122 protein-coding genes and 1 tRNA gene (2 of these 123 running past the window's edge) are annotated in these 110,208 nt (G+C 62.3%); 82 read left to right on the top strand and 41 right to left on the bottom strand.

Features of this window, described 5'->3' with window-relative positions:
* From KUW00_RS15945 to glp, 9 genes are all read left to right on the top strand, one after another.
* Nucleotides 1-1,455, top strand: partial view of a 4Fe-4S binding protein gene (locus KUW00_RS15945; protein ID WP_222569573.1) — the 3' portion only. The gene continues 357 nt to the left of window position 1, outside the view; 1,455 of the gene's 1,812 nt are visible here — the last part of the coding sequence; its start codon lies off the left edge, out of view; the stop codon is at nt 1,453-1,455.
* Nucleotides 1,452-2,111 (top strand): molecular chaperone, encoded by a 660-nt coding sequence (locus KUW00_RS15940; protein WP_222569572.1) that lies wholly within the window; start codon nt 1,452-1,454, stop codon nt 2,109-2,111. The genes KUW00_RS15945 and KUW00_RS15940 overlap by 4 nt, the downstream gene beginning before the upstream one ends.
* Before the next feature lie 2 nt (nt 2,112-2,113).
* Nucleotides 2,114-2,326, top strand: a complete 213-nt coding sequence (locus KUW00_RS15935; protein ID WP_108449424.1) for a twin-arginine translocation pathway signal — start codon at nt 2,114-2,116, stop codon at nt 2,324-2,326.
* An 18-nt stretch (nt 2,327-2,344) separates the two neighbouring features.
* Nucleotides 2,345-5,200 carry a formate dehydrogenase subunit alpha gene (locus KUW00_RS15930; RefSeq protein ID WP_222569571.1) on the top strand — a complete coding sequence of 952 codons (2,856 nt, stop codon included), beginning with the start codon at nt 2,345-2,347 and terminating at the stop codon, nt 5,198-5,200.
* Nucleotides 5,201-5,234: 34 nt separating this feature from the next.
* Nucleotides 5,235-5,858, top strand: coding sequence for a formate dehydrogenase FDH3 subunit beta (gene fdh3B / locus KUW00_RS15925; protein ID WP_045992214.1), 624 nt, complete (start codon nt 5,235-5,237; stop codon nt 5,856-5,858).
* Nucleotides 5,859-5,867: 9 nt separating this feature from the next.
* Entirely contained in the window at nt 5,868-6,911 is a 1,044-nt protein-coding gene (locus KUW00_RS15920; RefSeq protein WP_108133400.1) for a formate dehydrogenase subunit gamma, read from the top strand.
* A gap of 149 nt (nt 6,912-7,060) precedes the next feature.
* Entirely contained in the window at nt 7,061-7,390 is a 330-nt protein-coding gene (locus tag KUW00_RS15915; protein WP_108133399.1) for a DUF1244 domain-containing protein, read from the top strand.
* 20 nt (nt 7,391-7,410) lie between these two features.
* Nucleotides 7,411-7,923: a molybdenum cofactor biosynthesis protein B gene (moaB, locus tag KUW00_RS15910; RefSeq protein WP_222569615.1), complete on the top strand. Its 513-nt coding sequence runs from the start codon at nt 7,411-7,413 to the stop codon at nt 7,921-7,923.
* A complete protein-coding gene (glp, locus tag KUW00_RS15905; protein WP_045992217.1) occupies nt 7,913-9,136 on the top strand; it encodes a gephyrin-like molybdotransferase Glp in 1,224 nt (407 codons plus the stop codon). The genes moaB and glp overlap by 11 nt, the downstream gene beginning before the upstream one ends.
* 68 nt (nt 9,137-9,204) lie before the next feature.
* Here glp and KUW00_RS15900 read toward each other — a convergent pair whose 3' ends face one another.
* The 6 genes from KUW00_RS15900 to KUW00_RS15875 form a co-directional block, all read right to left on the bottom strand.
* Nucleotides 9,205-9,780 (bottom strand): ACP phosphodiesterase, encoded by a 576-nt coding sequence (locus tag KUW00_RS15900; RefSeq protein ID WP_222569570.1) that lies wholly within the window; start codon nt 9,778-9,780, stop codon nt 9,205-9,207.
* 10 nt (nt 9,781-9,790) lie between these two features.
* Entirely contained in the window at nt 9,791-10,144 is a 354-nt protein-coding gene (locus KUW00_RS15895) for a TusE/DsrC/DsvC family sulfur relay protein (RefSeq protein ID WP_222569569.1), read from the bottom strand.
* Between the two features lie 9 nt (nt 10,145-10,153).
* Entirely contained in the window at nt 10,154-10,444 is a 291-nt protein-coding gene (gene tusB / locus KUW00_RS15890; protein WP_052704269.1) for a sulfurtransferase complex subunit TusB, read from the bottom strand.
* A 112-nt stretch (nt 10,445-10,556) separates the two neighbouring features.
* Nucleotides 10,557-10,937, bottom strand: coding sequence for a DsrE family protein (locus tag KUW00_RS15885; protein ID WP_222569568.1), 381 nt, complete (start codon nt 10,935-10,937; stop codon nt 10,557-10,559).
* An 81-nt stretch (nt 10,938-11,018) separates the two neighbouring features.
* Nucleotides 11,019-11,411 carry a sulfurtransferase complex subunit TusD gene (gene tusD, locus KUW00_RS15880; RefSeq protein ID WP_222569567.1) on the bottom strand — a complete coding sequence of 131 codons (393 nt, stop codon included), beginning with the start codon at nt 11,409-11,411 and terminating at the stop codon, nt 11,019-11,021.
* A 121-nt stretch (nt 11,412-11,532) separates the two neighbouring features.
* Complete coding sequence (locus KUW00_RS15875) at nt 11,533-12,204, bottom strand: Bax inhibitor-1/YccA family protein (RefSeq protein WP_045991749.1); 672 nt, start codon at nt 12,202-12,204, stop codon at nt 11,533-11,535.
* Nucleotides 12,205-12,523: 319 nt separating this feature from the next.
* On the opposite strand from KUW00_RS15875, the gene KUW00_RS15870 reads away from it, so the two are divergent.
* A tRNA-Ser gene (locus KUW00_RS15870) sits at nt 12,524-12,613 on the top strand.
* Nucleotides 12,614-12,635: 22 nt separating this feature from the next.
* Here KUW00_RS15870 and KUW00_RS15865 read toward each other — a convergent pair.
* From KUW00_RS15865 to KUW00_RS15845, 5 genes are all read right to left on the bottom strand, one after another.
* The gene (locus tag KUW00_RS15865; protein WP_222569566.1) at nt 12,636-13,622 is read right to left on the bottom strand and encodes a tyrosine-type recombinase/integrase; all 987 of its coding nucleotides are present in this window, start codon (nt 13,620-13,622) and stop codon (nt 12,636-12,638) included.
* A 38-nt stretch (nt 13,623-13,660) separates the two neighbouring features.
* Complete coding sequence (locus KUW00_RS22685; RefSeq protein WP_222569565.1) at nt 13,661-13,978, bottom strand: helix-turn-helix domain-containing protein; 318 nt, start codon at nt 13,976-13,978, stop codon at nt 13,661-13,663.
* A gap of 204 nt (nt 13,979-14,182) precedes the next feature.
* A complete protein-coding gene (locus KUW00_RS15855; protein ID WP_222569564.1) occupies nt 14,183-14,695 on the bottom strand; it encodes a hypothetical protein in 513 nt (170 codons plus the stop codon).
* Nucleotides 14,679-15,962 (bottom strand): AAA family ATPase, encoded by a 1,284-nt coding sequence (locus KUW00_RS15850; protein WP_222569563.1) that lies wholly within the window; start codon nt 15,960-15,962, stop codon nt 14,679-14,681. The genes KUW00_RS15855 and KUW00_RS15850 overlap by 17 nt, the downstream gene beginning before the upstream one ends.
* Before the next feature lie 235 nt (nt 15,963-16,197).
* Nucleotides 16,198-17,658, bottom strand: a complete 1,461-nt coding sequence (locus tag KUW00_RS15845) for a DNA cytosine methyltransferase (protein WP_222569562.1) — start codon at nt 17,656-17,658, stop codon at nt 16,198-16,200.
* A 126-nt stretch (nt 17,659-17,784) separates the two neighbouring features.
* Here KUW00_RS15845 and gvpU point away from each other — a divergent pair, with 126 nt between their 5' ends.
* Nucleotides 17,785-18,198 carry a gas vesicle accessory protein GvpU gene (gene gvpU, locus KUW00_RS15840; protein ID WP_222569561.1) on the top strand — a complete coding sequence of 138 codons (414 nt, stop codon included), beginning with the start codon at nt 17,785-17,787 and terminating at the stop codon, nt 18,196-18,198.
* A gap of 166 nt (nt 18,199-18,364) precedes the next feature.
* On the opposite strand, the gene KUW00_RS15835 is transcribed toward gvpU, so the two are convergent.
* The 14 genes from KUW00_RS15835 to KUW00_RS15775 all read right to left on the bottom strand — a co-directional run bounded on the left by KUW00_RS15835 (nt 18,365) and on the right by KUW00_RS15775 (nt 26,912).
* Nucleotides 18,365-19,195: a TAXI family TRAP transporter solute-binding subunit gene (locus tag KUW00_RS15835; protein ID WP_222569560.1), complete on the bottom strand. Its 831-nt coding sequence runs from the start codon at nt 19,193-19,195 to the stop codon at nt 18,365-18,367.
* A gap of 148 nt (nt 19,196-19,343) precedes the next feature.
* Nucleotides 19,344-20,267 (bottom strand): recombination-associated protein RdgC, encoded by a 924-nt coding sequence (locus tag KUW00_RS15830; protein ID WP_222569559.1) that lies wholly within the window; start codon nt 20,265-20,267, stop codon nt 19,344-19,346.
* A complete protein-coding gene (locus tag KUW00_RS22445; protein ID WP_261392224.1) occupies nt 20,257-20,391 on the bottom strand; it encodes a GapR family DNA-binding domain-containing protein in 135 nt (44 codons plus the stop codon). The genes KUW00_RS15830 and KUW00_RS22445 overlap by 11 nt, the downstream gene beginning before the upstream one ends.
* Before the next feature lie 62 nt (nt 20,392-20,453).
* Complete coding sequence (locus KUW00_RS15825) at nt 20,454-21,011, bottom strand: single-stranded DNA-binding protein (RefSeq protein ID WP_222569558.1); 558 nt, start codon at nt 21,009-21,011, stop codon at nt 20,454-20,456.
* Between the two features lie 33 nt (nt 21,012-21,044).
* The gene (locus KUW00_RS15820; protein WP_222569557.1) at nt 21,045-21,773 is read right to left on the bottom strand and encodes a hypothetical protein; all 729 of its coding nucleotides are present in this window, start codon (nt 21,771-21,773) and stop codon (nt 21,045-21,047) included.
* A 17-nt stretch (nt 21,774-21,790) separates the two neighbouring features.
* Entirely contained in the window at nt 21,791-22,624 is an 834-nt protein-coding gene (locus KUW00_RS15815) for a hypothetical protein (RefSeq protein WP_222569556.1), read from the bottom strand.
* Nucleotides 22,617-23,435 carry a hypothetical protein gene (locus tag KUW00_RS15810; RefSeq protein WP_222569555.1) on the bottom strand — a complete coding sequence of 273 codons (819 nt, stop codon included), beginning with the start codon at nt 23,433-23,435 and terminating at the stop codon, nt 22,617-22,619. The genes KUW00_RS15815 and KUW00_RS15810 overlap by 8 nt, the downstream gene beginning before the upstream one ends.
* 79 nt (nt 23,436-23,514) lie before the next feature.
* Nucleotides 23,515-23,904, bottom strand: a complete 390-nt coding sequence (locus tag KUW00_RS15805; RefSeq protein ID WP_222569554.1) for a hypothetical protein — start codon at nt 23,902-23,904, stop codon at nt 23,515-23,517.
* Between the two features lie 9 nt (nt 23,905-23,913).
* Nucleotides 23,914-24,066 (bottom strand): hypothetical protein, encoded by a 153-nt coding sequence (locus KUW00_RS15800; protein WP_222569553.1) that lies wholly within the window; start codon nt 24,064-24,066, stop codon nt 23,914-23,916.
* Nucleotides 24,054-24,272, bottom strand: a complete 219-nt coding sequence (locus KUW00_RS15795; protein WP_222569552.1) for a hypothetical protein — start codon at nt 24,270-24,272, stop codon at nt 24,054-24,056. The genes KUW00_RS15800 and KUW00_RS15795 overlap by 13 nt, the downstream gene beginning before the upstream one ends.
* Nucleotides 24,269-24,517 (bottom strand): hypothetical protein, encoded by a 249-nt coding sequence (locus KUW00_RS15790; RefSeq protein ID WP_222569551.1) that lies wholly within the window; start codon nt 24,515-24,517, stop codon nt 24,269-24,271. The genes KUW00_RS15795 and KUW00_RS15790 overlap by 4 nt, the downstream gene beginning before the upstream one ends.
* On the bottom strand, nt 24,514-24,714 hold the full coding sequence (locus tag KUW00_RS15785; protein WP_108449323.1) for a hypothetical protein: 201 nt from the start codon (nt 24,712-24,714) through the stop codon (nt 24,514-24,516). Before KUW00_RS15785 ends, KUW00_RS15790 begins: the two co-directional genes overlap by 4 nt.
* 502 nt (nt 24,715-25,216) lie before the next feature.
* Nucleotides 25,217-25,549, bottom strand: a complete 333-nt coding sequence (locus tag KUW00_RS15780; RefSeq protein WP_222569550.1) for a hypothetical protein — start codon at nt 25,547-25,549, stop codon at nt 25,217-25,219.
* Nucleotides 25,550-26,066: 517 nt separating this feature from the next.
* Entirely contained in the window at nt 26,067-26,912 is an 846-nt protein-coding gene (locus KUW00_RS15775) for a LexA family protein (protein ID WP_222569549.1), read from the bottom strand.
* On the opposite strand from KUW00_RS15775, the gene KUW00_RS15770 reads away from it, so the two are divergent.
* From KUW00_RS15770 to KUW00_RS15695, 16 genes are all read left to right on the top strand, one after another.
* Entirely contained in the window at nt 26,911-27,111 is a 201-nt protein-coding gene (locus KUW00_RS15770) for a Cro/CI family transcriptional regulator (RefSeq protein WP_108449326.1), read from the top strand. The two genes, KUW00_RS15775 and KUW00_RS15770, sit on opposite strands and share 2 nt — an antisense overlap.
* Before the next feature lie 64 nt (nt 27,112-27,175).
* Nucleotides 27,176-27,502, top strand: coding sequence for a hypothetical protein (locus tag KUW00_RS15765; RefSeq protein WP_108449327.1), 327 nt, complete (start codon nt 27,176-27,178; stop codon nt 27,500-27,502).
* Nucleotides 27,503-27,832: 330 nt separating this feature from the next.
* Nucleotides 27,833-28,861, top strand: coding sequence for a replication protein (locus KUW00_RS15760; RefSeq protein WP_222569548.1), 1,029 nt, complete (start codon nt 27,833-27,835; stop codon nt 28,859-28,861).
* Nucleotides 28,861-29,544: a DUF6475 domain-containing protein gene (locus KUW00_RS15755; protein ID WP_222569547.1), complete on the top strand. Its 684-nt coding sequence runs from the start codon at nt 28,861-28,863 to the stop codon at nt 29,542-29,544. Before KUW00_RS15760 ends, KUW00_RS15755 begins: the two co-directional genes overlap by 1 nt.
* A gap of 2 nt (nt 29,545-29,546) precedes the next feature.
* Nucleotides 29,547-30,005, top strand: coding sequence for a hypothetical protein (locus KUW00_RS15750; protein WP_222569546.1), 459 nt, complete (start codon nt 29,547-29,549; stop codon nt 30,003-30,005).
* Nucleotides 30,002-30,340 (top strand): hypothetical protein, encoded by a 339-nt coding sequence (locus tag KUW00_RS15745; RefSeq protein WP_222569545.1) that lies wholly within the window; start codon nt 30,002-30,004, stop codon nt 30,338-30,340. The genes KUW00_RS15750 and KUW00_RS15745 overlap by 4 nt, the downstream gene beginning before the upstream one ends.
* Nucleotides 30,337-30,537 (top strand): hypothetical protein, encoded by a 201-nt coding sequence (locus KUW00_RS15740; RefSeq protein ID WP_222569544.1) that lies wholly within the window; start codon nt 30,337-30,339, stop codon nt 30,535-30,537. The genes KUW00_RS15745 and KUW00_RS15740 overlap by 4 nt, the downstream gene beginning before the upstream one ends.
* Entirely contained in the window at nt 30,521-30,805 is a 285-nt protein-coding gene (locus KUW00_RS15735; protein ID WP_222569543.1) for a hypothetical protein, read from the top strand. The genes KUW00_RS15740 and KUW00_RS15735 overlap by 17 nt, the downstream gene beginning before the upstream one ends.
* On the top strand, nt 30,805-31,314 hold the full coding sequence (locus KUW00_RS15730; RefSeq protein WP_222569542.1) for a hypothetical protein: 510 nt from the start codon (nt 30,805-30,807) through the stop codon (nt 31,312-31,314). The genes KUW00_RS15735 and KUW00_RS15730 overlap by 1 nt, the downstream gene beginning before the upstream one ends.
* On the top strand, nt 31,311-31,610 hold the full coding sequence (locus KUW00_RS15725) for a hypothetical protein (protein WP_261392221.1): 300 nt from the start codon (nt 31,311-31,313) through the stop codon (nt 31,608-31,610). Before KUW00_RS15730 ends, KUW00_RS15725 begins: the two co-directional genes overlap by 4 nt.
* Nucleotides 31,607-32,017: a hypothetical protein gene (locus KUW00_RS15720; protein WP_222569541.1), complete on the top strand. Its 411-nt coding sequence runs from the start codon at nt 31,607-31,609 to the stop codon at nt 32,015-32,017. The genes KUW00_RS15725 and KUW00_RS15720 overlap by 4 nt, the downstream gene beginning before the upstream one ends.
* Nucleotides 32,014-32,247: a hypothetical protein gene (locus KUW00_RS15715; protein ID WP_222569540.1), complete on the top strand. Its 234-nt coding sequence runs from the start codon at nt 32,014-32,016 to the stop codon at nt 32,245-32,247. The genes KUW00_RS15720 and KUW00_RS15715 overlap by 4 nt, the downstream gene beginning before the upstream one ends.
* A 2-nt stretch (nt 32,248-32,249) precedes the next feature.
* Nucleotides 32,250-32,507, top strand: coding sequence for a hypothetical protein (locus tag KUW00_RS15710; RefSeq protein ID WP_222569539.1), 258 nt, complete (start codon nt 32,250-32,252; stop codon nt 32,505-32,507).
* Nucleotides 32,504-32,872: a hypothetical protein gene (locus KUW00_RS15705; protein ID WP_222569538.1), complete on the top strand. Its 369-nt coding sequence runs from the start codon at nt 32,504-32,506 to the stop codon at nt 32,870-32,872. Before KUW00_RS15710 ends, KUW00_RS15705 begins: the two co-directional genes overlap by 4 nt.
* Nucleotides 32,873-32,933: 61 nt before the next feature.
* Nucleotides 32,934-33,587 (top strand): metallophosphoesterase, encoded by a 654-nt coding sequence (locus KUW00_RS15700; RefSeq protein ID WP_222569537.1) that lies wholly within the window; start codon nt 32,934-32,936, stop codon nt 33,585-33,587.
* 103 nt (nt 33,588-33,690) lie between these two features.
* A complete protein-coding gene (locus KUW00_RS15695) occupies nt 33,691-34,272 on the top strand; it encodes a hypothetical protein (RefSeq protein ID WP_315901170.1) in 582 nt (193 codons plus the stop codon).
* Nucleotides 34,273-34,278: 6 nt separating this feature from the next.
* Here the strand turns inward: KUW00_RS15695 and KUW00_RS15690 are convergent, their stop codons facing one another.
* Entirely contained in the window at nt 34,279-34,560 is a 282-nt protein-coding gene (locus KUW00_RS15690; RefSeq protein ID WP_222569536.1) for a hypothetical protein, read from the bottom strand.
* A gap of 10 nt (nt 34,561-34,570) precedes the next feature.
* On the bottom strand, nt 34,571-34,786 hold the full coding sequence (locus tag KUW00_RS15685; RefSeq protein WP_222569535.1) for a hypothetical protein: 216 nt from the start codon (nt 34,784-34,786) through the stop codon (nt 34,571-34,573).
* Between the two features lie 116 nt (nt 34,787-34,902).
* Here KUW00_RS15685 and KUW00_RS15680 point away from each other — a divergent pair, with 116 nt between their 5' ends.
* The 34 genes from KUW00_RS15680 (at nt 34,903) to KUW00_RS15515 (ending at nt 67,753) form a co-directional block, all read left to right on the top strand.
* The gene (locus tag KUW00_RS15680) at nt 34,903-35,139 is read left to right on the top strand and encodes a hypothetical protein (RefSeq protein ID WP_222569534.1); all 237 of its coding nucleotides are present in this window, start codon (nt 34,903-34,905) and stop codon (nt 35,137-35,139) included.
* A gap of 39 nt (nt 35,140-35,178) precedes the next feature.
* A complete protein-coding gene (locus KUW00_RS15675) occupies nt 35,179-35,775 on the top strand; it encodes a hypothetical protein (protein ID WP_222569533.1) in 597 nt (198 codons plus the stop codon).
* A gap of 112 nt (nt 35,776-35,887) precedes the next feature.
* On the top strand, nt 35,888-36,439 hold the full coding sequence (locus KUW00_RS15670; RefSeq protein WP_222569532.1) for a glycoside hydrolase family 104 protein: 552 nt from the start codon (nt 35,888-35,890) through the stop codon (nt 36,437-36,439).
* Nucleotides 36,436-36,732: a hypothetical protein gene (locus KUW00_RS15665; RefSeq protein ID WP_222569531.1), complete on the top strand. Its 297-nt coding sequence runs from the start codon at nt 36,436-36,438 to the stop codon at nt 36,730-36,732. Before KUW00_RS15670 ends, KUW00_RS15665 begins: the two co-directional genes overlap by 4 nt.
* A gap of 10 nt (nt 36,733-36,742) precedes the next feature.
* Nucleotides 36,743-37,057 carry a phage holin family protein gene (locus tag KUW00_RS15660; protein ID WP_108449344.1) on the top strand — a complete coding sequence of 105 codons (315 nt, stop codon included), beginning with the start codon at nt 36,743-36,745 and terminating at the stop codon, nt 37,055-37,057.
* Complete coding sequence (locus tag KUW00_RS15655) at nt 37,054-37,461, top strand: hypothetical protein (RefSeq protein WP_222569530.1); 408 nt, start codon at nt 37,054-37,056, stop codon at nt 37,459-37,461. The genes KUW00_RS15660 and KUW00_RS15655 overlap by 4 nt, the downstream gene beginning before the upstream one ends.
* Nucleotides 37,458-38,048 (top strand): hypothetical protein, encoded by a 591-nt coding sequence (locus tag KUW00_RS15650; RefSeq protein WP_222569529.1) that lies wholly within the window; start codon nt 37,458-37,460, stop codon nt 38,046-38,048. Before KUW00_RS15655 ends, KUW00_RS15650 begins: the two co-directional genes overlap by 4 nt.
* Complete coding sequence (locus KUW00_RS15645; RefSeq protein WP_222569528.1) at nt 38,045-38,251, top strand: hypothetical protein; 207 nt, start codon at nt 38,045-38,047, stop codon at nt 38,249-38,251. The genes KUW00_RS15650 and KUW00_RS15645 overlap by 4 nt, the downstream gene beginning before the upstream one ends.
* Nucleotides 38,248-38,676 carry a hypothetical protein gene (locus KUW00_RS15640; protein WP_222569527.1) on the top strand — a complete coding sequence of 143 codons (429 nt, stop codon included), beginning with the start codon at nt 38,248-38,250 and terminating at the stop codon, nt 38,674-38,676. The genes KUW00_RS15645 and KUW00_RS15640 overlap by 4 nt, the downstream gene beginning before the upstream one ends.
* Nucleotides 38,677-38,708: 32 nt before the next feature.
* On the top strand, nt 38,709-39,002 hold the full coding sequence (locus KUW00_RS15635) for a hypothetical protein (RefSeq protein WP_222569526.1): 294 nt from the start codon (nt 38,709-38,711) through the stop codon (nt 39,000-39,002).
* Nucleotides 39,003-39,166: 164 nt separating this feature from the next.
* On the top strand, nt 39,167-39,745 hold the full coding sequence (locus KUW00_RS15630) for a hypothetical protein (RefSeq protein WP_222569525.1): 579 nt from the start codon (nt 39,167-39,169) through the stop codon (nt 39,743-39,745).
* Nucleotides 39,732-41,339, top strand: coding sequence for a terminase (locus KUW00_RS15625; protein ID WP_222569524.1), 1,608 nt, complete (start codon nt 39,732-39,734; stop codon nt 41,337-41,339). Before KUW00_RS15630 ends, KUW00_RS15625 begins: the two co-directional genes overlap by 14 nt.
* A 19-nt stretch (nt 41,340-41,358) precedes the next feature.
* Nucleotides 41,359-41,802: a hypothetical protein gene (locus KUW00_RS15620; RefSeq protein WP_222569523.1), complete on the top strand. Its 444-nt coding sequence runs from the start codon at nt 41,359-41,361 to the stop codon at nt 41,800-41,802.
* Entirely contained in the window at nt 41,802-44,102 is a 2,301-nt protein-coding gene (locus KUW00_RS15615; RefSeq protein WP_222569522.1) for a hypothetical protein, read from the top strand. The genes KUW00_RS15620 and KUW00_RS15615 overlap by 1 nt, the downstream gene beginning before the upstream one ends.
* A gap of 263 nt (nt 44,103-44,365) precedes the next feature.
* Nucleotides 44,366-45,334, top strand: a complete 969-nt coding sequence (locus KUW00_RS15610) for a hypothetical protein (protein WP_222569521.1) — start codon at nt 44,366-44,368, stop codon at nt 45,332-45,334.
* Between the two features lie 53 nt (nt 45,335-45,387).
* On the top strand, nt 45,388-46,329 hold the full coding sequence (locus tag KUW00_RS15605; RefSeq protein WP_222569520.1) for a P22 phage major capsid protein family protein: 942 nt from the start codon (nt 45,388-45,390) through the stop codon (nt 46,327-46,329).
* 69 nt (nt 46,330-46,398) lie between these two features.
* Entirely contained in the window at nt 46,399-46,713 is a 315-nt protein-coding gene (locus KUW00_RS15600; protein WP_222569519.1) for a hypothetical protein, read from the top strand.
* Between the two features lie 3 nt (nt 46,714-46,716).
* Nucleotides 46,717-47,379 (top strand): DUF6682 family protein, encoded by a 663-nt coding sequence (locus KUW00_RS15595; protein ID WP_222569518.1) that lies wholly within the window; start codon nt 46,717-46,719, stop codon nt 47,377-47,379.
* Nucleotides 47,366-47,920, top strand: a complete 555-nt coding sequence (locus tag KUW00_RS15590; protein ID WP_222569517.1) for a hypothetical protein — start codon at nt 47,366-47,368, stop codon at nt 47,918-47,920. Before KUW00_RS15595 ends, KUW00_RS15590 begins: the two co-directional genes overlap by 14 nt.
* Nucleotides 47,921-47,927: 7 nt before the next feature.
* Nucleotides 47,928-48,287 carry a hypothetical protein gene (locus KUW00_RS15585; RefSeq protein ID WP_222569516.1) on the top strand — a complete coding sequence of 120 codons (360 nt, stop codon included), beginning with the start codon at nt 47,928-47,930 and terminating at the stop codon, nt 48,285-48,287.
* Nucleotides 48,284-50,416: a hypothetical protein gene (locus tag KUW00_RS15580; protein ID WP_222569515.1), complete on the top strand. Its 2,133-nt coding sequence runs from the start codon at nt 48,284-48,286 to the stop codon at nt 50,414-50,416. Before KUW00_RS15585 ends, KUW00_RS15580 begins: the two co-directional genes overlap by 4 nt.
* A 16-nt stretch (nt 50,417-50,432) precedes the next feature.
* Nucleotides 50,433-51,506 (top strand): hypothetical protein, encoded by a 1,074-nt coding sequence (locus KUW00_RS15575; protein WP_222569514.1) that lies wholly within the window; start codon nt 50,433-50,435, stop codon nt 51,504-51,506.
* A 9-nt stretch (nt 51,507-51,515) separates the two neighbouring features.
* Nucleotides 51,516-51,842 carry a hypothetical protein gene (locus tag KUW00_RS15570; protein WP_222569513.1) on the top strand — a complete coding sequence of 109 codons (327 nt, stop codon included), beginning with the start codon at nt 51,516-51,518 and terminating at the stop codon, nt 51,840-51,842.
* On the top strand, nt 51,842-52,255 hold the full coding sequence (locus tag KUW00_RS15565) for a DUF4376 domain-containing protein (protein WP_222569512.1): 414 nt from the start codon (nt 51,842-51,844) through the stop codon (nt 52,253-52,255). Before KUW00_RS15570 ends, KUW00_RS15565 begins: the two co-directional genes overlap by 1 nt.
* A gap of 21 nt (nt 52,256-52,276) precedes the next feature.
* Complete coding sequence (locus KUW00_RS15560) at nt 52,277-53,902, top strand: hypothetical protein (RefSeq protein ID WP_222569511.1); 1,626 nt, start codon at nt 52,277-52,279, stop codon at nt 53,900-53,902.
* A 22-nt stretch (nt 53,903-53,924) separates the two neighbouring features.
* Complete coding sequence (locus KUW00_RS15555) at nt 53,925-55,583, top strand: hypothetical protein (protein ID WP_222569510.1); 1,659 nt, start codon at nt 53,925-53,927, stop codon at nt 55,581-55,583.
* Nucleotides 55,580-55,987, top strand: a complete 408-nt coding sequence (locus tag KUW00_RS15550; protein ID WP_222569509.1) for a hypothetical protein — start codon at nt 55,580-55,582, stop codon at nt 55,985-55,987. The genes KUW00_RS15555 and KUW00_RS15550 overlap by 4 nt, the downstream gene beginning before the upstream one ends.
* The gene (locus KUW00_RS15545; RefSeq protein WP_222569508.1) at nt 55,980-56,327 is read left to right on the top strand and encodes a hypothetical protein; all 348 of its coding nucleotides are present in this window, start codon (nt 55,980-55,982) and stop codon (nt 56,325-56,327) included. The genes KUW00_RS15550 and KUW00_RS15545 overlap by 8 nt, the downstream gene beginning before the upstream one ends.
* 45 nt (nt 56,328-56,372) lie before the next feature.
* The gene (locus KUW00_RS15540; RefSeq protein ID WP_108449364.1) at nt 56,373-56,855 is read left to right on the top strand and encodes a hypothetical protein; all 483 of its coding nucleotides are present in this window, start codon (nt 56,373-56,375) and stop codon (nt 56,853-56,855) included.
* Nucleotides 56,852-57,487, top strand: coding sequence for a hypothetical protein (locus KUW00_RS15535; protein ID WP_222569507.1), 636 nt, complete (start codon nt 56,852-56,854; stop codon nt 57,485-57,487). The genes KUW00_RS15540 and KUW00_RS15535 overlap by 4 nt, the downstream gene beginning before the upstream one ends.
* Nucleotides 57,488-57,501: 14 nt before the next feature.
* Nucleotides 57,502-57,984 carry a hypothetical protein gene (locus tag KUW00_RS15530; RefSeq protein WP_222569506.1) on the top strand — a complete coding sequence of 161 codons (483 nt, stop codon included), beginning with the start codon at nt 57,502-57,504 and terminating at the stop codon, nt 57,982-57,984.
* Between the two features lie 82 nt (nt 57,985-58,066).
* The gene (locus tag KUW00_RS15525) at nt 58,067-58,258 is read left to right on the top strand and encodes a hypothetical protein (protein ID WP_222569505.1); all 192 of its coding nucleotides are present in this window, start codon (nt 58,067-58,069) and stop codon (nt 58,256-58,258) included.
* 10 nt (nt 58,259-58,268) lie between these two features.
* Entirely contained in the window at nt 58,269-59,495 is a 1,227-nt protein-coding gene (locus KUW00_RS15520) for a hypothetical protein (protein WP_222569504.1), read from the top strand.
* Nucleotides 59,496-59,512: 17 nt separating this feature from the next.
* Nucleotides 59,513-67,753 (top strand): LPD38 domain-containing protein, encoded by an 8,241-nt coding sequence (locus tag KUW00_RS15515; protein WP_222569503.1) that lies wholly within the window; start codon nt 59,513-59,515, stop codon nt 67,751-67,753.
* 176 nt (nt 67,754-67,929) lie between these two features.
* Here the strand turns inward: KUW00_RS15515 and KUW00_RS15510 are convergent, their stop codons facing one another.
* The gene (locus KUW00_RS15510; RefSeq protein WP_222569502.1) at nt 67,930-68,172 is read right to left on the bottom strand and encodes a hypothetical protein; all 243 of its coding nucleotides are present in this window, start codon (nt 68,170-68,172) and stop codon (nt 67,930-67,932) included.
* Nucleotides 68,173-69,198: 1,026 nt separating this feature from the next.
* Here KUW00_RS15510 and KUW00_RS15505 point away from each other — a divergent pair.
* From KUW00_RS15505 to KUW00_RS15495, 3 genes are all read left to right on the top strand, one after another.
* Nucleotides 69,199-70,524: an MFS transporter gene (locus KUW00_RS15505; protein ID WP_222569501.1), complete on the top strand. Its 1,326-nt coding sequence runs from the start codon at nt 69,199-69,201 to the stop codon at nt 70,522-70,524.
* A gap of 296 nt (nt 70,525-70,820) precedes the next feature.
* Complete coding sequence (locus tag KUW00_RS15500; protein ID WP_222569500.1) at nt 70,821-73,205, top strand: arylsulfatase; 2,385 nt, start codon at nt 70,821-70,823, stop codon at nt 73,203-73,205.
* Between the two features lie 70 nt (nt 73,206-73,275).
* On the top strand, nt 73,276-73,473 hold the full coding sequence (locus KUW00_RS15495) for a hypothetical protein (RefSeq protein WP_124804775.1): 198 nt from the start codon (nt 73,276-73,278) through the stop codon (nt 73,471-73,473).
* A gap of 205 nt (nt 73,474-73,678) precedes the next feature.
* Here KUW00_RS15495 and KUW00_RS15490 read toward each other — a convergent pair whose 3' ends face one another.
* Nucleotides 73,679-74,476, bottom strand: coding sequence for a M48 family metallopeptidase (locus KUW00_RS15490; RefSeq protein ID WP_045993710.1), 798 nt, complete (start codon nt 74,474-74,476; stop codon nt 73,679-73,681).
* A gap of 215 nt (nt 74,477-74,691) precedes the next feature.
* Here KUW00_RS15490 and gdhA point away from each other — a divergent pair, with 215 nt between their 5' ends.
* Together gdhA and KUW00_RS15480 are read left to right on the top strand one after the other, a co-directional pair.
* Complete coding sequence (gene gdhA / locus KUW00_RS15485; protein ID WP_045993711.1) at nt 74,692-76,044, top strand: NADP-specific glutamate dehydrogenase; 1,353 nt, start codon at nt 74,692-74,694, stop codon at nt 76,042-76,044.
* Nucleotides 76,045-76,275: 231 nt separating this feature from the next.
* Nucleotides 76,276-77,052, top strand: a complete 777-nt coding sequence (locus tag KUW00_RS15480; RefSeq protein ID WP_124804776.1) for a hypothetical protein — start codon at nt 76,276-76,278, stop codon at nt 77,050-77,052.
* 80 nt (nt 77,053-77,132) lie between these two features.
* On the opposite strand, the gene KUW00_RS15475 is transcribed toward KUW00_RS15480, so the two are convergent.
* Nucleotides 77,133-78,839, bottom strand: a complete 1,707-nt coding sequence (locus tag KUW00_RS15475) for a potassium/proton antiporter (RefSeq protein ID WP_222569499.1) — start codon at nt 78,837-78,839, stop codon at nt 77,133-77,135.
* A gap of 188 nt (nt 78,840-79,027) precedes the next feature.
* Here KUW00_RS15475 and KUW00_RS15470 point away from each other — a divergent pair, with 188 nt between their 5' ends.
* A complete protein-coding gene (locus tag KUW00_RS15470; protein ID WP_052704430.1) occupies nt 79,028-80,254 on the top strand; it encodes an ABC transporter substrate-binding protein in 1,227 nt (408 codons plus the stop codon).
* 368 nt (nt 80,255-80,622) lie between these two features.
* On the opposite strand, the gene KUW00_RS15465 is transcribed toward KUW00_RS15470, so the two are convergent.
* Nucleotides 80,623-81,402: an alpha/beta fold hydrolase gene (locus KUW00_RS15465; RefSeq protein WP_045993713.1), complete on the bottom strand. Its 780-nt coding sequence runs from the start codon at nt 81,400-81,402 to the stop codon at nt 80,623-80,625.
* A gap of 226 nt (nt 81,403-81,628) precedes the next feature.
* Entirely contained in the window at nt 81,629-82,318 is a 690-nt protein-coding gene (locus KUW00_RS15460; protein ID WP_045993714.1) for a 7-cyano-7-deazaguanine/7-aminomethyl-7-deazaguanine transporter, read from the bottom strand.
* Nucleotides 82,319-83,191: 873 nt separating this feature from the next.
* Here KUW00_RS15460 and KUW00_RS15455 point away from each other — a divergent pair.
* A complete protein-coding gene (locus tag KUW00_RS15455) occupies nt 83,192-83,521 on the top strand; it encodes an ArsR/SmtB family transcription factor (RefSeq protein ID WP_045993715.1) in 330 nt (109 codons plus the stop codon).
* Between the two features lie 175 nt (nt 83,522-83,696).
* On the opposite strand, the gene sohB is transcribed toward KUW00_RS15455, so the two are convergent.
* Nucleotides 83,697-84,728, bottom strand: coding sequence for a protease SohB (sohB, locus tag KUW00_RS15450; RefSeq protein WP_045993716.1), 1,032 nt, complete (start codon nt 84,726-84,728; stop codon nt 83,697-83,699).
* A gap of 143 nt (nt 84,729-84,871) precedes the next feature.
* Here sohB and KUW00_RS15445 point away from each other — a divergent pair, with 143 nt between their 5' ends.
* Nucleotides 84,872-85,180 carry an SCP2 sterol-binding domain-containing protein gene (locus KUW00_RS15445; protein WP_045993717.1) on the top strand — a complete coding sequence of 103 codons (309 nt, stop codon included), beginning with the start codon at nt 84,872-84,874 and terminating at the stop codon, nt 85,178-85,180.
* 38 nt (nt 85,181-85,218) lie between these two features.
* On the opposite strand, the gene nudC is transcribed toward KUW00_RS15445, so the two are convergent.
* Genes nudC through KUW00_RS15425 form a run of 4 tightly spaced genes read right to left on the bottom strand, consistent with a single transcriptional unit; the run spans nt 85,219 to nt 87,978 of the window.
* Nucleotides 85,219-85,995, bottom strand: a complete 777-nt coding sequence (nudC, locus tag KUW00_RS15440; protein WP_222516780.1) for an NAD(+) diphosphatase — start codon at nt 85,993-85,995, stop codon at nt 85,219-85,221.
* Complete coding sequence (gene dnaQ / locus KUW00_RS15435) at nt 85,995-86,771, bottom strand: DNA polymerase III subunit epsilon (RefSeq protein WP_222516779.1); 777 nt, start codon at nt 86,769-86,771, stop codon at nt 85,995-85,997. Before dnaQ ends, nudC begins: the two co-directional genes overlap by 1 nt.
* Before the next feature lie 47 nt (nt 86,772-86,818).
* Nucleotides 86,819-87,280 carry a ribonuclease HI gene (gene rnhA / locus KUW00_RS15430; protein WP_045993720.1) on the bottom strand — a complete coding sequence of 154 codons (462 nt, stop codon included), beginning with the start codon at nt 87,278-87,280 and terminating at the stop codon, nt 86,819-86,821.
* Nucleotides 87,277-87,978, bottom strand: coding sequence for a class I SAM-dependent methyltransferase (locus tag KUW00_RS15425; protein WP_315901168.1), 702 nt, complete (start codon nt 87,976-87,978; stop codon nt 87,277-87,279). The genes rnhA and KUW00_RS15425 overlap by 4 nt, the downstream gene beginning before the upstream one ends.
* Before the next feature lie 208 nt (nt 87,979-88,186).
* Between KUW00_RS15425 and gloB the strand changes: the two genes are divergently transcribed.
* The 7 genes from gloB (at nt 88,187) to KUW00_RS15390 (ending at nt 98,514) form a co-directional block, all read left to right on the top strand.
* On the top strand, nt 88,187-88,954 hold the full coding sequence (gloB, locus tag KUW00_RS15420; protein ID WP_045993722.1) for a hydroxyacylglutathione hydrolase: 768 nt from the start codon (nt 88,187-88,189) through the stop codon (nt 88,952-88,954).
* A 74-nt stretch (nt 88,955-89,028) separates the two neighbouring features.
* Nucleotides 89,029-90,222: a transglycosylase SLT domain-containing protein gene (locus KUW00_RS15415; RefSeq protein WP_045993723.1), complete on the top strand. Its 1,194-nt coding sequence runs from the start codon at nt 89,029-89,031 to the stop codon at nt 90,220-90,222.
* A 45-nt stretch (nt 90,223-90,267) separates the two neighbouring features.
* Nucleotides 90,268-92,094, top strand: a complete 1,827-nt coding sequence (locus KUW00_RS15410; RefSeq protein WP_045993724.1) for an extracellular solute-binding protein — start codon at nt 90,268-90,270, stop codon at nt 92,092-92,094.
* 190 nt (nt 92,095-92,284) lie between these two features.
* Nucleotides 92,285-93,358, top strand: coding sequence for a microcin C ABC transporter permease YejB (locus tag KUW00_RS15405; protein ID WP_083970510.1), 1,074 nt, complete (start codon nt 92,285-92,287; stop codon nt 93,356-93,358).
* Nucleotides 93,359-93,360: 2 nt separating this feature from the next.
* The gene (locus KUW00_RS15400; RefSeq protein WP_231498690.1) at nt 93,361-94,434 is read left to right on the top strand and encodes an ABC transporter permease; all 1,074 of its coding nucleotides are present in this window, start codon (nt 93,361-93,363) and stop codon (nt 94,432-94,434) included.
* Nucleotides 94,424-96,013 carry an ABC transporter ATP-binding protein gene (locus KUW00_RS15395; RefSeq protein WP_222569497.1) on the top strand — a complete coding sequence of 530 codons (1,590 nt, stop codon included), beginning with the start codon at nt 94,424-94,426 and terminating at the stop codon, nt 96,011-96,013. The genes KUW00_RS15400 and KUW00_RS15395 overlap by 11 nt, the downstream gene beginning before the upstream one ends.
* A 206-nt stretch (nt 96,014-96,219) precedes the next feature.
* On the top strand, nt 96,220-98,514 hold the full coding sequence (locus tag KUW00_RS15390; RefSeq protein WP_222569496.1) for a GGDEF domain-containing protein: 2,295 nt from the start codon (nt 96,220-96,222) through the stop codon (nt 98,512-98,514).
* Between the two features lie 91 nt (nt 98,515-98,605).
* Here KUW00_RS15390 and KUW00_RS15385 read toward each other — a convergent pair whose 3' ends face one another.
* Both KUW00_RS15385 and KUW00_RS15380 read right to left on the bottom strand, forming a co-directional pair.
* The gene (locus KUW00_RS15385) at nt 98,606-99,301 is read right to left on the bottom strand and encodes a pseudouridine synthase (protein WP_222569495.1); all 696 of its coding nucleotides are present in this window, start codon (nt 99,299-99,301) and stop codon (nt 98,606-98,608) included.
* Entirely contained in the window at nt 99,301-100,116 is an 816-nt protein-coding gene (locus tag KUW00_RS15380; RefSeq protein ID WP_108133382.1) for an amidohydrolase, read from the bottom strand. The genes KUW00_RS15385 and KUW00_RS15380 overlap by 1 nt, the downstream gene beginning before the upstream one ends.
* Nucleotides 100,117-100,192: 76 nt before the next feature.
* Between KUW00_RS15380 and KUW00_RS15375 the strand changes: the two genes are divergently transcribed.
* Nucleotides 100,193-100,336 carry a hypothetical protein gene (locus tag KUW00_RS15375; protein ID WP_222569494.1) on the top strand — a complete coding sequence of 48 codons (144 nt, stop codon included), beginning with the start codon at nt 100,193-100,195 and terminating at the stop codon, nt 100,334-100,336.
* A complete protein-coding gene (gene rarD, locus KUW00_RS15370) occupies nt 100,333-101,232 on the top strand; it encodes an EamA family transporter RarD (protein WP_045993729.1) in 900 nt (299 codons plus the stop codon). The genes KUW00_RS15375 and rarD overlap by 4 nt, the downstream gene beginning before the upstream one ends.
* Here rarD and KUW00_RS22570 read toward each other — a convergent pair.
* Entirely contained in the window at nt 101,208-103,637 is a 2,430-nt protein-coding gene (locus KUW00_RS22570; RefSeq protein ID WP_222569493.1) for an EAL domain-containing protein, read from the bottom strand. The two genes, rarD and KUW00_RS22570, sit on opposite strands and share 25 nt — an antisense overlap.
* A 285-nt stretch (nt 103,638-103,922) precedes the next feature.
* On the opposite strand from KUW00_RS22570, the gene KUW00_RS15360 reads away from it, so the two are divergent.
* The 4 genes from KUW00_RS15360 (at nt 103,923) to KUW00_RS15345 (ending at nt 108,338) form a co-directional block, all read left to right on the top strand.
* Nucleotides 103,923-105,080 carry an NAD(P)/FAD-dependent oxidoreductase gene (locus tag KUW00_RS15360; protein ID WP_222569492.1) on the top strand — a complete coding sequence of 386 codons (1,158 nt, stop codon included), beginning with the start codon at nt 103,923-103,925 and terminating at the stop codon, nt 105,078-105,080.
* Between the two features lie 100 nt (nt 105,081-105,180).
* Entirely contained in the window at nt 105,181-106,893 is a 1,713-nt protein-coding gene (locus KUW00_RS15355; RefSeq protein ID WP_045993732.1) for a SulP family inorganic anion transporter, read from the top strand.
* Nucleotides 106,894-107,152: 259 nt separating this feature from the next.
* Nucleotides 107,153-107,839: a DNA-binding transcriptional regulator CsiR gene (gene csiR, locus KUW00_RS15350; protein ID WP_108449393.1), complete on the top strand. Its 687-nt coding sequence runs from the start codon at nt 107,153-107,155 to the stop codon at nt 107,837-107,839.
* Between the two features lie 286 nt (nt 107,840-108,125).
* Nucleotides 108,126-108,338, top strand: a complete 213-nt coding sequence (locus KUW00_RS15345; RefSeq protein ID WP_045993734.1) for a ribbon-helix-helix protein, CopG family — start codon at nt 108,126-108,128, stop codon at nt 108,336-108,338.
* 83 nt (nt 108,339-108,421) lie between these two features.
* On the opposite strand, the gene KUW00_RS15340 is transcribed toward KUW00_RS15345, so the two are convergent.
* Nucleotides 108,422-110,208 carry the 3' portion of a protein kinase domain-containing protein gene (locus tag KUW00_RS15340; protein ID WP_108133378.1) on the bottom strand. 118 nt of this gene lie beyond the right edge of the window, so only the last 1,787 of its 1,905 coding nucleotides appear in the window; its start codon lies off the right edge, out of view; it ends in the stop codon at nt 108,422-108,424.

Here is a 110,208-nt window from a genome sequence, read left to right as displayed (position 1 = left end):
TGGCTCGACGGCCATGAGGGCCCCATCGAGCTTGCCCGGGCACTGCTGGGCCGAGAACACCATGACCTGGTGCTGGACCTGACACCGACACCGCGCCTGCCCCTGGAACTGCCACCTCCCGGCTATTTTCATGCCCCGGTCGCCGGTGAAGCGCGCACGACGCTGATCGACGGCCTCGGCGACTATATCGGTGAATTCGAAAAGCCCCGCTACTTCGAGGTCCACGCCGATCGCTGCGCCCACTCCACTCGTGGCTTCGGTGGCTGTACCCGCTGTCTGGAAGTATGTCCCGCCGACGCCATCAAGAGCGTCCCCGGACGCATCGATGCCCGCATCGAGATCGATCCCTACCTGTGTCAGGGGGTCGGTAGCTGTACCAGCGCCTGCCCCACCGGGGCCATCGAATTCCGCCAACCGCATAGCCTGCGCCAGCAGGACACCCTGCTCGCCTGGCTCGACCACTACCACGCCGCCGGCGGCCAGTCGGCGGTGCTGCGATTCGTTCAGGCCGATCAGGCCCTACACGTGCAACCCGATGCGGCCGGCCACGTCATCGATGTGGCGCTGGAAGATCTGGGTTCTGCCGGCGTCGACCATTGGCTGTCGGCCATTGCCGCCGGCGCCTGCGAAGTGCGCATCCAGGCCTACTCCGACATGCCGGACAGGCTGGTCGCTCACCTGGAGGATCAGCTGGCCCAGGGCAGAGCGATCCTCGAGGCGCTGGGGCAGGATCCCGGCCGACTGCAGTGGTTCAGCGACGAGGAGCAGGAAAGCTCGCTCGCCCTGCCTCGCCATGCGGGTCTGACGCCCCGGCTGCGCTCCCTGGAACAGGCTCAAGCGTTCGGGAGCGACAAGGACACCCCGTCGGCCACGGTACAAATGGCCGGCGGACGACCCGGCAATACAGGGGCAACAGATGGCGTAGAAGCGCCGGGCAAGCGCGAGCGTCTCACCCTGGTACTGGACCATCTGGCCACCACTGGCCATGTCGACGGCGAGCGGCACCCGATGCCTCCGGGCAGCCCATTCGGGGGCATCGAGGTCAATGCCGATGCCTGCACTCTGTGCATGGGCTGTGTTGCCAGCTGCCCGACCGGCGCGCTCGGCGCCGGAGGTGACACCCCGCGCCTCGACTTTCGCGAGGCAGACTGCGTCCAGTGCGGCCTGTGCAGCAAGAGCTGTCCAGAATCCGCCATCCGCCTGTCTCCCGGCTTCCTCGCCAGCGCGGAACGCAGCCAGTGGCGAGTGTGCCACGAAGACGCACCCTTTCACTGCATCGTCTGTGGCAGCGCCTTCGCCAACGCCCGCACCATCGCCGCCATCCAGCAGAAACTGGCCAACCATGCGTACTTCAGTGGTGACCAGGCACGTCGGCTGGAAATGTGTCAGGACTGCCGGGTCAAGGACGTATGGCACGAGATGGCGACCAATCCGGAGGCCCAGCTCAAGCTATGACCACGCACGACATTCCTGACTCCCGCACCGAAGAAGCCGATCTGAGGGCCGACATCTACGCCCTGCTGGCGGCACTGCTGCGCGAGCCCCCCAGCGAACCCCTTCGCCAGTGGCTTGCCGGCCTCGAGGGAGAGCCGGACGACATTCGTCTGAGCCAGGCCTGGAGCCGGCTGGCCGCCGCTGCTGCCGACAGCGACGTCGAACGCCTGGAGCGTGCCCACTTTCGTCATCTGATCGGGGTCATCCAGGGCGACGTGCTGCCCTACGCCTCCTACTACCGCGAAGGCGGCCTGATGGAAGCATCACTGGTCGCACTGCGACGGGATCTCAAGACGCTGGGCATCCAGCGCTCTGCCGACGTCTCGGAGCCGGAAGATCATCTGGCGGCAATGTGCGAGGTCATGGCGATGCTGATCGGCCAGAACGATCAGCGAGCCGGCAGCTTCTTCCATCGCCACCTGGCACCCTGGGCCAACCGCTGCATGCACGATCTTGCCCGGGTCGACACCCCCTTCTATGCGGCGCTGGGTGAACTGGCGACGCTGTTTTTCCAGCGCGAGAGCGCCATCCTGATCGACAACACTACCCTTGGAACCCCTGTGCCCGGCACCAGCGTCCACGAGGACCGAGGCCAGGCCCTTGGAGCAGGAGAATGAGCATGAGCACAACGCCCAACACTCAACGCCGTCGTCTTCTCAAGGCCCTGGGGGGCGGCACCGTGGCCGCCGGTGCCGCGGTGGTGGTCGGCCAGGCCTCGGTTGCTGTGGCGCGCGATGACAGCGCCACGACCGCCACCGAGAAACCCGATGACAGCGCCGGTTACCGCGAGACAGAACACGTACGTGCCTTCTACGCATCCCTGCGCGACTGACAACAAGGAGAGCCTGCCATGCGACTGACACGTACCTCCACCACACCCAAGGTCTCCGGTCTCGGCATTTCCCGGCGCCAGTTCCTCAAGCGCAGTGGCGCAGCGACCAGCGGTGTCGCCGGTCTTGGACTGTTCGGCTCAACGATGATGCAACGCGCCGAGGCGGTCGAGAAGACGCCCTACAGCGATGCTCCGGTGGAAACCCGCCGCACCATCTGCTCCCACTGTTCGGTGGGCTGTGGCGTCTACGCCGAGGTCCAGGAAGGGGTCTGGACCCACCAGGAACCGGCCTTCGATCACCCGATCAATCGCGGTGCCCACTGCGCCAAGGGCGCTTCACTACGCCAGCACGGTCACTCCACCCGCCGCCTCAAGTACCCGATGAAGCTGGTCGGGGGCGAGTGGCAACGTCTGTCCTGGGACCAGGCCATCGACGAAATCGGTGCCAAGGTGCTGGAACTGACCGAGCAGCATGGCCCGGACAGTGTCTACTGGCTCGGCTCGGCCAAGTTCAGCAACGAACAGGCCTACCTGATGCGCAAGTTCGCGGCGCTGGCCGGTACCAACAATACCGACCACCAGGCGCGCATCTGCCACTCCACCACCGTGGCGGGCGTCGCCAATACCTGGGGCTACGGAGCGATGACCAACTCGCTCAACGACCTCCAGAACAGCCGCTCGATCATGTTCATCGGCTCCAACCCCAGCGAAGCGCACCCGGTGGCCATGCAGCACATCCTGCTGGCCAAGGAGCGCAGCCAGGCCGAAATCATCGTCGTCGATCCGCGCTTCACCCGCACGGCGGCCAAGGCAGACCACTACGTGCGGATCCGGCCGGGTTCCGACGTGGCCTTCATCTGGGGCCTGCTCTGGCACATCTTCGAGAACGGCTGGGAAGACCAGCAGTACATCGACCAGCGCGTCTACGCCATGGACGAGGTCCGCAACGAGGTCGCCAACTTCCCGCCGAGTGAAGTGGAGCGCATCACCGGGGTGCCGGAAGCCGCCATGTACGATACCGCCAGGCGGCTGGCGGAAAACCGTCCCGGCTGCATCGTCTGGTGCATGGGCGGCACCCAGCACACCACCGGCAACAACAACACCCGGGCCTACTGCATCCTCGAACTGGCGCTGGGCAATATCGGCAAGTCAGGCGGCGGCGCCAACATCTTCCGGGGGCACGACAATGTCCAGGGGGCGACCGATCTCGGCCTGATGTCGCATTCGCTACCCGGCTATTACGGTCTGTCGGAAGCCGCCTGGAAGCACTGGGCGCAGATCTGGGACCTCGATTACGAATGGCTCAAGAGCCGCTTCGATCAGACCGAGTACGCCGACGGCTACCCCATGCACTCCAGCGGCATCACGGTATCGCGCTGGATCGATGGCGTCCTCGAGGAAGACCAGGACATCTCCCAGCGCACCAGCCTGAAGGCGATGTTCTACTGGGGCCATGCGGTCAACTCCCAGACCCGCGGCACCGAAATGCAGAAAGCGATGCAGAAGCTCGAGATGATGGTCATCGTCGACCCCTATCCCACCGTCGCCGGGGTCATGCACGATCGCAGCGATGGCGTCTATCTTCTGCCGGCGGCCACCCAGTTCGAGACCTACGGCAGCGTCACCGCCACCAATCGCTCTCTGCAGTGGCGTGACCGGGTGGTGGAGCCGGCCTTCGAGGCCAAGCCCGACCACAGCATCATGTACCTGCTGAGCCAGCGCCTCGGATTTGCCGACGAGCTGTTCAAGAACATTCAGATCAACGGCGAGGAGCCACTGATCGAGGACATCACCCGGGAGTTCAACCGCGGCATGTGGACCGTGGGTTACACCGGGCAGAGCCCCGAGCGGCTCAAGACCCACCAGCAGAACTGGCATACCTTCAGCTTCCGCGATCTGCGTGCCGAAGGCGGCCCGGCCGACGGCGATTACTACGGCCTGCCATGGCCCTGCTGGGGTACCGCGGAGCTCAATCACCCCGGCACCCCCATTCTGTACGACACCAGCAAACCGGTATCCCAGGGCGGCCTGACCTTCCGTGCCCGTTTTGGCATCGAGCACGAAGGCACCCCGATTCTCGCCGACAACTCGTTCAGCGCCGGTTCCGATCTCGAGGACGGCTACCCCGAGTTCAGCGCCCAGATGCTCAAGGACCTGGGCTGGTGGGATGAACTGACCGACGAAGAAAAGGCCGCGGCGGAAGGCAAGAACTGGAAGACCGACCTGTCCGGCGGCATCCAGCGCGTTGCCATCGCCCATGAGTGCTCACCTTTCGGCAACGCCAAGGCGCGCTGCAACGTCTGGACCTTCCCCGACCCGATTCCCAAGCACCGCGAGCCGCTCTATACCTCACGCCGGGATCTGGTCGAGGACTACCCCACCTGGGATGACGTCGCCTCGCACTACCGCCTGCCGACGCTGTACCAGAGCATTCAGCAGAATGATGCCAGCAAGAAGTACCCGATCATCATGACTTCTGGCCGCCTGGTCGAGTACGAAGGCGGCGGCGAGGAAACGCGCTCCATGTCATGGCTGGCCGAGCTGCAGCAGGAGATGTTCGTCGAGATCAACCCTGCCCTGGCCAACGACCTGGGGGTCAAGGACGGCAACATGGTGTGGGTGGAAGGCGCCGAAGGCGGCCGTATCAAGGTCAAGGCCATGGTGACGCCTCGGGTAGCGCGGGAAGTGGTGTTCATGCCCTTCCACTTCGGCGGCATGTTCCAGGGCGAAAGCCTGGCCGATCGCTATCCGGATGGCACCACGCCTTACGTGATCGGTGAGGCGGTCAACACCGCCACCACCTACGGCTACGACTCGGTGACCCAGATGCAGGAAACCAAGTGCACCCTGTGTCGCATCGAACTCGCCAGCTAGACACCGACGTCACCGAACCAACAGGAGTTTCGACATGGCCCAGATGAAATTCATGTGTGACGCCGAGCGCTGCATCGAGTGCAATGGTTGCGTCACCGCCTGCAAGAACGCCAACGAGGTCGAGTGGGGCATCCAGCGCCGCCGGGTGGTCACCCTGAATGATGGCGAGCCGTCCGAGGTGTCCATCTCGGTGGCCTGCATGCACTGCGATGACGCACCCTGCATGGCGGTCTGCCCCACCGACTGCTTCTACAAGACCGACGACGGCATCGTGCTGCACGACAAGGATCTGTGCATCGGCTGCGGTTACTGCCTGTACGCCTGCCCCTTCGGCGCGCCGCAGTTTCCCCAGCAGGACGCCTTCGGCGAGCGCGGCAAGATGGACAAGTGCACCTTCTGCGCCGGCGGCCCCGCCGACAGCCCCGAAGAAGAGTACGAGAAATACGGCGCCAACCGCATCGCCGAGGGCAAGCTGCCGCTGTGCGCCGAAATGTGCTCGACCAAGGCGCTGCTGGCAGGCGATGCCCAGACCGTTGCCGACATCTTCCGCGAGCGGGTGGTGCGCCGTGGTCACAAGGATGGCGCCTGGTCGGATATCGGCAATGGCTCGCCCTCGGCGATCGACGCCATGGCCTACGACGCCACACGCAACCAGTGAGGAGGCCCCATGAACCTTCGTGATGCCTTGCCTCGACCGGGTGGAGCCCTGGGGCTGGTGCTGCCGGCACTGCTGCTGTTGTTGCTGGCCTGCGCCGCTCCCGCCATGGGTGCCGACCCCAATGCCGAGATCGCCACCGCCGTACCCAGCGCCGACGCCGACACCTGGCGCCAGGTGAAGGATGGCGAGTCCTTTATCGATACTCGCCATGATTCGACCTACAGCCTGATCAACCAGAGCGGCGAGAGCTGGCGCCAATGGCGCAACAAGTGGGTCTCGCCCTTCGGGCTGATCGCCGTGGGCGGCATGCTGGCGATGATCACCATCTTCTATCTGATCGTCGGCCGCAGCCGCCTCGATGAGCCACGCACCGGGCGTAAGCTGTTGCGCTGGTCGGTACTCAGCCGGGCGCTGCACTGGACCCTGGCGACGCTGTTCATCATCCTGGCGCTGACGGGCCTCAACATTCTCTACGGCAAGTTCGTGTTCAAGCCAGTGTTTGGCGACGCCTTCTGGGCTGCGATGATCAGCGGCACAAAGTTCCTGCACAACTACATCGGTCCGTTCTTCGGTCTGCTGCTGATCTTCGTGCTGTTGCGCTTTCTCAAGCACAACTGGATCAAGGCCCACGATATCGAGTGGTTCAAGCAAGGCGGCGGCATGGTCGGCGACAAGCATCCAGACGCCGGCTTTGCCAACGGTGGCGAGAAGGCCTGGTTCTGGCTGTTGGCCACGGCCGGCATGGTTGTCTTCGTCAGTGGCCTGGTACTGGATTTCCCGAACTTCGACCAGAGCCGGGACACCATGCAGTGGGCCAACATCATCCATGCGGTGGGTGCCCTCGCGCTTACCGCCGTCTCCTTCGGTCACATCTATATCGGCACCCTAGGGACCGAGGGTGCGCTCGAGGGCATGACCACCGGCTACGTCGACGAAAGCTGGGCCAAGCAGCACCACAACCTGTGGTACGAAGAGGTCAAGGATCAGGCCGAGGCCCCGGCTGACGTCGAGGCAACGGACGATACCAAACCGGAATCTCCCAGCCCCTCCTGAGCGCAGCCCCACCCACGGTGACCGCTATCCCTCTCGCCGCCCCGGGCTCACTCGGGGCGGCATTCTTTTGCCGCTGTTCTTGTGACGGTCTTGCGTTACCATCGTGGGACAGTCGCCCGACTGATCGTTTTCTGTTACTGGAGTCCCCCATGCAGCACCTCGATGAGGCCACTCGCACCGAACTCGAGGCGGCCGCCTTCCGCCGCCTGCTTCGCCACCTTGACGACAACAAGGATGTGCAGAACATCGATTTGATGATTCTGGCGGACTTCTGCCGCAACTGCCTGTCCAAGTGGCTGGTCGCCGCCGCCGAAGAGCGCGGTGAGACGCTCGACTACGAAAGCGCCCGTGAACACGTCTACGGCATGCCCTACAGCGAATGGAAGGACATGTATCAGGCCAAGGCCACCCCCGAACAGATGGCGGCCTTCGAGGCTCGCCAGCAGGCCAAGCAGCAGCGTACCGGTGACAAGGAGTGACGCCAGTGAGTCAGGACACCATGATCGGGTTGAAGGTGGCGGTGCTGACCGTTTCCGACACCCGCACCGAAGACACCGATCGCAGCGGTCAGGCGCTGGTGCAGCGGCTCGAGGCCGCCGGCCACCAGCTCGCCGACAAGCAGATCGTGATCGACGACATCTATCGTATCCGCGCGGTGGTGTCAGGCTGGATCGCCGACCCCGAAGTGCAGGTGATCCTGACCACCGGTGGTACCGGTTTCACCGGACGGGATTCCACCCCGGAGGCGGTATCGGCCCTGCTCGACAAGCGCATCGAGGGCTTCGGCGAGCTGTTCCGCCAGCTGTCCTATCAGGAAATCGGCAGCTCCACCGTGCAAAGCCGCTGCCTGGGAGGCATGGCCAATAACACCGTGGTGTTCTGCCTGCCGGGTTCCACCGGCGCTTGCCGCACCGCCTGGGACGGCATCCTTGCCGAGCAGCTCGACAACCGTCACCGGCCCTGCAACTTCGCCAATCTGGTGATACCGGAGCGGGGGCAGCATGACGTCTAGCCACGCAGCGTCACTGGCGCCCATGGAGGACGCCCTGGCCACCCTGCTCGATGGCGTCGCGCCGCTGCCGGTGGAGCGCCAGCCCTGCGAACAGGCCGAAGGCCGTGTGCTGGCAGCCCCGGTCGTGGCGGCCCTGGATGTACCGCCGTTCGACAATAGCGCCATGGACGGTTACGCCCTGCACCATGAAGACGCCGGACAACGCCTGCCGGTGGCCCTGCGAGTGGCCGCCGGGGCCCCGGGCGAGCGACTGGAACGCGGCCGCTGTGCCCGCATCTTTACCGGTGGCCAGCTGCCCGAAGGCGCCGACTGTGTGGTGATGCAGGAGAAGGTCCAGCGCGAGGGTGATGAGGCCGTCATTCCCGCCGACATCCCGGCGGGCGACAACGTGCGCCGGCGCGGCCGCGACGTACGCGCAGGCGCCCCGCTGCTGGACGCCGGCACTCGGCTGGACGCCGCCGCACTTGGCCACCTGGCAGGCCAGGGTATCGTTGAAGTGGACGTCCACCGCCGACCCAGGGTGGCCTTGCTGTCCACCGGCGACGAGATCATCGATCCGGGCAAGCCTCTGGCAGCTGGCCAGATCTACAACTCCAACCGCCCCATGCTCAAGAGCCTGCTGGAGCGCTTCGGCGCCGAAATAGTGCTCACGCGCAGCGTACCGGATAGCCCGGAGGGTACCCGCGCCTGTCTGAAGGAGGCCGCCGAGGTAGCGGACCTGGTGGTCTCCACCGGCGGCGTCAGCGTCGGTGAGGAAGATCACGTCAAGGCGGCGCTGGAGTCACTGGGCACGCTGAACCTGTGGCGCCTGGCCATTCGTCCCGGCAAGCCGCTGGCCCTGGGCCAGATGGAAGGACCTGACGGCACGCCGGTGCGGTTTGTCGGCTTGCCCGGCAATCCCGTGTCCAGCTATGTCGGTGCCTGGCTATTCTTGCGCCCGCTGCTGGGTGCCCTGCAGGGCTGTGAGTCCATGGCGGAGCTACCGCGGCTATGGGCCCGCAGCGACTTTGCCACCTCCACCGGTCCGCGCCAGCACTACATGCGGGTGCGCCTCGCCTTCGGCCCACAGGGCGTCAGCGCCCTGGCGTTTTCCGACCAGAACTCCGGGGTACTGTCATCCTGCATTGATGCCGATGCCCTGGCGGTGATCCCGCCCCATTGCGAGATAGCGCCGGGCGACAAGGTGGAATGCCTGTGGCTGCGGACCTGGTAGCGGTCCGCTGAAGCAGCGCGGTAGTCGCTAGGCGCGGTCCGAAAAGTCGACGAGCGAAGGTGAGAGCCCTAGGAACCCGAGGTCTCGAGTTCCGCGCGGGTATCGCGCCACAGGGTCGCAAAGTCGTCGTCCAGTTGACGATAGTCATCGCGCAGATGCGGCACCAGTTCGGCCAGTCGGTTGGGCCCGGACAGGCGTGAGCCAATGCCGGCGATGGCACGGCAGGTGAAGGCGAGGCTGGCGTAGCGACGCAGCCAGTCCTCACGTACCAGTACCGGCACCATGGTGGCCAGCCGCTGCGGTGCGCCGTGGTACTCGAACAGTCGATAGCATCGCTCGATCACGACCTCGCGCTCGTGTGGGTCGCTGGTAGCCAGATCCCGAGCGAGAAAGTGGTCCCACATCAGATCCAGGGCAATACCGGCCACACGACGACTCGCCGCAGGTGCCCGACGTCGAGCGGCAAGTACCGAGGGATGACGATCGACGAAGGCGTCCACCCGCCGGTGATGATGTATGCCTGCTGCGACGCCTTCGGGCCACTGGCCGAGATCGCGCCCCTTGACGCCGTCGGCGATCAGGTTGCCGAGCAGAAAGTCATCGTTACCGGCACGGGCGAGCCAGGCGTGGGCGAGAAAGTTCAACGCCGCACGTCTACAGGCAGTTGGTTGGTTTGGGCAGGCCCGCCAAGCGGGCGCCCAGCTTGGGGGGACTGCCGGGGAACAGCTTCATCAGGTACAGCGAGCTCCCCTTGTCCTTGCCCAGCGCCTGGCCCACCGCCTTGACCAGCGGGCGCATGGCCGGTGCCTGCTCGAAGCGCGCATAGAAGTCTCGCAGGACGTCGATCACCTGCCAGTGTTCGTCGCCGAGGGTGATACCCTCTTCCGCCGCCAGCGCCTCGGCGACGGCGGGACTCCAGTCATCGAGATTGACCAGATAGCCTTCCGGGTCCAGGGGGACGGAGGCCTGGCCGAGTTCCAGGGTTCGTGCAGTTTCAGTGCTTGCCATCGTCTTACCTCAGTACCAGCTGACCACTTTATCGGCCTCTTCGGTGAGCCTGACAAAACCGTCCACGTCGACGACTTCGATGCCGGTGGCACAGTGTTCGCTCAAGCCACGCGCCTCGAGATCTTCGGCCAGCGCCAGTAGACGACCGGGCAGAGACGACCACAGCGCCTGCTGGGCCGGCAGAGCGCCAAGCACGCCGTCTTCGATCAATAACAGCTTGTCGTCTTCTGCCAACGCCCGTAGCGCCTGCCGATAGACCGTCGACTCCAGCGGTGAACGATTGAGGGTGTGCAGTATCATCCCGATTCCTGGTAGTGGTCGTGGGTGAGTCCAGTGGCTGACGTCGATGGGTAAAACCTGGCGGGAGCGAGCCCCGACAGAGACGCGGTCTCGAGTCGTCTGTGACGCCGATTCAGAAGGTCAGCACCAATGCGTGCTCCGCCATCAGGGCGGCAATGGCGTCACCCTCGATGACAATGGCATCCGGCGTCAGCGTCTCAGGCGCCACGCCCAACTCGGCAAGTCCTGCCCCATCCACGAACAGCCGGTCGATGTCGTACATCTCGAGCATGGCCAGCGTCGGCTGGGTGCCCTTCTGCCCCAGCGGACCGGCGCCCTGCCCCGGCACCAGTGCCGCCACGCCACTGGCCATAAACAACAGTGATACCCGGCGTCCGAAGGCGGCGGCCACCAGCGCCGTGTCGAGACCTTCTTTCAGGTAGCTGGTGCCATGGGGGCCATGACGAAGAATCACCAGCAGATCCCCCGAATCGTCGTTGGGTTCCTCAATCATCGACCTTCCACTCTTCTCGGTTCAGCGTTGCCCTGCTCGGGACCCATTGCCTGGCGGCAGTCGGCAGCAGCTCGGTGTCGTTCAGGCACCAAAGGTTACCAGCCTGTCACACTCGAGGCCCAGGTCCACCAGCTGGCCGAGGCCGGTCAGCTCGAACGGCGCCTGGACACTGTGGCCTTGCTTGCCGTGCCTGGCCGCCTCGTCGGCGTCGACGATGCCTCGGCGCAGTGCGGCGGCGATGCACACCTCGAGACGCACGCCATGCTCCTGATTCAGCGTGGTCCAGCCGTCGACCAGATGAGGCTCGTCCTGGGGCGGCGATGCCAGGCGCGCGGCGTTGTGAACGCCATCGCGATAGAAGAAGACGGCCTCCAGGTGGTGACCGCGGACGATCACCGCACGAGCGAAGCGCAGCGCGCTGTGTGCGGCCTGATGGCTGTAGGGGGCACCCAGCAGCAGGATGGCATAACGCATGGTATTCCCTTGGCTCCCGCCAACGTCGGGAGTTGAAGAAAGCGGGTCATCAAAAACACGTCGGCCCCGCCAAGGCGGGGCCGACAGTGTACGACAGTTGTGCCAGAACGTCTTGCGACGATCAGTCCTGGCTTACCACGCCCAGCAGCGACAGCAGGCTGATGAACAGGTTGTAGATCGACACATAGAGAGTGATGGTGGCGAGGATGTAGTTGGTCTCGCCGGCACGGTGCACGATCTCGCTGGTCTGGTACAGGATCGCCGCGGAGGAGAACAGCACGAAGCCAGCCGATACCATCAGCGACAGCGACGGAATGTTGAAGATCAACGCCGCCACCATGGCCAGGATCAGCACGATGGCGCCAGCCATCATGAAGTTCGCCAGGAAGCTGAAGTCCTTGCGAGTGATCAACGCCACCGCCGACAGACCAAAGAAGGTCAGGCCGGTCATGCCCAGTGCGGTCATGATCAGCTCGGGACCGTTGGACAGCGTCAGATAGGCGCTCAGGATCGGGCCGAGGGTGAAGCCCATGAAGCCAGTGAAGGCAAAGGTCGCCAGCAGGCCGAGGGCCGAGTTGGCGGTCTTGTGGACCAGGAACATCAGGCCGTAGGCGCCGATGAAGAACACCAGAATGTTCATCTGCTGTACACCGAGGGCCACGGCGGCCCCTGCGGTGATGGCAGAGAACAGTAGTGTCATCGCCAGCAAGCCGTAGGTGTTGCGCAGAACCTTGTTCGTCGCAGCGACCTGCGTCTGGGTCTGACGATTCACCTGTGACTCTTGATAAGCCATGTATCCAGAGCTCCCTGTTGGTTGACATGCATTCGACACAGCATGCCCCCAGCAAGTTCCCGACGCAAGCCGCCTGGCGACGGGGTTTCAACGCCATTCAAGCGATCAGACAGGCCCATGGGCCCGCCATGGGCGGCGCGAACACTGTTTCCTATCGGCGACAAAAAATTGCTTAGCTGCACAATTTTTGCGCAGTCCCCCTATTGCAACAGCTCCCTTGAAGGCATCAGGGAGGGGTGTCGCTCTCTCGCGTAAGACATTGATCGCACAGAAGTGTTGACGTGGGGAGAAAAGCTGGTAAAGTACACCGCCGTGAGCCGGAGGGATGGCAGAGCGGTTGAATGCACCGGTCTTGAAAACCGGCAAGGGTTAACGCCCTTCCAGGGTTCGAATCCCTGTCCCTCCGCCACTTTACCTTTCTATTCAAGAGCTTACGCTCTTCTTCTTCTCCCGATCATCGACTCGATATTATTCATCGGCCTGTCGTTGTGACCAGATTGTGACCAGCCTTCACCCGACAGGGTGGTGACCGCGCTCCTCGCCCGATGCGGAGCCAGGTGGGCGTACTTCTCCGTCATTACGACGGTGGAATGCCCAAGCACCTCCTTTACATCCGCCAGCGGCACCCCTTCGGATACCATCCAGCTCGCGCAAGTGTGGCGCATGTCGTGGATCCTGAAATTCTCGATGCCAGCCTTGTTGCAGGCCGATCGGAATCCACCCCACGGCGCAGTCCAGCGTTCTCCGTTGCGCTTCGCGAATACCCAGGGGCTGTCGGGACAGTAGGTCGCCACCGACTCGGCCCGGCGCCGGAGCGCCTGGATCGCGACATCGTTCAAGGGAACAGTCCGCCTCGCGGCAGTCTTGTTGTCTTCCGGCTCCAGGCGAATCATCCGCCCCTGCCAGTCGACGCGGCGCCAGGTCAGCTTGAGCAATTCATTCATCCGGCACCCGGTGTGCAGCGCCAGGGTGATGAAGCTGGCCACCCGCTCGCCATCCTTCAGGGTTTCGGCGCACTCGATCAGCCTGGCCGCCTCGGCCTTTGTGATCCAGCGCACCACGCCCTTCGGCTCTTTCAGGGATCGACCCTTCACAGGGTTGGGTAGTTGCCACTCGAGCTGGACGACAGCGTGGTTGATCATCGCGCTCAGAACATCGAGCTCTCGATTGATCGTTGCCGGTGCCACCGTCTTCCCTGTTTTGGCATCCGGCTGCCGCCGCCAGCTGATGAAGTCTCGAACATCCTGCCCCGACAGGTTGTCCATCGACCTCTCGGCACCGAAGAAGTCGTAGAGCTTGGCGACACGCCGCTGCATGTCGCCGAAGCTTCTGGCATCCTGGTTGGCCGTCAGATACTCGACGGCCACCTGGGCGAAGGTTCGCTCCGGGGCCTCGCCCCAGGCGTCCTGGCGAAACATCTCCGCCTTCCACTTCCCCTCGAGTGCCTTGGCTTCCTTCAGGTCCGCCGTGCCAGTAGACCTTCTAACTGGCTGGCCGCCTCCCGGCGGTCTGAGATGGACCCACCAGTACGGTGACCCCTTCCTTTTGTGAGGCATGAGTTCCTCCTGCTGGAGCTCACGCCGAGCGCCTCTTGATCATCGGCAGGCTCGGCCTCTACGTCAAATTTCTCCCGGATCTCGCGCATCCGAACCATCTTCCGTCCCCGGACGGGGACCGGGGTCAGTTCGTGGTCGTCGAGCATCCGGTACACAGTTCGAAGACTCACGCCAAGCAGCTGTGCTGCCTGCTTGGCACTAATGAGTATTTTTTCCATTACCTTTCCAGCTTGTAGGTTAATGCTTTTAAGACGTCAGATTTTTACCATCTTTGCAATTTATTCACCTTGGGATTAATTAATATTAACCTAGAACTATATGGCCCTGAATACGAAAAAAAGCTGCCTTTTGGCAGCTTTATAGACGGTCACTTTTGATACAGGGAGGGTGATAAAGCTCCAGCTACGTAAATCTCGACGCAGCTATGGCGAATTACCTATAATAACTTGCACCATTGCTCTTAATTCTTCGACATCATCAATCGATCTATCAAGAAGCGCTTTTGGGAAAATCATCTTTTGCGATGCTTTGTGAGTAGTTTTTCCGTGACCAACGCACTCCGCAAATTCTCTTTTACACACATCTGTATTGTCACTATGGGCAATGCCAAGTATTTTTAGCAATGTACCTTCAATTGCAGGAGTGCTGATTATCACATGAACCCCGCATTTCTGAGCTAATCTAAGCACAGAATCACTGAGAGGCATATCGGCATCAATAACTGCGGCTACACTGTAGTGGTCTGCAGCTTCGTTGCAGGCATACCGAACAGTTTGATCGGAGCTTCCCCCTCGCCTGTTTTTAACAGAAACCTTGTATTCCTTAAGAGAGTAGTACTCCCTCAATATTTCAAGAAATGCAGTTTCAACGTAGCCTTCAGCCGCGATAAATACTGATTTTCTTGCAACGACTGAGCGCTTAGCTTTGCGAGGCATTCTGAATGCCTCCTTTTTCCATCAAACAAGCAAGCGAGATGTTAGAAGCATCTAGTCGCGGGACACCTCCCAAGGCTCCCTGTATGTACTTTTTGTAAATGCTGTCGTCCGTTCGAAGACCTGTTATTTCATCGCACCTAAAAAGTTCGCTTCTCAAGTCATTTTTTTCAACAAAAAATATTTGAGATTTCTGCAGTTCTTTTATTGCTTCGAGAGTATGTCCACTAAATATAAGCTGACCACCAACAAGGTTTATCTCAGGGTTTATAAAAATATCTATGATAAATGGCATCATATACGGATGAAGGTCGCTATCCAGTTCATCGTATAGCACTACGCCGCCATTCCACATTACAGGCAACAGTCTCCAGAGCGCGCACAGTATTTTTTGGGTGCCTGTCGATTCATTAAAAACGGGTATCGAATATTGACCACCATCGCTGTCTTCATGAACAGCAAAAATAAGATCTTTTTCGTTGACTTTATTTCCTTCATATACCTGGACTTTCCTTAGCTCCAGTCGTTCTATCCCAAGGTCAATATTTTTAACAACGCTTTCTATAAATTTTAGGATTGTATGCTCAAAACCCACTAAGCTTTCGGACAAACTGAAAAGCGCCCCATGGAGGTCATCATTCTTTCCGACTGCAATTACGTTTGTTTTAATCTTGTCAAAGGCACTTATGGCCTTGTGAAAAAGCGGATGATTTTCTTTCAATGCTTCTTCATTGCCCAGCTGGTAAACGAAAGATGCTAACGAGCAGTTATCTCGATCAAAGTTATCTGAAAGTTTAGGCATCCCCCCTTTTTGGGGAAAACTTGTTTTGTATCCGGAATCTTGCTTTGTCCTGCTGTATAAAACCTTATACTTCCCAGTATCTGCATTAAGAAATTTTAACTTTTCACTATCGAGCTTGCCGTGTAGTAGCACGAATTCATAACTAAACAGCTGATTTTCGTTACTATATTCTATTCGAAAAGAAGAAGGCTCATTCTCATGGAGAGCGTGTGATTGCGTTGCCAATTCCTCGTCTTTTTCGACACCTAGGAAAGAATAATGTATAAAATAATCTATGAAAGCTATCGCTTTCAGTGAATTGGTCTTTCCAGACCCATTAGCGCCGAAGAAACCACTTATTTTGTTAATATATCTTTCAGCATCAAATTGGGTAGATAGACCAGCCTTACTTTTCGAGGTCGTGAAATCTAGATGCACAGCGTCAGAAAAGGAAAAGAAATTTGAGAATTCGACTTTATGTATAAACATTTACTCACCCCTTGCTCATTGCCCTAAAGTCGAGCAATTTAAAAGACTTATCGGCAAATTTTGACGAAAAATCGTCAAATTCTCAACCTAGAAGGCATTCTGAGGTGTCACCTTACCCCGATCTAGCCAGCAATGCTAGCTTGCTCAAGGATGTCAACCCGAGACAGCTGCCTTGCACTGGTTGGCGCTAGACCTCGGCCTGCTAGCTCGAGGTCATCTCCGCTCGAGGTTGGTGTTAGGCGGCCTCCCCTTCCTCAGTTGCCGGCATGAACCGACGCTCGTGTGTGAAGTTCGCCTCAACGATGGCCTTGGCCAGAGGCGGGCACACGCTGTTGCCGATCAGCCGCACCTGCTGATACTTCGGCACCGGCTTGCCGTTGACCTGGGCGAACTCGTAGTGATCTGGAAAGCCCTGCGCTGCAGCCAGCTCATGGGGCTGCAGCATCCTCATACCGATGTCGACGATGGCGTACTGTTCTCCGGCGATGGTCACGGTGACCAGCCCGAAACGATCCTTCGTCGGCATGGTGTGCATCGGATCACTCATGACCTGGCCAACGCCCTGCCCGTAATATTTCACTAGGAAGGCAGCTACGGCCGCCGCGTGGGTGCCACCGGCACAGATGGCGGGCATCGGCTGCCCCGGATCCCGACCGCCTCGCTCACTGCCTTTGAGGTTCACCAAACTGACGGCCACCGGCGCGTTGTGATCAGTGGCAGTGATTGTCGGCAGCGGCTTGCGCAGGTCGTCGCCGACAACGCCGGTGTAGTGTTTACAAAGAAATGCGGAGACCAGCGCGAAGCTGCCGCCCTTGGGCCAGGCCGTGACGGTGCGTAGAGGTTCTCTTATGGCGTTGACCAACTCCGAGCCATTGCCGTAGTTGGCGATTGGCACGATGAAGGGGTCGCCACTCTCAACCACGTACCGCATCACGCCCTTGGCAATGCGGCGCAGAGTGGCGTCGGCCAGGGGCCGCTGCCGCTCAAAGATGCTGGGACACGGAATCGACCAATCGATGCACTCCGCGGCGGTACGCCAGGGCTGCAGCTTCCCCCTCCGAACGGCAGGCGAGCCCGGGTCGCCATGAGTTGGCTTCGGCCACGTGATGGGCAGCCCATCACGGCGGGCAACCAGGAACAGCCGACGGCGAATGGTTGGGGCTCCGAAGTCGCAGGCTTTCAGGATCCGCCAATCCACCTGGTACCCATGCCGGCGCAAGGCACGCACAAAGCCATTGAAGATCTGCCCCTTTCGAGCTGGATCCGGCACCAATTGGCCCTTGGCGTTCTTGATCAGCGGGCCCCAGTCCAGAAATTCTTCGACGTTCTCCAGCGCGATGACCCGAGGCTTCACCTTGGCTGCCCAGCGCGCGGCAACCCATGCCAGGCCGCGCACGCTCTTGCTGACCGGTCGCCCCCCTTTTGCCTTGCTGTGATGGCGGCAGTCGGGCGAGAACCAGGCGAGCCCCACCGGACGACCAGCGGCGGCCGTCTCGGGATCGATGTCCCATACGTCAGCAACACTGTGCTCAGAGCCTGGGTGATTCGCGGTATGCACGGCGATGGCCGTGGCGTCGTGATTGATGGCGAGGTCTACTGGCCGGCCCAGGGCCTGCTCGATCCCCTCACTGGCTCCGCCGCCGCCGGCGAAGTTGTCGACCACCAGCTCGTGGCCGAACAGGTTCAGACTGGTCATGCATTTCTCCTGGGTATAAAAAAGGCCACCCTTTGGGTGGCCGACGGTTGAGTTGCCATATCGCTTCCGCATATGTCTAATAAAGGCGGTAGATCAAGATCACGATTTTTACTTCAGAGAAGACCCATGTCTAAAAAAATGGAAAGTAACGATTTTCTTTTGAGCATGCTAGTGGGAATGGCCGAGTCCGGCGCTTCAGTTGGCATCACCATTAGCGTCAATGGAACCCTAGTCACCGGCAACCTAATCTCCCAAAAAAAGTATGTAGATGAATTAGTTAGTAATCTTCGAGCTCCGTTAGAAAGTGTGTTCCCAGAGCATTCAAACAGTATGTTGGAGTCGTTCAGCAGGATTGGAAATATGTCAAACGGCTCTTCCGGCACTGAAGGCGAGTCAGGGGAGTATGAGTACATCCATTTGGGTGAAGCTCAGCACTTCGTCGGGAATAGCGCGATCCCTTCAGACGGAGTCCTTTGGCGCGGCAAGCTTACAGCGATTGACGGCTTTATTCTCGGACGTATTTCATTTGAGCGGGATTAAGCATTTTGCAAGGCCCGACCTGCCGCACGCAGCATATTGCAGATGCTTATTCACACAGTCTTAGAAGGGTCTAGCATGATTGCTGTTGGCGGGGTATAGAACAGCCGCCCTATAAGGGCGGCTGTGGTCGAGAGCATTCTCGAGATGGCTAGCAGCATCCGCACCGCTACTTCCCCTGAATGCGGTTGCTGTTCATCATCACTGCGGTGGCCACGTCCTCCAGCACAGTGCCGCTGGCGGTCTCGCTGGCGATCACCAGGACCGACGTGCAGGGAACCTCGACCTCGGTGTCGCTGAAGGTGCCCTCTTTGACCACCACGTCGCGGAACTCGTAGACCTGCTCACCGTTCGGCAGCTCCTCGTTGAGCGAGTAGTCATCGACATCGATCAGCTTCATGCCTGAGCCATCGGCCAGTGCCGCGCGCAGGTACTTGTGATCGAGGTTCTCCGGGCTGGTCACCCAGAGGAACGCGTCCAGCTGCCCGCCTTTGACCTGGGACATTGCCAGGACGCCGCCCCGGAAATAGGTCGAGGTCTCCTGGTAGTCGTCTTCCAGCTGCTGCAGGTACTGCCAGGACACCGCTGATCCACTTCCCTGGTCGCCCACGGCGATCTTCACGCCTTCCTCTAGATCATCCTCATCGTCTATGCCCGAGTGTTCGCCGGCGGCGATATAGACGCATTCGCTCCCAAGGCTGCCGATGATCTGCACGTTGCTGCCGGCGTTGCGATCAGACCAGAAGGCCACCGCGTCGGCCTGGGCGAAACCGAGCTGGGCATCGCCTGAGGCAACGCGCTCGATGTTCTCGATACTGCCGGCCGACTCCTGCAGGGTGACGTCGTGGCCGCGCTCGCCCAGGATCTGCCCCAGGTTGTTGCCCAGCACGTTGTAGTAGCTGCCGCCGGCATAGCCGGTGGTGATGGTGATGTCGTCGGCCAGCGCCGGCACAGAGGACAGGGCGGCAGAGATGGCGATGATCATGTGGTGCTTCGTCATGGTTATGCGTTCCTTTTTCGCTTGCGGAGGATGTGCCCGGCGACAACGGCGAGGCCGATGATGGCGGGGACCACTACGGCCAGGCTCTTGGCCGCAGAGACAGTGACGGCTCCCAGGAGGAAGCCGCAGAAGAGGTAGATCATTCGCATCACGAGGCCTTATCAGGACTGGTCGTCCCGCCCATCCAGTCCACCAGGCGATCGACAGCGTGCTGCAGCGTCTGAGTCATCAGGATGGCGTCGGCTTCAAAGCGCGCCGCCTCGGAGTCGTCTTCCAGTTCCTGGCGATCATCTTCGATCAGCTGGTCGTCGAACCGGATCGACTTCAGGTGGAGGTCGGACTCGATCACGAACGACACCTGGCCGTCGATGGCCACTGCCAGGCGACTCACTTGCCGGCCGGCATCCAGGTGCTGTTGGATCTCGTCGGTGTCCAGGTCCAGGTAGCGGCAGCGGATGACGCCGTCGTCGCCCTTGGCCTTGAGCTCGACCTGGTCGCCGATCACCATGTCTTCCGCCCGGCTGCCGGGATCGCTGAGCCAAGTCGTCATGGCCCGCATCGGAAGGGTCTGCGTGGCAAGCGGCGTGACCTTCAGGCTGCCCAGGGTCTCGCGCAGCAGGTCCAGCACCTGCTCGGCAGAGGACCGGCTCGTGGCATTGATGCCGACCATGCCTCGCTGGATGTCCCACCAGAGGTCGATGCGCGCAGTCTTGATGAAGGCCTTCGGCAGCAGCTCCTCGTAGACCTGCTCCTTGATGGCGATGCGTTCCTGGCGACGAAGCTTGCGTGCCTCGCTGCTCTCGAGCTCCTCGACCCGGCTCTCGACCTCTTCTCGCACGACGGAGGCCGGCAGGATCCGCTCCTGGCGCAGGGCTGACAGGATGATGTGGCCAGGAGGTCGGACACAGAAAAGGCTGGTGCCGCGTCCTGACGGCGGCGTCCAGCCAATGCGGCGGGCCTCGGATCCACCCAGGGGACGAATGGCTTGGGAGTAGACGGCCTCTTCCAAGGCTTCCGCATCGGCCGGCGGCTCGCAGTGGGCCTTGTATAGGCACAGGGACTTAAACAGCATCTTCGGCTTCCTTCTGTTGGTAGGTTTCGAGCTGGTCGAGCAGCGCCTGCTTTTCTTCCTCGAGCTGCTCAATGCGTTCGATCAGTTGCTCGTGGAACGCATCGCGATCGTTGGCGTCTGCCATGGTCATGTCCTCAAACAAAAACGCGCCCGAATTGGGCGCGCTGTCGTGCTGCTGTCGTCCGGTCAGAAGGGGATCTCGTCGTCGAAGTCGTCAAAGCTCCCTGGATCCGGCGCGCCGAACTGGCCCGCCCGGTTGGCCGGCGCCTCGTTGCGTTGTGCCGTGTCCGGTCGGCCGTCAGGGCCTGTCATCGGTCGGCCCTGCTGCTGCCCGCCTTGCTGCTGATATGCACCCTGCTGACGCTGCTGGCCACCCTGCTGAGGGTATCCACCGCCTTGCTGCCCGGGAGGGCCGTCGAGCAGCTGGATGTCGCGACCGATGACCTCAGTGACGTAGCGGTCCTGGCCGTTCTGATCCTGCCACTTGCGCGTCTGCAGCCGTCCCTCGATGTAGATTTTCGATCCCTTGCGCGCGTACTGCTGGACGATCTCGGCCGGCTGGTTGAACAGGATCACCCGATGCCATTCGGTCTTCTCTTGCTTCTGGCCGGATTGCTTGTCCTTCCAGACCTCACTGGTGGCCACGCTCAGGTTGGCTACAGGCGAGCCACTCTGGGTGTATCGAACCTCGGGATCCTGCCCGAGGTTGCCAATGATGATTACTTTGTTGACGCCGCGTGCCATTGCACTCTCCTTCTCTCGTTTGCTTTCTGCCGGCTACGACGGCAGTCCTTCATGCTCAACGTCGACCGGCTCTATGCCGTCGATAACAAGCAGGGGGTCGACCTCCCTCAGCAGGCCGCGAAGAACTTGCGCCTGCCCCTCCTCGTCATTCCTGATCGAGTCGAAGTTGCTGTGGTCGGTCATCTTCACTGTCATGCGCGCCATGATCCCTGCCAGGCTGTCCGCATCGATGTGATACCCTCGGCCCAGGAACTTGCGCATCCTCAGCATCGAACCCCCGGCATCTTCGTGACGATTCGGCGAGGTGTAGGTCAGGCGGCGTGAAGCCAGGTCCGCATAGAACCGGTCGGACACCAGCGAAGCCCAGTAGCCACCGGCGTCCGAACCCTCGCAGGGAACCCAGTAGACGACGGCTTGGCAGACCGTGAAGTCGAAGGACTTCATGAGCATCGCCGGGTCGTCAAAGTTCCACCGGGTGATGAACTGGACGGTGGTCCGGGGCGGGGCGACGTGGGTGATGGCGTTGTTCGTCTCCAGCACCCGGGCCTGCTTGTTGCGACTGTGGTACAGCTCGGTTGCCGCCAGCTTGAGCCGATCAACGGTAGGGCCGAGAAGATCGATGTCGTTCGGCGGAAGGCCGGCCACGATCTCCCGGATGAACCCTCCGCCCAGCATCAGGCCGTGCCGCTTCATCAGTTCGATCACGTCCTTCGGAAGCCGAAGCATGACGCGGTGGAGGTCTTGCTCTATCAGTTTGCTCATGGCGCTTCTCGCCTCCCTTAGCCGAGCCAGGCTTTAACGTGGCGGATCTTGCCGCTGGTGATGGCGTCCAGAATGGCGACCGCCTCGGTGTACCCCAGGCCGGCGGCCGCGAGATCCTCGAGGGCCTCGTCATAGGGCGTTGCTTCGATCTGCTCGGCAGGTGCCGGCGCGAAGGTCGGCTCGGCGACAGGCTCAGGCGTTTCTGCTGGCTCAGGCTGAGCAGCAACCTGGGCGCGCAGCCTCTCGAGCTCCTCGCGCTCGCGGCGCAGCTCCTCGCGCTCTGCGGCCAGCATCTCGTCCTTCAGCACTGTGCTGTGCATCTCGCGAAGCCGGTGGATGATGCGCGCCTTCTCGTCCTCGGCTTCCTTCGTGATATCGAAGTAGTTCGAGACGTCGATCTCCTCGGCCATGCCGACCAGGCCGGCGATGCCGTCGGAATCCAGGCCCTCGGCGGTGTCCAGTAGCGCGGTGATCTCCTTGTTCAGGCGGTCGCGCAGCTTGGCGATGCGCTCTTCCTTCTCACGCTCCTTGCGATCGTCGATCTCTTTTTTGGCATCACGGAACGGCTTCTCGATGGTCTCGACTTCCTTTACCAGGGAGCTTGAAAAGTCGTTTACCTGTTTGACGAAGTCTCGATGAGGCTTGGTGATAGCCAGGCGCGCCTTGTCAGTGCCGGTGCGCAGGGAGGTCAGTTCGCCGATCGCCTTCTTGCCCTCCTCGTAGCCATCCTTGGTGTCGAAGTCGGGCACGACGGCGTAGGTCTCGCGCAGCTCGGCCAGCTTGGCGTCGATCTGGGAGAGCTCGGTGATGTCCCCCGCCCGGGGGATTGAGATAGCTTTGAGTTCAGACATTTTCCTGCTCCTCTACCTGTTCGGAATGTTGGTCCTGCTGGGCTTCCTGGCGCTTTTGATCGAGTCGATCGAACCCTTCCTGGGCGGCATCCTTCAGCTGCTGGGCAGCCCTGCCGTGTTCCACCCTGGCCAGCGATGCTTTGTCTGGCAGGCGCGCCAGTGCCTGATCCAGTGCAAGCTTGATGCTGCGCTTGTAGGGGATCTTGTTGCGGAGCATCTCGCGGTGGCGGTTGACCCAGTCCGTAAACTCATCGCGGTACTTCTGGATCTCGGCCTCGGCGTCATCCGCCTTGCTGATGCTCTCCTCGGTGCGGCGCGCCTGGACGTATGTGTTGTCGTCAAACAGGCCGGTGAAGACGTCAGCGGCGAAGCCCAGCAGGGACAGGCATTTCTTCATGGCGTCGGAGAGGCTCTTCTTCGGGGCCTCGTTATCGGTCATGAAGGTTCCCTTGGAGGTCTTGTAGACGTACCGAGTGTGGCCAAACTGCGAGACCTGGCCCTTCTCGCCGCCCCACTTGTACCAAAGGGACAGCTTGATGGTGTGTGTCAGCTCGTGGCCGATGATGGACTCGCCCTTGGGGCTGAAGATCGGGGCGCCCTCGTCGATGCGCTCGTCCTCGATCTCGTAGCCCCAGCCAATCCCCATGGGGCCGAACTGAGCGGTCGCCAGGTGGATGAGGTGCATGGTGTCGATCGAGGTGATCTTCTGGCCATTGATGTTGGCGTTTTTGGTGGCGGAGGGAGGTGTCGTCTTGACCCGCTCCCAGAGCGCCAGGTGTGTGCTTTCCTGCTTTTCAGTCTGGTCAGACATGGTGTACTCTCCATGCGTGGATAGTTGTGTGGTGCTTCTGTCCTCGGCCCCAGATCGATGCCCGTCGTCTGGGGTCTTTTCATTTCTCGGCCCTTGCCATAATCCCCAGGCGAAGAGCTGCGTCCTTGACTATCTCGAGGTCGCTCGAAGGATATCCCCAGGGATGTCCCCCGCACCGATCTGGTGAGTGGTCGAAGTATCGCGAATTGAGTAAATGGCCTTTCTTGATGTGGTCGCGGAAGAGTTCAACTAGCGACTTGAGTGTTCCGCCGCTCGTAAAGCCTCTCCATCTGTACGGATAGTGGGTATAGATGCGCCGTTGGCTATAGTGATCGATAAACCAAACACGCCCCCTCTGATCCAATTCCATCCGGCCGTGCCGGCCCTGGTGATGAAAGAACCGACGACCGTGGTCGCCAATTACATGAATAAAGGCGTTCACGTTGGCTAACCGCTTCTGCTCATCCATGCCGACCTCCTAGTCGATGCCGTTGCGCGCGGCGCTGGAGCTGTGGATCATGCTGCGCATCGCGTCATAGCCGTGCTGGTGGCTGTACTCGGTGTCGATGCCCTTGGCGTTGCATCCAGCGAGAACGGCGGCCATCGCCAGGATGATGATCAGGTGTCGCATTGCTTCGTCTCCTCGTTCCATTGCTTGACGGCCGCGCTGATCAGCGGGTGCCTCAAGCAGTCGATGATGGTGTAGGTGAGCTCGTCGCTCTTGTGCTTGATGAGCCAGTCAACGAACTCCCTGGCGGCTCGCTCGTCGTCAGCCATCAGGTGGTCGATCGGCTCTGCGGGGCCCTTGGTGCTGGGCCATTTGACCGGGGCGTTCACGCTGCCGCCCCGACGCGCTCGGCCAGCCACTCCCGAACTTCCTGCTCAAGCAGCTCAATCTCAGCGACCGGCTTCTGGAACCAGTGCACTCTGTTGTCGCTGCGATGATCCATCACGGAGAGCTCGACATTGATCGTGCCTGGGCGCCCCTCGAATCGTCGGTGGCGGATGACGCAAACCGAGGTATAAAGGTCGAGCTCATTGCTGATGCGTTCAGCAAGATCGTGCAGGTTGTCGAGATTCATGGGTCGTTCCTCTTGTCGCCCTGCTCTTCCTCCAGTTCGTTCAGCTCGTCGGAGATGTCGATGAACTCTCGAACAACGATCATGGCTAGCGCCAGGATGAGGACGGACAGGATCAGGAAGGTGAAGCAGACCACCATGGCCGCTTCGCGCTGGGTGTGGTCGACCGGCAGCCAGTCGACGAGAAAGAACAGATTCACCGGGCCCTCCAGATTTGTAGGAGGGGCTCCTTCTGGTTGTTCCACCGGGCGTGGAATTCGGCACACCTAGCCTGGTTGACCGGATCCTTCGGCTCTGCCGCTCGGCATCCAATGACCGGCCTGGCCGGGGATGAAATGATTTTTCCGCGAGCCCTGTTCTGGGCCCGCAGCTCAGCCTGTACCAGCTTGCTTGCGCGGTGCATGAGACCTCCTCACGGGGTAGATGTCTGTTGGGGTGGAGAGCCGCGCGGCAGCTGCCTTGGCGGCCCTCCTACTGGTGTGAAGTCCGAGATCAACTCGGGGAACCACGGGCCGCCCTTCAGGCGTCTCGCGGATGATGTATCGAGTAGCCATGCGATCTCCCAAAAAAAAGAGCCCGGCAGGGGGTGCCGGGCGAATACGCAGGGAATTGCAGGGAACGATGCAGGACGCATCGGGAAGTGCTCGGCAGGTGCGACTGAGCCCTTTCCGATACCGCCTGCTTAGGCCCAGGCGGCTGGCCTCATACCTTGTCGTCAATCAGTTCGGCGGCTGTCTCGAATACCAGCTCGGCAATTCGTGCGCCGAGACTGGCAGCCTCGTCGTTGCGGCCGTCGTGATACGCCGCGCAGATCCGGCAGATCAGATCCTCGTCGGCAGCCTTCTCTCCGCACAGATCCCAGACGTGGCCGGCATTAGTGCTCGAGTCGATGTCTCCGGTAGCAATCAGCCTGGCCATCGCGACAACCCTGGGGTCGTCGTCCAGGTCGGCCACCGGGTCGGTCATGGTCATGCCCATGGCAATCCCCTCCCCTGGTTGTTTGTGGATGTGGCGGCCGGTGCTGATCTCCGGCATCAGGCTCGGGTCGGCTTGGCCGATACCGCAGGGATTCTTTCTGGCCGTTTTAGAGCCTGTTTTTCTCGCGCATCAGCCTACGCATTCGCCACATCGAGAAAGGCCCGACCGTGGAAGGTGGGCGCATGGAGTCGTAGAGTTGGCGCTCTCGCACATGCGCCCGACGGACCCTTCTCGATGCCCACCAGATATCGCCCTGGTGGGCCGGCGTGATTCGAAAATGATTTCACTTGGCAGGCGTTATCTCTCCACTAGGCCTGCATTGGATACCCGCGTCCGGCTGTCGCGGCTCATCACCGCTACGGCGTTCTTCGGGGCTGCATTGTTAAAGAGCATGGCCAGGTGGCCTGTGGTGGGCTGCTGCCCTGTCCATGCTTTAAAATTAGCAGCACTCATTTTTATGGTCAACAGTCCTGCTAATGTTTTTGCGCAAGGACTGCTCATTTTGTGCCAACCTGCTGATGTTTAGGCAATAAAAAACCCGCCACTTGGGCGGGTTGAACTGGATCAATTCGCGCTAGAGGTCTTGCATGGCCTTTTTCACAACGCCAACCAGGGTGCAGTTGCCGTTGATCTCGATAATTGGGTAGGCCGGATTCAAAGGCTTGAGGTAGCGGCGCCCGCCATCTTCTACCAGGCGCTTGAATGTTGCCTCTTGGCTATCTGTCAGCTTGGCCACAACCAGATCGCCAGGGCGAGCATCTAAAGAGGTGTCCACCAATATCCACGACCCTTCTGGGACGCTAGTGCCGACAGCTGCTGTCATTGAATCGCCCCGAACTTTAAGCCAGAAGGCCCCGCCGTCCGGCGCGTGGTAGGTCGTCTCCATGTACTCTTCCGCGCATCCCGGTTCAAACGGCTCGACTGCCTCAGCCCAGCTCCCAGCTACTACCCAGCTAACCACAGGGTACCGGTAGATTTGGGGCGGGGCCTGCACCTCTTCGACGTTTTGCTGACTCGGCGACGGCATGAATTTGCCCAGACGAGGACTCACAGCAGACGGCTCAAAATCGAGTGCGCGCGACAGCTTCAGCAGAGCGTCAAGGTTGAGAGCGATCTTGCCGTTCAGGTACTGGCTTACTGCGCTCTGCCCGCCCCAGTTACAGCGAGCGGCTACCTCGTCCTGAGTCAGCTTGTCACCTCGCGCCTTCGCTTCAGCCTTCCGCTGGTTATAGACCTCCTTCAGACGCTTGGCTTCATCAAGCTGCTCAGGGGTCAGTGGGGAACGATTTGATGAGTTCATACCTGCGTATTTAGAAGTAGCGCTAATGGATTCGCAAACACCTGAGCTTATTTTTTGTTGCTCATTAAAATGAGCGCTGCTACTATTCATGGCATAGCTTTTTAGGCAGGTAGCCAACATGAATGAGATCCCGCTGGCTGAGTTCCTGAACGACCGCACCCAAGAGCAAGCGGCTCGTCAGATCGGCGTCACCCAGAGCCGTATTTCTCAAATGATCCGCTCTAGTTCTGACGTGTATGTCGTGGTTGCCAAGGATGGCTCTGTCGTCTCCGCCTTCGAAAAGCGGCTGATCGGACAGCGGAGCCGGTGCGTCGCCTAACCAATCCCATCCGCCTGCCTGCGAAGGCCGCGACATCTCTGGTTCAGAAGAAGGAACTGTATCCATGCTTTCACACCTCAGTGATCGTCGCTGTAAGCCCGAAGGCGAACATCTTCAGCATCTCGTCAAGCCTCGCTTCACCGATGACGAGTTTGAGCTAATCCAGGCAGAGGCCGCTATGCGCCACGGGGGCCGGCTAGCCCCGCTGGTGCATGAGGCAACGATGCTCGGGCTCGACGTTATGCGTCAGCGTCGCGAAGCCCTCCTCGCCAGGCTGGCCAACGGAGAGGCACCCCCGCCGGAAGAACTGCAGGAGCTCGAATGCCTCCTGGCCGAGATGGCCGAACGTCAGCTCTCTTCCAACAGTATTAATCAATCTCAGTCGGCCTGATAGGGCCAAGGAGTCCGCGATGATCAGTCGCGATTCACTGACGCGGGTGTTCGCACGCATGTCGCCCGAGTCTCAGGAGGCCGCCCAGGCTGAAGCAGCTGCCCGGCGCATGAGCGTAGAGGATGTAGTGCTTGAGGCTTGCTTAAACGACGTTCAAGGGCAGCTGTACGCCCTTCGGCGTCGGGTGCCTGAGCTCATGGTGATGGAGGGTGGCCGCGCGTAAATCCGGCCATCGATTTACGAGGCCCCAGTAGGCCTAAGACCAGACGCAAAAAAGCCCGGAAGGCGACCAAACCAATCCCGGGCTTTTCCAACAAGGCAAGGTGCATTATGACCGATACAGCAGAGATTATCCAGTTCCCCGACCGTCGTGATGACGGCCAATCGCCAGGCCCTGATAGGGCTGGCAGGAGTCCGCAAGTGGAGGATGGGTTTGTTCGCATCGCCAACGAGCTGCATCAGGCGCTTGCCCGGTCGAGAATGACGGGAAATGAGCGTGCCGTAGTTGATGCCGTCATTCGCCTGACCTACGGGTATCAGAAGAAAGAAGCTCGGATCACTGGGAAAACGTTTGCCAAATGGACAGGCCTGGACAGCAGTGACTGCGGGTCTATCGTTGCCGAGCTCGTTCGTCGACACATCTTGGTTAGGGCCGGCAGTCGCTCTCCGATCAGCCTGAACAAAGACTACAGCCAGTGGGAGAAGCCCTGGGGGGCGCAGCGTCGAGTCAAGAGGAAGGATATCGAGTCGGGTGAAAACCGCCCTACTCGGGAATCCGAGGAAGAAACGCCCCAGTCGGGTGATAACCGCCCCACTCAGTCGGGTGATAACCGCCCGACATATAAAGACAGTAAAGACATACCCCCTCTCCCTTCGGTCGAGGGGGAAGGAACGTCGGACGAAACCAACCTGAATTCCGATCCGGTCGGACCGCAGCCGGAGACGACTCACCAGAAGCCAAAAACTCAGCCGAGCAGGCTCGACCTGAGCAATCTGCCCGCCGAGGTATCTGTCGAGGCAGTCCAGGGGTTCATCGAGCACCGCAAGGCACTCAAAAAACCGCTGACCCAGCGCGCACTGAACCTGAACGTCAACGAAGCAATCCGCGCCGCCGAAAACATCCCCGGGCTCACGGCTGATCAAGCGCTGGACGAGGCTGTGCTCGCTGGCTGGCAGGGCGTCAAGGCTGACTGGCTGGCTCGCCGGCTCAGCACCCAGCAACGCCCTGGGAGCGGGATGAATCCAGCCGAGCGGCTTCACGCCGCCAACCAGCAGGCCATCCGTGAAGCCGTAGCACGCCGACAGGCCAGTCCCGGAGTCGTGGGCGACCTGCTCGACGCCGAGGGAGGGCATTGGTGATGACTGAGCACGACTTTGAGGCTTTCGCCGAGGTGTGGAGCCAGGCGCAGGAGATCTACAACCGCAGCGTCACGCCGGGAACCATCGAACTGGTGTTCCGAGCCCTCGAGCAACTCGATCTGAGTGAGATTCGGCGGGCCCTGACACTGCACATCCAGAGCCCGGACACTGGCCAATTCCCGCCGAAGCCTGGCGATGTGATCAAGTTCGCTCGGGGTGATAGCCAGAGCCGCACCTTGCAGGCCTGGGCCAAAGTCGAGCGAGCTATTCGGAGCGTTGGCCACTACCGCGATGTGTGCTTCGACGATCCGCTGATCCATGCCGCCATCGAGCGCATAGGAGGCTGGACCAAGGTGGCCATGATCGAAAGCGAGAAGGACATGGTGTGGCTTCGCCAGCGCTTCGAGGCGCAGTACCGCGCCTATGCCGTGCACCGTCCCGATTCCTGGCCCGCGTTCCTGGCCGGCGCTGCTACCCAGCAGAACACACTGATCGGCCAGCACACTCGGGGCAGCCTGCCAGGGAAAGACATCGCCGTCATCGGTAACCAGCAGCGCGCCTTGCGAGTCATGGAGGGTGGACGCCAGGGAATGGCCAACGGTACGGCGGTGCAGAGGATTACCACCGACAGCCTGGCTGGCGTCATCGAGCACATGAAGAGCAAAGACCAGGGGGCGGCATAGGCATGGGAACTTCAGTGGGACGGCAGTTGCCAGGCGCGGGCCATCGAGAATCGTTCTGGTCTCGCGAGGCGCTCGACTTCCTCGCCAAGCGCTACGGCAAGGAGGGATGGCCGGTCTCCCGGATCCGCAAGGAGCTACCGGGGCCGCCCAAGACAGACCGTGCCATCCGTTCGAAAGCCGCTTACCTGGGCATCACCAAGGGCCGAAAGGCGGGCCGCCAGGCCCACCGCCAGCACATGATTGACGACATCATCGACATGATGCTGCTGGACAGCACGCAGCGTGAGATCGCCCAAGAGCTCTCCAGGCAGTACGAGACCAGGGTCCATCCGGACTGGGTTTCAAGAGTCATGCGCAAGGAGATCAACCCGTCGTCGTACTTCGCCTGGCGTCAGCGCCAGATGGATCGCAACTCACGATGCATGAAGCGCACGCTGTTTTTAAAGAAGGTTGCGCAATGAAAATCACCGACTTCGAGCGTGGGGACCGCTCACCCGTTGAGTTCTTCCCTGGCCTGACCCGCACGAAAAAGACTCCCGTCAAGCGCAAGCCGAGCCGTGCCAACGAGCACCGCCTGCGGTCGACGCTGCCCATCGAGAAGTGTCCCGAGGAAGAGATCGAGACTCGCCGCCGTCTCGCGCGCAAGGCCTACAACAAGGCCGGCACCCGCCATGGCATGTCCGACATCCTGAAAGTTTCCAAGAGCACCATCGACCGGTGGCTATCCACCGAGCATGTCATCGCTGACGACTACCTCGAGATCGTGGCCGCCCTGGCCGAGGGAGGTGACGCATGAGTCTGCGCAGAGGGTACGGCATTGCCTACTGCCCCCAGGGAACCCACTGGGTGGCGGAGAGCCAGATGACGGCATACGAGGGTGGTCACACGGTGCGCCTGAAAGTGTGCCGTGGGTGCCAGATTGGCAAGGTGCCGCGCACCAGTCGCCAGGTCCAGGACGTCTTGAGGAGGGTTGCCCGTGAACAGTGTGCGTGAGGCCTACCAGGCCATGGCCGCCAAGACCGGACTGCGTGACCACGAGAGCGAGATCCTGGCCGCCCTCCGGTGGTTCGGCCCGATGACTCGGCACCGGATCAGCGAGATCACCGGCATCAAGCTCGCCAGCGTGTACTGCCGGTGCTGGGAACTGTCCCGCGTCGGCCAGCTCCGCCTGGTAGGGCGTGAGCTCCTGGGCAAGGGCCGCAGTCGCGGCATCGTCGATGGCGTCCCGGACATGGTCGATCTGATGGAGGGCAAGACCTGATGGCTGCCAAGGGAAAACGACAGCCGGTCTACCTGACCGTCAAGAAGCTGATCGACCCTGCCACCGGCGAGACCGTCGCCGCCATGGTGCCGGCATCCGCCGCCGACAGGTCGATCCTCCGAGAGCGCAAGATCCGCGTGGGCCAGCAGCTGCGAAGCGATCTGACTAAGCCCAGAAATGATGGGTTCCACCGCCTGGTGCATGCCCTGGGCACGCTGGTGCGCGAGAACATCGACGGCTACCGCGACTGCACCGCCCACGAGGCGATCAAGCAGCTCCAGATGAACAGCGGCCACGGTTGCGACGAGACGCGTACCCCGGTGCCTGGCATGGGAGAGCTCGTGAGCCGCCAGCCGAAGTCGATCGCTTACGACTGCATGGACCAGGCCGAGTTCTATCAGCTCGCCCGCAACCTCTGCCGGTACATCGCCGAAGCCTACTGGCCGCAATGCACGCCAGAGCAGGTCGAGCGGATGGTGGACCTGATGCCCCAGGAGGAGACCGCATGATGCTCCGCCCTCGCCTGCAGCCCTTTCGCTCTGCGAAGTGGCTGGCAGCCGTCCATACCATCGAGAACTGTGTGCGCTGCGGCGCACACGGTATCCAGGCCGCCCATCGCAACCAGGGAAAGGGCACCAGCATGAAGGCCAGCGACTGCCTGGTCGCCGCGCTCTGCCCGGCCTGCCACCACGCTATCGACAACGGTAAGCACCTGACGCTCGCCGAACGTCGCGAAGAGATGGACACGGCCATCCTGGCCACCATCGAAGAGCTCGCCATCAATGGGAGGATCGGAGCGCAATGACCAACATCGGAATCTTCAAGTGTGAGACCTGCGGCGCCATGCCCGGTGAGGAGCACTCGCCTGGCTGCGGGAAGCCTGCCCGGGTCATGATCACCCCAGACATGCTGAAGGTGGATGACAGGTGGCTCAAAAAGCCAGCCGCGAAGGTCGAGGACACCGGAGCCCACTACCGCTGGTCTTTCCGCCTACGCCTCACTGACGAGGACGTCGCCCGGGGATTCGTCGACGTGAAGCTGGATCCTTACCGGATCTGCAAGACCGCCGGCATGGAGGGAGGCCCCCGGGAGCACGCCTGCAAGAAGCTGCTGCGCGGCACCAGCAAGGGCTGCACTGAGCGCCGTCTGATCAAGGAGGTCCGTGACGCCTTGGACCGTTGGGAGGAGATGCTCGAGGAGGAAGGCCAATGATGACCATCAGCAGCCCGGCCGGCCGCCGCCTGGCGAAAGCCCACAACGAGTACCTCAAGGCCTCCGCCGCCCTGCGCGATCTCCTCGGCAGCTCGATTGCGAACTACCCGGAGCTGACCGCCAGGAAGCATCGCCAGGACGCCGCCCGCATCGAACTGAACCGCGCCGCCCAGCAGGCAGGGTCCGAGCTCTGCGAGCAGGGATTCCATGACATGGATGGGGAGGATTGATCGTGAAAAACCGTGGCCGCTTTACCCTGCGCCAGTCTGACCTCCTCAACATGACGGACGAGGTTATGGCGATTCAAGCACGAGTCGCGATCCTGGAGACCCGGACGATGTATGTCCATTCCTCCATCGAGTTCCTGGCGGTGGGCCCTGACTTCCGCCCGCTTGAGCCGGGAGAGATGATCCCCGAATACCGGCCGATCTTCACCAGCGACCCAAGGGGCGCCATTGTCCATGTCGAGTTCGTGGAGGCCGCCCAGTGATCACCCTGTTCGTCCCCTTCATGGGGCCCAGCACCAACGATATCTATGCCGGCAAACATTGGCGCCACCGTAAGGCCGACAAAGACTCGGCCAGGCTCTACGTTGCCAATGCTGTCCAGCACGCCGGCCTGGGCGTCCTCCAAGAGCGGGTAAGCCTGATCTTCCGCCCCCAGCACGACAAGCGCTCCTCGATCCGCGACACCGGGAACTATTCCTACACCGCCAAGCTGATCGAAGACGGCCTGGTGTGTGCCGGCGTCCTGGAAGACGACAAGCCGCAGTTCGTCGCCGACTTCTGCATCAAGCCCGCCATCCACCAGCCAGGCGGCCCCAATGGCGTCACGGTGGAGATCGTGCCGGCATGAGTGACAAGCACAACGACAAGCCCCGGGACTCCCGGTACGTGAACAAGCCGAGGAACCAGTGATGACGCCCCAGTACAACGTGACCCACAAGGCCAACACCAGCGGCCGCGACTTCTTCGTCGGTGACATCCATGGCCAGTGGGAGCTCCTGCAGGACCAGCTCGACCAGGTCGCCTTCGACAAGAACATCGATCGCCTGTTCTCCGTGGGGGATCTGATCGACCGGGGCCCTGAGTCAAAGAACTGCCTCAGCCTGGTGTTCGAGCCCTGGTTCCACGCGGTACTGGGCAATCACGAGATGATGGCGGCGTCTGCACTGATCGAGGGGCGAGGCCAGGATCTCTGGTTCGCGAACGGCGGGAACTGGATGTACGACCACAACGCCTTCGAGCTCCGCCTGCTGATGGAGTCCGCCCTCGAGCATCTGCCCGTCAAGCGCACCATCGAGACCGTCTACGGCAACACGATCGGCCTGGTGCATGCCGAGCCTGGGGATCACTGGAGCGACGAGGACATCGACAAGGCGGTGTGGTCCCGCACCAGGGTGACCGAGATGTCGGATCAGAGGGTCGGCGGTATCGACTACGTCGTCGTTGGCCATACGCCTGTGGACCTGCCCGCCATGCTCGGGAACGTCATCTACATCGATACCGGAGCATATGCCACCGGCAGCCTGACCATCGTCGAGGCAAGGGACGTCATCGGCATCGTCTGACGATAAAAAATCGAGACAAATTGCAACACTTTCGGAGCACCACATGAGATACGCCACCGCCAGGCAGATGGTCTTTGACGCATACCGCACGAGCCGTGGATCCGTGATCGCTGCCGCTATCGATCGGGCGAGGATTGGTGCCGAGATCCAGGAGACGGTCAGGGACCAGAACTGGTGCATCGTCCATGGCCTGGAGGCCGGCGCCGTGATCAGCCGGGTGGAGGCTCTTGCGCCCCATATGCGCGACCTGGTGCTGGTGTGCTTCGGGCCCTACACCCAGGACGAGCTCACGGATCGCAGGGAAACGGTCGCCCTGGCGCTGTATCGCACGTTCCTCGTGGCAGGTAGGCGTCTGCCCGGGCAAGGCAAGAGCGGGCCTCCTGCGGCCGCCACGGTCGAGCAATTGAGGGCGTTGTGCCAGGCAGCGCTTTACCACCACAGTCAGACGACCTGGCCGTACCGCCGGCAGGGCCTGTCGACGCCCCAGGCTGTTCGCCGGTGGATGTGGGAGGAATGCGGGGTCAACCTCGAGGGGCGCTGGAGCAACGCCGGCAGGGTCGATTGGGATTCGGTGTGGGCCTGGTTGTGCACCAGGCTCGACGACTGGGAGGCATCAGGCCTGGCGCCGGTGTCGGCATTGGCCAGGCGTCAGACACAAAAAACCCCGGCGGGTGCCGGGGCGTGAAGTGGGTTATCGGCTGGTGATCGCTGCATGGATGGTGGCGGCCTCGATCCAGCGTCCGCTCTGGACGGGATACCAGCCATTCTTCTGGTGCCGCCCCCGCGTGGTGCTGGCGAGATGGCAGAAGATCCAGTCATCCTCGGCCGCGCCGTAGTTCACGATGCGCCACTCCTCCCCTTCGTCAGTGATGATCAGTTCCTGGCCGCTGGCCCTCTCCGCCGCGATGGCGATGTTGCGAACGCAGGCGGCATAGTCCTCGGTGAGCTCGCGATACAGCTGTTCGGTATCCATGGTGACCTCCTCAGTATTGGCCGGAGATGGCCGACTTGATCGCTGTCATCCGCGCGTCTGGCTCGTTGCGGTGGACGACCGAGTAGGAACTGCTATCGAACGCCTCTGCGACGAACTCCTCGCCGATCGGGCAATAGGAAACGGTGACCACCAGCTGCCCTTCCGCGTCATCGATGAAGCCGCCGTTATCGATGTAGTCGTGGCCGTCAAAGGTGAACTTGTTCATGGGTCTTTCCTCGTGGAGTTGCGTGGTGTGACTTCACTGTAGGGGAACATAGTTCCTTGTGTCAAGAACATTGTTCCGGTACATTTCAAGGCAAGCACCACACAAGGAGATCGGCCGTGGAGATCAACGCCGCGAAGTTGCACGATCCAGAAGCCATCCCTGGTCTGCTGGAAAAGCTGTATGACGCCGGATACACGCAGAGCCAGCTGGGGCCGCTGGTAGACGTGGCGCCCAGGTATCTGAGGATGATTGCCAAGGGCGAGAGAAACGGGAGTTATGGCCTGCAGGTCATGCTCGAGGCCCTGGTTGAGAAATTGCCAACTGTGCAGGAATCGTCTAGGATCTCCCCATGATCGATTACTGCGCCCTGGCCTTTTGGTCGGGGCGTTTTCATGGAGGATCCTGTGCCGCCCAACTTGCTCCCGAGCTACGATCTCGTCGTGCTGTCACAGGCCTCCAGTCCAGCCTGGATTGACTTTGCAGCGCCTGCTCTGGGCGCTGCAGTGGGTGCAGCTTTGGCCGGCTACCTCGGCTACCTGGCTTCAATAGGGGCCGGTAAGCGAATGGTCCGCCAGGCGAAGCTTGAGGAGTGCATACTCTTGCTTGGTGAGGTTGAGGTATTCAAGCGCGAGACGATTGCACCAATAAAAAATTATCTCAGGCGTCCAACTACAGAATCAGCGATGCAATCCGCCCAAGACGCGGATTCCGATGGTTTTGTCAGGCTTTGTGAGCGCATCTCGATTTTGGTAAAGCTGCATTGTCGAGAGTGCGAAGATGGAGCAGATAAGCTACTTAAGGCGAGCCATGACTTCAGATCAGTTGTGGTGACGCTGACTGACAGAGCATCACCTCAAAAGAATCCTGATGAAGTAAAAAACCTTCACGATATGACTGCCGAAGTTGAGCGGGCGATAAATATCCAGCTAGGTGAAGTACGCTCTCGCATTGAGAAAGAAGCCACGACGGAAAAGCGAAGCAAAATCTAACTGAGGGCCCTGGCGAACAACGCCGGGGCCTTCTCTTTGCAGCCCCCTTTACTACCCCTGCCGAAATTTGTCGGCACCCCACTCTCACGCCGTGACGGCGCTGGAGGTCACCATGCCCCGCATTTCCCCCGACCAGGCGGGAGGACTAAACGTCTGTGCCTTCCTGGACATGCTGGCCGTGTCCGAGATAGGCGAAGCCATGCTCGCTATGTCCGACGATGGCTATGACGTCCTGGTCGGATCCCTGCCAAGCCGGATGTCCCTGTTCGATGACTACAGCACGCACCCGCTGCCGCGTGGTCACGCCGTGGAGTACCGGCCAGGCCTGTGGTCAACCGCTGCCGGCCGATACCAGATCCTTTCCCGCTATTGGCCCCACTACCGCAACCAGCTCGGCCTGCCCGACTTTGGGCCCGAGAGCCAGGACCGCTACGCCATTCAGCAGGTCAAGGAGCAGCGCGCCCTGCCACTCGTCCAGGCTGGCGAGTTCACCCAGGCGGTAGACCGCTGCCGCAATATCTGGGCGTCACTCCCTGGTGCCGGCTATGGCCAGCACGAGAACTCGATGGAGAAGCTGGCTCGGGCCTACGTCGAGGCCGGCGGCACCTTCGCCCACGACGACGCCACCTGGTATGACCGCGTGGTCAAGGAGAGCGCTGTATGAGCGAGGTGCTGGCAGAGGTTCTCGGTGGCGCCCACATCCCGCTGGGTGCCTATATCGTTTACCGGTGTGTCATGGCGCTGAGAAGCATCAAGGACGCCAGCGCCAGGTTTGCGGTCGAACTGGTGCTGGGTATCTGCGCCGCATTGATCGCGCTGCGACTGACCGACTACACCATGCCCCTCGAGGGCGATACGCGATTCGCTGTGTGGCGGGCACTGGTCTCGCTGACCATGCTCTCGTTCCTCCCCCTTATCAACGCTCTGGCGAGGTCAGATCGGCGATCTGCGAGCTGAGAGGTGCGCCATGCCAGACCTGCTTCTGACGGCCTGGCTGTCCTTTCGGGAGTTCACTGCAGAACCCCCCGTAAGCGCCGCGATTGCCGCAATGACCATGGCGGGGCTGAAGATCCTCGGGTCTCTCCCCCCGCGACCGCCACGCAAATGGCTCGAGGTTCCCATGGTGGGCCTCGCCAGCTACGGCATGGTGCCGATTTCCATCACCCTTGGTGCCGACCCGTCCTGGGCCGCCGGCATTGGCGCCGGTATTGGGTACGTCGGCATGGTGAAGCTGGAGACACGAATCGACCGCCTTCTGGGCGTCAAGGGTGACAAGAAATGACGCAGAGCGAGTACAAGGCGCTGAACGCGCAGATCCGGCGATACCGGCGCCTCTACCGTGGCTTTCTTTGGTCGTTCTGCCTGGCCGCCGCCTTCGGCGTTGCGCAGACGTTCGACAAGGCCGCGATCCGCGAGGAGTACGCCGACACGGTGACCGCCTACCGGGCAGCCGTGTATGGGCTGACCTACGCCCTCTCCGAAGAGCAGGCCAAGGCTGGCAGCTTCGAGGCTGAGGCAATCGACAAGAGCGAGGCGCTCGACGACGAGAAGGGCCATGCCTGGAACCTTCGTCGCCGGGTGACACAGCTGGAACAGGAGCTGCAGCAGTGCCGGGCGACCCAGGAGATGGTCACCAGCCCGGACTGGACCGGCAGCGCCGCCATCATCCTGGAGAGCAGCGAATGAACTGGAGTGATGTAGGTGGATTCCTCTCGGAGATCGCCCCGAGCGTGGGCCAAGCGCTCAAAGAGGCTGCCCCGGGCATGGCTCAGGTTGCAGGCGCAGCGGCTGGCAATGCCGTTGTACCTGGCGCTGGTGCTCTGGTCGGTGCTGCTCTGGGTAAGCGCGTCGCTGACGCACTGGGTACTGAAGCTGTGCCGCAGGCGGTAGCGGATCAGGTGAAGGCCGATCCCGAAGCAGCCAAGATCAAGCTGCTCGAGATCGAGATCGAGATGACGCGCCTCTACTTGGACGACCGCCAGGACGCCCGGGCGATGCAGGTCGCCACGCTCCAGGCCGACAACGCCGGCTGGCTGGCCAGGAATTTCGTGTACCTACTCGGCACCCTGGTGATCGTTGCAGTGTTCGCCTACATCGGCGCGGTGACGTTCGTGGAGCTGACACCCACCGGTGAGCGGTATGCCGACATCGCAGTGACGGGCATTGCCGCAGGCCTGGTCAGCAGCGTCATGGGGTTCTTCCTCGGCAGCCGGCAGCGTCAGCAGGCTACGCGCCCCACAAGCTTCATGGATTCGATCAGGACGCACAAATGACACGCATCACGGAGCTGAACGACCATCGTGCGCATTACTGCATACCGACACCGGACGGGAAGGCTCACGTCGTGCCCGAGGCGATGATCGAGAACATCATCAGCGGCAAGATTTCGATCGATGACGTCGATGACCGCGACCAGGTCATCAGGGCAATCCTGAAGGACTGGCTGAATATCAAGCTCAGGGAGGGGCGACATTGACCACCATCGCCTACAAGAACCGCCAGGTTGCGTGCGACAGCCGGATGACCAGTGACGGAGCCATCATCTCGGATCAGTACCGCAAGTGGGTCGTGCGAGATGACGGAGTGACCTTTTGGCTGAGTGGCGACGCTTCGGCCCATCGTCGCCTGATGGAGGCTTGGCCGAATGGCGAGATCGGATCCAACCACAAGGGGGTCAATGCGTTGGCCTGGGACGGCACAGAGCTGTTCGCCGTCTACGTCGATGAGGAGGGCCGGATCAGCAACTGCCCTCACGACCTGTCCGAGCCAATGGCGCTCGGTAGCGGCGCAGACCACGCCATCACCGCGATGGACATGGGGGCCGATCCGCGCACCGCTGTTGCCATGGCCGCCCGTCGAGACTGCGCCACCGGCGGTATAATCCGAGTGTCGCAGCTGTAATGCATACCTGATTCCGGCAAGAGGACGACTGTATGACCTACAACGTCACAAAGGAGATGGTGGACGAGGCCATGAAGGCAGTCGACCTGCCTGACGTCAGCGACATCCGGTTGCTCGCTGCTTTGCTCGCGAGGAAAGACATCGAGCTCTCGCCCTTTTACCGAAATGAGTCGGGCTGTCATTACGAGGCAAAGGTGGAGACTGGAGAGGGCTTTCATGCCGTTGTCCTGTTTTCCCCGCAAGCTCTGACCGCTGTGGCTGAGGCGTATCCCGAGCTGCACATTATTGCTCGGGGCCACCGAACGCCGGATCTGTCAGAGAAATGATTCCGCAGCCGTGAGGCATAAGGGGGTGATCGTCATCTCCGCACCGCGCAACGGTACGCGGTAGGGCCACGTCGAGAGACGCCGCCCGAACCCCGCCCGGCACGTCGTGAGACGCCCGGGCATCTTTTTATGGAGGCGCTGCCCGTGAGGGCACCGCGACGCATATGCCAAGACAACGCTATGACTGGGAGGCGATCGAGCGCGAATATCGCACTGGTCGCTTGTCCCTCCAGGAACTCTCCCGCCGTTACGGGCCTCACCCCTCGACCATCAGTTCCCGCGCGAAGAAGCGCAATTGGGCCCAGGATCTGACCGAGAAGGTCCGTCAGCGCACCCGGGAGAAAATCTCCCGCCGCATGGACGATGCCCACCTGGATGGCCTGGATCCCTCCAGCGACGAGGCCATTGTCGAACTGGCCGCCCAGGAGAATGCCGGTGTCGTCCAGAGCCACCGCGTCCGCCTGCAGCGCTGGCGTGAGCTCGAGGAACGCTACGCCACCCTGCTGGGCAACCAGATGGCGGCCGACAAGGTCTCCACCCTCGATCGCAACGGCAACCTGGTGGAGATCGACCAGCCCCTGGAGTACTTCGGCAAGGCCATGGGCCATGGCACCCAGGCCCTGGATCGCCTTCTGAAGCACGAGCGCCTGGCCTACGGCCTCGATGACGACGAAGACGACGAAGAGCAGACGTTCGAGCAGATGATGCGGAGCGTGGCGCCTGCGGACGATGACCAGGACTGATCGCGAGAAAGAGGTCAAGCGCGCCGAAGCCTATCTCCGGGCGCACGCCAAAGGACGGCTGACCGATCCTGCGGATCTACGCGAGGCCATGTCACTGAAATGGTTCCGCCTGGCGTCGCTGTACCACATCAAGGACAAGAAGGGCCGCAAGGTCAGGTTTCGACCGAACCACGCCCAGCGTGAGCGGTACATCAATGACCACGTCCTCAACATCATCCTGAAGGCCCGCCAGCTCGGCTTCACGACGTTCGAGATGATCGACGCCCTGGACGACTGCCTGTTCCGGGACAACTTCAGCGCTGGCTGTATCTGCCACAAGCTGGAAGACGCTCAGGACATATTCCAGAACAAGATCGTTTTCGCCTTCGAGAACATCGACCCGTCATGGCGCCGGATCTGCAAGACGGCGCTTGGCTTCGCGATCCCCAGGGCCAAGAGCGACAAGGGTGGATCAGGCAGCTACACGTTCACCAACGGCTCGAGCATCAAGGTCTCGACCTCCTACCGTGGCGGCACCCTGCAGCGCTTGCACGTCTCCGAGTTCGGGAAAATCTGCAAACAGTTCCCGCACAAGGCTCAGGAGATCGTCACCGGCGCCTTCGAGGCGGTGGGCATTGGCAACGTCATCACCCTGGAGTCGACCGCCGAGGGCCGCGAGGGCTACTTCTTCGACTACTGCCAGTCCGCGCGCAACCTGCAGGACGAAGGCCGCCCACTGACCGAGCTCGATTTCCAGTTCCACTTCTTCCCCTGGTGGGGCGAGCCCAGCTACACCATGGACCCGGAGGGGGTGCCGATCCCCCAGCGGCTGCGCGAGTACTTCGAGGATCTCGAGCACAAGCATGGGATCCCGACCACCCCCGGCCAGCAGGCCTGGTACGCCAAGAAGTCGGAGAAGCTCCAGGACGACATGCAGCGGGAGTATCCGTCCACCCCGGACGAGGCCTTCGCCCAGTCGATCGAGGGCGCCTACTACGCCACCCAGATGCGTGACGCCCGCAAGGATAAGCGCATCACCAGCCAGGTCCACGTCAACCCGAGCCTGCCGGTCTATACCGCCTGGGATCTGGGCATGAACGACACGATGTGCATCTGGTTCGCCCAGGTCGTCGGCCGGGAGGTCCACCTGGTGGACTACCTCGAGGGCGAGGGGGAAGGCATCGAGTACTACGCCGACATCCTGAACAAGAAAGGCTACCGGTATGGCGGGCACTTCGGCCCCCACGACCTGGCAGTCCGAGAGCTCGGCACCGGCATGAGCCGCGCCGACAAGGCCAAGGAGTTCGGCATCCGCTTCGAGATCGTGAGCAGGATCTCCAACCAGGCCGAGGGCATCCAGGCCGTGCGCAACTTCCTGCCGATGTGTTGGTTCGACGAGGAGGCGTGCGAGCAAGGGGTCAAATGCCTGGATAATTACCGCAAGGAATGGGACGAGAAGCGCGGCGTCTACAAGGACAGGCCTCGACACGACTGGGCCTCTCACGGCGCCAAAGCCTTCGAGACGCTGGCACGCGCCCCGCTGTTCAAGCTCACGCAATTGCCGGCCAGCCGCCCTGCCCGCCGAGAGCGCGGTGGTTGGGGCGCCCACACATAACATCCTGCCGGGAGGCACCATGCAACCACAGCAGCACACCCAGCGAGATGTCGCCCGAGCAGGGCGCACCGCCTATCGCCTGACAGGCATGAGCCACGATCAGGTGGTGGCGACGATGCGCGACTACGGTCGGCAGATTGCCGAGGAGCTCACCCGTCATGGCATCCCGGTGCCGTCGAAGCGCCACCGCCCAGATGTCGGCCATGTCCAGATCGACACCATCGTGATCCAGGAGAAGGTTTCCCACCCCGAGCCTGGCATCCGCATCGCCTTCGACGTGGAGGGCGATCTTGGCGTCACCTTCACTGTAAAACTACTCGAACTCCTTGAAGATCCAGCGGAATATCTTCGCAACCTCTTCAACCAGCTTGGGCCGATGCGTCGAAACATGATGCGGCGTCGTCGCGACCGGAAGGCTTTAGACGCGGCCTTCTACAAGGCGCTGACGCAGGGGGCTAACTGATGGCAGGTCTAGGCCTTCTTCACTACCAGTCAGCCTCTGACCTGCGTCAGCAGGAGATCGAGGCCGAGATGCAGGAGCAGGAGGAGCGTCGGCGCATGCTCGTCGAGAGCTCCCTGGCCTCGCACATTCGCCGCTCCTGGGAGGACGCCAAGGCCGCCAGGCGCGACATCGATTACCGCCTCCTAGATTGCCTCCGTCGTCGCAAGGGGGTCTACGACCCGAGCAAGCTGGCCAACATCCGCAAGGAAGGCGGCTCCGAGATTTACATGATGCTGACGGCCACCAAGTGTCGCGCAGCCGCCGCCTGGATCCGCGACATCCTGATGCCGGTGAACGAGAAGCCCTGGGGTCTCTCTCCGACACCGGTGGCCGAGGTGCCTGACGCCTACCTCAAGCCGATGATCGGCCAGATCCGCCAGCAGGCCCTCGAGCTCCAGCAGCAGGGCCAGCAGGTGGACATGGCACAGCTCATGGAGCAGGCCAAGGAGCAGATCCGCCAGGCCGCCCAGGAGGCCGCCGAGAAGGCGGCAGAGCGCCATGAGGTGGTGATCGACGACCAGCTTGCCGAGGGCGGCTGGGACGAGGCCCTGGAGGCCTTCATCGACGACTTCGTCACCTTCCCCTCCGCGTTCGTCCGGGGACCGGTGCTGGTCCGCAAGCCGACACTCGCATGGCGTGAAGGCTGGCAGCCCATCAAGGTGAGCGAGATCCAGCCCCAGTTCGTCCGGGTCTCCCCGTTCGACATCTACCCGTCACCGGACTCGACCACCACCCAGGACGGCGCTTACCTGATCGAGCGCGCCAGGTTCACCCGGGGCCAGCTCAACGAGATGCTGGGAGTGGCCGGCTACAGTGACGACAGCATCCGCACCGTGCTCCGCGAGTATGGCCAGGGCGGTCTGCGCGACTGGATCTGGAACGACGGCGAGCGCGAGGAGCTCGAGGGCAAAGAGCACCAGTGGAGCAACCCCGGCGGCACGATCGACGGCCTGATCTACTACGGCGGCGCCCAGGGCACCACCCTGCTGCAGTGGGGCGTCAACCCTGACGACGTCCCCGACCCGCTGGCCGAGTACGAGGTCGAGGCGATCCTGATCGGCAACTACGTGATCCGGGCCAAGATCAACCGCGACCCGCTGGAGCGCCGCCCGATCAACGGGGCCTCGTTCCAGGGCGTCCCTGGCTCGTTCTGGGGCACCGCCATCCCCGAGCTCATGGCCGACGTGCAAGACGTCTGCAACGCCACCGCGCGAGGCCTGGTGAACAACCTGGCGATCTCCTCCGGGCCCCAGGTCGAGGTCTACGAGGACCGCCTGGAGGCGACCGAGGATCCGAGCGACATCTACCCGTGGAAGGTGTGGCGCACCAAGGAAGGCGCCCTGGCGAGCAACAACCCCGCCATCCGCTTCTTCCAGCCGAACTCGAACGCCGGCGAACTGCTGACGGTCTACGACACCTTCGAGCGCAAGGCCGACGACGCCACCAACATCCCCCGCTACATCTACGGCAACGAGGGTGTGGGCGGTGCCGGCGAGACCGCCAGCGGCCTGTCCATGCTGATGGAGTCGGCCAACAAGGGTATCAAGGACGCCATTCGCCACATCGACCGTGGCGTTATCCGCATGGCCATCGAGGCGCTCTGGCTGCACAACATGCAGTACAGCAGCGACAACTCGATCAAGGGCGACGTCGCTGTGGTCGCGCGCGGATCCAGCGCCATGCTGATGCGCGAGCAGACCAACCAGCTGCGCAGCCAGTTCCTGCAGCTCACCGGCAACGAGCTCGACATGAGCATTCTCGGCCGGGAGGCTCGCCGCCGGCTGCTGGACACCATCGCCGAGCGCCTGGACATGCCGGGCATCGTCCCCACCAAGGAAGAGATGGAGCGCCAGGCCGCCCAGCAGGCCGAGCAGGCCAAGGTGCAGCAGCAGCTGTCCATGGCCAAGCTCCAGGCGGAGATCGCAGAGCGCCAGGGCAAGGCCCAGAAATACGGGGCCGACGTGGCCAAGACCCAGGCCGACGCGCAGCACACCCAGGCGGAGACCGCGCAGACCCAGTCGGACACCCAGATCAGCCAGGCGATGGCGCCCCTCGAGGCGCAGAAGCTGCTGATGGAGATCATGTCCCTGCTGAACCAAGCACAAGGAGCAACCAATGGCACTGGACGAGCGCAGATGGAAGGCCATGGCGCGCCTGGCGTCCTCCCCGGAGGGCAAGGAGCTTCGGGCGTACCTGGAGGAGCGCCTGGCGGAGTGCCGCGATTCCCTAGAGCAGATACCCGAGGGCTCGGAAATATCTAAGGCCCAGGGCCGGGCCAAAGAGCTCCGGCACCTGATCGAGAGGCTCGACCGGTCCTCCGAGGTGATCAGGACTCGATACAATTGACGCGTGGCCGGGGGTGACCCGGCCCCACCGCAAAGGTCTCTGTCGTACCCAGTGGCCTTTGTCGTGGGAAGCGCTCTCCGCTGCACTGCAGGCAGAGGGAGAACCCGCAACCCAGATCGTGAACCCCGGCGATAGTCCGGCTCACACGTCGCGCCGTGAGGCGCCACAGGAGCAGAAGATGTCCCTACCCAAGAGTGTTCAACGCCAAGCCGCCGCTGCTGCTGACCACTACAAGCCGAAGCAGGAAGACCGTCCTGAGGACGACTCCCGCGAGGACGTAGAGGCCAAGGAGCAATCCGGTAAGCCTGACGATGAGCAACAGGCAGCCGCCGAGAAGCAACCCTCCCCCACCAAGCAGGAAGAACCCCCGAAGGACGAGACGCCCCGCGACCAGGACGCTGCGTACTGGAAGCACCGGCATGACGTCATTCAGGGCAAGTACAACCGCGAGGTGCCGGAGCTGCATCAGAAGGTGCGCGCGCTGGAGAAACAGCTTTCCGACAAGGACACCGAGCTCGCCAAAGCGAAGCAGGCGGGACCAGAGCCTACCGATGGTAACGGCAACCTGGACCTGAATCGCATGCGCGAGACCTACGGTGACGAGATGGTCGATGACCTGGTGGCCCTCATCCAGAGTCAGGCAGGCAGCACTACAGCGAAGACTCCCGAAGAGCTCGAGCAGCTCAACCAGCGTCTCTCCTCCATCGAGGAAGACCGCCAGGTGGATGCTCAGACCCGCTTCTGGGTCGACCTGGAGCGGCTGGTGCCGGACTTCAAGCAGGTGAACCAGGATCCCGGCTTCCTCAGCTTCCTGGCGGGCTTCGACCCCCAGACCGGCGAGCAGTACCAGCAGAGCCTGTCGTCTGCGCAAAAGCGCAATGACGCCTATGGGGTAGCGGAAGTCTTCAAGCTCTACAAAGAGCGATCCGGCAAGCCCAAGCAGCGCGAAATCCCGGATGACGAGGTGACCCCTCACTCCACCCGCACCAGCGATGCACCGCAGGGAAGTGGGCAGAAGCAGTGGACGCGGGCAGAGATCCGGCAGTTCTACCGTGACAAGACGTCCGGTCGCGTGAAAGGCAAGAAGGCCGAGGAGCTCGAAGCCGACATTTTCGCCGCACAGGCGGAAGGCCGGGTTACCGGCTGACCCCTGGCGGTTTCCGATTCCTCGCCGTGAGGCGACAAAAGAGGTAATTCACCATGGCAGGTCCGACTCGTGCCTCCGGGCATCCCGACTACTCCAGCTCTTCCTCCTCTGGTTTTATCCAGGAGGTCTGGTCTGGAAAGATGATCGAAAAGCTGTACCAGCGCACTGTGTTCGCTGAAATCTCCAACACCGATTACGAGGGAGAGATCAAGAACCAGGGTGACACGGTACAGATCCGCACCACTCCGTCCATCACCATTAACGACTACGAGATCGGTGGCGGCCTCAACTACGAGAAGCCGACCAGCGACAAGGTCGAACTGCAGATCGATCGCGCCAAATACTTCGCCTTCGAGGTGAACGACGTGGACGCGTACCAGGCTGACATCCAGCTGATGGACAACTGGTCCGACGATGCCGGCCAGCAGATGAAGATCGCCATCGATAAGGTGATCCTCGGTGAGTCCTATGCTGATGCCGCTGCCGAGAACGCTGGTGCCACTGCCGGCGCCGAGTCCGGTGGCTACAACATGGGCGAGGCCGGTGCGCCGGTGGCCGTCAACAAGACCAATATCCTCGACGTGATCGTGGATTGCGGCTCTGTGCTCGACGAGCAGAACGTGCCGGACGAGAACCGCTACATCGTCCTGCCGGCCTGGGCCAACGGCATGCTGAAGAAGTCCGATCTCCGTGACGCTAGCGCCATGGGTGACGACACCTCGGTCTACCGCAACGGCAAGGTGGGCATGCTGGACCGCTTCATGGTCTACGTCAGCAACAACGCCTCCAAGGTCGTTGATGGCACCACCGGTCGCCAGGCCACCAACATCATCTTCGGTCACAAGAAGGCTCTGACCTTCGCCTCCCAGATGACCAAGATGGAGAACCTGGCCAACCCCAGCGACTTCGGTGAACTGGTCCGTGGTCTGAACGTGTTCGGCTTCGATGTCATCGACCCGGACGCTTTCGGCCACCTCTACGCCGAGAAGGCGTAAGGCCGGCGCCGCCCCTTTCTTCGAGGGGGCGGCGCTTTTCCATCCCCCTGACACCGAAGGAGGATCCTCATGGATCTGCTGAAGATGATCGAAGACGCCGAGACCAAGGATGAGCTTGAAGCCATTGGTAAAGAGCACCTGGGCACCGACGTCGATAAGCGCAAGGGCATCGAGACCATCCGTGCTGCGCTCGAGGAGCTGGCTACCGAGGGCGCGGACGAAGAGCCGCAAGCTGCCGAGCCGGTTGCTGAAGCCAAGCCTGAGCCGGCCCCGGCCAAGCCCAAGGGCAAGGGTGAGACCCGCCTGCTCAAGAACACCAAGAACGGCCGAGTGGTCGCCTACACAGCCGCTCTGGCGAAAGTCAAACACATGAAAGAGGTCTAACCCATGGCCTCGAGTGTCGGCACCGTCATCGCTCGGGCCAAGGCCATTCTCCAGGAGCGCGGCACCGGTATCCGCTGGACGGATAGCGAACTGATCGACTGGCTGAACGAGGCCTATACCGCCATCGCGGTGGAACGGCCCGACGCTCACTCCGAGATCGTGACGCACGAACTCGTGGAGGGGGCGCGGCAGCAGCTGCCCTCCTCCGCCCTGCGCCTGATGGACGTGATCAGCAACCCCAGTGGCCGTGCTGTCCGCAACATCGATCGGGACGGCCTGGACCGCCTGCGGCCCACCTGGCGCAGCGAGCGCCCTACCGAGGACATCGAGCTGTTCATGGAGGACGTGCGCAAGCCCGATGTGTTCTGGGTGTACCCGCCTGCTGAGGGCGGCGTCGAGATCGACATGCTGGTGGTTCAGTCCCCTGGCGCCCACACCACCGACGACCTGTCGGCGATCAGTGCAGACCCCCTGCTGGTCAGCGAGCGCTATGCCACCGCGCTGGTCGACTACGTGCTCTACCGCGCCTTCGCCAAGGACGCGGAAGGCCAGGCCAACTCGGCGCGCAGCGGCAGCCACTACCAGGCCTTCATGAACGCCGTCCAGGGCAAGGGCCGTGGCGATGTCCTGGTCACACCGGAGAGCGAGCAGAATGCGAACGGATGACCTGATCGACGAGATCCTGATGGATATCCCGGCTCCCCGGGCAACGATCCGAGAGGCCATCTCACGGGCCGCCAGGCGCCTATGCACTGAGGCAGACGTCTGGGTGCAAAGGCGCGAGCCGGTGGTGGTGGCTGCCAACACCAACTACCCGCAGATTGCCGCTGCTGACGGCGAGCCCTTGCGGATCCGCTACCTGACCATCGATGGCCGGAAGACGCGCGCTGGCGAAGGCTGGGAGCAGCCCGAGGCGTCGCTGATCGTGTTCCAGCAGAAGCCTAAGCAGAGCCTGATCTTCGGGGAGCTCGCCTGCCGCCCGGAGCACGACAAGATGCCCCCGGACGACGTCGTCGACCGCTGGGCCGAGGTCATCGAGCACGGCGCGCGCTACCGACTTCTGATGATGCCGCAGGCCTGGGCCAACCCGAACCTGGCGGCCCACCACGACCAACGCTTCATGTCAGGCGTGTTCTCGGCCCGCCAATACGTCAACCACGGCCACGCCCGAGGCACCGCCCGGGTGAAGGCCCGCCGATTTATCTGAGGTCGCCATGGTTTATCCAGGAGAGCTGGACATCGTCATCCTGCAGGGGGCGACCTTCCGGCGCAGCTTCGTGTGGAAGTCCGGGCCACTTCAGGAGCCCGTCAACCTAGCCGGCGCAGAGATCCGAATGCAGATCCGCTACGCCAAGCCGGACGACCAGGTGCTGATGGAGGCCTCGACCGATAACGGCCTGATCGTCATTGAGGACACCGAGAACGGTGCATTCGCCATCGACATCCCCGGCGAAACAACCGCCGAGTACGACTTCCTCACCGGGGTCTACGACATCGAGGTGAAAGTGTCCTCGGGAGAGATTTTCCGGCTCGTGGAAGGCCGGATGAAGCTAAGTCAGGAGGTTACCCGGTGAGCAGTGAAATTGAAGGTCAGGCCATCATCGAAGTGACCGAAGAGGTCACGATCATCGAGACGTCGGCCGATATCAATTCGCCGATCTACGCCGAAGAGGCAAAGGCTAGCGCGGCAGAGGCCAAGGCGAGTGAGGTGTCGGCTGCCGAGGACGCTGCTGCCACTGCTGCCGATCGGGTGCAGACGGGGCTGGACCGCCAGGCATCTAGCCAGAGTGCATCCGATGCCCTCGCATCGGAGCAAGCCGCCAAGGCGAGCGAGAACGCCGCTGACCAGGATGCCCAGGCGACATCCGCCGACCGCGCCTATATCGACGGACAGGTCGATCACGTCGACAGTCAGGTCGCGCACGTCGACAGCCAGGTCGATCACGTCGACTCCCAGGTTACATTCGTAGACCAGCGCGCCACAGATGCCGATGCGTCAGCGACCGCAGCAGCAGCCAGCGAGACGGCCGCTGCGGGCAGTGCCGCATCGGCTGATGCCGACGCTACGCAGACTGCAGATGACCGCCGTCAGACTGGCGAGGACCGTGTTCAGACGGGCCTGGATCGAACTGCGGCGAGTGATAGCGCCACAGCAGCGGCTGATTCTGCCACGCTGGCAGACCAGCACCGCCAGGCTGCTGCAGCGTCAGAGGCCAATGCTGCCCAGTCCGAGAGCGACGCCCAGGACCATCTGAACGCGTTCCTGGATCGCTACTACGGTGACTATGCTACCCCGCCGGCAGTGAGCCCTACCGGCAATGCGCCGGGGGTGGGTGACCTGTATTTCGACACCACCGAAGGCGCCTTGAAAATCTGGACCTCGGCAGGCTGGCGGAATGCCACCACGGTGGTCGAGGGCGTCTACGACGTGCATGAGTACCGGAACCAGGAAGGTAGCGACACCTTCACGCTGGACTACGATGTGGGCCTGCTCCAGGTGCTGTACAACGGTGTGCAGCTCGCCAGCGATGACTTCACTGCTGACAACGGCACCAGCGTTACCCTGGCTCAGCCGGTGACCAAGGCCACTGACGTGATCACCCTGATTCGTTGGGGTGCGGTGACCCAGGCCACCTTCATCGGCACGGCAGCCCAGAAGGACGTTGAGGACTTCGACCCTGCCGGTGCCGCTGCCCAGGCAGAAGCCAATGCCAAGTCGTACACCGACATGGAGCTTGCCTCCCTGGTGGCTTCCGCCCCCGGTGCCTTGGACACCCTGAACGAACTGGCTCAGGCCTTGGGCGATGACCCCAACTTCGCCACGACCATGACCAACGCCCTGGGCCAGAAGCTGGATGCCTCGGCCTACACTGCAGCGGACGTGCTGGCGAAGCTGCTGACAGTAGATGGGGCGGGCACCGGCTTAAACGCTGATCTTGTAGACGGAGCCCACGCAGCCGATCTCAGGAACCGCAGCACGCACACTGGCACTCAGCCGCTAAGCACATTGTCGGACGCCGGGACGGCTGCAAGCCGAGATGTCGGGACCGGTACCGATAACCTACCTACCGCAGACACTGTCGGGGACTGGCTGCACACCAACACTATTAGCGACCTACACGTTGGAATGAGCCAGAACTTCGTGTCGTTCGATGGCGCAAATATCGGAGGAGGCCCCGCTAACGACTGGACTAACGGATTTAAAAGCACTCACGCGAATTATCTTCATTCCTACCTTATTAACCAACACCGTACAAACCATTGGTGGCTTGGTTGGTACGATTCCCAACAAGACGCTGGGTCTGGTAATAGTGTTGCGTGGGCCAAAATACTGCACAGCTTAAACTCTGTCGGGTACGTCGACTCAGATTCTGTTTCTGTCATGGAGTACGGGGGGAATGCGAACGGAAATTACCTGAAGCTGAAAGACGGAACACTGATCTGCTGGAAAGTAGTCAGTGGCACCTTCGAATCTCCTTCCGGGGAGCCGGCCGAGTCCCCCACAAGTTGGGCAGCTACGTTCGCGTATCCTGACTATATCGTGCTTCCTCATTTCGACACGCCGATCGGCAGGTACATTCACACGTCTACGTACAAGTACACGTCGAACAACTCAACCGTACGCTTCACGCTGAAAGACGATGACGGCACGAATATCAACTCCTACGACATGATGCTGCTTGCCGTCGGCCGTTGGAAATAAGGGAGGGAGGTTACCCATGTCTTCAAGCAGACAGCTCGCAGAGCACGGGGATCGTACAGACGACCCTCACAACGTCACTCCAGGCCAGGCAGGGGCTGATCCTGCCGGTACGGCCAGTAGTGAAGTCTCCGCCCATGAGGCTAAGAGCGGAGCCCATACCCCGGCACAGGTAGGTGCAGATCCTGCTGGTTCGGCAGCCAGTGCTGAGTCAGCAGCCAAGAGCCATGCCGACACCAAGGCCAGCGAGGCTCAGGCACATGCTGTACAGCGCTCGAACCACACGGGCACGCAAACCCTGGCTACGATCTCGGATGCGGGGACGGCGGCAAGTCGTAATGTGGCTACGGCCCATGCGGACAGCGACACAACAAAAGTCCCCTTGATTGGTGCCGCAGGACTGCTGAACGCCGTTAACCTCCTGGAGCCGGGCGGGGAGTTTTCAAACAACAAACCCATCGGCCTGTATCACATAAACGTTGCCGATGCGGCAGGGGCCGGGCTGCCGGCCCAATACGGATCTCTGTTTTCGTGCGGCCATCCCAGCAATGCGAGGAACTTTAAAGGGTGGGGTCAAGAGTTGATGTTCGACATCAACGGGGTGATTTATCACCGCCACTCTGGTTCGAACTCTGGGGCAGGCTACACCGCGCCCATAAATTGGGCAAAGTGGCGATTCCTCTATAACAGCATGAACGCAGTCCAGCCTGTATCTATGGATGCTAGCGGAGTTCCTTCCGGGGGGTTGTTTGAGTACGGTTCAAACAGCAACGGGGAGTACCTCAAGTTTGCTGACGGGACGCTCATTTGTTTTGTCGAAGTTGACGGCCTCGGCACAACTACCGCAGTTCCAGGAAGTAATGGATCTCTTTTCCATAGCGCCGATCAAACATGGACCTTTCCCGCCGCGTTTGTCGAAAAACCTGTGATGGATGTTACAGGGATCAGGCACAGCGACGATAGCATTATCGTGTGGGGAGTAGGCCGCACTACGACAGGAAGCACGACGAAACTTAGGGGCGTGGCTTCGCAGAGCAGTGCCGCCATCGGCTACTACCTTCACGCCACTGCCAAAGGCCGCTGGTACAACTAAGGAGGCATTATGAAAGCCATTCTTACACCACAGAACAGCACGAGCATCACCTACAGCTACCAGGCTGTAGGTGATGTCCTGCACGCTACCGTTAACGGAGTCGAGGACTCCTTTGACTTCACCGGCATGCCGGATGGATCTGCCAGCGACTTCGAGACTGTCCTGGAGCCCAACCCGCTGATCCAGGCCACCAAAGCTGATGGTGAGCTGACTGTCACGCTGCTGGGCTGGTACGGCAACACCCCAGTACAGGGCGAGGACGAAACTGACGAGGCTTTCCAGGAACGTCTGGCAGAGTACGAACTGGCCAAGACTGAACGCGAGGTGACCATCTAATGGGTGCAGTGAACTGGGTGCCGGCACCGACTGCCGAAGAGCTGCTTGAAGAAGCCAAGCAGCGCAAGATTGCCGAGATCGAACAGTGGCGCGTTGAGGCTGTGGATGCCGGCATGCCCTACGAGTTCGAGGGTGTGCAGGAAGTGGTACAGACCCGTGCCGAGGACCGCGAGAACCTGATGGGTCTCGAGGGTGAGGCGAACCACCTGATCGAGGCAGGTGTGACGGATGCGGTGATGACGCTCCGGGTACAGTCCAACAACGAGTACCTGCTCACACCGGCGGAGATGGTGGCCGTGGCGCGGGCTGCCTTCAAGCACAAGGCCGATCAGTACCCGATCTCCTGGGCGCTGAAGGAGCAGGCCAGGAATGCCGCCAGCCAGGAAGAGCTCGACGCCATCACCTGGGAATAACCCTACCTCAAGGAGTCAGCTGTGAAGCTCACTCACTCTGCGTTTCGCGGCGAAGTGCCGCTTTTGGACGGCCGGCTCCTCCCGGAGAACAACGGCCAGGTATCTCGCAACACCTTCCTCCGCCGTGGCCGCCTGAGCGCAGAGAAGGGTCTGGGGCAGGTTGCCGGCCTTCCTCCGGTATCGAGTCCCGCCACCCTCTACCGCTACCCGAACGGCAACGGCGGGGACGGCTTCTGGTTCGTCTGGGGCAACGGCAAGGACGTCGATATCGAGCGGTCGCCGCTGGCAGATGATGCCTGGGACCGTGTCTACTGGACTGGAGACGGAGCCCCCAAGATGGGCGGCATCGACCTAGTGACCAGCGGGCAGGAGCCCTACCCCAGCACCAGCTATCGCATGGGCGTCCCGGCGCCTACCGGCACGCCTATCGCCACGCCGCAGTCTGGCCGCCCTTCTGTTGGCGATTACCCGGCCACCGCGCTCGAGGCCGCCTACGTGGTGACCCTGATCACCAACTACGGCGAGGAAAGCCCGCCTAGCCCAGCGAGCAACACCGAGCTGCGCTGGGACCAGGTGGACGGAGCGCCTGCCGGCGGCGGCATTGTGCTCGCGCTGCCGGGGCTCCCCAGCGGCGCACAGAACATCGTCACCAAGCGGATCTATCGGGTCGAGTCCGGCGGCTCGTTCCAGTTCGTGGACGACGTCTCCGCCTCGGCCAGCACCTACACCGATACCATCGCCAGCGACCAGCTTGGCCGGGTGATTCCGTCTGCCGAGCGGGACCGCCCTGACGATCGTATGCGCGGGCTGACGGCGCTCCCTGGTGGCATCTTCGCCGGCTTCTTCGAGAACACGCTGTGCTTCTCCGAGGCCTACCTGCCACACGCCTGGCCTGTGGGCTACCAGCTCGGTCTCAGCAGCGACATCGTGGCGCTCTCCAGCACTTCCGCCGGCCTGATCGTGGGGACCAACGGCAAGCCGATCCTGGTGACGGGCTCCTCCCCTGCCGCCATGGCGCCGATGGAGCTCGACGTCGATCAGCCCTGCCTCTCCAAGCGATCGATGGTCGACATGGGCGACTATGCCATCTACGCCGGCAACGACGGCCTGGTGGCTGTGGGTGGCTCTGACGCCCGGGTGATCACTCTGGACTCGATGACACGCGATCAGTGGCGCGCCCTGGGACCGGAAACCATCCACGCCTACCGCTACGAGGAGCGCTATGTCGCCTTCTACGATGGCGGCTGCTTCGTGTTCACACCAGGCCAGGGATTCGAGTTCTTCGACATCGAGGCTGATGCCGGCTACTACGACATCGCCGGCGACACGCTCTACGTCACCCAGGGCAATGACGTGAAGGCCTGGGGCAAGGGATCCCCGATGACCTACACCTGGCGCTCGAGGATCCACGAGGTGCCGCCTGGTGACGGCTCGTTTTCCTGCGCCAAGGTCATCGCCTATGACTACCCGGTAACCCTGCGCCTCTACGCTGACGGCGAGCTCGCTGCTGACATCCAGGTGGATGACGCGAATCTCTTCCGCCTGCCCCCTGGGTATACTCTCTCCCGCGACTGGGAGGTGGAGCTCGAGGGCAGCGTCGATGTTGCTTCCGTCCAGGTGGCCACCACCCCGTCAGAGATCGTTTAGACCGGCTCACCGTGAGGTGCCCATGACCACCAATCGTCGCAAGACGTTGCCGCCGGTATCCCCCAAGGTGCCGAGCGAGCTCAGGCCCCTGATCTCGGCCATGACAGAGATCATCGAGACTGGCGAGGGGGTGCGCGGCAACCCCCTTGACCAGAAGCTTACCTATCGCGACCTGATCGACAGCGGCCTGGCTGCGCTGCGCAACGGCGCGCGCCCGGGGCAGCCTGGCAGCCTGATCCCCGGCGACAACATCCCGGTGCCGGACATGTCCGTGCCGCCAGCGCCTACCGGCTTCCACGCGGTGGGCGGCTTCTACGGCATGGTGACGCTGACCTGGGACAACCCCGGAGACGCCTACGGCAACCACGCCTATACGAATATCTACCGGAGCGTCGACGATAATTTCGCCAACGCTGAGCTGGTCGGCCGTGACTCGGGCATGCTCTACAGCGACATCGTCCGCAACGACGTGCTGGTAGGCATGCCGGTTGGTTACTACTACTGGATCACCTTCACCTCCACCGCTGGCGTCGAGGGCCCGCCCAACGATGGCGGCGGCACCTATGCAGCGCCGTTGATCGATGTCCAGGTGCTGCTGGAGACCCTGGCGGAGAACCTGGCCGATGAGCCGTCTGACATCGGCAGCCCTGACGAGACGCTGATCCTCCACGCCAACCGGTTCGCGGTTCGCTTCGGTGCCAACGAGGAGGAGTGGGTCTACCCGCTGGTGGTGGCCACCGTCAACGGCGAGCCGACCGTGGTGCTGGATACCGCCATCATCCGCGATGGCTCGATCCAGGAGGGGCAGCTGGGCCAGATCACGATCGGAAAGATCGATAAGAACGACGGCACGCCGATCACCGCCGTCTCCGGCCTGATTCGCGCCGACGCGATCGACGCCGATAACCTGAGCGTGGCCGAGGCGGCGACGTTCTACGGCATCGCGCAGTCGAACAACTACGTGCCAGGGCAGTCAGGGTGGATTCTGCATCCGAACGGTTACGCGGAGTTCGGAGGCGGAGTCGACATCGACTACAGCGTTATCGGTGGGTCAAAGCCGCCCTCTGACGCTGACAAGACCTCCTCAAACACTGCCTACGACACTGCAAGGGTGGCAGGAACAACGGCATCAACTGTTCGCGACCGTGCAAACAACGGCAACGCGGCGAACACTCGCGTAAACCAGTGGACCCGGCCGGGCTCGACGCTGATCTGGGGCAACCAGATATCCACGGCAGACGCCTACGTCGATACGCTGCAGATCAAGGGCAATGCCGTCATCATTCCGGTGTCGGTGGTCAGCACCGGCCTGACCGTCCACAGCAGCATCCCGGACAAGCGCTGGTACACCATGATCAGCGGCAGTATCAACTCCGAGGGGCAGCCGGTCATCGTGACGTTCTCGGCTGGCCTGGTGATCGGCGCCTACATGGATCACCCCTCTTCGGTGGATATCCGCGTGCTGGTCGGCGGCTCTCAATATCTCTATTACCCCGAGGCGGCAGAGGCCAACGCCAGGACGCCCTTTTCGACCACGTTCAAGCTGGGCGGGGCAAGCGGATCCCGGTCCATCTCGGTGCAGATCCGGGCCAATAACCCGGCAGAGGATGGCTTCGGCACGCCCCGATCCCAGATCGGACACCGCAACCGCAGCCTGACCATGATGGGTACATTGAGATGAGCCACGACACTTACGACTATGCGGTCTACGACCAGGGCACTGGTCGGATTGACCGAGTCATCAACTGCCCTACCGATCAGGTAGGCCTTCAGGTTGGCGACGGCGAGGCAGCCGTCTTGTGCTTTGAGGTCGGCGTGGTGGCTGACGACACCCACTACGTTGATGTCGATAGCGCGCAGATCCTCCCCCGCCGGGCACTGGAGCCGAATGTCCAGTTGGCCAACATGGAGATGACCATCACCAACATCCCGGCGGGATCGGTGGTCAATGCCCACGGCACAGAGCTGGTCGCAGACGATGATGGCGTGGTGTTCGATACCGAGCTGCCCAGCTATGGCTTCGTCATCATCGATGCCGGCGCCGAATATCAGACCTGGATCGAGGAGGTCGCGATCGATGAATAGGGCCACCATCCGCAAGTTCCCCGACATTGAGCGCGCGCGAGAGCACTACCTGGCGGAGGTGGATCGTGTCGCCGCCCAGGGAGACGTCGAGCCTACCGTGCGCGCCAGGCGAGAACAGAAGTACCAGGAGGCTCTGGCCGGAGGCGGCCCCTTCCTTCACGCCGAGGCGGAGGCTCTCGGGGTGCCGCTGCAGCAGGTCATCGATGCTGTCCTGGATGCTCGCCGTGAAGCGGATCAGGTGGAAGCCCAGGCTGAGGCCACCCGAATCGCGGCAAAGGCGGAGATCCGCAAGGCGGGCGCTGTGCGCGAGATGCAGCGGGCCCTGTCAGGGCTGAAGTAGCCATCTGCTACAATGGTCGGCAATTCGCCCACCGTGAGGTGCGCCATGCCACGCCCCGACGAACATCAGTTCCTGCGCTATGTCCTCCGCGAGGACACGGCGGCTATTGCTGCCTTCAAGACCATATCCCGGGTATCCCAGACACTGGACGATCTGATCGACAAGGATCGCCCGGTGTCCGATGGCGACGTGATCTCGGCGTTCTGGATGATCATTGTCGAGCTCCCCGCCAACCCCTTTTATCGTGCCAACGAGATATACCTGCGCCCGCTTCTGGCCAGCGCGCTGTCTGACTGGCGCGTCAGTGTCGCCCTGGAGCGTGATGGCGATGCTCACGGCCGCCACCTCGCATTCGTCCTGCGTGACCAGCTTGCCGGCGTGCTGTGCCAGATGGCCTATCTCGTGGGCGGAGAGCAATGGATGAACCAGGTGGCGGTCGAGATCCGCCGCCATGTCCACGAGGACACCCTGTCCGAGTACATCACGGATCTTGACTCTTCCTACGCATTGAATGGAGACCGCGCATGAGCACTGGTGCCGATGGCGGCAATGACATTGAAGATACCCCCGAGCAGCGGCAGCTGGCGGCGGTGGCTGCCGAGAAGTGGAATTTCGCGCAGCAAGAACTGGCGCCGCTCGAGGACGCCTACATGGAAAGCGTGGGCGAGCTCACCAGCCCTGGCTCGATGAGCTACATTGCTGGCCGCGCCATGCAGGGTCAGCAGCAGGCGGAGAGCGGGCTCAATCAGCAGGCGACGGACACTCTGACACGCGCCGGCATCGACCCGAGCAGTGGCCGCTTCCAGACCGAGGCGCACGGCCTGGCGCTCGATTCTGCCAGCACCGGCGGAGAGACCCTGGGTCGCGCTCAGTTCTCCCAGGAGAGCGAGCAGATCAAGGGCTACCAGAACATCATCGCCATGGGTCAGGGCGAAGCCACTCAGGCGCAGAACGGCCTGGCAGGCCTTGCCGATCAGGCGGCCGCTGACGCGCGCAACGAGTCGGTGAACGAGTTCAACCGCCGAAGTGCCAACCTGCAACTTCTCGGCCAGGCGGCGGGGGCTGCGACCTCCTACGGCATGAACGCCAACAGCGCCCCCACCGGCGGCACAGCAACGCCCGGCTACGAGCCTGGCGTGGGCCTCGATCTCTACGGATAACCAGGAGCTAGCCAATGGCTGTCGACTTCACGACCAGACTGGCGTCGGTGTCTGTGCCGGACAGTGAAACCTCGCAGATCACCGTCAGCCCTACCCAGGCCTTCCGAGGCGACCAGGGTGCGTCCGAACTACTGGGCCAGATCAACCGCGCCCAGTGGGACGACTGGCGCAACCGCTTCGCTCCCTACATCTCCGCGCTGGCGGACATCGCCGACGACCCTCAGGCCGCTGGCCAGGCCGCCGAGAACGCACAGAACGCCATGGGCCTCGCCTACGACGTGGCCGAGCAGTCCGAAGAGCAGCGCCGCCAGGCGTATGGCGTCGATCAGACGGCCGCCCAGAAGGCTGCCAACGATCGCATGTCGAACCTGTCGCGCGTGGCCGATACCGTCACCGCCGGCAACCAGGCCCGCATCTCCGCCCAGGATCGTCAGAGCGCCATCCTGGCCGGCGGCCTGGGCCTGTCCAACGTACCCGATCAGGTGCTGAACAACTGATCCCCGATAACGACTCACCGGGAGGTGACTCACCATGTCATACGGACTACTCGGCCTTCGAGGCCAGCTTGAAGGCGAGGCCATGCAAGGCCTGAAGGACATCTCGAATCAGCAGCGTCAAGCGAAGGCTCTCGAGGAGCAGCAAGAGCAAGCGAAGCAGACTCAGCAAATGAGTGCTACCGCCACCGGCGCTGCCGTAGGCGCAACCTATGGCGGCCCCTGGGGCGCGCTGATCGGTGCCGGCGTCGGCTACCTCTCCGGCGAACTGATGTAAGGAGGCTGTCATGGCAGGACTTGATACACGCGGCTTCAGTGACGGCTTCCTTCGCGGCTTCGAAGTGATGGACAGACACCAGGCTCGCAAGGACCAGCAGCAGCGCGCGGACCAGCAGGACCGTCGTGCCGAAGAGCGATTTCAGTGGCAGAAGGATCAGGCTGAAACCGCCGGCAAAGAGCGCGAAGAGGCCAAGGATCTGCAGACCATACAGTTCACCCTGGGCAAGATCGCCCAGGGCATGGACGTGTCTGAGGACGAGCTAGCCGTCCTGCAAAAATACCCGAGGTTTCATGCAGCCTTTGACCCCGCAAGCGACGCGGCACTGGCCCAAGCGCAGGCGGTGATGGACCCGAGCAATCCGGCGAGCCTGAACCAGCCCGAAAGCATCGAGGCGCTCAACCAGCTTTTCGCTGCCGACATCAATAAGGGTGGCGGGGGTCGGAAGCGCATCGTCGCGGCTGTCCCAGGCCCGGATGGCGAGAGCCTGAACTTCGAGCTCGAGGTGGTGGGCGAAGATGGCCAGGCCTACCGGGCGCCGATGACCCAAGGTCGAGAGCCTGGTGGCGATGACGACATCGTCATGAACGTGCCAGTCGGCCGGCTGATTGAGGCCACCCAGGGGATTGGCGCTCTTCGCAAGGCCTTCTCTACGCCCCAGGCCCAGGAGCAGGCGAGCAGACTTCTGCAGGTGCTGCGCGGCGAACCGAGCGAATCTTGGGAGCAGGTCGAAGGGCCGGACGGATCCGTCTTCCAGCGCAACGCCAGGACCGGCGAGATGCGCAGCCTGTTGGGCCGCCGTCCTCGCAGCAGCGGCTCTTCCTACTACAACCGCCCTACTGCCACTCAGCGGGATCTTCAGTTCCTCGTCGACAACGGTGTCGCCCCGGATCTCAAGACTGCCTGGGAGATGTTCAAGAATCGCGGTGACGATGGCTATGAGCGCGGCCAGGACGAGATCCAGTACATCGAGGGGCGCCTTGAAGAGATCAGCGACATTATGGGCGATCGCGTGGCGCTCTCTCAGATGAGTGACGCAGATCGAGACTCGCTCTTGCAGGAGCAGCAACAGCTGCGCGCGCGGCGAGATAATGTCGCCTCTTCGCTGTTTGGCAGTTCGTCCAGTTCAGCACCACAGGGATCTCCCCAGCCCTCCGGGTCCGGCCAAGAAAGTCCGCAGGCCGCCAGCGAGGAATCGCCAGCCACGGCAGACGATATCCTTAGCAAGTTCCTCTGATCAAAAAGGAGCCGCGTGTGAACGCCGCTAGCCAAAACGCCTCCCCCAAATGGTCTGATATCGCCGCAGACGAATCCTTCCAGCGGGCAACCCCCGAGGTTCGCCAGCAGGTGAGAGATCAGTTCTTCTCGAAGGTGGTCGAGCCGGCGACGCCTGAGGCGCTACGCGGCGAGGTCCGCGAGAAGTTCTATTCCCAGACCGCTGGCGATATCGGCGGTCAAGGTGGGCTCGCCATGCCTGAGGAGCAGCGACCTGCCGAGCCCCAGCAGGACCAAACTCAGCAGCAGCGCCCGCAGGGTGGCCAGCAGCGGCCATCTGGCCTCGCTATGCCCAACGCCTCAGAGGAGGAGAGAAACGCTGCCTGGGAGGCTGCCTGGAAGGCTGAGGGGGTGCAGAACCCGCAGCAGGACACCGGCGTCAACATCGACGTATCCAAGGCGAACGCCGACAGCAACCTGCTTACCGATGCCGGGAACCTTCTGGCGATTGGCGCAGACAAGATGGCGCTCAACTTCCGGGAGGCAACGCGCCAGGTGCTTGGCGAGAACGTGGCCAATGCGCTAGACCGCGTTGACGAGTTCTTGAACGGCAAGTCGAGCGAGGATCTTCTCTCCGACCGCATCGAGCACAACGAGAGCCAGATCACCGATGCCACCCGGGCTGCCCAGCAGAAGGAGTTCATTACCGAGGACGAGGACGGCAACTACCAGCTCGGCCCGGCCTGGAAGGATCCACGCACCTACTTCGCGGGCATCACCGAATCCCTGCCTGAGATGGCGGCGACTATGGCGCCATCCACTCTGCTGGCAAAGGCTGCCTATGGCTATCGTCTGGCCCGAGGGGCCACCCGTGCTCAGGCGGCGGTCTCTGCGGCGAGAACGGCCACCGCCGCCGGCGCACTATCTGAGGGCGCCCTGGGCGGTGCTGCTGCGGCGCGTGACGTGCGGGAAGCCATCGAGTCGATGCCGGACGAGAAGCTTCGCGAATCAGATGCCATTCAGATGCTGATGCTCGAGGGCAAGACCTTCGACGAAGCGAAAAAGACGATCACCGAGGATCTCCAGAGCCAGACCTTTATGGTGGCCGGCGCGATCACCGGCGCCTTCGGTGGCGCTGGTGACCGGTTCCTTGCCAAGCTGCTCACTGAGGGCGGCACCGGCAGGTTTGCCTCCATGCTCCGTGGCGGGGTCGCCGAGGGCTTGCTTGAAGAAGCTCCGCAGGAAGGTGGTCAGCAGATCGCCAAGAACCGCGCGCTCGGCGTTGTGGACGACTCAGTCGGCACCTTCGACGACGTGCCCAACGCCATGGCAGGCGGCGCCGCGATCGGTGGCGTCATGGGTGGCGGGCTTGGTCTCGCAGGGGGTGGTCGCCCGGCCCAGCCTCAAGACGAGGCGCCTGGTGCTACTCCTCCAGCTGAGGCGGCACCAGAAGCAGCACTCGAGGACGCCGAGACCGACGTCGTCGATCGTGTTGCCAGCGACCTGGACCTCCTGCGGTCGAACCGTCGCGACCTGGACGACGCCGGCCGCGAGCGCCGGGACAGCCTGATCGATGGCGACGCCTACAAGGAGCTCCGCGCGCGCGCTGAAGAGCTCGGCATGGACGAAGCGGTGATTGAGCTCGAGCAGGCTCATCGCGTTGCTGGCGAGGCCTTCGAGCAGGAGACGCTGGCCGCTCAGTCCGGCAGTCAGGAATCCATGGAGGCAGCCCGTTCCCTGTCCAGCCAGGCGGCAGATCGCCTGCAGTCTGCGCTGGACATGATGCGTGGCGGACCCCAGGCCCAGGCCGAGGTTCAGGCGGAAACCCAAGCAGACCCACAGGCAGAGCCGGAGGCCTCCCAGGCCGAAGCCCCGGAGGTTGAGCCGACCGTCAATCGCGCCCAGTCCGATATCGGCAACCGGCTCCAGATCGCCCAGGACGGGCTGGCCGACCTGGGTCGTGCCGCTAGACGCTCTGGCTACCAGGCAGAGACGCGCACCCGCACTGCTGACCAGCTGCTGCGCCGCGCGCGCCAGGCATTCGAAGCTGGGCGCACGGACGAAGCAGAGCGCCTGCTTGGCCAGGCTGATCGCCAGACAAGCAATCTGCGTCGCGACATGGGTCGATCCGGCACCACCGAGAACCCTGCCCGCGCCACTGGCGAGTATGAAACCGACCGCCCTGTCGGGCTCCTTGGTATGGACGGGCGTCGCCTTAACGCCCCCGAGGACGTCATCTACGCCGAAGGGCCGCCTGTCGATCGCACCGAGTACGAGGCTCCCGCCAGGAAGGTGCGTCGTGATGAAGAGCTTCAGCGCCAGACAGCGGCGCGGCGCCAGGCTGACCAGGATCTCCAGGCCAGGGCGCAATCCGATCAGCCCCTTCTGGGTGACGCCGGCATCGTCTACGGCGAAGGCCCTACCCAGCGTCGCGGCAACGCCAACACCGGCCTGGACATGCCGTCCTCCAGCGATCCTCGCTACGTCCAGGATCAACTCGACCGCGCCGTTCAGGAGACCGACGTCAACCCGACGCCGGCGCAGGCCGAAGCCGGCAACTACCGCAAGGGTCGCGCCAGCTTCAACGGCCTCGACATCGCCATCGAGAATCCGCGAGGTTCCACCCGACGCGGCAAAGACGCCAACGGCACAGCCTGGGAATCTACCCTGGCGCACCACTATGGCGACATCAAAGGCACCAAGGGCGCTGATGGCGACAACATCGACATCTTCATCGGCGAGAGCCTGGACAGCCCGAAGGTCTACGTCGTCGACCAGGTCGACCGCGACGGCAACTTCGACGAGCACAAGGTGATGATGGGCTTCCGCAATGAAGCCGAGGCCCGCCGAGGTTACCAGGGCAACTACCCCAAGGGCTGGGACGGCATTGGCGCCGTCACCGAGCTCACGCCGCAGCAGTTCAAAGACTGGCTGCGCGACGCCGACACCACCCTGCCAGTCGGCGAGGTGGTTAATCGCGACCGCGCCGGCAAGGGCACCCAGGCGACCACGGGTGCAGACCGCGCTGGCGACACCGAAGGCGCGCGCGACCAGAACGAAGATTCAGTTGCGCGCCCCGAAAAACGATCACCTCAAGGGGATGTTTCGTCAGGCACTAAACGACGCCAACGAGGCGTTACCGGAGAGCGACAAGCTGAAGCTGCCGCAGGGTCTGAAACAGATCAGCAAGACGCCGAAGTGGGTGGCCCTCCTCTTCTCACCACCCAAGACGAGCAGGATCTAGCCGACCGCGAGCAGGCAGAGCAAGCCGATACCGATGCTCGTCGCCAGGAGCAGCAGCGCTCCCAGGCCGACCGCGACCTTGACGATTTCATCCTGGCCGGCAGCGATCTTCCAGCCGATCAGGCTGTATCCCGGGGCCAGAATCCTCTGTTTTCCTTTGCTGGTTCGCGCGCCAGTAATGCTGATCTTCATTCACTCGAGCGCGCAAAGCGCATGCTTGAGAACGGTCACGACCCTGAGACCATACGCCAAGAGACCGGATGGTTTGAGGGCGTAGACGGCAAGTGGCGCTTTGAAATCGACGACAGTGATGCACGCTTCCTGCCCTTCGTAGACAAGTCAGCAGGAAACCAGTGGACTAAGCCACTGGAAGACGTGGTCGATCACCCTCGGCTGTTTGCCGCCTATCCCACGCTGCGAGATGTAAGCGTAGTGTCGGTCAGAGGCATGGGGCGTAAGCGTGGTCGCTACGTACCGAGGCGCAGAGAGATTACGCTAAACGCTGAACGTGATCCGATGGAGCAATTCAGCACGTTACTCCACGAGATTCAGCACGGCATCCAGCATATCGAGGGTTTTGCATCGGGTGGTAGTCCAGACAGTTACCGGTTGCCGCCCCGGCGGGAGCAGTGGCTGCGCGACAAGATTCAGGAACTGACGCGAGAATCCGGCGACTTCGCTCGTGGGGTGTTGGAACAATACAAGGCCGGCGAGATCACTTCAGACCAGGCTCAGCACCGCATTCAACAGCGCGCCGATGAGATCGGGCTTAACGAGCTTCGCAGTAGGCTCCGCGAAGGCGATGAGCGCGGTGCCTATCGCTATTACCAGCGTCTCTACGGCGAGACTGAGGCACGAAACGTACAGACTCGCCAGAGCATGTCGGAGGCCGAGCGCAGAGGCACTTCTCCGGCCGAGACCCAAGACGTTCCAGACAGCGAAGTCGTGGTGGTCTACAACGGCTTGGAGATGGCAGGCGCCCCGGGGCCCGCCAACGCTAGCACCACGGCCTCCGCCAATGAGTCCACCATCACTCTAGCCGAAGACATCGCGGCAGCGCTTGGAGGCGTCAAGGAGCTGTCTGACACCCGAGTGATCCAGACGACGCAAGAACTTCCGCCGTCCGCCTTGGTCGGTATGGCGCTACGTGGCATCGACCCAGGTGATGTTCGCGGTATGTACATTGGTGGTGATCTATACGTCATCGCTGACAACGTCGGAAGCATAAAGGAGGGCGTGCAAACCGCCGTGCACGAGGCAGTCGGTCACAAGGGAATCCGTGCTGTACTCGGCGAAGACCTGGCGCCCGCTATGCTCTCGCTCTACCACTCACTGCCAAAGAGTAGGCGTGGACGCGAGGCTCTGGAAGAAGTGCGTCGTGACTATCCTTTCCTCGACCCGGCGAAGCGCGAGGACCGCATCACCATCGGCGAGGAGATGGTGGCCCATCTACTGGAGAAAGGGTATCGCCCCAAAGCCTGGCAACGTGCCGTTGCTAAGCTCCGCGAGCTACTGCGTGGTCTATTTCCCAGCATCGCCTGGACCTATGGTGACGTGTTGGCGCTGGGCGAAAAATCGCGAGACCATCTTCGCCGCCAACAGGCCGAACGTAATTCTGCGCAGGCTAAGCGCACGATCACGCGCTACAGCAAGCGGAAAACAGAAACCCCGCTTTTCACTCCCATCCGACATGAGGCTGAAATCTATCGCCGAGACCTGAACAAGGCGATGAGCAGCAAGCATTCTAAGGTGCCTCCGATTCGGATGGGGCGCACACCGCCGGTACTGGCGAGCCTGGGGGCGCCTGACCTGCCCATATCGATCACTCGTGACGTTCTGAACAAGGCCACCAGCGCCAAGCATCATGTCTCGATGGAGACGATTCAGCGATTGCCGGAGCTGCTTCATGATCCGGTGGCGATACTCGACTCTCGAACAAGTCAGGATGCTCTGGTGGTGCTGGTTAATGCCGTTGATGCAAAAGGCAAGGCGGTACTGGTGCCGATCCACCTCAACAAACGTCAGCAATATATTCACGTCAACCGAGTCGCCAGTGTCTATGGCAAGGACGGTGCGCAAAGATTCGTGGAGAAGGGTATCGAGGAAGGACGGATGCGGTACGTCAATAAAAGGAAAAGCCCCGAGTGGCTCCAATCCTCCCGGCTCCAATTGCCGGGTGAGGGAGCTCCATCTCGAGGCTTTGACAAAAGCGTAATCACGCCAGATGACATTGTCAATCAGGTCCAGCGCTACGCCATGGCGCCATCGCCCAGTCCTGTTGGCGCCTACAGCGACAACGATAGCACCAACTTCTCGCTGCCTGACGAAGCCCTGGTGGGTAAAGCGCTTCGTGTCCTGACCGACAAGATGCGCCCGCTGAACAAGCTCCAGGAGGCGATCACCAAGCATGGCGGTCGTGTCACCCAAGACAACGACGTCTACCTGGCTGAGGAGCTCTTCCACGGCAAGGCCGAACACGACCTTCGCCAGATCCGAGAGCGGTATGTTGAGCGCCTGGCGGAAGGGATGGCACAGTCCGGCATCAGCCAGGAGGCGCTTGACGAGTACCTCTATGCCCGCCACGCGCCGGAGCGCAATGCTCGCATCGCTGAGCGCAACCCTGGTGATCCTCGCTACGCTGACGGCGGCTCAGGCATGAAGACGCAAGATGCCCTGGATATCCTGGATCGTATCAACAGCGGGCCCAAGCGCGCCGAGTTCGAGCGGCTGGCAGGCATCGTCGACGACATGCTCCGCAAGCAGCGCGAGGCGATCCGAGAGGGTGGCCTGGAGACGGATGAAACCCTCGACGCTTGGGAGGCAAGCTATCGCTACTACGTGCCGCTGAAGGGCTTCGCTGAAGACGACAAGGCCGACCCTGGTCGTCCTCGCACTGGTCGCGGATTCGAGATCAAGGGCAAGGAGTCGAAGACCGCCCTGGGGCGTCTGTCACGCGCTGACTCACCGTCCACTCAGGCGATCGTCGATACCACCCAGGCAATCATCCGTCGGCGCAAGAATGAGGTTGGCAACGCCCTCCTCTCGCTGGTGACCGACAATCCGAATCCCGACCTGTGGCAGGTGTATACCAACGACAACCCCGACACCCAGCGCGTCCGCGTCACTGTGAAAGATCCTGTCACTGGTCGTGACAAAGTCGAGGCGCGAGAGCGTCCGATCGCTATGGAGGGTGACGAGCGCTACTTCAAGACCAAGAAGGCGGGCCGCACGTTCTACATCAAGATCAAGGACGAGCGCCTGATGAACGCCATGCGCAACGTCGGCCCGGAGAAGAACGGGATGATCGTGAACGCCATGGGCGCCGTGACTCGACTGATGGCCAGCCTGGTCACCAGCTACAACCCTGAATTCATGCTGACGAACTTCGCTCGTGACGTGCAGACCGCCCTGCTCAATCTCCAGGCCGAGCAGAGCAAGGCAGACGGCAAGATCCGTGGCAAGCGCATCGTCCGTCAGACCATGCGCGATCTGCGCCCTGCCATGGCAGCGGCTTACCGTGGCCTCTCCAGCCGCCAGGGCAAGACCCCGAAGTCTCGCCTGTGGGACCGGTACTTCCAGGAGTTCATGGAGGACGGCGCCAAGACCGGGTACTTCGACATGAAGGACATCCAGGGGCAGGCCAAGGAGATTGCTTCCATGATGCGTCGTGCGCGCGGCGGCACCATTGGCTCGGCGCTAGTGTTCCGGAAGAAGACCGCCGACTTCGTCGAAAATATCAACGGCGCAGTGGAGAACGCGTCACGCCTGTCGGCATACGTCAACGCCCGACGCGCCGGTGTCAGCCGCAAGAAGGCGGCCAGCCTGGCGAAGAACATGACAGTAAACTTCAACCGCCGGGGCGAGCTCGGCTCGATGTTCAACGCCTTCTACATGTTCTTCAATGCCAGCGTCCAGGGTAGCCGAAACTTCGCTCGGACCATGGGCGGTCTGCGCGAAGTGGATGAGAACACCAGCCGCTCCAACGTCTGGGGCCGCATGAATACGGCGCAACGCACCGCCCTGGCGATGGCGGCCGGCTCGTTCTTGCTGGCGATGGTCAACCGCTCGCTCTCTGAGGAAGACGACGACGGTGAACTGTTCTGGGACAAGATCCCGGCTTACGAGAAGGAGCGGAACCTGATCTTCATGACCGGCGACAAGGACTACGTGAAGATCCCACTACCCTACGGCTACAACGTCTTCTCGGTGCTGGGCACCCAGGCAGAGGCGACTCTTCGGGGCGACAAGCCGGCTATTCAGTCTGGATTAGACACCGTCCTAGCCATCCTTGGCAGCTTCTCGCCAATTGGGCTTGAGGGCTCCGAGGAGGCTACCAACGCCACGCTCAAGAACGTCACGCCGACCCTGTTCAGATCGCTCGTGCAAATTGGGGTAAACGAGGACTTCGCCGGCCGCCCGGTCTACAAGGATAATCTGCCGTTCGGCACGCCAAAGCCGGATAGCGCCCTCGCTTTTCGGTCTAATCCTGAAGCCTATCAAAGCATTACCCGCTTCTTGAACGAAGCATCTAATGGGAGTGAATATCGCAGCGGTGCTATCGACATGAGCCCCGAGGTGCTGCAGCACATCGTCAACTTCTACGGTGGCGGCGCCTGGGGCTTCGCCGAGAAGACCGGCGACTTCGTTCATCGTCTGACCACTGGCGAGGATGTCGAGCGCTACCGGGTGCCGTTCGCCGGCCGCTTTGCCAGCAACGTCAGCGAGTATGGCGACATCCAGAGCTTCTACGAGCGCCGCGATGAGGTCGGCCAGTACGCCAAGGAGTTCGAGAACCTTCCTTTGAATGAGGTCGAGGACTATTACGTCGAGTATGGGCGGATGATCGAGTTGTTCGACCTGGCCAAGGATGTCGAGGAGAATCTTAGCGCCCTGCGAGAAGTTCGCGATATCATCGAAGACGACAAGTCGCTGACTACGGTAGAGCGCCAGGAGAAGCTGAAGGAGTTGGAAGAGGTGATGGACGCGGAAGTTGACTACTTCAACCTGGAGTATCGATTGGCGAAGGAAGCCATGTAGCGCTGGCCGGGTCGGCGCCACAAATGGCGCTCCACTCAGCCAAAACTTCTTTGGGAATATCAGAATCTATCGCTGGGATGTCCTAGGCTCGGCAATTCCCGCCGCGTCTTCCAGTCATGTATGATGACTACCGTCTGGTTCTGTTGTCCTGTGGAACCAGACGGCACCCAGCTTTTCTAGGGCAGATCAGAAGGGTCTTTTGATGAATTATCATCAATACGCCGGACAACACGCCCCCATTCATTATAACTCACACCTTCTTTAACAGCGCAGATATCAAGTATCAAATTAATAGCATCGGACGTCTGTGCTTTCGGTATATTTTCAAGCAGACACTGATTGTAGTCATCAACATTTCCAGCGTACGCGGCCTCAGACAAAAAAGTGAGAGCCAGAAACATTACTCGCAATCCTTTCATAATCACTCCTCAAGATCTTTTAAAATCAGTAATCGCTCAAACTATCGCTTATGTAAAAAACATATACGCATTACACTGAAAAAACATAGGAACTTATAGATGAAAATAATCGAAAATTAGCACCCAGGTGCTGACTTTCTGATCCCATGTTGCTTTGACATCAGTAGTTGCCGAATAAAGACTGACGGGTCTCCCACTGGTCAAGTAGCTCTCTTTTCTGATCTTCGGACAGCAGCTGGAACAGTCGCTGCCCCGCTTGCTCAAGATCTTGGATGTCGCTTCTTGCGCTCAGATACAGTCCTAAAGATAGGGTTGTGCTTACGAATAGAACCGCAATAACGTCGTTCTTGGTTATCATCCGGTCTCAAGACTCCGTCTTCGCCCACTTGCATGCTCATGCGGGAATATTAGTCGAGGCAGGAGGGATCTGCGAGTGCCTCAGGGTGAGAGATCCGGTGTGACCGGATTGTGTGCGAGAGCGGTCAATCAGTGTGACCAGAGGGGTAATTCTGTCAATTGGGCAGGGGTTGGTCACAGTGCGCTCGGCGTAATTCCCCTTCTGCGTCAATACGTTGTGTGGTGTGTGGGTAGCTCGGGTAGGTCTTGAAAACCGGCAAGGGTTAACGCCCTTCCAGGGTTCGAATCCCTGTCCCTCCGCCACCTCGAATCCAGAAGGGGATCAGTCGACAGACTGATCCCCTTCTTCGTTTCTTCCCTCTTCGTTCAACAGCTCCCTGCCTGTCGGCACGCCAGTCCTTGGACGGTCTCGAGGCGCTGCCCCGCCATGGTTCTTCACACCAGCTACTGCACACCTGGTTCTGTACACCAGCCCCAGCAGCAAGGTCTGTTCACCGGTTGTCGTGAAAAGGTCACCGATTGTCGTTGATGGATTGGCGACAACGCCGCAAATCGTGCACCCTGCTTACATCTGTTGCTCCAGGCAGCACGACAGGGACGAACCAGACACGATGCATCAGGGCGCCAGAGCATTACAGGTGGCGCAACGTGCATGTCGGAGGAGCTAGCATGAGGTCTCTTTCCAGCACCGGATTTGCGATTTTCGGCGCGGCCCTGGTCGCCATCAGCTACGGACTCGCCCGTTTTGCCTTCGGCCTGTTTGTCCCCCAGATTCGCGATGAACTATCGCTGACGCCTGATGCCATCGGCATCATCGGCGCCCTTCCCCTCATCAGCTTCCTGCTGTCCACGGCGGTGGCGCCTTACGCCACCGATCGTCTTGGCGCCCGCTACGCAGCGGTACTGTCCGGGCTTTTCGGTATCGTCGGCCTGGCACTGATCAGCCGAGCGGCCGATGCGACCATGCTCAGCATCGGGGTGTTCGCCTGCGGCATCTGTACCGGCCTGATGATGCCCGCACTCACCGCCGGGATGCAGGCGCTGGTGAGACGCTCACTGCATGCTCGTGTCAGTTCGGTCATGAATGCGGGAACCAGTATCGGCGTGATCGTCGCTGTGCCAACGGTACTGTTCATGGCGGACGCCTGGCGACTGGCCTATCTGTCCTTCGCCCTGCTGACGGTCATCGGCGTGTGCGCTACCTGGCTGTACCTACCCTCGGTGTCGCGCATCACGCCTTCCAACGCCGCCGACCCACCTGCATTGCGTGAACTGCCGTGGTCACGGCTCGTGAGGCTCACCCTGTTTTCCTACGCGATGGGCTTCATCTCGGCCGCCTACTGGATCTTTGCTCCGGACCTGGTGGTGACGCTTGGCGGTCTGTCACCAAGCGCCACGGGGTGGCTGTGGCTCGCCGTCGGGATCGCCGGTCTCGGCGGTGCGGTGGTGGCGGATCTGGCCGACCGCAACAATCCGCCCATCACACAGGCCTTGATGCTGACCATGCTGGCGGCAAGCCTGGCATTGCTTGCCGCCAGCCCCGCCCAACCCGTGCTGGCGGCATTCTCCGCTCTGGTCTTTGGCCTCGCCTACATGAGCTTGACGGGTCTTTACCTGATGACCGGCATTCGCCTGCTGCCCGGACGCCTGGCGATGGGGCCGGTGCTGCCTTTCATGGCCGTGTCGCTTGGCCAGGCCACCGGTTCGCCGGTCATCGGCGCACTGCTCAATGTCTTCAGCTATGCCGAGGGGTTCGCCATCTTCGCGTCAATCGGCATCCTGGTTGCCCTGCTGTCGCCCTTGTACCCAGGCCATATTCATCAGGTGGGCGATGAAGAGGTGGAAGATCCCCCGGGCCTCCAGTCCGCCTACGATCTACAGCTTCAGAACGAAGCGGGCGAGCCACTGGAGGACCCTGAATACTTGGCTGGAGAAGACCCACGAGATGAGCCGACCACCGGTCTTGAACACAGCCATAAAGAAGAACGGGGCTGACCCAAGACGCAGCAGCGACATAGCGGTATGCCCGGCATAAGTCATGCCCCTGCCAGGACCATGCGGCAATCCTGACCGGGGTCAATCACCCCAGATAACGTCGCGTCATCTCCCCTCAGTGTTATCGCCGCCGATAGCTCGGCCTGCTGTGATAGGCGCTCAACGATTTCTGAACGAGTCGCTACCGAAACACAGCAACGATTGTCGCCAGGGACACGCCCGTCGAGCCAGCGTTTCCATGCGCAGCAATCCGCTATCGAGGAAGGTGTGTCATGCAGAGGTCCGTGCAAAGGTCCATGCAAGTCATGGTCGGTGTCCTCGCCGGCCTGGTGCTGCTCTCTCCCGTATCGGGCCCGGTTGGGGCAAGCCAGCCCGAGACCGGTCGGCCCGAGACGGACGGAGCGTTATTACCCTTCGCCCCCGCCCCCATGCCGAGCGATGTACCACCTCGCCTCCAGGACGCCACCATGCAGTGGCCGGACGAGCCTTCCCACCTGCCGGAGGACGCCCCCAATGTTCTGATCGTCATGCTGGACGATGTGGGCTTCGGGGTGTCCGAGGTCTTCGGTGGCGAGGTCAGGATGCCAGCGCTGTCGCGCCTGGCCGATGAAGGCATCGAGTACACCGGCTTTCATACCACGTCCATCTGCTCTCCCACGCGGGCGTCCCTGCTGACCGGTCGCAATCATACCCGGGTGGGCTCCGGTACCATTGCCGAACGGGCGGTGGCCTTCGACGGCTATACCGGCGTGATTCCGAAGAATGCCGCCACCATGGCCGAGGTGCTCAAGCAGTACGGCTACCACACCGCCGCCTTCGGCAAGTGGCACAACACCCCGGCGGTCGAGACGACAGCGATCGGCCCCAAGGATCGCTGGCCCACCGGCTATGGTTTCGAGCACTTCTATGGCTTTCTGGGGGGCGAGACGTCTCAGTGGGAGCCACGCCTGACCGTGGACACCCTGCATGTCGAGCCCCCCGAAGACGACCCCGACTACCACCTGACCGAGGACCTGACCGACCAGGCGCTCGCGTGGCTCGCCAACTACCGGGCCTTCGATCCGGACAAGCCGTTTTTCATGTACTGGGCGCCGGGTGGGGCCCACGGGCCCCATCACGTTGCACCGCAATGGGCCGATCGCTACGACGGCCAGTTCGACGATGGCTGGGATGCCTACCGCGTGCGCACCCACCAACGACAGCTCGAGATGGGCATCATTCCGCCGGGCACAGCACTCACGCCACGCGACGACAGCCTGCAAGGGTGGGACGAGATTCCCGAGAGCCAGCGCGACTTCCAGACTCGCCTGATGGAAATCTACGCCGGCTTCGTGGAGCACACCGACAGCCAGGTCGAGCGACTGCTCGATGGCATGGCGGAAATGGGGCTTAGAGACAATACCCTGGTCATCTACATCGTCGGCGACAATGGCTCCAGCGCCGAAGGCCAGCACGGCTCGATCAGCGAACTGCTGGCCCAGAACAATATCGGCAGTAGTGTCGCCCAGCAGCTGGAGGTACTGGATCGCATGGGCGGCCTCGACGTTCTCGGCAGCCCCCAGACCGAAAACATGTACCACGCCGGCTGGGCCTGGGCAGGCAGCACACCCTTCAAGGGCACCAAGCTGCTCGGTGCCTATTTCGGCGGGACCCGCAACCCCATGGTCATCTCCTGGCCCGGCCATATCGCACCGGATGAGCAGGTACGTCACCAGTTCCACCACGTGGTGGATATTGCCCCTACCCTCTACGACATTCTGGACATCCCGCTGCCGGACGTCGTCAACGGCTACCCGCAGATGCCGATGGACGGTATCAGCCTGGCCTACACCTTCGACGACGCCGATGCCCCCGGACGCAAGCACCACCAGTTCTTCGACAATAACGGCAGTCGAGGGCTCTACCTGGATGGCTACTTTGCCGGTACCTTTGGCCCGCTGGTTCCCTGGGATACCTCGAGCGCGGCACAGCGGATCGCCGACTGGGATTCCGCCGAAGATGTGTGGGAACTCTACGACCTGCGAAGCGATTTTTCCCAGGCCAGAGATCTGGCCCACGCTCAGCCTGAGCGACTGGCCATGATGAAACAACGCTTCATGGATATCGCCGAGGACAACAAGGCCTTCCCCACCGGTGCGGGCAACTGGCTTCGCGTCCACCCCGAGGACCGGGTCAAGACGCGCTACGATCACTGGACCTTTACCCAGACGACCCAACGCATGCCGGAATTTTCGGCCCCCGGCGTTGGTCGCCAGAGTACCCGGGCCAGACTGCGTATCGACACTGGCCAGGGCGATGCCGAGGGCGTGCTGTATGCCATCGGAGGTGCCGGCGGCGGGCTCAGCGTCTATCTTGATCAGGGCAGGCTGACCTACGAGTACAATATGCTGCTGATGGAGAATACCCGCATTCACACAGCCGCCCTGGCTCCGGGCAGCCACGACATCGTCATCACCACCCGGATCCCGGTGCCCGGTAAAGCCGCGCAGGTGACGATCGAGGTGGATGGGCAGACCGCGGCGGAAGGTCAGGTGCCCTCGACGGTTCCCCTCGCCTTCAGCGCCAGCGAGACCTTCGACGTGGGCCGCGATCTGGGCTCCCCCGTCTCACGCCACTACGCAGAGCGACGCCCTTTCGCCTTTGGCGGCAAGATAGAAGCCTTTACGATCGAGCTGCTCTAATTGGTGAGGCTTTCGAACTTTACGTCGGCAATCAGGGTCATACCCGTAAACTATGCCGAGATGGATGGACATGAAGCATTATCGTGTGGAGAGTTATCAGACAAGAACGATGAAGCGCACTCGCTGGGCGGTGGTGGCATTTTCGGATTCCTCTCCCAACGCCTCACGGCGGGTGGTCTCTCGCCACGATGGACAGGACGAAGCCAGGGCCGCCGCCGCGGCCCTGGCCTTTGAAGACAAGCTCGGTCGAACGCCTACCAACGTCTGACGCGCCTGTTGATCTGATTTTTAACGCCGTATTACCCAGCGCAGGCGCTTTTCGCACAAGCCCTAGGCGCTGTCCGAAAAGTCGACGAGCGAAGGTTAGACAAGGCAAAAATCGGTGAGACAGCGCAGTTTACGGGGTGTAAATGAGCATGTTGTTCCGATTTTTAACGCCGTATTACCGAGCGCAGGCACTTTTCAGACAAGCCCTAGCAGCGGCTGGGCGAAACGCCTCTGTAAACCTCCTTGGCCTGCACCATCTCGGCACGCAAGCCTTCGATACGAGACTGATGCCCCGGATGAGTGGACAGGATCTCCGGCGGTTGATCACCGCCAACCGATGCCATATTGCGCCAGAGGGCGACGCTCTCGCCGGGATCGAATCCGGCGCGCGCCATGATGGCCAGCCCCATCACGTCGGCTTCGGACTCATGGGCACGACTGAACGGCAAGGCGATACCGAGCTGGCTGCCGATGCCCAGCGCCTGGAGCAAGGGCTCCTGACCCACGTCGCCCTCGCTCATCAGTCCTACCACCAGCAGCACGGCCTTGATGCCCAACTGCTGGGTCAATCGTTCGTTGCCATGGTCGGCGAGCACATGGGCGATCTCGTGACCGACCACCGCCGCCAGCTGTGCGGGCGTCTGAGCGACCTGCAACAGCCCCGAGTGCACGCCGATGCGCCCTCCCGGCAAGGCAAAGGCATTTGGCGAGGGATTGTCAAACACGACCACCTGCCAGTCGTCAGGCATCTCGACCTTGGGATAGACGAGCCGCGCCGACTTGATCAAGGCGTCGCTGACACATTGGACCTCGGCCTTGATGGCGGCATCGGTGGAAAGCGGTAGCTGGCTTCGCATCTGCTCAAAGGCGTCACCCCCCATGTCGCTCATCACGAAGCCAGGCACCAAGGCAAGCTGGCTACGCCCGGTGGGTGTCTCGTCGCAGCCCCCCAGCCCGACGGCCAGCAATAGCGTCAGTACCACGGGAAAATAGGATCGTTTCATCGAGCCTGACCTTTTCATGAAAAGCTGCTGGGCGACCATCGCCCTATCGTCTGAATGATGCCGTTTGTCACGGTGTTTGACTACGGCCGACGTCAGACGCATCTGGAATTCGCCATAAAGCGCATCCTGCTGTCTGACAAGCCGCCCCACTCCTATAGTGAACGAGCCAGCGACGGCACAACGCCGAAGGAAGCCTCAAGAAAGGAGACGCGGCCGTGGATTACCTGCACAACACTCTGGAAGGGCTGAAAGCCACCAGTCCCGCCCAGGCGGAGTTCTATGCCGCTGCAGAGAAGATCCTGGCGTCCCTGAGGCCCCTGCTCGAGTCAGACGCCCGCTACCTCGAGCACGCCATCATCGAGCGACTGGTGGAGCCCGAGCGCCAGCTGATGTTTCGCGTCTGCTGGACCGACGACAACGGCAAGATCCAGGTCAACAAGGGGTATCGTGTCCAGTTCAACTCGGCTCTCGGCCCCTACAAGGGGGGCCTTCGCTTTCACCCCAGCGTCAACGCCAGCATCATCAAGTTTCTCGGGTTCGAGCAGATCTTCAAGAACGCTCTGACCGGGCTCGCGCTTGGCGGCGCCAAGGGTGGCGCCAACTTCGATCCACGCGGACGCTCCGACGGGGAAATCATGCGCTTCTGCCAGGCGTTCATGACCCAACTGGTGGATCATCTTGGGCCCACCGTGGATGTCCCTGCTGGCGATATCGGCGTCGGCGCCAGAGAGATCGGCTACCTCTATGGCCAGTACAAGCGACTGACGCGACGTCACGAAGGGGTGATTACCGGCAAGGGGCTGGACTGGGGCGGATCGCTGGGCCGCAAGGAGGCCACCGGCTACGGCGCCGCCTACTTTGCCCAGCACATGCTGGCAGCCCGGGGTGAAGAACTACGCGGCAAGACCTGCCTGGTCTCCGGTGCAGGCAATGTCGCCATCTATACCATCGAGAAGCTCCATCAGCTGGATGCCCTGCCGGTCACCTGCAGCGATTCCGGTGGCTGCCTCCACGACCCGGACGGCATCGATCTGGAGGCTCTCAAGCGCTTGAAGGAGGTCGAGCGCGTCTCGCTTGAAGGCTACCTGAAGGATCACCCCCGGGCCCGCTTCATTGCGCTGGACGACTACCCCGCCGACGGCCACGCCGTCTGGCGCATCCCTGGCCAGGTCGCCTTTCCCTGCGCGACCCAGGGCGAGGTCACCCTGGCCGACGCCGAGGCGATGCTCGCCAATGGGCTCGAGTGTCTATGCGAGGGGGCCAACCTGCCGACCCTGCCGTTGGCGGTGGACCGTCTGCTGGAGGCCCGCATCGCCTACGCCCCCGGCAAGGCGGCCAACGCCGGCGGCGTCTCCACCAGTCAACTGGAAATGGCGCAGAACGCCAGCATGCAGATCTGGCCGCTGGAGAAGGTCGATGCCCACCTCCAGGCGATCATGGCCAATATCCATCGCTGCTGTGCGTCCACCGCAGAGGAATTCGGCGAGCCCCACAACCTGGTGCTGGGCGCCAACATTGCGGGATTCAGGCGCGTCGCCAATGCCATGATCGACCAGGGGGCCTGGTAAATCCTGGGACAGGTTTGTCCGGGGGACGGTTGGCAACAAGGACCCTGCCGATCCGCCCGCCGGCAGATAAGCACAAAAACGCATATTACATGCAAGACCGACTACACTATGCCGAAATAGCAATCGAGCCCGCGTTGCAGGGGCTCTCTCATCGGCTGGGGGAATGTCGGGATGCATCAGGGAAGAGTCAGGATTCGGGGCGGCGAGCTCTGCGAACAGAATGGCCTGAGGGTGAACGTTCCGTTAGCCAGCAGATCCGTTGGTGCCGCGCTGCTGATCGGCACACTGGCGATCAGCCCCGGCGTCCTGGCCGAGCAGGAACTCGGACAGGCCGCCTCCGACCCCACTGCGCCACTGATGAACTTCCAGCTACAGAATTCCTGGAGCCCGGAAGTCCACGGCACCAATGATTCACAGAACATCGTACAGTTCAGAACGGCGCTGCCCTACCGGCTGGCGGGCCACCAGCACATCTTTCGCCTGACGGTGCCCTCACTGACCGAGGATCCCGGCGGTTCCACCGGCCTTAGCGATTCTACGGTGTTCGACCTCACCACCTTCGAACACTCCTGGGGTCGTTCTGGCTTCGGTGTGGTCGCCCTTCTGCCGACCGGCGGTGAGCATCGTGGCGCCGAACAGTGGGGTCTGGGTCCGGCGGTCGGGTTTGCGGCCTCGCGGGGCTCCTTCCTGTATGGCGCCTTCAACCAGAACATCTTCAGTGTCGCCGGTGAGGACGATCGCGAGGACGTCAACCTGAGCATCCTGCAGCCCATCATCAATCTCGGGCTCGGCCAGGGCTGGTCAGTGGGCACTTCGGAGATGAACATCACCTACGACTGGGAGCACAGCGACTGGAGCAGCCTGCCCGTGGGTGGCCGACTCAGCAAACTGGTAAAGCTGGGAGACTCCCCGCTGCAGATCAGTGGTCTGTATGAACACAACTTCGCCGACGACTACGCCGTGCCCGAAGACCAATTTTCGCTGCAGTTCAAGTTGCTGGTGCCCTGACGGGCTCTTCCAGGGCATCTTGGCAAGGGGCTTTCTCGACAGACCCCGCTCGATTCTTTCCGATACTGGAACGCTGCGCCTCAGTAGAGGCGCAGACCCACACGGGTGATATGGTTGCCTTCCATCTCGCTCACCACCCAGTGGATGCCATGCCAGTCGACGTCGTCGCCTACCACCGGATGCCCGCCCAAGCGTAGTCCCATGAATTCACCCAGTGTCAGCGAGGCCTCGCCGGGGCTCAGGGTCAACGCATAGGCATCGGCCACATCGCCCATCCTGGCGTCCGCATCCAGGGTAAAGGTGCCGAAGAAGGCTCGCTGCTGGCGATGCTTGGCGTCGCCGTTGAACAGCCGGTTCAATGCTGGCAGATCGTCGCTCTTGCCGATGACACAGATGATATCGTCGATGCGCAACTGTGTACTGCCCTTGGGGTGCAGCATCACGTGCTGGCGGAACAGGGCAGAGATCAAGGCACCTGAGGGAAAGCGCAGCAGCCGAATCGGGACGTCTTCGAGATCGGCATTTTCGACCTTGTAGACGAACATCTCGAAGTCGTTTTCAGGCAGGATGCCAAGTGGCCCCCGATGATTGGGAGTGGCACTGTCCGGCACCATGACCTTCATGCGGCGTGCCATCCAGGGCAAGCTTCCGCCCTGGATCAACAGCGACAGCAACACCACCGCGAAGGCCACATTGAAGTAGAGGCCAGCTTGCTCGACGCCACCGATGACAGGAAAGATCGCCAGCACGATGGGCACGGCACCGCGAAGTCCCACCCAGGAAATGAAACCCACCTCGCGCCAGCGGAAATGGAAAAATGGCTTGAGCGTCAGCACCACCGCCAACGGACGCGCCACGAAGATCAGCGCCAGGGCCACGATCGAAGCCGGTAACAGCACTTCCAGCAGTGCCGAAGGTGTCACCAGCAAGCCAAGCACCAGAAATAGCCCGATCTGACTTAGCCAGGCCAGTCCGTCATGCACCGGCAAGATGAAGTTGAGGTGCCGCCCCGGTTGATTGCCGATCATCAACCCGGCCAGATAAATCGCCAGGAAGCCACTGCCCCCCAGGGCACTGGTCAAGCCAAAGACGCAGAACCCCAACGCCAGGGCCAGCAGCGAGTAAAGGCCCGGTGCAAGATCCACATAGCGCAGCAAGCGACCGATCAGCCAGCCCGCGCCAAGCCCGATGGCGATGGCCATGGCGAACTGCTGAACGAAGAACAGCAGCATGTCCAGGGGGCCACCGAGGTCCCCCACCAGCGCCTCGACCAGCACCAGGGTAAGAAAGATCGCCATGGGATCGTTGGTGCCGGACTCGATTTCCAGGGTGGCGCCGACCCGTTCGTTGAGGTTGAGCCCTCTGCCACTGAGCATCGAGAAGACCGCCGCAGCGTCGGTAGAACCGACGATGGCCCCGACCAGCAGGCCCTGCAGCAACGATAGATCGAAGACCCACATCGCCAGCAGACCGACCAGACCGCTGGTGATGAAGACCCCGACGGTAGCGAGCCCCAGGGCGGGTTTGAAACCGACGCGAAAGGTCTTGAGCCGTGTCCTCAGGCCACCATCCAGCAGGATCATCGCCAGGGCGAGATGGCCGATGACAAAGGCCAGCGAGTAGTTGTCGAAGTCGATACCCAGCAGGCCGTCTTCACCCGCCAGCATGCCGAGTATCAGGAACAGCACCAGCAGTGGCACACCGGCCAGAGCGGAAAGCCGACTGGCCAGCACACTCAGCGCAATCAGCGTTCCACACAGAAGAAAGAGACTATTGATCGAATCCATGCGCATCCCTTGCAACGTTCATCATGATTGTCTCACGCCCGGCCCCACGCCGCGATCTGTCGAGTGTAACGTGATTCATCGAGCGCACTTCGAATTACCAGGATGTTGATGGATGCCGCTGGTGAACGAAGCTCGCCCTTGGATACACTAGCGCGCTGGTACGAATGCCTGACCCATGGAGATTGTTGATGCCCAAGTCGTCGCCCAGGCAACACCGGCTAATCCGACTTGCGGGCTTGAGCTTGCTGCTGGCAAGCCTCGGCGCGTTGCCCCCTGCCCTGGCCGAGCCGGAGGCGCCCGCTGAAGCCGCAGCGCAGCAACAGGCAGCCCCGCCCCTTGCCCAGGAGCAACAGGTCGAGACTTCTTCCGAGCAGATCGGCGGAACGCCCCCTACAAGCGCCGAAGCGGCGGTGGTGAGCGATATCCTCGAGCGCTACCGTGGATTGCCTGGTGGACCCGGTATCGACACGCCCGCGATGCCGGTGGCACCGTCGGCCACGGCGGCTCCTGCCGATCCGATCGCACCGCCACCGGTCACCGAGCTGACTCTAGTGCTGGAATGGTCACCCGGGCCGCAGCACGCTGCCTTGCTGGTGGCTCAGGAGAGGGGGCTGTTCTCGCGGCGCGGACTGAACGTCGTGCTGCAGACCCCCGCCGATCCCGACGTACCTGCCAAGCTGGTGGCGGCATCCCAGGCGGATCTGGCACTGACCGACCAGCTGACCCTGCACCGGCTGGTGGACCAGGGGCGCCCCATCATCAGGGTAGCCACCTTGAGCGAATTGCCACTGTCGGCGCTGCTGGTACGCGAAGATGCGGACATCGACTCGGTGCTGGGACTGATCGATCACCGGATCGGCTACGCGCAGCGCGCGGGACAAGACGTCTTGCTCAGGGCCATCCTTCAACACGAAGGATTGAACCTGTCCCATGTCGAGGCCAAGGACGTGCACTTCAGCGTGATACGCGCGATGAACGAAGGCTGGATCGATGCCTTTATCGGCGGCGCGGCACTGTCCCTGCCGCGAGAGCTCGCCGACCTCGGCATCGCTACCCGCGCCATGCCGACCGAGACACTGGGTATCCCGGTGCATGACGGCCTGGTCGTCGTGGCCAACCAGGACCACTTTCAGGCACAGAAGGACGCCATTCGCGCCTTCGTCGACGCACTGGAACAAGCCACACGCTGGATCATCGACCATCCCGCCGCGAGCTGGGAGATCATGACTCGACTCGAGCCGACCATGGACAGCCCCGCCAATGCCGAGGCCTGGCCCGACATCAGGCGCCGACTCAGCCTGCGCCCCGGCGCCATGGACCACGGCCGCTATCGTCGCCTGGAGCGCTATCTACATGACCAGAAGATCGTCGAACGCTTGACCCCGATCTCGCGCCTGGGCAAGGACCCCGGCTAAACCACAGACGCCTGGGCAAGGACCCCGACTAATCAGCGGCGCCTGGGCAAGGCCCCCGGCTAAACCACAGACGCCTAGGCATGGACCCCGGCTCATCACTGGCGCCTGGGCAAGGACCCCGGCTAATCACTGGCGCCTGGGCAAGCACCCCGGCTAAACCACAGACGCCTGGGCATGGACCCCGGCTCATCACTGGCGCCTGGGCAAGGACCCCGGCCAATCACCGGCGCCTGGGCAAGCACCCCGGCTAATCAGCGGCACCTGGACCAGGACCCCGGCCAATCACCGGCGCCTGGGCAAGCACCCCGGCTAATCAGCGGCACCTGGACCAGGACCCCGGCCAATCACCGGCGCCTTGATTGCACTGGCTAGTCGTCCAGAGAGGCCAGAAACTCGGCCACTTGCTCCTGAAACTCCTGCGCCCTCTCGGTGTGCAGCCAGTGACCAGCGTCCAGGGTCTTGACTTCGGCCCTGGGCAGGACGGCGCGCAGCGACTCAAGCAGGTCATCGGCGACGTAGTCGGAGCGACTACCGCGCAACACCAGCGTCGGCACATCGATGCTTCCTTCGCCACCGGGCGGTGCCATGATCTGGCCGTAGCCGGCTTCGATCGCATCGAGATTGACCCTTAGGCGTAGTACGCGATCGTCGTCGCGCACCAGATTGGTAGCCAGAAACATGCGGGTGGGCTTGTCGTCGATCACCTCAGCCATCAAGGCATCGGCCTCTCGCCGGTCGGTGGGCTCACCCTGCTCGACACGCCGCAGTGCGCTGAAGACGCTATCGTGCCGGTGTTCATAGGCGACCGGCGCGATATCGGCAACGATCAGCGACGCCACCAGCTCAGGATGCAGCCTGGCCAGGGTCATCACCACCTTGCCGCCCATGGAGTGGCCAAGCAGGTGCCCTCTGGTGACGCCGCAGCGGTCCATCACGGCTGCCACGTCCTCGGCCATCTGGTCATAGTCCATACCCTCGGCATGGGGAGAACGGCCATGATTGCGAAGATCCAGGGCGATCACACGGCGCTCGCCCGACCACTGTTTGACATGGGAGCGCCAGTTGTCGGCGCTACCCAGCAGGCCATGAACGATGACCAATGGCTCTCCCTGACCACCACTGTCCGTATATTCCAGGGAAACCGTCATAGCTGCACTCCTTTGAGCGATCGAAGGTTGGTAGAGAGCCGGTAGAACGTCGTGCTTCACGACACCAGCATAGTACTGAACGTGCCAGGCGGGGCGCGGAGCCAGGCAGCAAGCACAGCCAGAGCAAACCAGGGCGGGGCTAGATCGGAACCAGATCGTAACCAGAGCAGAACCAGATCGTAAACACCGGCCCAGCAGGCTCAACCGCCGGGGATCGAGGCCCTTATCAGCGCCCCTCTCCCCGAGCGACCTGCTCCGGCCAGACGTCCTGACTGCCGGTCACCGCCACCAGTCGCTGGCTCAGATAACGCAGCAGCACGCCGTACAGGGGCAGGAAAAAGGCCAGACTGATCGCAAGTTTGATGGCGTAGTCGACCGCTGCGATTTCTGGCCAATGCTGCGCCATGAACGGGTCAGGGCCAGCCTCGAAGGCGATGGAGAAGAACGCCACGGTATCCACCAGATTACCGACCAGGGTCGACGCCGCCGGCGCCACCCACCAGTGCTTGAGTCGCCTGAGCCGGTCGAAGACCTGCACGTCGAGCAATTGTCCGAGCAGGTAGGCCATGAAACTGGCCAGTGCGATCCGGGCGACAAACAGATCGAAACCATCGAAGGCTGCAAGGCCAGCGAAGCCGCCCTGCGGGAAGACCACCGAGACAACGTACGACACCACCAGCGCGGGCAGCATCACGCGCATCACGATAGCGCGCGCCGGCCCCTTGCCGAACAGGCGTACCGTCAGATCGGTGGCCAGGAAGATGAAGGGAAAGCTGAAAGCGCCCCAGGTCGTGTGCAAGCCAAACACCGTAAACGGCAACTGGACCAGGTAGTTGCTGGCGGCGATAACGACGATATGGAAAACGACCATCAACGCCAGCAGACGACGGCGCTGTTCGAAGGACAGAGTGAACATCATGATTCCTTTTTCGCAAGGGGTGAGGGAACCCTGGGAACAAACACAATACGGGTACAGGCACGCCCGGCTGCGATAACTCTGGAGGGCGCTGCAGCATGCTGGCTTGAGCAATACCTGGTGCTGTTTCGCCGTCGACTTGCCATCGTCTGCTCAGTGGCACACGACGACTGACGCGAATCGCACCGACCGGGCCAAGCCGGATGGCTCTGAATTCCAAGCTGGACGGCCCTGAATTCCAAGCCGGATGGCGCAAGATTTCGAGCCGTATGGCGATAAGTCTCACGCCACCGCGCGGGGTGCAAATTTTGCGGCAGAAATTATACGAGACAAGCCTGCGCCTTGCCAGCACTCCCTTGCTCGCCCCCTTCCCCTTTACCCACAGGCCACCCCGGGTAGACGGGCAAAATCAGATAACTGCAGATCCAGGCACCAGATGTGCCATACAGGATACCTAGAGAAACCTGATATTGCACAATATTGTCAGTCTGCTAAATACAAATACAAGAAACAACGCGATGGACACACTTTGAAAAACTTATTATCTAATTCTGCCGAAACGGTCACAAACACGCGTTTAAGACGCGTTTACTTCAACAATGCGCTATTATTGAGAAGTTTCTTAATCACTAACGGAAAGAAAGGCTTCGGCTTTCATCAGCGACCAAATGAAAGGAGTCCTGCGCCCCGGACCAACACTATTCCGAGGAGCCGGATACGCCGAATCCGACTAGCGGATCTCTTCGATGAGGATGACAAGCCATCCATGCACAACACCTCGATCCCTATTGCCGTCCATCTCGGGTGGCGCCTAGCGCCACGACGTCCAACGGGTGAAATTCGTGTCAGTCACCGCTGCAAGGGAGAGTGCTGATGAACAGCTCACAACGTGTTGCCGGCCGCCTGCTTGAGGGTGGAGATGCCGTGGTAGACAGAGCGAGCGGCCTGCTGAAAGCCATCGCCAACGACAATCGCCTAAGAATCCTGTGTCTACTTGAAGGCAACGAGCTGTCCGTGACAGAGCTCAATCAACGCCTGAGCCTGAGCCAGTCGGCCCTATCCCAGCACCTTGCCATCCTCAGGCGAGCCGAGCTGGTCAGCACTCGGCGCTCCTCCCAGACCATCTACTACTCACTGCAAGGCGACAGCGCGAGCATCATGATCGCCGCCATCGTCAAGATGAACGCAGCCAACGACGACTGAAGCGCGACCACAGACTCTGGTCAGGCGCTTCGCACCCGATAGCCCTCGCTGGAGGGCATCGGGCTCGCTCGATGGACAGAACGACTTGGACAGGCGGAGCTGGGGCGGCTCAGGTCAGGCAGTATTGCGATCCAATATTGCGATCCAATGTTATGAACCGCGACGCACGCTTCGCCTACCGATGCTCCCAGCCGGACGCATCGACACGCTCCTCCACTCGATCGAGCGCCTGCTCGACCATGCCAGAGGCGGAAAAACCAAGACGCTCAGCCAGTGATGGCACCGCCGCAAGCCTCAGGCTCAGCACCTTGCCACGTTCCATCGCCTTGCTGAGATAAGCCTCGCTGGTGGTGACCTCATCCGCCAACCCTCTGGACACGGCCTCTTCTCCGTACCAGACCTCACCGGTGGACACGGCGTCGATATCCACGCCGGAGCGGCGCTGGTCGACGTAGTCCTTGAACTTGGCATGGATGGCGTCGAGGTCCGCCTGCAGCTTGTCTCTGCCTTCCTCGGTGTTTTCGCCCAGCACGGTGAGCGTGCGCTTGTAGCGCCCGGCGGTCACCAGCTCCACATCGACGTCATGGCGCTTGAGCAGGCGGTGGATATTGGGGATCTGGGCCACCACCCCGATGGAGCCGATTACCGCAAACGGGGCCACCAGGATGCGTTGTGCGTTGCACGCCATCAGGTAGCCACCGCTGGCCGCCACCTTGTCCACGCAGACCGTCGTCTTGAGGCCCCCCTCGGTGAGCCGGTGCAGTTCCGCCGCCCCCTGCCCATAGGTGTGGACCAGGCCTCCGGGGCTCTCCAGCCGAATGACCACCTCGTCCCCTTCCTTAGCCACACCAAGCAGCAAGGACACTTCGCGAGCCAGGCGGTCCACGCCGCTGGCCTTGAGGTTGCCATGAAAATCGATCACCCAGGTGGTGGCGTTCGATGCCACGCCTTCGTCCTGCCTGGGCTTGGTATCCCGACGCCACGGCCAGCGCAGACGAGACCGCTTTTCTGTGCCTGTCCTGGCTTGTACCAAACGCTCACGCCACTGACGCTGACGCTGACCCAGGTCCTCGATCCTGAGTTGCTCCCTGGGTACACTGCCGCCACCCTTGGCCCGGGCAAGCACGATCAGCGCCAACAGCACGACCCCTGCCACCAGCAGTAGCTGAACAAAAAAGGTCAGGATCTCACCCAGCCAGTCTTCCATCGCTCTCTCCCTGTCAGCCGGCACAATTCTGCAAAGACCTGGACCTTGACGGTCATAGGCCCTGAACGGCGCCCGGCCTTGATTGAAACATTCGTTTGAAATACGCTGCCTGACAGCGACTCACACAACTGCAAGGAATTCTCATGTCACAGACACTCGATACGCTACGCTCTCGCTTCAATCCTGACGCTGCCCAGGGCATGCACGAGATCTTCCAGTTCCACTTCAGCGATACCGAGGATCACTATGTCGTCATCGACGATGGCGCACTGGACATCCAGCAGGGCGAGCACGACGATCCCTCTGTCAGCCTGAGCATGAGCAGCGACACCCTCAAGGGCATCATGACCGGTGATATCAACGGCATGACAGCCTTCATGACCGGCAAGCTCAAGGCGACCGGCAATATCATGCTGGCGACCCGCCTGACCGAGCTGTTTCCCGAGAAGTGATGCTCAAATGGGCAGTGGCTACTCCCGGCGACTGCCCGTCAGGACCGACCGTCACGCACCTCGGACAGGTGCAACTCGATCAACTCCCGCGAGATCGAATAAAGCGGCGGCAACTGCGGTAGCTGCCGTGGCGAGAACCAGGCGGCGTCTTCGATCTCGTGGCCGTCGATCACGATGCGTCGGCTTGCCGCCTCGACCAGATAGCCCAGCATCAGGGAGTGGGGAAAAGGCCAGGCCTGACTGCGAATATAACGCAGCCGCCCCAGCTTCAGACCGACCTCCTCGTGGACCTCGCGATGCACCGCCTGCTCCGCCGATTCTCCCGGTTCGATGAATCCTGCCAGGGTGGAATAGCGTCCGGGTGGAAAACGCGGGCTACGAGCCAGCAACAGCGACTCCCCGTGGGTCACCAGGGTGATGATGCAGGGCGAGATGCGCGGGTAGTTGCGATGGCCGCAATTGTCGCAGTGCATCGCAAACTCGTGTTCCAGACGCCTGGCTGGGCTGCCGCAACGCCCGCAAAACCGGTGGTTGCCCATCCAGGCACCCACCTGCAGCGCCGTTGACACCAGCCCGTACCATGACTCGGGCAACCTCGACAGCCAGCTACGGCCGTCTGGCCAGTCGGCGCCTGGGCTGTCTTCAAGACGCAGCCCCACCGGTTCGTCCGACCACCAGCACAACGGCTGAACACGCTCATCCCAGGGCTCGACCGGCCCCAGCGGCGTATTGTCCAGGCCAGGCGCCATACAGCCCTTCGACAGGCGAATGATACGCCCCGACTCGACACCTCTTGGCAGCTCCCGATGCAGCATCAGACACCGTCCTGCGTGGCGCTGCCGGGGCCGGCGTAGGCAGGGTCCAGGTCGTCCCAGCGACACTCTCCTGCCTTGCCACGCACCTTGTCGAGCTTGGCCAGATGGGCCGCCATCTCCTGATCTGTCGGGCGTACCACGCTCAGCCGCCCCGGCTCCAATGACAGCCGACGCACCGAAAGCTCGCCGGGCACCGCCGCCTGCTGGTCGCTGTCGTTGCCCGCATCCAGGGTCAGGGCGGTCTGCCCACCGGTCATCGCCAGATAGACGTCTGCCAGGATCTCGGCATCGAGCAAGGCCCCGTGCAGCACGCGGTGACCATTGTCGATATCGTAGCGCTTGCAAAGGGCGTCGAGGCTGTTGCGCTGCCCCGGGTGCAGTCCCCTTGCCATGGTCAGGGTATCGAGGATACGACAGTGATCCTTGACGGGCCCTGCATATAGCTCGGGGTGGGTGGCCTTCAACAGCTTGAATTCGTGGTCGATGAAGCCGACATCGAAGGGCGCGTTATGGATGACCAGCTCGGCCCCGCGAATAAACTCCCAGAAGTCGGCCGCCACCTCGGCGAAAACCGGCTCATTGGCGACCCGCTCGTTGGTGATGCCGTGGACACCGATCGCCTCGGCATCGATCTCACGCTCGGGGTTGATGTATTGATGGTAGGAATTTCCGGTCAGACGCCGGTTTATCATCTCCACGGCGCCGATCTCGATGAGACGGTGGCCGTCGCGCGTCTCGATACCGGTGGTCTCGGTATCCAGTACAATCTGTCGCATTCTGGGTCCCTGAAGTCGGATGGGCTGTGGGGTGTGGGCCGACGGCGTCAGGCGCCTTCCAGCAACTCGTCGATGGCCTCGTTGACCAGGGCGTCGGCGGCCTCGTTTCCAGGGTGGCCGCTGTGCCCCTTGACCCAATGCCAGCTGACCTGGTGTCGGCGTGTCTGCTCATGCAGCTCGCGCCACAGATCGGCGTTCTTCACCGGCTGCCTGGAAGCCGTCTTCCAGCCACGCTTGATCCAGCCATGGATCCATTCGGTGATGCCCTTGCGCAGATACTCCGAATCGGTCCAGAGATCCACGTGACACTCGCGCTTGAGCGTCTTCAGCGCCATGATCGCGGCGGTCAGCTCCATTCGGTTGTTGGTGGTATCACGCTCGGCGCCCTTGAGCGACTTGCGGTGATCCCCGCTTTCCAGCAGCGCTCCCCAGCCGCCGGGTCCGGGATTGCCGCGGCAACCCCCGTCGGTGTAAATGGTCACGACAGGGAGTGAATCGGGAGTGGTCAACGCATTGCTACCTTCTTCTGCTTGGGGGTCTGCCGCACACTGGGCTCGAGCCTGGTGGTGCCGAGTGCGGTGTTACCGACCGGCAAGCCGAACAGCGGGCGTTTTCCCTGGGTACAGGCCAGCTGCGAGCGGCAGCGAGCCTGGATGATATAACAATCGCCCAGGGGCAGGTTGTGGCGCCGGCCGAGGGTTTCCAGCATGCCATTGCCACCGGCGAGCCCCGGCAGGCGAAATCGGCAGTAGTCTACCCGCTCGATCTCGAAGTCGACAAACTGAAGCCAGTCCTTCATCGTCCGCGGCGTTCGCCATACGCCCTGCCCCGGCATCTGCCGCCGGCGGCGAGGCCGCACCCTCATCAAACCCGACGATGACAGCGGGGACCAGCCAAGCAGTACCAGTCGCCCCTGCGGCGAGACCACCCGGGCGGCCTCCTGCAGAAGCTGGTGGGGGTGGGACACCACCTCCAGCAAGTGATTGAGCACCACCACGTCCATCGCTCCGTCGGGCAGTGCCAAGCGCTCAGGGCGGCAAACCAGCGTGCTGGAACTTTCCGCCAGCTCCCTGGTCGGAGACCACCGTATCCAGTGGCGAACCGCGCTCATGTCGGCCAGTGGCTCGGCCAGTGACATTTCAAAACCGTGCTGGCCGCACCAGCGTTCGGCCAGCGGGCCCAGGCAGGCTCGCTCGGAACGCCGCACGGCGCATCCGCTGTCGCTGGACCAATAGCGTCGAGCGTGCCGCACCAGGCACGCGAGCTCCATCGGCTCCGACGCATTTGACATAGTCGACCTGTGCCTCCAAAGTGTCTGATTTTGCAAGGCGAAAAAACGAAGTTTACTGAAGTCTGCGCCGGCCGCCCAGCTAGATGCTGCCCGCTCAAGGCTCGCTCCGAGGACCCTGCCGACCATGTTAAGCGTGACACCGATTCCAGCCTTTAGCGACAACTATATCTGGCTGCTGCGCCAGGATTCGAGTCAAGAGGTCTGCGTCGTGGATCCCGGTGACGCCGAGCCTGTTCTGCGCTTTCTCGAACGTGAAGGGCTGAGCCTGGGCTGCATCCTGCTGACCCATCACCACCATGACCACACCGGCGGCGTTGCCGAACTGATCCAGCGCTATTCGCCCCGGGTGATCGGGCCGGATAACCCCGAGATCGCAGGCGTCGACGAGATCGTGCGTGACGGTGACGAGTTTCGCGTCATGGGCCGCCTGTTCGAGGTGATGGCGGTGCCTGGGCATACCCTGGACCATCTGGCCTTCTTTACCGCAGGCATCCCGCCGCTGCTGTTCTGTGGGGACACCCTGTTCAGCGGTGGCTGCGGACGCCTGTTCGAAGGTACCCCGGAGCAGATGAAGGGGTCCCTCGACCGACTGAATTCCCTGCCGGCGGATACACTGGTATTCTCCGCGCACGAATATACATTGGCCAACCTCGCTTTTGCGAAGGCGGCCAACCCCGGCAACCCCGACGTTGCCACCGCCTTCGACGAATGTCAGAAGGCACGAGATCTGGACCGACCCACGCTGCCTACAACGATGGAACGTGAGCGCCGCATCAATCCCTTCCTTCGTTGCGATGATGAAGATGTCAAGCGCGCTGCCTCAGCCCATGGGTCGACCGATAGCACGGACGCCACCTTTGCCACGCTAAGAGCCTGGAAGGATTCCTTCTGAACGGCTCGGCGTCCTGAACCATCGTCCCACAGGACGCCCGCGATAAGCATCGCGGGCCAGGAGTTTCTGTACGCATGACATTTCACACGACCCGTAGACGACTTCTTGGCGCGGCCAGCAGTCTGGCCCTCCTTGGCTCGTTGATGGCCGGTGCCTATACATCCCAGGCCTCGCCACTCCCCCCCGGTGGCGCCATGCCATATGGCGGAACCAGCGCTGACGCAAGCGCCGCGCCTTCGCATCAACACCTGACTCGCCACTTCTGGGATGCCCTGGAACTCGAGCCGCAGGATGCCTGGACAAGTCTGCGGGCGGATTTCCAGTGGCAGGACCAGCCGGTCAATGCCCGCGTGCAGGAATGGATCGACTACTACCAGGACAGCCCCCATAACGTGGCGGAGATCACCGAGCGCGCCCGCCCCTGGCTCGCCTGGATCACCCAGCAGGTCGAATCACGTGGTCTGCCGGGCGAGATCGCGCTGATCCCCTTCGTCGAGAGCTCCTTCGATCCCAAGGCACGTAGCCACTTTGGCGCCGTCGGACTGTGGCAGATCATGCCGCGTACCGGTGACGCCCTCGGCCTCAAGCGCAATGGTGCCTGGGATGGCCGCAATGATGTCGTGGCCTCCACCCGCGCCGCCCTGGACTACATCGAGATGCAGGCGGATCAGTGGTACGAGGGCGACCTTCAGTTGTCACTTGCGGCATACAACGCCGGCGCCGGCACCGTCAACAATGCCCGCCGTGCGGCACAGGCTCGCGGACTCGCCGGCGACTACTGGGATCTCAACCTGCCCTCGGAGACCATGGCGTACGTGCCGAAGCTGATGGCCATCTCGCGGATCATCAATGATCCCGAGCGCTATGGCGTCAACCTTCCGGAGATCAGCGGCTCGGCGGCCTTTGCCAAGGTCTCGGTCACCGCACCGATCTCGTTGAACAAGGCAGCCGCTCTGGCCGGAGTGACCACCCACGAGCTGAGCGAACTGAACCCCGGACTCAAGTCGCGCAACGTCAACCCGCGTCACACCCGTCAGATTCTGGTGCCGGCAGAGAGCGCCGCCACCCTGCGCAATGCCTTGAGCAACCTGGGGCAGATCGAAGTGGCCAGCGCCTCCGACGAGACCCATGTCGTCGAGAGCGGAGACACCTTGAACCGCATCGCCATGCTTCATTCCATCTCGCCTCGGGACCTGGCACGCTGGAATGGCATCGACAACCCGCAGGCTCTTCAACCCGGTCAGCAACTGACACTTTCCGGTCGGTAAAGCGGGCGCCACGGTGGCGCCCCTCAGGACAAGGACTCCACCGCCATGCGACAGGTGGCAATTGGCGCCTGCCTGCTGGGCGCCCTGCTGGCGACCGCCAGCGAGGCCGCAGACGTTTCCAGCGTGCCCACCGTGCACGCCCTTCCGCTCTATGGTGAGCCGGCCCTGCCGGCTGACTTTCGCCACTTTCCCCATGCCAATCCTGATGCTCCGTCAGGCGGTGATTTGATTCGCGCCGCCCAGGGCAGCTTCGATTCGACCAATCCGTTTATTGTTCGTGGCACGCCAGCCTCTGGCCTTACACAGATCTACGACACCCTGCTCGAATCGAACCCGGGAGAGCCCTTCACCATGTATGGGCTCCTGGCCGAGGGTATCCGCCTGGACCCCGAACGGCGCTGGGTCGAGTTCGACCTGCGCCCCGAAGCGCGCTTCCATGACGGCGAACCCATGGACGCCCAGGACGTGGTATTCAGCTTCGAGACGCTGACCACCAAGGGGCAGCCCTTCTACCGCGCCTACTACAGCGATGTCGACAGCGTCACCGCCATCGACAGCGACACCGTGCACTTCGACCTCGGTGACAGCGAAAGCCGTGAACTGCCGCTGATCCTGGGCCAGATGCCGATCCTGCCCGAGCACTACTGGCGTGATCGCGACTTCGAGGCGGTGACCCGCGATTCGCTGCTCGGCTCCGGCCCCTATCGGATCGCCGAGGTCGATCCGGGCCGCCGCATCGTCTACGAGCGCGTCGACGACTACTGGGGTAGCGAGGTACCGGTCAACGTCGGCCGACACAATATCGGACGGCTGATCTACGACTACTATCGCGACCAGACGGTGGCACTGGAGGCCTTCAAGGCCGGCAATCTCGACTTCCGCCTCGAGAATTCCGCGAGCAACTGGGCCACGGCCTACGAATTCCCGGCGCGCGAGCAGGGCTTTGTCAGGCAGCTTCAGGTCCATGACGGCCAGCCCGCCGGCATGCAGGCCTACGTCATGAACCTGCGCAAGGCCAAGTTTCAGGATCGCCGCGTGCGCGAGGCGATCACTCTTGCCTTCGACTTCCCGTGGCTGAACAGAAACCTGTTCTACGACGCCTATGCGCGCACCGACAGCTACTTCGAGAATTCCGAGATGGAAGCCACCGGCTTGCCGTCCGAAGACGAGCTGGCAATGCTCAAGCCCTTCCGCGACCAGCTGCCGGAGAGCGTCTTCAGCGAGCCACTGCCGATGCAGCAGCCCCAGGAGATGCGTCCACGCCTGAGGAAGGCCCTGGAACTCCTGCGTGAGGCCGGCTACGAGGCCCGTGACGGGGTAATGATCGACCCCGAGAATGGCGAGCCACTGCACGTCGAGATCCTGCTTTACAGCACCCAGTTCGAGCGCATCGCCCAACCGCTGCTGCGAAGGCTGGCCCGACTGGGGGTGCAGGGCAATATCCGTACCGTCGACGTCAATCAGTACCTCAATCGTCTGCGCAGCTTCGACTTCGACATGGTGGTGGGCAGCTTTCCGCAGTCCTTGAGTCCCGGCAATGAACAGCGTGAGTTCTGGGGCAGCGAGTATGCCGAACGCCCCCAGAGCCGGAATCTGATCGGCCTTCAGGATCCCGTCATCGACGCTCTGGTCGATCGCCTGATCGCCGCCGACTCGCGCCAGGCACTGGACACCGCCGCCCAGGCGCTGGACAGAGTGCTGCGCTGGGGCTTCTACGTGGTCCCGCAGTTCCATCTGGCCGCCCACCGCATCGCGGTGTGGGACAAGTTTGCCTGGCAGGAGCCCTTCCCCGAGTACACGCTGGACCTGAGCGCCTGGTGGGTAGACCCTGAACGCGAGGCGGTCATCGAGGATCGTCAGCGTAGCCGTTGATTCAACGGCGGCCCAAGGGCGCTGTGCTGTGGTAAGAAGGTCAAAGATTCAGAGGGCAGGCGCACGTGTCCAGCCCGAACGGCAGGCCCGACCACGCCGGCGGCCCTGATACAGAAAATGTTTCTGGTGGTGCGAAGCGTCGTGCGAAACGACGCTTCGCCTTGGCAAACCCAATCCTCAAGGAAATGCCGTGGGTGCCTACGTACTGCGCCGTCTGCTGCTGATGATCCCCACCCTGCTGGGGATCATGCTGCTCAACTTCATCATCGTCCAGGCCGCGCCGGGCGGGCCCATCGACCAGTTGCTGGCACGTTTCGAGGGCTTTTCCAGCGAGGCCAGTACGCGCCTGCAGGGAGGTGGCGGCGAGACCATCGATAGCGGCGAGTCTCGCGGCAGCCGCGGGATCCCCGAGCAGTTCATCACCCAGCTTGAGCAGCAGTTCGGCTTCGACAAGCCGGCCCATGAACGCTTTATCGACATGATGGTGGACTACGCCACCTTCGACTTCGGCGAGAGCTTCTTTCGCGGCGAGGCGGTCACCACCCTGATGTTCGAGCGACTTCCGGTGTCGATCTCGCTAGGTCTGTGGACGACCCTGCTGGTGTATCTGGTGTCGATCCCGTTGGGGGTACGCAAGGCCTTGAGACACGGCTCCGCCTTCGATGTCTGGACCTCCGGCCTGGTCATCGTCGGCTACGCCATTCCCGGCTTCCTGTTCGCTATCCTGCTGATCGTGCTGTTCGCCGGCGGCAGCTACTTCGACGTCTTCCCGCTGCGAGGGCTGACGTCACCGGACTTTTCCGAGCTCAGCGCCTGGGGCAAGGTCAAGGACTACCTGTGGCATATCGTGCTGCCGGTCAGCGCCTCGGCCATCGGCAGCTTCGCCACCCTGACCATGCTCACCAAGAACAGCTTTCTCGACGAGATCCACCGCCAGTACGTGCTGACCGCCCGGGCCAAGGGTGCCAGCGACAGGCGGGTGCTCTATGGCCACGTCTTCCGCAACGCCATGCTGATCATCATTGCCGGGATGCCGTCGGCGCTGATCGGGATCTTCTTCACCGGCTCGCTGTTGATCGAGGTGATCTTCTCGCTCAACGGGCTGGGCCTGCTCGGTTTCGAGGCGGTCATGCAGCGTGACTATCCGGTGATCTTCGGCACCCTCTACCTCTACACCCTGATCGGCCTGATACTCAAACTGGTTTCCGACCTGACGTACGTCTGGGTGGATCCGCGCATCGACTTCGAGACACGGGAATCCTGATCGTGCCTAGCCTTTCTCCCATCACCCGCCGTCGTCTCGCCGTCTTTCGCCACCAGCGCCGTGCCTGGTGGTCACTGTGGGCCTTCGGCCTACTGTTCGTGCTCAGCCTGGGGGCCGAACTCATCGCCAATGACAAGCCGCTGCTGGTGCAGTATCAGCAGCAATGGTACTTCCCGATGCTGGTCGACTATCCGGATACCGTCTTCGACGGCTTTCTGCCGACCGCGGCGGACTATCACGATGACTTTACCCGCAACGCCATCGAGTCGGATGGCTGGATGCTGTGGGCGCCGATTCCGTTCTCTTACGACACCCTGGACGAGTATCTCGACCACCCTGCGCCGTCACCCCCGGATGGCCGCCACTGGCTGGGTACCGATGACCAGGGTCGTGACGTGCTGGCGCGGGTGATCTACGGCTTTCGCCTGTCGGTGATCTTTGCTCTGGTGCTGACCGCCGGGTCGCTGGTGCTGGGGGTGCTGGCCGGTGGGGTGCAGGGCTATTTCGGCGGCAAGGTCGACCTGATCGGCCAGCGCCTGACCGAGATATGGTCGGGGTTGCCGGTGCTGTTCCTGCTGATCATCCTGGCCAGCCTGGTGGAACCCAATCTGTGGTGGCTGCTCGGGATCATGCTGCTGTTTTCCTGGCTCGGACTGGTGGATATCGTGCGTGCCGAGTTTCTGCGTGCGCGCAATCTGGAGTACGTACGGGCGGCCAAGGCCATGGGGCTGCCGTCACATCTGATCATGTGGCGCCATGTGCTGCCCAACGCCATGGTGGCGACCCTGACCTTCATACCCTTCCTCTTCACCGGCGCCATCACCACCCTCACGGCGCTGGATTTTCTCGGTTTCGGGCTGCCGCCAGGTTCGCCTTCCCTGGGCGAGCTGGTGGCCCAGGGCAAGAACAACCTCCAGGCGCCATGGCTTGGGATTACCGCCTTCATGACCCTGGCGGTCATGCTGTCGCTGCTGGTGTTCATCGGCGAGGGGATCCGCGACGCCTTCGATCCGCGCCACGTCCAAAGCGCCAGCGGCAACACGACACCGCAAGGAAGCCCCGCGCATGAACAATGACACCCTGCTGTCGCTGGATCGGCTGTCGATCGGCTTCGGCGACACCACCGTGGTCAAGGAACTGTCGCTGGACGTCAGGCGCGGAGAGACCCTGGCGCTGGTGGGTGAGTCGGGGTCCGGCAAGTCGGTCACCGCGCTTGGCGCGCTCAACCTGCTGCCGCCCAACGCCACGATCAAAGGCGGTAGATGGCTCGGCGACACCGACCTGTCGCGGCTGACGCCGCGTAAATGGCAGGGGCTGCTCGGCAACCGCGTCGGTTTCGTGTTTCAGGAGCCGATGACCTCGCTCAATCCGCTGCACACCATCGGACGACAGCTGGCGGAGACCCTGCGCCTGCACCAGGGCCTGCGAGGCCGCGGGGCTCGCCACCGCTGCCGCGAACTGCTGGAACAGGTAAAACTGCCGCGAGCCGAGGAACTGCTCGATGCCTGGCCCCACCAGCTTTCCGGCGGGCAGCGTCAGCGGGTAATGATCGCCATGGCCATCGCCAACCAGCCTGAGCTGCTGGTGGCCGATGAACCCACCACCGCCCTGGACGTGACCGTACAGCAGGAGGTGCTCGCCCTGCTGGCCGAGCTGCGTGATCATCACGGCATGGGCATGCTGTTCATCACCCACGACCTGAATCTGGTGCGTCGACACGCCGACCGTGTGTGTGTCATGCGCCATGGCGAGCACCAGGAAACCGGGACCGTCGAGCGGGTCTTCCAATCCCCCCAGAGCGCCCACGCGCGGGAGTTGCTGGACGCCGAGCCGGAAGGTGTCCCGACCCCCTGTGGCGATGCCCCGACCCTGATCGAGGCCCGCCAGCTAAGCGTCACCTTCGAACGGCGCCGACGCCTGTTCCAGCGTTCCCAGCCTGGCTTCGAGGCGCTGGCTCCGCTGGACTTGCACATCGCCGCCGGCGAGACCCTGGGCGTGGTCGGCGAATCGGGATCCGGCAAGACCACCCTGGCCTCTGCTCTACTGCGCCTGAACCAGGCCAAGGGAGTCATCGACTTCGCCGGCGCCAGGCTGGATCAGCTATCGGGCAAGGCGCTGCGCCAGCAGCGCAGAAATCTGCAGATCGTGTTCCAGGATCCCTACGGCTCTCTCTCTCCGCGAATGCCGGTGGCGGATATCATCAGCGAGGGACTTCGCTATCATCAGCCTGAGCTTTCCGAGCAGGAAGTCAGCGCTCGGGTCCGTGCGACCTTGCGTGAGGTGGAGCTCCCGGAACACGTCGCCCAACGCTATCCCCACGAGTTCTCCGGCGGTCAGCGCCAACGCATCGCGGTGGCCCGAGCGATCATCCTCGAGCCGCGCCTGATCGTACTCGATGAACCGACCTCGGCACTGGACAGGACAGTGCAGAAACAACTGATCGCCCTGCTCAGGGACCTCCAGGCACGGCGCGGACTGAGCTATCTGTTCATCAGCCACGACCTGGCGGTGGTGCGCGCCATGGCCCACAGGGTGATGGTGCTGAAGGAAGGCCGTCTGATCGAACAGGGGGCCTGCATGGACGTACTTTCCCGGCCGGCCGATCCCTACACCAGGGCTCTGGTCAAGGCGGCGGGGCTTGAGCCCCAGAGATGAAGCAAGGCTGACAGGAGGTGTCCCGACAGGGGGGCGGTAGAAGGCATGGCATCTGAGCGCGGTTGCAGCCAAATGCGCTCCATGGCGGTTCATGCCGGGACTGGGGCCGTCCAGGCCTCAAACGTTTATTCTTTCGACTATGCCGTCGAATGTTGTTATTGCCACCTCGTTCTATACTGGCCGGGTTACCGTCCATAGGTCTCGCCATGTTCCGCTGCATCACGCTTCTTGTACTCGCCCTGCTCTGGCTGCCCGGCAGTCAGGTACTGGCTGGCGAGCTCGCGTTGAATGATGACTGGCAATATCGTTGGGGGGACTCGCCCCGCACTCCTGACGGAGAGCTTGAGTGGCTCACCGCCGCTGAAGGGGAATGGAAGTCCCTGGAGGGCATCGGCAATCCCCCGGGTCGTGACGGTCGCGACAGCCTCTGGCTGCGTCGGGAGTTGCCCGCCGGTGACTGGCTTCAGCCGGCGCTGTTCGTCTCAAGCCTCAACCTGGTCGCCGAAGCCTACGTCGATGGGCAACACGTCTATCGCCACGGTCAGCTCGAAGGACCGGACGCCGGGGCCTTCGCCGGCTGGACCTGGCACGCCATCGAGCTGCCCTCGCCCACCCAGGGCAAGACCCTGTACCTGCGCCTGAAGTCGTCCTACAAGGACATCGGGCTTTGGGGCAAGGTCGTGATCATGGAACAGTCACGGATACTGCCCTCGATTCTCGAGGCCACCAAGGGCGAACTAGTGATCGCGCTTGCCTGCCTGATCGTCGCAGCCCTGGCGCTCGTGTTGATCCTGACCCAGCCCGAACGCTGGCGGCTGGGTAGCCTCGGGCTCTTCTCGCTGGCGGTCGGACTCATGGTGCTGGCCGAGAGCGACGCCAGCCAACTGATCGTGTTCGCGCCCCTGGCATGGGACTATGTCGCCGCCATCGCCTATTTTTCGTTGCCGGTGGCCATGGCGCTGATCCTCGAGCACTGGTTTCCGCAGATCCCGCGACAGGGCATGCGACGTCTGTGGCTAGGCTTGCTGGCCTACGCCATCATCGCCCCGGCGCTGGCGATGCTGGACGTGGTATCGCTTCCTCCGACCTTTCCCTTGTTCGACCTGATACTGCTCGGGGCGCTGGCCTATATGGCACGCTGGCTGTTTCGCTATCGACGAGAGTTCGACAGCGACCAACGCCTGATCGTCGCGAGCTACGCCATCTTTGCTGCCATCGCCATCACCGACATGCTGGTGGCCCACGGCCTGGTGGGCTGGATCAGTGTACCGGTGCATCTTGGTGCCCTGGCCTTCATCGTCGCCATGATCGTCATCTCCACGCGCCACTATGCTCGCTCCCAACGCCAGTTGCAGCGACTCAACGATCACCTCGAGCAAGAGGTGGCCGAGCGTACCCGGCAACTGGAAAGCCTCGCAGAACAAGAGAGACAACGTGCCCTGGTGCTGGCCACCGAACACCACAAGACCCAGCGACTGGCCAGTCTGATCGACACGCTGCAGGCATGCACCAGCCTCGAGGAAGCGCTATGCCTGACCCAGCGGGCCATGCCGGAGATACTGGAACCGATGCAGGGCGCCTTCTACCGGCCTCAGGATCAGCCGGACAACATGACGCTGGAACTGTTCTGGCCCACCACCTATCGCCCCCCGGCTTGGCTGGACACCACCGCGATTCCGCCGCTTCGAACGCGCACGGAAGAAAGCCTGCCCGCCCTGGACGACCTGCTCACGATCTCCACCAGGAGGCCGCCCTCGGACCCTTCGGCACCTTCCCCTGCCGACAACCTGCCTCACTGGGTCTTTCCGTTGGACTTGACCGGCCCGGATCGCCAGCACCGCCGACTGGGCGTGATCTGCGTCGTGCCCGACGGGCCACTGGTCAAGCGCCCGCAGTACTGGGATCGCACCCGCAGCTTCATCGAACTCGGCGTCAGCCGCCTGGCCCTGGTATTGTCGAGCATCGCCCTGCAGGAAGAACTATCGGCGCTATCCTATCGCGATGATCTGACCGGACTGCACAATCGTCGCTACTTCGATGAGCTTTTTGCCCACGAGACGGCTATTTCGTTGCGCAAGAAGAGCCCCTTGGCGGTGGTCATCCTGGACATCGACCACTTCAAGAAATTCAATGACCGCTATGGTCATGCGGCGGGTGACACGGTGCTTGAAGGGGTTGGCAGAATGCTGGCCAACAGCTTTCGTGACATCGACGTGGTCTGTCGCTTTGGTGGAGAGGAGTTCGTCGTGCTGCTGCCCGGCGCCGAGGCCGACGACGCTCACCATCGCATGCAGCGCATGTGCCACGCCCTGGCCAGCGCGAGCTTCCGCCACGAGGGCCAGAGCCTGGGTACGGTATCGGTATCCTGCGGCATCGCCAGCTTCCCGGCCACCAGCGACGATCCGAGCTGCCTGCTGGCGATGGCAGACAGCGCCCTATATCGGGCCAAGCACGCAGGGCGGGCTCGCATCGCACTCGCCACGCCTCACGAGAAAGACTAGCCGGCCGGGCAAGCCGCGAAGCGCTCTCGCTACAGCGCCCGCTGCTGCGATCCAAACCAGCGCTCTCACACCAGCGCCCGGCCCCGCGCTGTTAAAACAGCTCGCGTTCCTCGGCTGTCAATTCGCGCCATTGGCCGGGTTCGAGAGACGCATCCAGGGTCAAGGGTCCGATCGTGTGGCGATGCAGCGTTTCGACATGGTTGCCGATGGCGGCGAACATGCGACGGACTTGATGATAACGCCCTTCGACGATGGCGAGTTCGACCTCCCTCGGCCCGTGACAGGTCAGGGTAGCGGGACGCGTCGGGGTCTCCTCGCCCTCCAGCATGATGCCCTTGGCAAAACGTGCGACGGCCTCGTCAGGGTTGTCCAGGTCCCGTGCCAGCAGGGCCTGGTATATCTTGGCGCTGCGATGGCGAGGCGAGGTGATGCGGTGGGACCACTGGCCATCGTCGCTCAACAACAGCAAGCCAGTGGTGTCGACGTCCAGCCGCCCTACCGGCTGCAGACGCTCGGCCTTTGGCAGATCGATCAGGTCAACCGCCCGCGGGTAGAGTCCCCGTCTGGCCGTGCACTCCACCCCGACGGGCTTGTGCAGCATGATGTAACGAAGTCCAACCAGCTCAAGAAGTCGTCCCTCCCAGCGCACCTCGTCATCACTCGCCACATGTCGCGCAGCCTTCTTTTCAAGCTCGCCGTTGACCGTTACCTCCCCGCGCACCAGGGCCCGCTTGGCCAGGCTACGCGTCAGGTCGGTGGTCTCGCTGAGAAAGCGGTCCAGACGCATCAGTTGGCCTCGTCATCGGCGAGTTGAAAGGCATCGGCATCCTGCCATGCCGGGAACTTCTCCCGGAATGCCGCCAATTCGTCGCGGTCGAGCACACCGGTCTTGACAAAGGGCTCATCACGCGCCTCGTCGATCAGCGCCTCACCCTTGGCATCGATCAACATGGAGTCACCCGAGTAGGCGAGGCCCTTGGCGTCCTCACCGACGCGGTTGACACCGATCACCGGGGCCAGGTTCTCGATGGCACGCGCCTGCAGCAGCGTGCGCCAGGGATGGCGCCTAGGCGCCGGCCAGTTGGCAACACATAGAAGGGCGTCATATTCGAAGTGGGTCGATGGGTTCTGGCGTTGACGCAGCCATACCGGAAAGCGCAGGTCGTAGCAGACGCTCAGCAGGATGCGGAAGCCATTGAGCTCGACGATCACGCGCTCACGCCCCATGTCGTAGCGTTCATGCTCGCCTGCCATGCGGAAGAGATGGCGCTTGTCATACCAGCTGATGTCGCCGTCCGGTCGCGCCCAGACCAGGCGGTTGAAGTACTCGCCCTGCTCCTCGATGGCAACGCTGCCGGTGACCACGCAGCCTCGTTGGCGAGCCTGATCCACAAGCCATGCCACCACGCTGCTGTCCGCCATGGGCTGGGCCATCTCGCGTGAGTTCATGGTGAACCCGGTGGCGAACATTTCCGGCAGCACGATCAGATCGGTATCGTTGGCGCCCAGGTCCGCCAGGCTGTCCTCCAGCATCCGGCAGTTGGACTCGGGATCTTCCCAGTGAAGGTTGCACTGGACAAGCGTCGTACGCAGCTGTGTCATGGTAATCTCATCAATTGACGTCGTCCCCCTAGCCTAAACGACACAGCGCCTTGTCGCAGCAGGTGGCAACGGTCGAATGCCCCAGGCCCCGGAAAACCCCACCGTCATCCGGCCTGACGCGACGATCGGCTCAACCTTCGCTACCAACATCGATACCATCATCGATACCAACGTCGACACCAACTTCGGCACCAACTCTGAACGGGAATTCGCGGCATGAAAGGACTCTCCACACCCTCGGCCCAGGGCGTCGCCTTTGCGCTGCTGGCTTATGGCACCTGGGGTGGATTCCCCCTTTTCTTCGCATTGTTCGACGGCGTAGGTGCACTCGAGATACTCGCCCATCGTGTCATCTGGTCGTGCCTGTTTCTGGCACTGGTCATCAGTCTGCTCAAGCGCTGGTCGGTCATCGCCAATATTCGCCAGGCACCTCGACAACTGCTGCCGGCGCTCGCCTGCGCTCTGCTCATCGGCGCCAACTGGGGCCTTTATATCTACTCGGTAGAGACTCACCGGGTGCTGCAGGCGAGCCTGGGCTATTTCATGACACCGCTGGTCAACGTGGCGCTGGGCGTGGTGGTGCTCAAGGAACGCGTCGCGCCGACGCAGCGCCTGGCCATTGGCCTTGCCCTCGGTGCCATCGTGCTGCAGCTATTCCAGTTGGGCACCTTGCCCTGGCTGAGCCTGTGCCTGGCGGTGTCCTTCGGCACTTACGGACTGCTGCGCAAGCAGCTTGCGCTGGACGGGCTGTCGGGCCTGTTCATCGAAACGCTGCTGCTCCTTCCACTGGCGCTGCTGCTGATACAACAGCTGCCGGTCAGCCACTTCGATGGGGCGCTATTCTTCACCGCCCCCTACAGCGCCGCGCTGCTGATGGCCTCCGGGGTGCTGACGGCCCTGCCGCTGCTGGCCTTTGCCGGCGCTGCGCGCCGGCTGACCCTCGGTACTCTGGGATTTCTGATGTACATCAATCCGACGCTGCAGTTTCTGATTGCGTTGTGGGTGTTCAACGAGCCCCTGGCGGTCGAGCAGCTTACTACCTTCGTGCTGATCTGGATCGCGCTGGCGCTCTACTCCTGGTCGAGCCTGCGTCAGCAGCGCCGAGTGCCCACCTGACGCAGTACCGTCGTCGGCATCGGGCCCGCTGGCTTCTCGCCATAGACCGCGACCAGATCCTCCAACTCCATCGGTGGCGCGAAGAAGTAGCCCTGCCCTTCCTGGACCCCCAGGGTGATCAGCCAACTTGCGTCCTCGACGGTCTCGACGCCTTCCGCCACCACCGTCAGTTCCATGCGATGGCAGAGTCCCACCAGCGCCGCATAAGCCTGACGCGCCTGATCGAAACGCCGCGCGGCGTGAAGTAATGAATAATCCAGCTTGATCGCCGCCAGGGGCAGGCGCTGAAGCAGGTTGAAGGCCGTGTAGCCGCTACCGAAGTCGTCCAGGGCGACGCCAATACCGCGTTCGTGGAGCCGCCTCATCTGTCGCTGAACCCGCTCGACGTCATCGACATGCTCGTGCTCCACCAGTTCGAGTGCCAGGCAGCGTGGAGGCAGCCGACGTCGCGCCAGTTCAGTCACCATGAAATCGGGGAAGTCATCGGCCACGAGCGTCGAAAGGTGGACATTGACCGAGACGGTACCGAGCCAGGCCGCGCCTCGCAGTTCCATCAGCCAGTCGAGGGTGCGGCCGATCACCCAACGGTCGAAACGCTCCGCCAGGCCGAGCATCAGAATGACCGGAAGAAACTCCGGTGGCGGAATATTGCCAGCGTCGGGATGACACCAGCGGATCAACACCTCGGCACCGACCAGGGTTCTGCTCGAGGGCGACATCTTGGGTTGGGCCACCAGACGCCATTGATTGCCGGGATTCTCGATCAGCAGACTGACCTGCCGACACAGCCAACGCAGCTGAGTCTCGTGATAGGGACCCGCCGCGGTTACCCTGAGCACCGGACGTACCCAACCTTCGCTTTCCAGCCGCTGCACCCCCTCTTCCAGCGAAGCCAGACAGTTGCTCAGGTCCGTGGAATGTCCGGGCACCACCACCACACTGGCATGCCAGCGCAGGACCCGTGCGCTGTCGCGCTGCTGAAACTGCCCCACCAGGGCCAGGTAGCTATCGAGCTGGGATTCCACGTCGGGTCCGTGGGCCTGGGCAGGGACCATGCCGATCAGCTGCTCTTCGCCCCCCAGATAAAGCCGCCAGCCCTTGGGGAGGTGCGCCTTGAAGACATCGATACTGATCCGTAGAAGACCCTCCAGACTGCCGCTGCCAAAGCGCCTGCGATAGCTCCTGAGTTCGGGGGACACCAGCACAAACAGCCACTCCACCTCCTCGCATCGACTGCCTCGATAGTCGCTTACCAACGCCAGCCTGGTAGGCAGACCAAAGCGCTGATCGACCATCAACTTGCGACGAAGACGTCGCGACCTGTTGCGCGCCACCAGCAAGGCCCCCACGCCCAGCAGCGAGCCAACCGCCACCACCGACACTCCGTACAACGCCTGACGATACTCCCGCGCGACCTGCTCCAGCCGCCCGCGAACGCCGATCCACTGGAACGGGAGGTTGTCATGGCCCTCGAACAGACGGTACCAGCGAGCATCGATCAGGTGACGCTGGGCCATCACCGAGGAACTGGCCGGTACCAGGTCAAAGGCTGGCGTCAGCGCCAGTTCCACGGCGGCGTGGGCAAGGAAGTCGACATCGAGAATCGCCCCGCCGGCACAGCCTATCGCCATCTGGAATTCGAAATGGCAGAACACCGGATAGCCCTGGGCGGCCAGCGCTTCCAGTCGATGGGCGGTGCTTCCTGCCCCTTCGGACCAACCGGAGTCCTGCCCCCCTTGCATGTACAGTCGAGTTCCCGGGGGACTTCGCGACAATCGCTCGATCACCTCTTCCGGGGTCCAGCCAGTGACCACATCGACCAGGGTCACATCGGCGACACTGCCGATCACCTCCACCATGTCATCGACGACATTGAAGGCGTGTTCGGAGTCTTCGGCCAGCAGCATCAAAGGCACCGGTGAGCCAAAGGTTTCCACCAGCATATTGAGCGACTGCGCCATGACCGGGTAGGACTTGAGCAGTTTCACTCCAAGCGCCTGGGCCTGCTCCCTGAAGCGGTCATCATTGAGTCCGAGTGCCACCACCTTGCGCGGCCAGGGGAGCTCGTCACGATACTCCAGATAGAAGGCCATGGCGGGGTCATCGGCAATGATCAGACTGCCGCTTTCATTCAAGGTGCTGGCGGTCAATCGCTGGAGCAGGGCCTCATGGGCCAGCGGCCGAGCCAGGCGCAGCGCATCGACAAACTCCACCAGCAGTTGTCGGTCTGCGCTGGCTTCGTGACGAAAACGCGCCTCGACACTGCTGACCACATCGTCATTCCAGCAGTACCCCTGGTGGTAAGAGGTCAACAGTGTCAGTGAAGCACCCTGCGACTCGTCCAGTTCATCACCCGATAGCATCGCAGAAGCGACCATGGCCAGCAGGCCAAGGGTGGTCGGCACAAGTCTCCTGAGTCTCACCAGTAGCAGTGACCTCAACCACGGGAGAGGACACGGCCCGAGCAGGATGTGCATGAGTAAGGCTCCCACGGGAGCGTCTGCTGGCGACGTTCGATCAAGTGCTGTCTCGCCCCGTAGATGAAGCCTAGAAGTCGCCGATGCTCCGCTCGCGCTCCCTTTGGAGGTAGCGATGGACTGAAGATAGGGTTAGGTCCAGCGCGCACCGACTTTGACCTCGCGCATGTCAGCCGGGATGATCGCTACTCGCTTTCAGGATGACGGCCGCCCATGTCCTCGACCACCGCGCGATCCCGCCCTACCGCTATCGGCAGCAAGCCACGGCTGCTGCTGATCGGGGCAGGCCACGCCCATCTGCATCTGCTGCACCAGAGCTCCTTGCTGTCGCGCTTCGATGTCACCCTGGTCGATCCCGGCGCCTTCTGGTACTCGGGCCTGGCCAGCGGCGTGCTGGCCGGCGACCATTCACCTGCGACCGACAGGATCGATCCTGCGACGCTCTGTCTTGGGCGAGGGGTTGCACTGGTCAGGGCGCGTCTTTGTGGGCTGAACACCGACGTGCGCCAGGCGCTGCTGTCCAACGGGACCTCTCTGGCGTTTGATCGACTGGGGCTGAATCTGGGCTCTGCTCCTGTGTTGCGGTCGAGCGATGATGAAGCCAGCGGCGATAGCGCAGCCTCGCTACCAGGCGACAAGCAGACACACTGGCAGATCAAGCCCATCCCCCATCTGGTGCGGCTGCGGCGCAGCCTCGAGCGTCGGTTTCAGCGCCGACAGTCGGTGAGCGTCGAGATTCTCGGTGCCGGCGCCAGCGGGGTCGAGATCGCCTGCGCCATCGAAGCACTCGGCCGCCGCCACCAGATCGCCGCTGGTGCTCTGACCATTCGCCTGCGACATCGCGGCTCGGGCCCCTTGCCAGAAGCGCCCGCGCGAGCCCGACGCTACCTGGTGGCAGCCCTGGAGCGTCGCGGAATCCTTGTCGTCGACAGCCACCATGACCGACATCTGCCGGCGTCTGACATCGTCGACGCCACTGGGCTGGGTCCTCCGCGAGGACTCGAGAAGTTCGGCCTGCCGACGATCGATGGTCGCGGCATCGCCATCGACCCGTCGCTGAAGGTCCAGGGGACCGACGGCGTCTTTGCCAGCGGGGACTGTGCTGCACTGATCGACCATCCCTTGCCACGGCTGGGTGTCCACGGGGTTCGTCAGGGTCCCGTACTGGCCCGGAACCTGATCGCATCGCTGGACCCGCAGACGTCACTGACCTCTTACCGTCCGCCTGCGCGGGCCTTGTCCATCGTCAATCTCGGCCACGGCGAAGCCCTGGCGCTCTACGGGAACGCCTGGTGGGGCGGACGCCTGGCCAGCCGCCTGAAACGTCATCTGGACCTGAGTTTCATGCAGCGTACCAGGAGCCTGCGCTGACAAGACTCTACTCGCTCACCGCTTTCGGCTAGGCTAGAGGTTTCTCGGCAAGCGCCTGCGCCAGGCCCCCCAATACCCTGACTAGGACGTCGGTATTTCCATGATCAAGCGTTACCTCCCGATTCTTGCCTGGTTGCCACACTATACGCCGCGTCTGCTGGGGGGCGATCTGCTGGCGGGTATCATCGTCACCGTCATGGTGATCCCCCAATCGCTGGCCTACGCCATTCTGGCGGGTCTGCCTGCCGTGGTCGGACTCTATGCCAGTCTGCTACCGGCGGTGGTCTACGCCATGCTGGGCACCAGCCGGTCGCTGGCGGTGGGCCCGGTGGCGATCATCGCTCTGATGACTGGCGCCGCTCTGACCAAGGTGGCCACTCCCGGTAGCGCCGCGTACGTCGAGGCGGCGCTGGTGCTGGCACTGCTGTCGGGACTGATGCTGACCGCCATGGGCATGCTGCGCCTGGGCTTTTTCGCCAACTTTCTCAGCCACCCGGTCATCGGTGGCTTTCTCTCGGCCTCGGGACTGCTGATCGCCATCAGTCAGCTATCTCACCTGCTGGGCATCGAGGCCGGTGGCTATACCGCCCTGGCACTGATCTACAGCCAGCTATCCCACCTCGACCAGACCAACCTGATGACCCTGGCGATGGGCGCCTCGACCCTGCTTTTCCTGTGGGCGACCCGCCGCTATGGGCAACACGCTCTGACGGCACTGGGCCTGCCCAGGGGGCCTGCCAGCATGCTGGTACGCGCAGGTCCCGTGGCGGCGGTGGTCATCACCACGCTGATCAGCTGGCGATGGGATCTTGCCTCCAGGGGGGTTGCGACCGTGGGGCAGATCCCCGCCGGCCTGCCAGCCTTCGGTCTACCGACATTCGAGCTGGGCCTGTGGCACGCGCTGCTGGTGCCGGCGCTGTTGATCAGTGTGGTGGGCTTTGTCGAGTCCATCTCGATGGCCCAGATGCTGGCCGCAAAGCGCCGCGAGCGCGTCTCCCCCAATCAGGAGTTGATCGGACTCGGCGGCGCCAACCTGGCCGCTGCTGTCACCGCCGGCATGCCGGTCACCGGCGGACTGTCGCGCACCGTGATCAATCAGCAGTCTGGTGCACGCACCCCCATGGCCGGTCTGTTTGCCGCCATCGGTATCGGTGTGGTGACACTGGCGCTCACTCCCCTGCTGGAACATCTTCCGATCGCCACCCTCGCCGCCACCATCACCGTGGCCATACTGACGCTGGTGGATATCCCGCTGATTCGCCAGACCTGGCGCTACTCCCGCAGCGACTTCTCGGCCCTGGCGGTGACCATGCTGCTGACGCTGGTGGAGGGCGTCGAAGCCGGCATCATCGCCGGGGTAGGTCTCTCGATTGCGCTTTTCCTGTACCGTACCAGTCGCCCCCACAGCGCCATCGTCGGTCGCATCCCTGGCAGTGAGCACTTCCGCTCGATCACCCGGCATCAGGTCGAGACCGTCAGCCATCTCGCCCTATTCCGGGTCGACGAAAGCCTCTATTTCGCCAACGCCCGCTATCTCGAAGACACCCTCTATACACTGGTGGCCCAGCGCCCCGAGCTGAGCGACGTGGTACTTATCTGCTCTGCAGTGAATCTGATCGACGCCTCGGCGCTGGAAAGCCTGGACGCGATCAATGCCCGTCTGAAGGACTCTCGCGTCACCCTACACCTGGCCGAGGTCAAGGGGCCGGTGATGGACCGGCTGAAGCATTCCGACTTTCTCGATGAATTGACCGGCCGCGTGTTCCTGAGTACCTATGCCGCCTGGACGGAGCTTCGACGCACCCGGGACTGATCCACCAGACTCGCCTCGCCGGACGATGCCCGGTAGCTGCCCGGTAGCTGCCCGGTAGCTGCCCGACAACCACCAGGCGAGGCCGGAGCCGCGTCGCTCTTGCGGGTCGAAGGGCCCGCCTCGTGCCATCGTTGCCGCAGATAGGAAAGCCACACCTGCTGCCATCGACACATCTGGGTGCCGACCGATGCCTTAGGAGAATATCGACATTGTCGGCATTGCGGTAAGATGGCCCGGTGATACATGGACGGGCCACGAGATGGAAGACTCACCCAAGCAGAACCTCGCCATCAGCGCTTACCGCTGGCTCAAGCAGGACATCATTCGTGGCGTCTTCGCCCCGGGCGAAAAGCTGTTGATGGCAAGGCTGAAAGAACGCTACGACCTGGGCGTGGGGCCGCTGCGCGAAGCCCTGTCCCAGCTGGTTGCCGACCGTCTGGTGGTTGCCATCAGTCAACGCGGTTATCGGGTAGCCCCCATGTCGCTGGCGGAGCTCGAGGATCTGTACGATGCCCGCGCCCAGCTCGAGGGGCTGATGCTGGAGTTGGCCATCCAACGCGGTGACGATCGCTGGGAAGCCGATATCATCGCTACCGCGCACACCCTGGCCAAGGTCGAAAGCGTCAGCTCTTCCGAGGAGCTGCTCGATATCTGGGACAGTCGCCACAAGGCCTACCACAGTGCCATCGTGGCCGGTTGCAACTCGCCTCATCTGATGCAGGTGCGCGACACCCTGTTCGACCAGGTCGAGCGCTACCGTCACCTGTGGCTTCGCGAGACGGTGTTTTCCAGCGAGGCCCTGGCGGTCAAGCGTGACGAACATGCGGCACTGACCGAGGCGGTATTGAGTCGGGACGCCGGCAAGGCCCGGCGCATGATGCGTGACCATCTGATGACGCCGGTACCGATCATCACCGAAGTGATGGCCCGGCGCGGCCTGGATTGAGTCACCATGACGGCGCTTACGCTTGAGCAAGGCAGTTGGCCTGCGCTCACCTGCGCTCAAAGAAGGGCCACACTCCCGCCTCGGCGCGCAGTGAGCTACTCCCCAAGGGAGAGCGACAGCGCCAGACGGATAGCTGCACACTTGGAAGTGCACCGGGCCTGGTCCTGAACCTCGATGGGCGCGGCACCGTCTGGACAGGGCCCGGGATTGTCACCGGACTGTCACCCGTAACACCTAGACTTTTCATAAATCTGATAGCCGTACGCGTTGCCACCGGAGGAATACCATGCCCCATCTACTCAGATTCTCGCGGGACCTGGAGGCACGCCTGGATTTCCTGGCCGAAAAGACCGGCCTGTCGAAGGCTGCACTGATCGAACGTCTGGTCAGCGAAGGCGCCGAGGTCCTCGAAGCCGAGCTGGCCCACGAGGGCGCCGGCAGCCAGCGTGCGGAGCGCTCCATCGATCAACTTCTGCGCGAAAGCGGGCTCGGCGCCTGACGACTCGTCGCCTCCTCCCTCCATCATCGAAAGGTGAACAGCGCGCGGGGAGGCTCAACAGCGAGAGCGCGTCGAACGTCTGGCTAGCGCTGCGCCTGGTGCAGACCTTCTCGCAGCGCTTCTGACTCCCCCCCGGCCGGCTGCTCGGACATCGCTCTTGCCAGCGCCGCTCTGGGGTCGCGAGGATAGTAGCGTTCCGGCTGACGCGCCACGTGGGGAAAGAACCGCGTGTCCTTGTAGGGCATCTTCATGAAGCCGGAGATACCCAGTCCCTCGATCAGCTTCACCGCATCGACGATGTCCTCGAGACAGTCATGGAATTCCTGCTCCCTTGAAGGGTCGAGCAGCCGATAGTGGTGGTGAATCTTGAGATGCGACGGCAGCACCTCGAAGATGATCATGCCGGTGTGGTGGATATCATTGAGCGCCTGCAGCGAGGTGATGATCGCCTCCGGCAGGACCAGCAACTCCTCAGGGTCGGGTCCGTCCTCGAAATAGCTGTGCAGACGAGAACGATCCTCCAGTTCCGGTACCGCGCTGACCTCATAGGACAGTTTCAGCGACGGATCGACCACGAAGGGGTGATCCGGACTGGTCCGTTCCAGGTGCAAGGTATCGCGGGCATTGAACAGGCAGCTCTTGAAGATGCCCCGCCGATGGATCGCCCGCGCCAGGGTCACCATGTTGTTGACCGCCGCCACGAAGGCTCGCTTGAGCCCTGCGTCGTGCAGATTCAATGACGAGTCGATATAGACGCCATCGGCCTCCCAGCGCACCGCCAATCCTCCGACCACCGGGTACTTGCCCAGCCGGCTGACGGCGGCTAGAAAGGCCTTTTCGGTCTCCCCCATGCCCTGCATGAAGTTGCGATAGTAGCGGTCCAGCTGAACATCGTTGACGTCATTGAGCGTCTCCTCCACGCCCTCTTCCCTCAGAAATGCCTTGCGCGAGCTGTACACCACGGTATCGATCTCGCGACTCAGCGCACGGCTCCACACCGGCACCTGCGCCACTTCCTGGGGCCGCGGCAGATCGAGCATCACCAACCGTCCCAGGCGCGGCATTTCGGTAATGAAGTGGTCGCCGGCCCTCAACCGCACCGCGGGGTCGGGATCGAGCATCCCGTCCAGGGTCCTGGCAAACTCCATCGGCAGACCCAGCGAGGTGGCGGGAATGGCGCGATGTCCAAAACGGCAGGACTGCGCCGAGGCCAGCGCGTAGAGGGTCCCGGCGACACCCTGCTCGTCGAAGCGCGGTGATGACAGCGCGCCCCCAAGCTGGTCCTCGCCGATGAAATAGACGTCCCCGAGCCTGGCGTTGGTCTGCTGCAGATTGTCGGACATCAGCTCCATCACGTTGGCGGTGACGAACTGCAGCCGTGCGTCGAGCTGTGCAAATACCGACGACCCCCAGTCGATCAGCGCCACCGTTTCGTCGCGGGCGTCAAAGACCAGATTCGACGGTTTGATGTCGCCATGGACCACCGGCTTTCTCGGGGCGCCGGCGGGGGTGGTTTCACGCCTGAGCTCACGCAGGATATCGGCCAGTTGGGTGGCGATACGCACCACCAGCCGCGGTGACAGCCGACCCTGACGCAGCGATACCTCTTCCAGATTGAGCCCCGGGGCCCGCTCCATCACCAGAATCGCCTGGTGGCGCACCCGCTGATAGGCGACCAGCGCCGGCACACGGGGATGCACCACCTGCTCGAGCATGAAGGCCTCTTCCTCGAGGCGATCCTGCAGGTGCTGCGGCAACGTGACCCGGCTGAACTTGAAGACGTGATGGCGCTGGTCGGGACTGACCCCGGCAAATACGAAACCGTAGGCGCCCTTGCCGACCAGTTCGATGCGCCGATAGCCCAGCTGCT

The sequence above is a fragment of the Halomonas sp. DP5N14-9 genome (assembly GCF_019802175.1).
GTDB classification, from domain to species: domain Bacteria; phylum Pseudomonadota; class Gammaproteobacteria; order Pseudomonadales; family Halomonadaceae; genus Halomonas; species Halomonas litopenaei.
Note: the sequence above shows the minus strand (reverse complement) of the source record. Positions and strands in the feature narration are given on the sequence as shown.

What these genes read in the sequence shown, in the direction of transcription:
- KUW00_RS15375 (WP_222569494.1), top strand. Translation starts at nt 100,193, where the DNA reads ATGCCCCAGGCCCCGGAAAACCCCACCGTCATCCGGCCTGACGCGACG.
- KUW00_RS15390 (WP_222569496.1), top strand. Translation starts at nt 96,220, where the DNA reads ATGTTCCGCTGCATCACGCTTCTTGTACTCGCCCTGCTCTGGCTGCCC.
- KUW00_RS15565 (WP_222569512.1), top strand. Translation starts at nt 51,842, where the DNA reads ATGGGTGCAGTGAACTGGGTGCCGGCACCGACTGCCGAAGAGCTGCTT.
- KUW00_RS15830 (WP_222569559.1), bottom strand. Translation starts at nt 20,267, where the DNA reads ATGCTGTTTAAGTCCCTGTGCCTATACAAGGCCCACTGCGAGCCGCCG.
- KUW00_RS15685 (WP_222569535.1), bottom strand. Translation starts at nt 34,786, where the DNA reads ATGAACAAGTTCACCTTTGACGGCCACGACTACATCGATAACGGCGGC.
- KUW00_RS15510 (WP_222569502.1), bottom strand. Translation starts at nt 68,172, where the DNA reads ATGAAAGGATTGCGAGTAATGTTTCTGGCTCTCACTTTTTTGTCTGAG.
- KUW00_RS15345 (WP_045993734.1), top strand. Translation starts at nt 108,126, where the DNA reads ATGCCCCATCTACTCAGATTCTCGCGGGACCTGGAGGCACGCCTGGAT.
- KUW00_RS15460 (WP_045993714.1), bottom strand. Translation starts at nt 82,318, where the DNA reads ATGTTCACTCTGTCCTTCGAACAGCGCCGTCGTCTGCTGGCGTTGATG.
- KUW00_RS15815 (WP_222569556.1), bottom strand. Translation starts at nt 22,624, where the DNA reads ATGTCTGAACTCAAAGCTATCTCAATCCCCCGGGCGGGGGACATCACC.
- KUW00_RS15555 (WP_222569510.1), top strand. Translation starts at nt 53,925, where the DNA reads ATGACCACCAATCGTCGCAAGACGTTGCCGCCGGTATCCCCCAAGGTG.
- KUW00_RS15465 (WP_045993713.1), bottom strand. Translation starts at nt 81,402, where the DNA reads ATGACGGTTTCCCTGGAATATACGGACAGTGGTGGTCAGGGAGAGCCA.
- KUW00_RS15920 (WP_108133400.1), top strand. Translation starts at nt 5,868, where the DNA reads ATGAACCTTCGTGATGCCTTGCCTCGACCGGGTGGAGCCCTGGGGCTG.
- KUW00_RS15800 (WP_222569553.1), bottom strand. Translation starts at nt 24,066, where the DNA reads ATGCGACACCTGATCATCATCCTGGCGATGGCCGCCGTTCTCGCTGGA.
- KUW00_RS15810 (WP_222569555.1), bottom strand. Translation starts at nt 23,435, where the DNA reads ATGTCTGACCAGACTGAAAAGCAGGAAAGCACACACCTGGCGCTCTGG.
- KUW00_RS15885 (WP_222569568.1), bottom strand. Translation starts at nt 10,937, where the DNA reads ATGATTGAGGAACCCAACGACGATTCGGGGGATCTGCTGGTGATTCTT.
- KUW00_RS15595 (WP_222569518.1), top strand. Translation starts at nt 46,717, where the DNA reads ATGGCCTCGAGTGTCGGCACCGTCATCGCTCGGGCCAAGGCCATTCTC.
- sohB (WP_045993716.1), bottom strand. Translation starts at nt 84,728, where the DNA reads ATGGAAGACTGGCTGGGTGAGATCCTGACCTTTTTTGTTCAGCTACTG.
- KUW00_RS15655 (WP_222569530.1), top strand. Translation starts at nt 37,054, where the DNA reads ATGACGCAGAGCGAGTACAAGGCGCTGAACGCGCAGATCCGGCGATAC.
- KUW00_RS15780 (WP_222569550.1), bottom strand. Translation starts at nt 25,549, where the DNA reads ATGCCGGAGATCAGCACCGGCCGCCACATCCACAAACAACCAGGGGAG.
- KUW00_RS15650 (WP_222569529.1), top strand. Translation starts at nt 37,458, where the DNA reads ATGAACTGGAGTGATGTAGGTGGATTCCTCTCGGAGATCGCCCCGAGC.
- fdh3B (WP_045992214.1), top strand. Translation starts at nt 5,235, where the DNA reads ATGGCCCAGATGAAATTCATGTGTGACGCCGAGCGCTGCATCGAGTGC.
- KUW00_RS15935 (WP_108449424.1), top strand. Translation starts at nt 2,114, where the DNA reads ATGAGCACAACGCCCAACACTCAACGCCGTCGTCTTCTCAAGGCCCTG.
- KUW00_RS15665 (WP_222569531.1), top strand. Translation starts at nt 36,436, where the DNA reads ATGAGCGAGGTGCTGGCAGAGGTTCTCGGTGGCGCCCACATCCCGCTG.
- KUW00_RS15600 (WP_222569519.1), top strand. Translation starts at nt 46,399, where the DNA reads ATGGATCTGCTGAAGATGATCGAAGACGCCGAGACCAAGGATGAGCTT.
- KUW00_RS15570 (WP_222569513.1), top strand. Translation starts at nt 51,516, where the DNA reads ATGAAAGCCATTCTTACACCACAGAACAGCACGAGCATCACCTACAGC.
- KUW00_RS15635 (WP_222569526.1), top strand. Translation starts at nt 38,709, where the DNA reads ATGACCTACAACGTCACAAAGGAGATGGTGGACGAGGCCATGAAGGCA.
- gloB (WP_045993722.1), top strand. Translation starts at nt 88,187, where the DNA reads ATGTTAAGCGTGACACCGATTCCAGCCTTTAGCGACAACTATATCTGG.
- KUW00_RS15590 (WP_222569517.1), top strand. Translation starts at nt 47,366, where the DNA reads ATGCGAACGGATGACCTGATCGACGAGATCCTGATGGATATCCCGGCT.
- KUW00_RS15770 (WP_108449326.1), top strand. Translation starts at nt 26,911, where the DNA reads ATGAATGAGATCCCGCTGGCTGAGTTCCTGAACGACCGCACCCAAGAG.
- KUW00_RS15750 (WP_222569546.1), top strand. Translation starts at nt 29,547, where the DNA reads ATGGGAACTTCAGTGGGACGGCAGTTGCCAGGCGCGGGCCATCGAGAA.
- KUW00_RS15575 (WP_222569514.1), top strand. Translation starts at nt 50,433, where the DNA reads ATGTCTTCAAGCAGACAGCTCGCAGAGCACGGGGATCGTACAGACGAC.
- tusD (WP_222569567.1), bottom strand. Translation starts at nt 11,411, where the DNA reads ATGCGTTATGCCATCCTGCTGCTGGGTGCCCCCTACAGCCATCAGGCC.
- KUW00_RS15500 (WP_222569500.1), top strand. Translation starts at nt 70,821, where the DNA reads ATGCAAGTCATGGTCGGTGTCCTCGCCGGCCTGGTGCTGCTCTCTCCC.
- KUW00_RS15625 (WP_222569524.1), top strand. Translation starts at nt 39,732, where the DNA reads ATGACCAGGACTGATCGCGAGAAAGAGGTCAAGCGCGCCGAAGCCTAT.
- KUW00_RS15385 (WP_222569495.1), bottom strand. Translation starts at nt 99,301, where the DNA reads ATGCGTCTGGACCGCTTTCTCAGCGAGACCACCGACCTGACGCGTAGC.
- KUW00_RS15715 (WP_222569540.1), top strand. Translation starts at nt 32,014, where the DNA reads ATGATGACCATCAGCAGCCCGGCCGGCCGCCGCCTGGCGAAAGCCCAC.
- KUW00_RS15530 (WP_222569506.1), top strand. Translation starts at nt 57,502, where the DNA reads ATGGCTGTCGACTTCACGACCAGACTGGCGTCGGTGTCTGTGCCGGAC.
- KUW00_RS15615 (WP_222569522.1), top strand. Translation starts at nt 41,802, where the DNA reads ATGGCAGGTCTAGGCCTTCTTCACTACCAGTCAGCCTCTGACCTGCGT.
- nudC (WP_222516780.1), bottom strand. Translation starts at nt 85,995, where the DNA reads ATGCTGCATCGGGAGCTGCCAAGAGGTGTCGAGTCGGGGCGTATCATT.
- KUW00_RS15725 (WP_261392221.1), top strand. Translation starts at nt 31,311, where the DNA reads ATGATGCTCCGCCCTCGCCTGCAGCCCTTTCGCTCTGCGAAGTGGCTG.
- KUW00_RS15820 (WP_222569557.1), bottom strand. Translation starts at nt 21,773, where the DNA reads ATGAGCAAACTGATAGAGCAAGACCTCCACCGCGTCATGCTTCGGCTT.
- KUW00_RS15740 (WP_222569544.1), top strand. Translation starts at nt 30,337, where the DNA reads ATGAGTCTGCGCAGAGGGTACGGCATTGCCTACTGCCCCCAGGGAACC.
- KUW00_RS15850 (WP_222569563.1), bottom strand. Translation starts at nt 15,962, where the DNA reads ATGTTTATACATAAAGTCGAATTCTCAAATTTCTTTTCCTTTTCTGAC.
- KUW00_RS15805 (WP_222569554.1), bottom strand. Translation starts at nt 23,904, where the DNA reads ATGGATGAGCAGAAGCGGTTAGCCAACGTGAACGCCTTTATTCATGTA.
- KUW00_RS15855 (WP_222569564.1), bottom strand. Translation starts at nt 14,695, where the DNA reads ATGCCTCGCAAAGCTAAGCGCTCAGTCGTTGCAAGAAAATCAGTATTT.
- KUW00_RS15550 (WP_222569509.1), top strand. Translation starts at nt 55,580, where the DNA reads ATGAGCCACGACACTTACGACTATGCGGTCTACGACCAGGGCACTGGT.
- KUW00_RS15875 (WP_045991749.1), bottom strand. Translation starts at nt 12,204, where the DNA reads ATGGCTTATCAAGAGTCACAGGTGAATCGTCAGACCCAGACGCAGGTC.
- KUW00_RS15490 (WP_045993710.1), bottom strand. Translation starts at nt 74,476, where the DNA reads ATGAAACGATCCTATTTTCCCGTGGTACTGACGCTATTGCTGGCCGTC.
- glp (WP_045992217.1), top strand. Translation starts at nt 7,913, where the DNA reads ATGACGTCTAGCCACGCAGCGTCACTGGCGCCCATGGAGGACGCCCTG.
- KUW00_RS15535 (WP_222569507.1), top strand. Translation starts at nt 56,852, where the DNA reads ATGAGCACTGGTGCCGATGGCGGCAATGACATTGAAGATACCCCCGAG.
- KUW00_RS15895 (WP_222569569.1), bottom strand. Translation starts at nt 10,144, where the DNA reads ATGGCAAGCACTGAAACTGCACGAACCCTGGAACTCGGCCAGGCCTCC.
- KUW00_RS15495 (WP_124804775.1), top strand. Translation starts at nt 73,276, where the DNA reads ATGAAGCATTATCGTGTGGAGAGTTATCAGACAAGAACGATGAAGCGC.
- KUW00_RS15835 (WP_222569560.1), bottom strand. Translation starts at nt 19,195, where the DNA reads ATGACGAAGCACCACATGATCATCGCCATCTCTGCCGCCCTGTCCTCT.
- KUW00_RS15790 (WP_222569551.1), bottom strand. Translation starts at nt 24,517, where the DNA reads ATGAATCTCGACAACCTGCACGATCTTGCTGAACGCATCAGCAATGAG.
- KUW00_RS15620 (WP_222569523.1), top strand. Translation starts at nt 41,359, where the DNA reads ATGCAACCACAGCAGCACACCCAGCGAGATGTCGCCCGAGCAGGGCGC.
- gvpU (WP_222569561.1), top strand. Translation starts at nt 17,785, where the DNA reads ATGTCTAAAAAAATGGAAAGTAACGATTTTCTTTTGAGCATGCTAGTG.
- KUW00_RS15915 (WP_108133399.1), top strand. Translation starts at nt 7,061, where the DNA reads ATGCAGCACCTCGATGAGGCCACTCGCACCGAACTCGAGGCGGCCGCC.
- KUW00_RS15470 (WP_052704430.1), top strand. Translation starts at nt 79,028, where the DNA reads ATGCCCAAGTCGTCGCCCAGGCAACACCGGCTAATCCGACTTGCGGGC.
- KUW00_RS15525 (WP_222569505.1), top strand. Translation starts at nt 58,067, where the DNA reads ATGCAAGGCCTGAAGGACATCTCGAATCAGCAGCGTCAAGCGAAGGCT.
- KUW00_RS15630 (WP_222569525.1), top strand. Translation starts at nt 39,167, where the DNA reads ATGCCAAGACAACGCTATGACTGGGAGGCGATCGAGCGCGAATATCGC.
- moaB (WP_222569615.1), top strand. Translation starts at nt 7,411, where the DNA reads ATGATCGGGTTGAAGGTGGCGGTGCTGACCGTTTCCGACACCCGCACC.
- KUW00_RS15845 (WP_222569562.1), bottom strand. Translation starts at nt 17,658, where the DNA reads ATGACCAGTCTGAACCTGTTCGGCCACGAGCTGGTGGTCGACAACTTC.
- KUW00_RS15445 (WP_045993717.1), top strand. Translation starts at nt 84,872, where the DNA reads ATGTCACAGACACTCGATACGCTACGCTCTCGCTTCAATCCTGACGCT.
- KUW00_RS15745 (WP_222569545.1), top strand. Translation starts at nt 30,002, where the DNA reads ATGAAAATCACCGACTTCGAGCGTGGGGACCGCTCACCCGTTGAGTTC.
- KUW00_RS15585 (WP_222569516.1), top strand. Translation starts at nt 47,928, where the DNA reads ATGGTTTATCCAGGAGAGCTGGACATCGTCATCCTGCAGGGGGCGACC.
- KUW00_RS15865 (WP_222569566.1), bottom strand. Translation starts at nt 13,622, where the DNA reads ATGTTTCGCCAGGACGCCTGGGGCGAGGCCCCGGAGCGAACCTTCGCC.
- KUW00_RS15645 (WP_222569528.1), top strand. Translation starts at nt 38,045, where the DNA reads ATGACACGCATCACGGAGCTGAACGACCATCGTGCGCATTACTGCATA.
- KUW00_RS22445 (WP_261392224.1), bottom strand. Translation starts at nt 20,391, where the DNA reads ATGGCAGACGCCAACGATCGCGATGCGTTCCACGAGCAACTGATCGAA.
- KUW00_RS15730 (WP_222569542.1), top strand. Translation starts at nt 30,805, where the DNA reads ATGGCTGCCAAGGGAAAACGACAGCCGGTCTACCTGACCGTCAAGAAG.
- KUW00_RS15605 (WP_222569520.1), top strand. Translation starts at nt 45,388, where the DNA reads ATGGCAGGTCCGACTCGTGCCTCCGGGCATCCCGACTACTCCAGCTCT.
- KUW00_RS15475 (WP_222569499.1), bottom strand. Translation starts at nt 78,839, where the DNA reads ATGGATTCGATCAATAGTCTCTTTCTTCTGTGTGGAACGCTGATTGCG.
- KUW00_RS15675 (WP_222569533.1), top strand. Translation starts at nt 35,179, where the DNA reads ATGGAGGATCCTGTGCCGCCCAACTTGCTCCCGAGCTACGATCTCGTC.
- KUW00_RS15700 (WP_222569537.1), top strand. Translation starts at nt 32,934, where the DNA reads ATGACGCCCCAGTACAACGTGACCCACAAGGCCAACACCAGCGGCCGC.
- tusB (WP_052704269.1), bottom strand. Translation starts at nt 10,444, where the DNA reads ATGATACTGCACACCCTCAATCGTTCACCGCTGGAGTCGACGGTCTAT.
- KUW00_RS15930 (WP_222569571.1), top strand. Translation starts at nt 2,345, where the DNA reads ATGCGACTGACACGTACCTCCACCACACCCAAGGTCTCCGGTCTCGGC.
- KUW00_RS15455 (WP_045993715.1), top strand. Translation starts at nt 83,192, where the DNA reads ATGAACAGCTCACAACGTGTTGCCGGCCGCCTGCTTGAGGGTGGAGAT.
- KUW00_RS15670 (WP_222569532.1), top strand. Translation starts at nt 35,888, where the DNA reads ATGCCCCGCATTTCCCCCGACCAGGCGGGAGGACTAAACGTCTGTGCC.
- KUW00_RS15755 (WP_222569547.1), top strand. Translation starts at nt 28,861, where the DNA reads ATGACTGAGCACGACTTTGAGGCTTTCGCCGAGGTGTGGAGCCAGGCG.
- KUW00_RS15505 (WP_222569501.1), top strand. Translation starts at nt 69,199, where the DNA reads ATGAGGTCTCTTTCCAGCACCGGATTTGCGATTTTCGGCGCGGCCCTG.
- csiR (WP_108449393.1), top strand. Translation starts at nt 107,153, where the DNA reads ATGGAAGACTCACCCAAGCAGAACCTCGCCATCAGCGCTTACCGCTGG.
- KUW00_RS15415 (WP_045993723.1), top strand. Translation starts at nt 89,029, where the DNA reads ATGACATTTCACACGACCCGTAGACGACTTCTTGGCGCGGCCAGCAGT.
- KUW00_RS15660 (WP_108449344.1), top strand. Translation starts at nt 36,743, where the DNA reads ATGCCAGACCTGCTTCTGACGGCCTGGCTGTCCTTTCGGGAGTTCACT.
- KUW00_RS15775 (WP_222569549.1), bottom strand. Translation starts at nt 26,912, where the DNA reads ATGTTGGCTACCTGCCTAAAAAGCTATGCCATGAATAGTAGCAGCGCT.
- KUW00_RS15360 (WP_222569492.1), top strand. Translation starts at nt 103,923, where the DNA reads ATGTCCTCGACCACCGCGCGATCCCGCCCTACCGCTATCGGCAGCAAG.
- KUW00_RS15825 (WP_222569558.1), bottom strand. Translation starts at nt 21,011, where the DNA reads ATGGCACGCGGCGTCAACAAAGTAATCATCATTGGCAACCTCGGGCAG.
- KUW00_RS15355 (WP_045993732.1), top strand. Translation starts at nt 105,181, where the DNA reads ATGATCAAGCGTTACCTCCCGATTCTTGCCTGGTTGCCACACTATACG.
- KUW00_RS15610 (WP_222569521.1), top strand. Translation starts at nt 44,366, where the DNA reads ATGTCCCTACCCAAGAGTGTTCAACGCCAAGCCGCCGCTGCTGCTGAC.
- KUW00_RS22685 (WP_222569565.1), bottom strand. Translation starts at nt 13,978, where the DNA reads ATGGAAAAAATACTCATTAGTGCCAAGCAGGCAGCACAGCTGCTTGGC.
- KUW00_RS15410 (WP_045993724.1), top strand. Translation starts at nt 90,268, where the DNA reads ATGCGACAGGTGGCAATTGGCGCCTGCCTGCTGGGCGCCCTGCTGGCG.
- KUW00_RS15395 (WP_222569497.1), top strand. Translation starts at nt 94,424, where the DNA reads ATGAACAATGACACCCTGCTGTCGCTGGATCGGCTGTCGATCGGCTTC.
- KUW00_RS15765 (WP_108449327.1), top strand. Translation starts at nt 27,176, where the DNA reads ATGCTTTCACACCTCAGTGATCGTCGCTGTAAGCCCGAAGGCGAACAT.
- KUW00_RS15940 (WP_222569572.1), top strand. Translation starts at nt 1,452, where the DNA reads ATGACCACGCACGACATTCCTGACTCCCGCACCGAAGAAGCCGATCTG.
- KUW00_RS15760 (WP_222569548.1), top strand. Translation starts at nt 27,833, where the DNA reads ATGACCGATACAGCAGAGATTATCCAGTTCCCCGACCGTCGTGATGAC.
- rarD (WP_045993729.1), top strand. Translation starts at nt 100,333, where the DNA reads ATGAAAGGACTCTCCACACCCTCGGCCCAGGGCGTCGCCTTTGCGCTG.
- KUW00_RS15690 (WP_222569536.1), bottom strand. Translation starts at nt 34,560, where the DNA reads ATGGATACCGAACAGCTGTATCGCGAGCTCACCGAGGACTATGCCGCC.
- KUW00_RS15545 (WP_222569508.1), top strand. Translation starts at nt 55,980, where the DNA reads ATGAATAGGGCCACCATCCGCAAGTTCCCCGACATTGAGCGCGCGCGA.
- dnaQ (WP_222516779.1), bottom strand. Translation starts at nt 86,771, where the DNA reads ATGCGACAGATTGTACTGGATACCGAGACCACCGGTATCGAGACGCGC.
- KUW00_RS15720 (WP_222569541.1), top strand. Translation starts at nt 31,607, where the DNA reads ATGACCAACATCGGAATCTTCAAGTGTGAGACCTGCGGCGCCATGCCC.
- KUW00_RS15540 (WP_108449364.1), top strand. Translation starts at nt 56,373, where the DNA reads ATGCCACGCCCCGACGAACATCAGTTCCTGCGCTATGTCCTCCGCGAG.
- KUW00_RS15380 (WP_108133382.1), bottom strand. Translation starts at nt 100,116, where the DNA reads ATGACACAGCTGCGTACGACGCTTGTCCAGTGCAACCTTCACTGGGAA.
- KUW00_RS15520 (WP_222569504.1), top strand. Translation starts at nt 58,269, where the DNA reads ATGGCAGGACTTGATACACGCGGCTTCAGTGACGGCTTCCTTCGCGGC.